Here is a 114,369-nt window from a genome sequence, read left to right as displayed (position 1 = left end):
CCACTGCGCCACGCTCCACTCATCAAGCCGGTGACGGGTGTCCCGCGCGGCATTGTTGACCAAGACGCTGATGGGGCCATGCGCTTGGCGGGCTTGCTCGATGGCACTGTTAAGCGCCTCGACATCACGAATGTCGCACTTGATGAATAGCGGGCGAACGCCGTAGGTTGCTTCCATGGCAGTGCAAAATTCACTGGCGTCCGTCAGCCCCACAAACGCTACCTTTGCCCCTTGGGCTAGGAAGCCCTCGGTCAGTGCGGCACCGATACCGCTACCGCCGCCGGTAATAAACACGCTTTTGCCAGCTAAGTCTTTAAATAACAAAGTGTTCAACGGGTCGCTCATGCTGCTCTCCATTTGCTAGCGAAGGGTTACCACTCGGCGATTGAGCCGTCTTCATGGGTCCACACGGGGTTGCGCCAGCGGTGTCCGGTTTTGGCCCGCTCTTCAACAAAGGCTTCATCGATTTCCACGCCTAACCCGGGGCCTTGGGGAATGGCACAAAAGCCGTCTTCAATGGCTAACGCCGTTTTATCCACTAGGTAGTCCAGTACATCGTTGCCCTGGTTGTAGTGGATCCCCATGCTTTGTTCCTGGATAAAGGCGTTATGGCTCACCGCATCCAACTGCAGAGAGGCGGCTAAGGTAAGAGGGCCCAGCGGGCAGTGGGGGGCTAGGGCAACGTCGTAGGAAGAGGCGAGCGCCGCAATTTTTAGCCCTTCGCTAATACCGCCGCAGTGGGAAATGTCCGGTTGCACGATATCGATCATGCCGTCTGCCAGCAGGTCGCGGAACTGAAAGCGGGTGTGCAAGCGCTCGCCGGTGGCTAGCGGGTAGCCAAGGCCTCCGGCGATATCTTTTAAGCAGGGAAGGTGTTCGGGAGCCACGGGCTCTTCGACAAACATGGGGTGAAACGGCTCCAGTTCGCGTAGTAGCGCTTTCGCCATTGGCCGATGTACGCGGCCATGAAAGTCGATGCCGATTCCCACGTCGGGCCCTACCGAGTCCCGCGCTTCTGCTACTCGGGCGACCGCTTCATCCACTTTGCGATGGGAGTCGACGATTTGCAGCTCGGGCGTGCCGTTCATTTTGAAAGCGGTGAATCCTTTCTCTACCAGGGCTTTAGCACCCGCGCCCACATCGCTTGGGCGGTCGCCCCCGGTCCAGGCGTACATCCGCATCTTATCGCGCACGGCACCGCCCAAGAGTTGATGGACGGGCACGCCCAGATCGCGACCTTTTAAATCCCATAGCGCTTGGTCGATCCCTGCTATGGCGCTCATTAGAATCGGGCCGCCGCGGTAGAATCCCGCGCGATACATGGTGTTCCATAGGTGCTCGATCCGGTGAGGGTCTTGACCAATCAAGTAGTCGGCCAGCTCGTGCACGGCGGCTTCTACCGTGGCGGCACGCCCTTCAATGACCGGCTCGCCCCAGCCGTAGCACCCTTCATCGGTTTCGATTTTGAGGAAAAGCCAGCGGGGCGGCACTTGCCAGGTTTTTAAACGGGTAATTTTCATCGATCTTCTACCTTTGCTAGCAGATAAGTGATTAATGAGTGAAGGAAGGTTCGTTGACGATGCCTAAATCGATTGCCGTACGGCGCAGGACTTCTTTGGCCGCCGCCGCCGCGGCTTCCGGGTCGCGATGAACGATGCCGTCTAAAACGGCCTGGTGCCTCGCTAAGCTGTCATCAAGCGTGCTGGTTTGGTGTTGGGAGCCGTGCACCAACGCCATGATCGAGGGGCGTAACAGGTGCCCCATTTGCCGCCATACAAGATTGTGGGTAGCGCTGTAGGTGGCATCGTGGAACATCACGTCGTATTCCGCGTGCTGATGGCGGTCCGCCGGGTCCGTTGCCGTTCGCTTCATGCCTTCAAAAGCGGCTCGCAAACGATCAAGGTCTTCTTCACTGGCGGCTTGTGCCGCCAAACTGGCTACGACCGGTTCTGCCGAAAAACGAAAGGCGTAAATGGCGCGGATCAGCTCGGGATCTAGGTTGGTGAGCCCCGTCATCCATTCGCTCATTAGCGGGTCGAGCAAGTGCCAATCGCTCATTTGTCGAATTTGCGTTCCTCTGCCTGCCGTACGCTCTATAAGCCCGGCAGCCGTCAAACTGGCTAGGGCGTTGCGGACTTGATTACGGCTGACGCCAAAGTGGTTGCTGATGTCCATCTCTTTGGGGAACAGCTCACCTGGCTGCCATGTTCCCGCCAGCAGCGCTCTGGCTAGCAGGCGCGCTAAATTGATGGCTCCGCCGGAGTGAGGCGGTAAAGCATTCAGCGACATGGATAACTCTCTTTGAAATAGTCTTTGAAATAGTTTGAAAAAAGTCTATTAAATGTCTGACATTTTAACAAGTCAGCCAATAGTCGCCTGTGCGGCTTTTGGATGAAGGCTTTAAAGCAAGCTCCGTGATACGCTAACTTAAACGATTAAGTTAGGGTTTAAGCATGACGTTAGCGGATTTTGAACCCCAGCGCCCGGCGTTGCATTTTGCGCCGCCGATGGGGTGGATGAACGACCCCAATGGGCTGGTGTTTCTCGAGAGCGAGTACCATCTGTTTTATCAGTTCCACCCGTTCAGCACCGTTTGGGGGCCAATGCACTGGGGGCATGCGGTCAGCCGTGACCTGTGCCACTGGCAGCATTTACCCATTGCGCTGGCACCCAACGAAGAGGGTGCCTGCTTTTCGGGTAGCGCCGTGGTGGATGAGCACGATGTCACGGGGCTGTTTGACGGCCAGCCGGGGCTCCTGGCGTTTTACACCTGCCACCGGGTGCTCTCTGATGACCCGGAGGATTACCAGCAGTCCCAGTGCTTGGCGTATAGCCGCGACAAGGGCCGCACCTGGCAGCGCTATGAGGGTAACCCCATTCTGCCGCCGCCAGGATTTAAAGATTTCCGCGACCCTAAAGTGGTTTGGCATGGCCCTAGCCAGCGCTGGGTAATGGCGCTGGCTTGTGGGCAGGAGATTCACTTCTATACCTCCCATAACCTGCTGGAGTGGCAGTTTGCCAGTGCCTTTGGCGGAGGCGAGGGCGCGCATACCCAGCACCCCTGGGAGTGTCCGGAACTGTTTGAGCTGCCGGTGTACGGCGCTGGGCCGGATGAGCCCGCCACGCGCTGGGTGCTGGTAGTGGGCATTGGCGCCACGCCGGATAACCCGTTTGGCTCGTTTACCCAGTACTTTATCGGCGAGTTTGACGGCCAGCGCTTCACCAATGATAACGCTTCTGACGCCGTGCTGATGATGGACGAAGGGCGGGATTTTTACGCGGTGCAGAGCTGGTCGAATACCCCCGGGCGGCAGCTTGCGCTGGCGTGGTTGAACAACTGGCAGTACGCCAACCATGCCCCCGAAACGGGCTGGCGAGGCACCATGAGCCTGCCGCGAGAGCTGACGCTGCGTGCGACTTCTCGTGGGGTGCGGTTACATCAGCATTTTGCTCGCGAAGCAGCTCAAGCGCTCAGCGCCCCTCGCCGCCTATCGCCTCGCTCGCTGCAAACGGCAGGGGAGCACTGCATTGCGTTGCCCGATGGGGAGGCCATTCATGGTCAACTGACGCTGGTGCTCACGGCAGGTACGAAGCTGGCGCTATCACTACAGCAGGGCTATCAGCAGCGACTGTGGCTGACCGCAGATGAATCAACAACGTCGCTACACTATGAGCGTCAAGGGAGTAACGGTCAGGCCGCCTTTGATGAGCACTTTGCCTGTGACCACTCTGCGGGCAGCGTCGATGGGTTAACGGTGATGGTGAGGTGGTGGTGTGACCACGGCACGCTGGAAATGCTGGTGGAAGGAGCCACTGAGCAGCGCTGCATCACCCAGGTGAGCTTTGTCGATCATCGCCGTCAACCGGTTACGTTGGAAGTCGTCAGCGGGCGGGTAGATGTGGCGGAAGGGGCCACTCAAAGCGTCGTCGAGTAGCGACCTCGACGACACTGAGAGTTAACCTGCCGAACTGCGCAGGGCTTCGATATCGGCGTGGGTGGGCAGTGCCACATAAGCGCCGGGGCGGGTGACCGCGTGGGCGCCGCAGCGGCAGGCAATGTCCACCGCGCGGGTGAGAAACGCGCTGTCCTGATGCCAGCTCTCGCTGATGCCGTAGCGGGAGAGCTCCGCGAGCAATCCGCCAATGAAGGCATCGCCACCGGCGGTGGTGTCCACCGCCGTGACGCTGGGCGGGTTCACGGTTTGGTCAATGCCGATGCCTTTGAGCACGACATCGTTGGGGCCATCGGTGACGACCACCACTTTGACCCCTGCGGCCATGCGCTCGGCGAGCCACGCCTCTTTGGGGTGGTCGCCGCGCAGGTAGTCCAGCTCTTCGAGAGATACTTTCACCAGTTCGGCACTGTCGATCAGCTCGGTGACCAGCCAAGTATCCGCAGCGCCCTCTGCCCATAGGTTGTGGCGCAGGTTGGCATCCACGCTCACAAGGCAGCCCGCACGCTTGGCCATGGCGGCAATAGCGAGAGTGGTCTCGGCAATCTCGGGGTCGGTCAGGCTATTGCTACACAGGTGCACAATGGCGGGCTGTTCGAACACGCCGTGGGGCAGATGCTCCAGGCGGTAGAGCAGGTCCGCCGCCGGTGGGCGGTAGAAGTCGAAGGTGCGCTCGCCGCTGCTGTCGCGAGAGACAAACGCCAGCGCCGTGCGGGCCTCTTTGGTGAGCACCACGCCCTGGGTATCTACACCGTGGCTTTTCAGCTCACGAATTAGAAAGTGCCCAAAGGTATCATCACCCACCATCCCCAAAAACTGGCTGGGCACGTTCAGCCGCGCGCAGGCCACCGCCACGTTGGCGGGCGCGCCGCCAGCGTAGGGGGTAAAGGTTTCCGGCCCTGTATTATCGCCCAATCGGCTAGAGAGCATATCAATCAAGGCTTCACCGAAAGCAATCACCGGCGTCATAGGTCGTTCCTTGTCATTATTAGCATTCATGTTGAGTGGGTGGCGAGCCTAAGCGACGCAGTGGCCGCGGGCGGCCTCCAACAGTTCATACCAGGCTTCTCTGGGCAGCGTTTCCGGGCCGTTCAGCATATCGGCAATACGCTCCGGTTTCACGCTGCCTACCACCGGTGCCGGGCGGCCGGGTAGGGTGCGCAGCCATGCCAGCGCTAATGCGCCGGGCGTGCTGTTCAGCTCGCCTGCTAAACGGTTCAAGACGCGGCTCACTTCACCCTGCATCAGTTGGCCGCCCGCCAGCGGAGACCACGCCATGGGCGCATGGTCATCGGCACCCAGGTCATCAAAGCTGCCGTCAAACAGCGGCGCGCTATGGGCAATGGAGAGTTCGATCTGGTTGGCCTGAAGCGGGTGGTGCATATGGCGTTGCAGCCTGCGCCACTGGCTGGGCAGGTGGTTGGAAATGCCCGCCGCGCCAATTTTGCCCGCCTCGATGGCGTCATCCAGCGCGCGACCTGTCGCTGCAGCATCCATCAATAGGTCTGGGCGGTGAATCAGAAAGTGATCCAGACGTTCAACGCTCAGGCGGCCCAGCGCATCGTCAATGGCGCGGCTTAGGTAGTCTGGGCTGGCATTGTAGTGCTTGATCTTGCCGGAATCCGGTGCCGGGTTGTCGTTGGCGATGCTGGCTTTGGTGACGACATTCAGCCGCTTAGCCAGTGCCGGGCGGGCGCGCAGCGCTTGGCCAAACAGCGTTTCGCACGCTCCGTTGCCATAAATGTCGGCATGGTCGAACCAGTGCAAACCCTGTTCTAAGCGAGCTTCGATCCAATCGGCCAAATGGCTCGCTTGGTGCATCTCTTGCGCTTCATGCAGGCGCATCATGCCGAGTACAAACGGCACGTCGAACGTAACAGCAGCCATGGCGTTTCCCATCAATTAAAAGACTTCTTCGTTATGCAGCGCTTCGGCGGCACCCAGCAGGCCGGTCCATGGGTGCGTCACGATCCACACAGGAATATCGGCGTTGTACGCGCCCATGCGCCCTTTATTAACAAAGCTTGCGCGAAGCTCGCACTTGGGCAGCCAGTCCAACAGGCGGGGCAGAATGCCGCCGCAGAGATACACGCCGCCGCGGGCGCCCATGGTTAGGGTGGCATCGCCGCACACGTCGCCGAGAATTTTCAAAAAGCGCAGCAGGGTAGCCGTTGCCAGGGCATCGCCCTGGTTGGCCGCTTGAGTCACCTCGGCGGGGGTCTCGCAGCGCGGCGTTTGGCCTTCCAGGGTGCAGTGGGCTTGATATAGCTCTAGCAGCCCCTGGCCGCACAGAATGCGCTCGACGCTTACCCGCTGGTGGCGCTGTAAGAACACGTCCAGCAGCGCGCGTTCGGTGGTGTCGGTGGGCGCAAAGGTAACGTGGCCGCCCTCAGTCGGCAGTGGAATCCAGGCGTGCTGGCCGGGGAACACACCAGCCACGCCTAGCCCCGTACCGGGGCCGATGACCAAGCGGGTCGAGTGAGACTGGGCTTCCCCAGGCTGCACTTCCACCAGATTATCTTCCCCCACATGAGGAACGCCCAGTGCTTGGGCGGTGAAGTCATTGATGACTTTAAACAGCGACAGATTCAGCGCCTGCTGAACGTCGCTTTTCATAAAGTCCCAATGGTTGTTGGTCATCTTTACCCGCTCGGCGTGCACCGGGCAGGCGAACGCCAAGCAAGCTTCTTTGGGCGCGTTGTCGCCGGTTGCGCCCACCCGTGCGAGATAGTCCTGAATCGCTTCGATCACGCCGGGGTAATCGGCGCAGGGTAGGTTAAGAATGTCGTGGGGCGTGACCTCGCCCGGCGTGACCAACGCCAGGCGAGCATTCGTGCCGCCAATGTCCCCGATTAATGCCGGTCGCATCAGGCGTCCTCTTGAAAAATCTGACCTTCTTGACGAGCGAGATCGTCGGCTTCGAAGCCGCCCAGGGAACCTGCACCCTCTTCGCCGCGCATGGCGAGGTGGCGGAAGCCAGAGAACAGCTCGCGGCCCAGGCCCACATGGTAGTGGTCTAGATTGGCAACGACGAGTTCGCGCTCGGCCCAGGTGGCGGCGTCTACTTTGGCTTCCAACGTGCCGGCGTTGGCATCCAGGCGTACCACGTCACCATCGCGCAGCTTGGCCAGCGGGCCGCCGTCCAGCGCTTCCGGGCTCATGTGGATGGAGGCGGGCACTTTGCCCGATGCGCCAGACATGCGGCCATCGGTGACGAGTGCAACCTTGAAGCCACGGTCCTGAAGCACGCCCAGGAACGGCGTCAGTTTGTGCAGCTCGGGCATGCCGTTGGCTTTGGGGCCTTGGAAGCGAACCACCACAATCACGTCGCGGTCTAGGTCGCCAGACTCGAAGGCCGCTTTCATTTCGTTCTGATCTTCGAAGATCTTCACCGGCGCTTCTACCACGCGGTGCTCTTCGGCTACCGCCGAAACCTTGATGACGCCACGGCCCAGGTTGCCTTTCATCACGGTCAGGCCGCCGGTGGGGGCGAAGGGTGTAGCGACCGGGCGCAGCACTTCTTCGTCCAGGCTCTTTTCCGGGCCTTCGCGCCATACCACTTTGCCATCTTCCAGGAAGGGCTCTTGGGTGTAAGCGGTCAGGTCGGTGCCAAACACGGTGGGAATATCGCCATGGAGCAGGCCCGCGCCTAGCAGTTCGCGGAACAGGTAGCTCATGCCGCCCGCTGCCGGGAAGTGGTTGATGTCTGCCTGGCCGTTGGGGTACACCTTCATCAGGCTGGGGGTGACCGCTGACAGGTCGGTGAAGTCATCCCAGTTCAGCGTAATGCCCGCCGCTGCCGCCATGGCAATCAGGTGCATGGTGTGGTTGGTGGAACCGCCGGAGGCCAGCAGACCGACCACGGCGTTGACGATGGCGCGCTCGTCGATCTGCTTATAGAACGGACGGTACTCGCCGCCGGGTTCGGTGTTACGAATGGCCTGTTCAGTGGCGTAGCGGGTCAGCGCTTCGCGCATCTCGGTGCCAGGATTGACGAACGAGGTGCCCGGCAGGTGCAGGCCCATCACTTCCATCATTAGCTGATTGGAGTTAGCGGTGCCGTAGAAGGTGCAGGTGCCGGGGCTGTGGTAAGAGTCGGACTCCGCCTGCAGCAGCTCCTCGCGCCCCACTTTGCCTTCGGCGTAGAGCTGGCGAATGCGCGCTTTCTCTTTGTTCGGCAGGCCGCTGGGCATCGGGCCTGCGGGTACGAACATGGCGGGCAGGTGACCAAAGCGCGCCGCGCCGATGAACAGGCCAGGGACGATTTTATCGCACACGCCAAGGTAAAGCGCGGCATCGAACATGTTGTGCGATAGGCCCACGGCGGTGGCCATGGCAATCACATCGCGGGAGAACAGCGAGAGTTCCATGCCCGGCTGGCCTTGGGTCACGCCATCGCACATGGCGGGCACGCCACCGGCAAACTGGGCGGTAGAGCCCATGGCGCGGGCGGCCGCTTTGATGGTTTCTGGGAAGGTTTCGAACGGCTGGTGGGCCGAGAGCATATCGTTGTAGGCAGAAATGATCCCCAGGTTGGCACTGTTCATCAGCTTCAGGGAGTCTTTTTCTTGCGCGCTACAGGCAGCAAAACCGTGGGCGAGGTTGCCGCAAGAGAGTTCGGCGCGATGCACGCCGCGTTTGTGCTGGTCTGCCATGCGGCGCTCATACAGGGCGCGTCGCTCGGCAGAGCGCTCACGAATGCGTTGGGTAACCTCGGCAACCGTAGGATTGAGTGTAGCGGGTGTTGAACCAGGCATAGGGACCTCTGCATGTGTCGAGACGGTGAGTCAAGTTTGTAGTTATTTTACATCTTATGGCGTCGATATAAGAGACTTTACGGCAATAAAATCGCTATTTATAGCTTAAGTTGTAGTTTTATTACCCTAATGGTTAACAACTATCGCCGTCGCGCATGATGCTTTGATGAATGATAGAAAAAAACGGCGTGCAAGCGCCTGTTTCATGGTTAATGCGCAAGTATAGCAGCCCTGGTTTTGCTACTATCCTGCGCCACCAGCCTGTGGAGAATTGTGATGGACAACGAGCCGACCGCCGAACAGCGACTTCAGTCACTCCTGGCGCGCATTCGCGCGGTAGATAGCGCCGAGGGTGAGCGCACCCGGGCATATCTCGATACGCTGACCAAACCCCCCGGCAGTCTAGGCCGGCTCGAAACGCTCGCCATTCAGTTGAGTGCCATCACCGGCCAGCGCAAACCGCGCGTCTCTCCGCCGGGCGTGGCCGTGTTTGCTGCCGACCACGGCGTGGCCGACGAGGGGGTGTCGGCGTTTCCCCAGGAAGTGACCGCTCAGATGGTGGCGAATTTCGCCCAGGGGGGAGCAGCCATCAATGTCTTCGCTCGTCAGATGGGCGCTCAGGTCGACGTGGTCGATGTAGGGGTGGCGTCACCGCTGTCACTGCCGAGCGTGGTCGGTGCCAAGGTGCGCGCCGGTACGGCGAACATGGTGCGGGAAGACGCCATGAGCCGAGAGGAAGCGCTGTGCGCCATCGGTGTGGGTGCCGACACGGTAGAGCGTTTGGCGGGTCAGGGCGCGAGGAGCATCATCGTCGGTGAAATGGGCATTGCCAACACCACCGCCAGCAGCGCCATGCTGGCGGCGCTCATCCAGGTGCCGGTGGCGTCGGTGGTCGGCGCGGGGACCGGGATAAGCAGCGCCCAGCAAGCGCACAAGGCGGCGGTGATCGAGCAGGCGCTACACGCCCGCCAAGCCAACGCCGACGATCCTTTAGACGTACTCAGCAAACTCGGCGGGCTGGAGATTGCCGCCATGACGGGGGCCTATTTGGCCGCTGCCACCCATCGACTACCCGCCATCGTCGATGGCTTCATCGCCACCGTTGCCGCGCTGACGGCGTGTCGCATATCTCCGGCGGTGCGCGATTATCTCATCTTTGGTCATCGCTCCGAAGAATCTGGCCATGCCACCGCGCTTGCGGCACTAGAAGCCGAGCCGCTTCTGGCACTGGGTATGCGTCTGGGGGAGGGCAGCGGCGCCGTACTGGCGTTCCCGCTGGTACAGGCCGCCGCCTCAATGCTCAGCGACATGGCTACCTTTACGAAGGCGGGCGTGAGCAGCGGCGGAGTATGAGCCTGCTGCCCGCCTCGGTGACGCTTGTCGCACTGGCCATCGTGCTCGATCTCATCGTGGGCGACCCCCGCGCGCTGCCGCATCCGGTAGTGATCATCGGTCGGGGCATCAGCGCCCTGGAGCGGCGCTGGAACCACGGCAGCGCCCAGTACCGCCGCGCAATGGGCTTTTTACTGACGGCGGTGATCGTACTGGGCACGTTCACCGCCGCGTGGCTGGTAGTGACCCTGCTGACCCAGCTTCACCCTTGGCTAGGCCTCGCCGCCGAGCTTTGGCTACTGGCCACCACGCTGGCGATCAAAGGACTTGCCGAGGCCGGGAAAGCCATCGCCCAACCCCTAGCCCAAGGGGATCTGGCCGCCGCTCGTCTTGCGCTGTCGATGGTCGTAGGTCGCGATACCGACTCACTGGATGAACCCGAGATCACACGAGGTGCGGTAGAGACCGTTGCCGAGAACACCGTGGATGGCATTACCTCGCCGCTGCTGTTTGCCGTTATCGGCGGCGCGCCCCTGGCGCTAGCGTACAAAGCGATCAACACGCTCGATTCCATGGTGGGCTATCGCAACGAGCGCTACGCGGATTTCGGCTACGCGTCCGCCAAGCTCGACGATATCGCCAACTGGCTGCCCGCTCGGCTGACGGCGCTCTGTTTATGGCTAGCGGGCAGCGGCTTGATAGGGCGAGGCGTCACCGTATCACGCTGGCGAGGCGCGCTGGCCGCCACCTGCCGGGAAGCGCCGCGCCACCCCAGCCCCAACGCCGGATGGCCGGAAGCGATGGTAGCGAATCTGCTGGGCGTGCAGCTAGGCGGCACTAATGTGTATCAGGGAGTGGCCTCTCATCGGGCGACCTTGGGGAGCGGGCAAATGCCGCTCAACGTGGCGCATATTTCCATGACGCTGCAGCTGATGCACGGCGGGTGGCTGCTGTTCTTTACCTTAGCCGCGTTGACTCTCTGGGGGCTGAGATGACTTCCACTACCTGGCCAAACCATGGCGGCGACGCAGCGGCGCTATTGAAGCGCTTTGGGCTGCCTGCCGATCACCCGGTCGAGGATGTGAGCGCTAACCTCAACCCGCTGGGGCCGCCGCCCTGGGTGGCGGATTGGTTGGTTGAACGTTTTAGCGGGTTAAGCCGCTACCCGGAGCCCAGCTACCGCGCCGCGCGGCAAGCCATTGCCGAACATGAGGGCATAGCGCCGGAGCAAGTGCTGCTCACCAACGGCGGGGCAGACGCCATTTTTTTGGCCGCTGCCCTTCATGCAGGCCAGCGCGGGCTGATCGTAACACCCACCTTTGGTGAGTATGCCAGGGCCTGCGCAGCGCATCGGCTAGTGGTAACGGAAACTGCCCTTGAGGCACCTTGTTTCGGTCTGCAAGTGGCAGCGCTCGACGCGGGTGTCCTCCAAGCAGACGTGATCTTTCTATGCCGCCCCAATAATCCCACCGGCACACTGATCTCTGCTACGGAAATTGAGCGTTTGCTCTCGTGCATGCCCTCCACGGCAACGCTAGTGGTGGATGAAGCGTTTATCGATCTCGCCCTCGATGCCGAGCCACTCACGCCGCTGCTAGCCTACTACCCGCAGCTTGTGCTGCTGCGCTCCATGACCAAATTTTACACGCTGCCCGGGCTACGCCTGGGATACGTGCTGGCGAGTGCCGAGCGCGTTGCCGCCTTGGCATGCCATCAGCCGCCCTGGAGCGTGAATCACCTCGCTGCCGAGCTGGTGGCACCGCTGTTGGCGGATACGGCCTTTGCCCAGCGCACGCGGCAGTGGCTGGCGCGCGAACAGCCGCGCATGGGGCAAGCGCTGGCAGAGGCAGGGCTTACCGTGGTGCCCAGCCATAGCTGCTTTTATTTGGTGCGGCCAGGTCCAGCGTTGTGCCAGCGCGGGCTTTCCAGCGTGCTGCTGCTTGAACGCTTGCTGCATCACGGTATGCTGGCGCGGCATACCTACAGCTTTGCAGCGCTCGACGGTGATTGGCTGCGGCTGGCCGTGCGCGATGGCTCGGCAAATGATCGATTGTTAAAGGTGTTACATGATTGTGTTCGTTAGTGGGGGCGCACGCTCCGGTAAGAGTCACGTCGCTGAACAGTGCGTCCTGCAAGCCGCCAACGGCAAACCGTGTTTTTACGTGGCCACCGCTGACATATACGACGACGAGATGGCCGAGCGGGTCTCACGTCACCAAGCCGAGCGAGAGGCAGACGGTGCGCCGTCTGCATGGGTGACGCTGGAGGCACCGCTGGCCATCGACCAAGCCATCGCGCAAGTACCTAACGGCCATGCCGCCCTACTGGATTGCCTTACCCTCTGGGCGAGCCAAGTCATGTTCAATGCCAACGCCGATGAGAGCGATCCGCTCTCCACGACCGAGGGGTTCGCGCTGCTGGTACGCTGCCTTCAGGATGCCCGGGCGCGAGACATTACCCTCGTCATCGTTTCCAACGATCTGAACGAAGCGCCGCTACCCAACGACCCCTATACACTGCGCTATGTCGAATTTCTGCAAATGCTGCATCGCTGGCTGGCCGCCGAGGCGGAGCGGGTGGTCGAAGTGGTGGCCGGCCAGGGCGTCGATTGGAAGGCGGTCGCGAATACGTGAACAACGTCCTTTACGGTGGGCTGCTGGCCCTGCAGTTCTTGACACGATTGCCCATTCCGGTGGCCTGCCCCTGGACGCCTGACACCCGCCGCTGGGCCATTCGCGCCTATCCGCTCGTCGGCCTGCTCATCGGCGGCTTGCTCGCGCTAGCCGCGTTACTGCTGGAATACGCACACACTCCCACGCCCATAAGCGCGCTGATACTGCTCAGCGTGTGGGTCGGCGTCACGGGTGGGTTGCATCTGGATGGCGTGATGGATCTGGCCGATGCGCTGGGCAGCAACCAGCCTCTTAAACGGCGCTGGGAGATCATGAAAGACCCGCAAATCGGCAGCTTCGGTATGCTCGCGCTGCTGTTTTTGCTGGCCTGGAAGGGCGTGTTGCTCTGGGCGCTGCTGCAGTATCACGCGCCGCTGTGGTGGCTGATGATCGTGCCCGCGCTGGGGCGCTGGGCGGGAGTCGCGCTACTTATATTGACCCCATGCGCCCACTCACGGGGCCTGGCGTGGAGCTGGCAGCAGTCGTTGGGTCGCCGCGACGTTGGTTTGGCGCTTTTGCCGCTGCTACCGCTCGCCATGCCATGGCCGTTAGCACCACTGTGGCTGCTAGGGGTGGTGTGTTGGGTCACGCTGGCGCGCTTAGCGCTGCTGCGCTTATTTAACGGCATCAACGGGGATATGGTCGGTGCCACCATCGAAGGAGGAGAGCTTTGGCTACTGATCTTAATGTGGAGCTGGTGGCAGTTCGTCACGGTATCACCGCCTGGAATCTAGAGCGCCGTTACCAGGGACAGCGGGACATTCCGCTACTGTTTCCCGACGCGGAGGAGGGGCTTCTAGCGCTGCGCGCGGCCCTGGCCGACGAACGTTTCGACGCCATTTATGCCAGCGACCTAGGCCGCTGCCAGGAAACCCTGGCTTGGTCGCAGGCGGCTAAACCGGGCATTCCCGTGTATGTGGAGCCACGCCTGCGGGAGCTCGACTTTGGCGAGTACGAAGGCAAGGTTTACGATGAATTAAAAGAATTGCCGCACTATCGCGCCTGGATAGATAGCGCCGGAGAGCTGCAAATTCCGGGCGGGGAGTCCTCTGGTCAACTGCGTGAACGGCTGAATGCGTGGCTCGACGATGTAGCGACACACACCCAACAACACGGTTATCAAAAAGTGTTGGTGGTCACTCACGGCGGCGTCATTCGTGAGCTACGCCGCCGCTTTGAAACTCTCGATTTTTGGGAGGGGATCGTTCATCAAGCCCAAGGACGGCGCTGGCAGCTCGCGTTTCAAGCAGGTGAGGATGGAAAAGGAGAATGGCAATGCAACTGTTCATCGGCGGTGCCAGCGCAGGTAAGCGCGACGCTGTAAAACAACGCTTTCCCGGCGCGGTGTGGTGGCGGTTAGCCCCCGGTCAGCGCCTTCACGAAGTCTCTCACGTCATGTTGCCCAACACGCCGCTGGTGCTTCATGGCCTCTTCGAGTGGCTCACCGCCGCGCTGGATTCCGACTTTAGCAGCGACGAATGGCGCGCCCAGTGGAGAGAAGATTTACAGCGGCTGTCGTTAGCCGCGGCCGCGGATCATGTGACGCTGGTGATCATCGCCAACGAATTGGGGCGCGGTCTGGTGCCCGTAGCCCGCGAACAGCGCCGCCTGCGTGATTTGAGCGGCTGGTTCACCCAAGACGCTGCCGCCCACGCCGAGCACGTGTGGTACGTGCGCCACGGCCTGGTGCGGGCGCTGAAAGGCGAGGCGGCAAATTGACCAACCCCTAACAAGTTGCTAGTTTACGCGCACTCTCAGGTGCTGGTGGCACTAACGCCATCAGTTAAACGGGAAGTTGGTGAACGTTTTTCGTGAATCCAACGCTGCCCCCGCAACGGTGATCGAGATAAGAACGGCTAGAGACGCCACTGTGCTTATGCATGGGAAGGTGGTCGTTCGGAAAGGTACGACGCTTACGTGAAGCGGCCCCTTTCGCTCGTCAGCCCGGAGACCGGCCTAAGAGTGATGGCTTAGAAAAGCCACGGATTACCGGCATGCGGAGGGCATGTGCAGGGAGAAGTTACGTGGCGCTCAGCCACGGGTTTCCCTTGTGTGCCCCTGCCCGGTCACTAAAAACACGCTGTGCGGGTGAGCACAGCGAGCAAGGGACCCATCATGTTCAATCGTTTTCACTCCTCCGCCTCTCTGGCGGCCTTCGCCTTGGCAGCATTGCCCATGGCCGTTCAGGCGCAAACCGCGTCTCATACCGCGACGAACGCCTCCGACACGTTGAATCCTGTCGTGGTGACGGCCGCGCTGGCCCCGCGCACCGCCAACGATAGCCTCTCTTCGGTCACGGTGATCGACGAGGCCACGCTGCGCCGCCAAGACCCCGTGAGTATCACCGACCTGCTGCGCGGCCAGCCGGGCGTGGACGTTTCCAGTAACGGCAGCTTTGGTAAGAACAGCAGCGTCTTCATTCGCGGTACGGGCAGCGCTCAGAACGTATTGCTGATCGACGGCATTCGCCTGAATTCAGCCACCAGCGGCGGTGCCGCTTGGCAATCCCTCGAACCGCGTATGTTCGAGCGCGCGGAAATCGTGCGTGGCCCTCGGGGCAGCCTGTACGGGGCCGATGCTATAGGCGGCGTGATTCAGTTGTTCACCCCGCAGGGCGAAGAGGAAGGCCCGCAGCCGAGCATCTCGGCGGGGGGCGGCTCGTTCAATACCCAGCGGCTGAGTGCCGGCATCAGTGGGAAAGAGGGCGGCACCCGCTATAGTTTTTCTGGCAGCCATTTCAATACCGACGGTCAGCCAGTGCGCCGTGATGGCGACGACAAAGGCTACGACAACACCTCCGCGCTGGCGCGCGTGTCGCACACGTTCGATAACGGTGCCGAAGCAAGCGTGTTGGCGCTGCGTGCCCGTGGGCATAACGAGTACGACGGTGGAGAAAACGATTTTGTCCAGCAGGTCGCAGGCGTGTACGGCGAGCTGCCGCTGGCCGACAACTGGCGCAGTCGGTTAACGCTCAGCGAAGCTCGGGATGAAAGCGATAATTTCGCAGATTACGGCGATTCCGTGTTCAATACCAAGATACGCACGGCGCGTTGGGAAAATACCGTGACCGTGGGTGCCCACGAAGTCGTCGCAGGGGCCGAGTACAGTGAAGACCGCGTAGACAGCACCACTGCCTACGATGAAACCAGTCGCAGCAACGCTGCCGTTTTCACTCAAGCCCTGTTGGACTTCGCTCCCTTCACGCTACAAGGCAGCCTGCGCTTTGATGATAACGAATCTTACGGCGAAGAAGTTACCGGCAGCATCGGTGTAGGCTATGAGCTGGATGGCCACCACACGCTGCGTGCCAACTACGGCACTGCGTTCAATGCGCCGACTTACAACCAGCTTTACTACCCAGGCTTTGGTAACCCGGACTTGGCGTCTGAAACCTCCGAGTCGATAGAAGTCGGTGTGCGCGGCCAGTATGCCCGCTGGTTCTGGGATGCGGCGCTTTACCAAACCGATATCGACAACCTGATTGCGGGCCAAGGGCTGCAGTTCAACGTGCCGGAAACCCGCATTCGCGGTGCGGAGCTGAGCACCGGCGTCGAAGTGAACGAGTGGACGCTGGCCGCCGCGCTGACCTACACCGACCCTGAAAACCGCCTGACCGGCAAACGCCTGCAAAACCGCGCCTCGCAAAGCCTGCGCCTAGACGTAGACCGCGAGCTGGGAGAGTGGTCCGTGGGTGGCTCTTGGGTGGCGCAAAACCATCGCTACCGCGATGCTGCCAACGAAGATCGTCTGAGCGGGTATGGTTTGGTGAATCTGCGTGCAGGCTGGCAGTTTGCGCCGCTGTGGAGCGCTCGGGTAACGTTAGAGAACGTGCTAGACCAAGACTACGTCACCACGCGCTCGTTTGACGGCGCTGACTACATCAACGCAGGCCGGGCAGGATTCTTGAGTGTTCACTTTGGCCAATAAACAGCAGCAAATCGGCGGCGCCTTGGGCGCCGCTTTACTATGGCTAGGCAGCGGGATTGCCAACCCCCTTCATGCAGACAACCCCAGCCGCTGCGCGGTAGACGACCGGGGCCGGGAAGTGTGCCTGCACGCCTCGGCCAACCGCATTGCCGCGCTTTCACCCGGTGCGACGGAACTCACCTACGCTGCGGGCGCTGGGGATCAGGTGGTGGCCGTGGTGAGTTACAGCGACTACCCGCCGGAAGCCCAAGACGTGGCCTCGGTAGGCAGCCATACCCGTATCGATTTGGAAGCCCTGGTCGGGCTTGCGCCTGATTTAGTCATCGGCTGGGTCACCGGTAACCCCGCCGAGCAGATGGAAACCCTCGAAGCGCTGGGCATGCCGGTGTTCTACATCGAGCCGCGCAGCGTGGAAGACGTCGCCCACACCATCGAACGCTTAGCTCGCTTGGCCGGTACCGAACCGATCGGGCAGCAGGCGGCGAATGCTTTCAGGGAAGGCATGGCAGCACTCACCGCCCGCTATAGCGACCGCGACCCGGTACCCACGTTTTATCAGGTGTGGGACGAGCCGCTGATGGGCGTTAGTGATGAACACCTGATCGGCCAAGTGGTGCAGCTGTGCGGCGGCGAAAACGTGTTTGGCGAGCAGCACCGCTTAGTACCGCGCTTGGATGATGAAGCCGTACTGGCGGCCAACCCCGAGGCCATTATTGCCGGAGGCATGGGGGAGGAGAACCGCGACTGGCTCACCCACTGGGAACAGTACCCCAATCTTGCCGCCGTAACGGGCGATAACCTCTATTTTGTGCCGCCTTCTTTAATTCAGCGGCCCACGCCTCGCCTGCTGGAAGGCGCGCGGCTTATGTGTGAAAAGCTCGAACACACTCGCCAAAAGCGCGGGGCCTCTTAATGGTGGCGCGCCTGTGGCAACCCCTAGGCCTGCTGGCGCTGATTGCCGTGGCCGCCATGCTGTTTTCTCTGGCGGTAGGTAGCGCGCAGCTCTCGGCAGCGCAGCTCTGGGCGGTGGTGCAGGGCCAGGGCGATGCGCTGGCGCGCACCATGGTGATAGAGCTTCGCCTGCCACGGGCGCTTTCCGCCTTTGCGGTGGGCGGGCTGCTGGCGGTGGCCGGTGCGTTAATGCAGGTACTTCTGCGCAACCCGCTGGCGGACCCCTACGTGCTGGGGCTTTCCGGCGGGGCATCCATCGGTGCGCTGGCGGCCATGCTGGCAGGCGTGGGCGGCGTGCTGATGTCCGGCTCGGCATTTCTAGGCGCGCTGCTTTCCACGTTTTTAGTCTTTGGCCTAGCCCACGGCAGCGGCGGCTGGACGCCTTCACGGCTGTTGCTGACGGGCGTGGTCGTGGCCGCGGGGTGGGGCGCGGTGATTACCCTGATGCTCGCGCTAAGCCCCGCCGAGCGGCTGCCGGGCATGCTCTACTGGCTGATGGGTGATTTATCCTACGCCCGCGCGCCGTGGCCGCCTTTGCTGCTGTTGATGGCCACCTGCGTGCTACTGATACCGCTGGGGCGCAGTCTCAACGTGTTGGCCCGTGGCCCGCAGCAAGCGGCTGCCCTCGGCGTAGATGTTCGCCCGCTGGAGTGGGGCATCTACATTGCCGCCAGCCTCTTAACCGCCGCCGCCGTCACCACCGCAGGCAGCATTGGGTTTGTGGGGCTGGTAGTGCCCCATATGCTGCGCCTGCTGTTAGGCAATGACCAGCGGCTGATTCTGCCCGCCTGCGCCCTGGCAGGCGGCACGCTGCTGGTACTGGCCGACACCCTAGCGCGAACGATGATTGCCCCCGAGCAGCTCCCCGTAGGCGTGATTACCGCGCTGCTGGGCGTGCCCACGTTCCTCTTTTTGCTCTACCGGAGCCGCTGATGATCAGCTTGGCGACTCAAGACCTGATCATCAACGTGCCCGGGCGCAGCGCAGGCACGGCGCTGAACCTCACCATCGAGCCCGGGCAAGTATGGGGCGTGCTTGGCCCCAACGGGGCGGGTAAAACCACGCTGCTGCATACGCTGGCGGGGTTGAACGTCCCCCGTTCCGGGCAGGTGCAGATTGGCAACACACCACTTAACCAGCTGCGCAGGCGGCAAGTGGCGCAGCAGCTAGGGCTGGTGTTTCAAGAGCGGCTAGACGGCTTTCCCGCCACGGTGCTAGAGACCGCGCTGATTGGCCGCCACCCGTACCTTTCTCTATGGCAGATGGAAGGTGCCGACGACTACGCCCGCGCCGAAGCTGCCCTGGAAGCGCTGGATGTGGCGCATCTTCGCCACCGCTTGGTCAGCACGCTTTCCGGCGGTGAACGCCAGCGGGTAGCCATGGCGACGGTGCTGACTCAAGCGCCCAACATTTGGCTGGCGGACGAACCCACCAACCACCTGGATTTACACCACCAAAGCGCGGTGATGGCGCTAATGGCCGAGCAGGCCGCCCAGGGCAGCGCGGTGATGATGTGCCTGCACGATTTGAATTTAGCCGCCCGCTGGTGCGACCACATTCTGCTGCTCTACCCCAGCGGCGAAGCCTGCTGGGGCCCACGGGACACCATGCTGGTGCCCAGTGCGTTAGAAAGCCTCTACCGCCAAAAGCTCGCGGTGGTCGAGGTGGAGGGCGCGCCGGTGTTTGTGCCGATAAAAGGGTAGCGCTTAGTGGTCTAGCTCTTCCCGCCACGTATGGCGGGGTGCGAAGCCGACCAGTCGGCGGGCCTTTTCGTTGCTGTAGAACGTCTCGAATTCGCCCATGTCGCGCTTGATGGGTACGCCAGCGTAGAAGCGCTCGATCACTTCAGCGTTGGTTAGGCCAACCGAGAGATCGTCGTTGGCGACGTTGAACACTTGGTAGCCCAGGCCGTCCGTTTTCAGGCAGCAATCGACCATCTGGCCCAGGTCGCGGGCATCGATGTAGGCGAAAATGTTGCGGCGGCGCAGGGCAGGGTCGTCCATATAGGCCGGAAAATTCTGACGGTACTCGTGGGGCTCGATAACGTTGTTGATGCGCAGGCCGTAGATGTCGATGCCCGAACGCGCCTGGAAGGAGCGTGCGGTCACCTCGTTGACCACCTTGCTCATCGCATAGCTATCTTGAGGCACGGTGGGGTGCTCTTCATCGATGGGAAGGTAGTCCGGTGTCTTCTCGCCATCGGCAAAACAAATGCCGTAGGTCGTCTCGCTGGAAGCGAAGATTACCTTAGGAATGCCCAGCTTGGTGGCGGCATCCAGCACGTTGTAGGTGCTCAGCGTATTGATGCGGTAGGTCTCATTATCCGGGCGATGCAGGATGGCGGGAATGGCCGCGAAATGGACAATGGCATCGTAACGCGGCACGCCGGTGCCCGGTTCAAGCTCGTCGAAACCTGCGTAGGCTTGGCACGCATTGAACACTTGGCCTGCATCGGTCAGGTCGGTTTTGAGGGTAGTGATGCCAGGCACGTCGGATACTGCCCAATCCAGATTGGTGACGCGATGACCTTGATCGCGAAGATAAGCAGTGGCATGGCGGCCAGCCTTGCCGCTGCCGCCAGTAAACAGAATACGCATGCGGAAAACTCCGGTGAGAGAAACAGAGCGGAACATAGAATCAAACGAAGACCTTCACCTTAGCAAAGAAAGGTTCGACCCGCAGACACTCAGCCGTTAACGCATGGACATAGAATCACCATTAACCGATAAACAGGATCGTTATGTTCCAGGGTAAAGCACACGCGGCACTTATCAGCGCCCCCGGTTCCGGACAGGGCAAATCCATGGTGACGGCGGCGCTGGCGCGGCTGCACCGCAACGCAGGGCGCACCGTGCGGGTATTTAAACACGGCCCCGACTACTTAGACCCCATGGTGCAAGAGGTCGCTTCCGGCCAGCCGGTGTATCAACTGCACCCCTGGATGACCGGCGAGCACGAGTGCCGCTGGCGCTTAGCCAAAGCCGCCCAAGAAGCCGACGTGATTTTGGTGGAAGGCTCTATGGGGCTATTTGATGGCTCGCCCTCCAGCGCGGACTTAGCCATCCTGGCGGGCATCCCCGCGCTGCCGGTGATCGATGCCTGGGGCATGGCACAAACCTTTGGCGCGGTGGCCCAAGGCCTTGCCAACTACCACCCCGACCTCGCCATTCATGAAGTGATCGCCAACCGCATCGGCAGCCCCGGCCACGGCAAGCTGCTGAATGAGAGCATGCCGGAAGGCATTACGCTGCTGGGGGCAATTCCCCGTCATGACGCCATGAAAATCCCCGACCGCCACTTAGGCCTAGTGCAAGCCAGCGAGCTGAGCGGCCTGGATGCCCAGCTAGATGCCGCCGCCAAGGTGTTAGAAGAGGCCGGGCTAGGCCGCTTGCCCAAAGAGGTAACGCTAAGCGCTGACGCCCCCACGCCTGCACCGGACTATTTACGCGGTGTGCGTATCGGCATCGCCAAAGATGACGCCTTCGCGTTTATCTACCGCGCCAATCTCGATGTATTAGAAGAGATGGGCGCAACGCTGCACTTCTTCTCACCGCTCAACGACTCCGCACTGCCCGAATGCGACGCCCTCTGGCTGCCCGGCGGCTACCCGGAGCTGCACGCCGCCCGCTTCAGCGCCAACCAGCCCATGCGCGAGGCGATCAGCGCTCACCACCGGGCAGGCAAACCGATACTGGCCGAGTGCGGCGGGTTAATGAGCTGTGTCGAGCAATTAGTCGATGGCGAAGGTAGCGGTCACGCCATGTTAGGGCTGCTGCCCGGCACCGCCAAAATGGCCGGTAAGCTGACAGCGCTAGGCCTACAAAGCCTGCACACCCAACGCGGCGAGCTGCGCGGCCACACCTACCACCACTCGCTGCTGGAAACCTCCATGCAGCCGCTGGCCCGCACCCGCAAACTGGCCGGTAGCGAAGCCGAACCGATTTATCGTGATGGTACCTTGGTAGCCAGCTACTTCCATGGCTACTTCCCTTCAGCGCCTAAACTGGTGGCGGATATCTTCACCGGCCAACTAATTCACCTAGCGTAGTTATAGATAGGGGACAGCGCAGCGACCCACCTAAAATATGGAAGGTTTTTCCATAAAGCAGCAGTGGGCTATCATAGAGCGGCGAGACACTCCCCAACCCTAAAGGAGCTACCATGAGCTTTTACGTCTACCTTTCTGGCGAGATTCACACTGACTGGCGCGAGGAGATCCAGCGCGGCGCAGAAGCGGCTGGCCTGGATGTTGTCTTCACCGCCCCGGTGACCGACCACGACGCTTCCGATGCCGCAGGCGACCACCTGGGCAAACCGGACAACGGCTTCTGGCGCGACCACCAGTCTTCCAAAGTGAACGCCATCCGCACCCGCACGATGATTGAACAGGCGGATTTAGTGGTGGTGCGCTTTGGCGATAAGTACAAACAGTGGAACGCCGCCTTTGACGCAGGCTACTGCGCGGCACTCGCCAAGCCCTACATCACCCTGCACAGCGAAGAGATTGTTCATCCGCTGAAAGAAGTCGACGCCCAAGCGCAAGCCTGGTGCACCACCACCGATCAGGTCGTGGAAACCCTGCGCTACGTGCTGAAAGCATAAAACGTAAACACTAAACACCCCTAGGAGACCCCATGCGCGACAATGCCAAAACCCCAGAACGCCATGCCCAGCGCATGGCGGCCAAGCAAAAAATCATGAACGAGCGCATTGCCCGCGCTGATAAAGAGCAGGGCATCTTGCTGGTACTCACCGGCCCCGGCAAAGGCAAAAGCAGCTCCGGTTTTGGCATGCTCGCCCGCGCCCTTGGCCACGGCATGAAGGTTGGCGTGGTGCAGTTCATCAAGGGCGCGTTCAGCACCGGCGAAGAAGCCTTCTTCCGCAACCTGCCCAACGTGGACTACCACGTAATGGGCGAAGGCTACACCTGGGACACCCAAGACCGCGAACGCGACGTCGCCGCCGCCAACGCCGCCTGGGAACAAGCCAAGCGCATGCTCCAAGACGACAGCTACCACATGGTACTGCTCGACGAACTCAACATCGCTCTGCGCTACGAGTACCTCGACCTAGACCAAGTCCTCGACGACCTACAAGCCCGCCCAGCCATGCAACACGCCATCGTCACCGGCCGCTACGCCCCCCAACCACTCATCGACCTCGCCGACACCGTCACCGAAATGAAAGTGGTCAAACACGCCTTCAAAGACCAAGGCATCAAAGCCCAGAAAGGGATAGAGCTTTAAGGGGGAGGGGCGGTTAGTGAATTGAGAATGGTGAGGGGACGATAACCGAACCCTCATTGCCCTGCGCTATCCCTATCCCTATCCCTATGTTTATGGCTGGTGGCAGCCTGAAATTGTGGGAGGGAGTTTCAGCTCGCGACGATCAAGCCACAAAGCTCAACACACCCTAAAAACTAAATGTGGCCACCTGTGAAAGGGAGCTTCATCTCGCGATGATAAAGCCACATAGCCCAACCCCCGTAGCGCGGCGTAACGACTGAGCGAGAGCAACGAGCGAAGAAGGCACCCGCAGCGGCGGCCCGGCGCGAAGGCGGCGACTAGCCGCCCATCCACCACGCCATAATCAACCACCCACCTCAAGTGCCGCACTCACTAAACCATCCACCCCTTAACCCAACACAATTTCCCCAAAAATCTGCGTGACCTAAGCCAAATTTATTAATAGAGTATGATTAAATCGTAAAAAGCAGCGGGCGCGCGAATTTTGGATATGTTGCCATACAACAGAAATAGTTTAATTAAAACAGGGATTTATGAGGATTGGGGTGGCTATATAACATCAATAAACGTGCTGGCGCGTTCAATTGTGTTATGTGGAAGAGCGTATAATCGCTGTTAGCTCTCATAAAATTCGATCAAAGGAGTATTGATGTCTATACCAGAGAAAACCGTTGTAAGTGTACTAGTGAAATGTGCGAGGCATTGCAGTATTTGTAGACGATTTTCTCCACTACAAATCCAAGTCCACCACATTATAGAGCAATGCGATGGGGGGACTCATGACGAAGACAATCTATTGCCTGTTTGTATCGGGTGCCATTCTTTTGTCCACTCAAAAATGCAAATGACAAAAAATTTCACAGCTAAAGAGCTAAAAGGTCATAGGGACGAAGTCTATGAAATGGTTGCAAAAGGAAAACTTCCAGCTCAAGCACAGGTAACTGGCGGGGAAATGCAAGCATTATCCGCAACGATATTGCAAACGCTAAAGAATCAGAATGAAGATACAAAATTGTCTGAACATGCGGCAGAGTTGTTGCTGGCTGCTGCATGTGAAGAGGACAAGCTGAAGGTCCAAAGGTTTGAAACTGCCTTCCATATTTCTGTGGGTGGTCAAAACTTTACACTCAACGCTGATGATGAGGCACAGTTTCCGAAAGAGATATTGGAACTAGTGAGTAAAGGGTATGTGAGAATAGGTAGTGATTACGCAGAAATATCCGAATCTGGAGTAAGTCACGTTCAAGATCTTGTCAAAACCACTGCCAAGTTTATCGAGAAAAAAGTCAAGTGCCTAAAATGTAGCCTTCATTTCACCATACACTCTTGGGATCCAGGTTCACATAGAGCCAAGGATCTTCACTGTCCTGAATGTGGCCAATCTGAAGGAGCATTTATCGTGTGGGCTCAACAAAGGTTTGGGTTTATCTTTCAACAAGTTCCAGGTAATGCGTCACCTTGGGATATGGGCGCTTTAGCAAAGTAAGAGCTAACAAGAAAAATCAGCCGGACGCATAAATGCGCCGCTGTTTTGAGCGTTAAGCCAATAAGGAAATTAACATGGCCGCAAAGAAAAAAAGCGAAGAAATAGTTGCGTTGGTTGGTGAAGAAGAAAGTTCACCTCGCCCAAGATTACATAAACTCATAATTCAAAATTTCAGATCAATTGGTACTGATAAAGTGGAAATAGAGCTTGATGACATCGTCGTCTTGGTTGGACCTAACAATGTTGGAAAAAGTAGTATTTTAAGGGCATATGAGACTGTGATGTCGCATGGCTCTAAAGATGGAAAGTTGACTGTTAATGATTTTCCAAATGGGCAAGTTGATGCTGATAACCTGCCAACGATTGAGCTCCATACTATCGTATTTAATGATGCCCCAGGAAATAGATGGATTAGTCCTACCACCGCAGGCGAGTGGTTAATTCGTGAAAAATGGACGTGGGACAGCCCCAACAAAGATCCGAAAAGGCAAGGGTATGATGTTCAAAAGGGGGGCTGGGACGATCAGGTTCCTTGGGGGGCTCCAAATGTTGCTAATTCTCGTCGACCACTACCTCACAGGATTGATGCATTCGCTACGCCCGACAAACAAGCTACTGAAATAGCAAAGCTGATCACTAGCCTTCTAAAGGAAAAGCTCTCTGATATCAAATCTGAACCTGATCAGGAAAAATCTGACTACGAACTTGTTCTTGATAAAATCAAGGATCTTCAAACAAAAGTAGTTCAAGCAACTGAAGATGAAATAAAAGTCATTGAGAATGAAATATCAGATTACTTAGGAAAGCTGTTTCCTAATCATAGGATTAAGTTTGACGCCAAGCCGGAAGCTGATCTAGAAAGTGCGTATCAACCATTTAAAAGTACCGCTGACCTATTAATGGGGCCAGAGAATGGGTATTTTTCCTCCATTGAACATCAGGGCTCTGGAGCAAGAAGGACTTTACTATGGGCTACTTTAAAATATCTCTCTGAATCCCAAGATAAGAAAGGTTCCCGTCCACACGTATTGTTACTGGATGAGCCAGAAATATGCTTGCATCCATCAGCAATTAGAGAAGCGAGAAATATCCTTTACGAATTGCCCGCTAGCGGAAATTGGCAAGTAATGATTACTTCCCACTCGCCAATTTTCATTGATCTTTCAAAAGATAATACGACCATCATTAGAGTTTTTCGAGAGAATGATGGCGAGGTTAAAAGCACCACGCTGTATAGGCCAGAAAGAGCAAAGCTGGATAATGATGATAAAAAGAATTTAAAGCTAATGAATATTTGTGATCCTTATGTTCATGAGTTCTTCTTTGGTGGGCGTCAGATTATCGTCGAAGGCGACACAGAATACACCGCATTTTCAATGATTAAAGAAATCTACCCTGATGAATATAGAGATGTGCAGATAATTAGGGCTAGAGGTAAAGGCATTATCCCCTCAGTTGCCAAAGTGTTAAAGCAATTTTCAAAGTCGTTTTTTATTCTTCATGATGCCGACGAAGAGTTAACACTCAAAGGGAAGAGAAATCCTGCTTGGGGCATGAATGAAACGATAGCAACTCTTCTAGACGAAGACGGAAAAGTAAATCTTGTTGCTTGTAAAACATGCTTTGAAATAGCGCTTTTTGGTGAGGAAGTTAGTGGTGAAAAGCCATACAATGCATTAACTAAAATACGTACAGATGCGGATGCGCGCAGTAGAGTTAAATCTTTGCTTGACTATCTGATTGGGGTTGAGGGCGTGACGCTACCCGAAAATTGCATCCATTGGACCAATATCGAACAATTGGCTTAACAAAGCATTGCAGCGGACAAGACGCTGAACGCGGCGTTATGGCCAATTACAGACGTGAAAGCAGACAAATGCCCTTAAAATGCGCCTTCATGCGCCGGTCAGCGCTGAGTGCTTTACAGCAGCCCGATAAATCGATTTGGAAGTAAGCGCGGCAGGAAACTCAGCCGATTTGCTAGCTGAACACATTAACTAAGGCTGCAGGCAGTAGATGTCCGTCGGGAATGGGTTTTGCTATAGCCTCGTTATGCAATTTAATTGAAGGAGTATTCATGCAAGTAACAACAGCCCGCTACGGTATCATCCTTAACACCGAAAATTACACCGAATGTGTAGCTTTCTACCGCGGCCTGTTTGGCTTGCCGCTGTTATTCGAACGGGACGAAGATGGCTTTAAGCTCACGTGCCTTGAGTACGGTGATGGTTATTTGATGGTAGAGCAGGGTGGGAAAGCCAAGCAGGGCGAAAAAACACCCGAAGAAAGCAGCTTCAAGTTAAGATTCAACGTGGATGACTTAGAGGCGGCACTCGCGCAGGTCCAGGCTTGGGGCATTCAAGCGACCATCACTGAAAACCCGTGGGGCAGAACCATCAACCTCACAGATCCTGATGGCAACAGGGTCGGTATCAGGGACGAGGAGGGCTTTATCAATCAGATCAATGAGTATGTTGCTACATAAGCTAGCTTTGTCAGTGGCAAAAGTGGCAAGTAGCTAACACCCAAATTTAAAAGGCAATCCTCCCTACCATGACCCGCAAAACCCTAAGCCTAAAAACCAAAAGACCACCACAGCCCAAACCCACCAACGACGTCGAAGACCCAACTACCAACGACCCCATAACACGCTTCCTCAACGGCACTGCCATTCATCCCTCCCCACGCCTGTATTTAGCGCCGAGTGATCAGCCGCGCACCGTGCGGGCGATGGATTTGATCACGCCCATCGGCATGGGGCAGCGAGGGTTGATTGTGGCGCCGCCCGGTTCTGGCAAAACGACGCTGTTAAAGCATATCTGCCAAGCCGTGGCAGAGGCTTACCCGGATATAAAGCTGTATGCCTTGCTGATTGATGAGCGCCCGGAAGAAGTCACCGATTTTAAGCGGAGCGTGTCGGCAGAAGTGCATGCCTCGTCGTCCGATGAAAGCTACGCGCACCATGTGCGGATGGCGGATCAGCTGCTGAATATGGCCCGTCAGCAGGCCGGCGAGGGGTATAATGTGATGATCGTGATCGATTCGCTCACAAGGCTCTCGCGGGTTCATAATGCCGAGCAGCGGGGCAATGGGCGCACGATGTCGGGTGGATTGGATGCCCGTGCGATGGAAATCCCCCGCAAGCTGTTTGGCGCGGCGCGGAAGATCGAAAACGGCGGCTCGCTCACCATTCTGGCCACGGTGCTGGTGGATACGGGAAGCCGAATGGATCAGGTGATTTTTGAGGAGTTTAAAGGCACGGGCAATATGGAGCTGGTGCTATCACGGGACGTGGCGAATCAACGAATTTTCCCGGCGATTGATATAGCCAAAAGCAGTACCCGCCGAGAGGAACTGTTAATTGATGCGAAAGAGTTTGAAAAAGTAAGGACACTGCGCAGAGCGTTAACACCGCTTAAGCCCATAGAAGGCGCGCAGAAGCTGCTTGCGCTGTTGGAGAAATACCCGACGAATGCCGAGCTGTTGAATGCTTTTTCGCCCACTGAGTAGAGGTGAAGCTCACCCGGGTATTCTTAAAGGTGAGCTTCTTGGTTAACGCTTAACGGCTGCTTTTTTGACGTGGTTCAAGTTAGACGCGGGCACGGCTTTTTTGACCGGGAAGCCTTCCACTTCTTTGCGCTCAATCGTGTTTTTCAAGCGCCTTTCAATCGCACACAGGTTTTTAAAGTCGCTGATATCCACCAGCGAGATGGCTTCACCGGAGGCACCCGCACGGCCGGTGCGGCCAATGCGGTGGATGTACTCTTCTGGCTGGAAAGGTAAATCGTAATTCACCACACGGCTGAGTTCCCCAATATCCAACCCCCGCGCGGCGACGCCCGTAGCCACCAGGTACTTCAGCTCACCCGATTTGAACTGATCCAACACTTTTTCGCGCATGGCCTGGCTTCTGCCGCCATGGATGGAATCCGCTTGAATACCGCGCTTTTCCAACTGAGCCACCAGCTTGGCCGCGCTGTGCTTTTTCTCGACAAAAATCAGCGCCTGATCCCACGCTTGCTCGTTGATCAAGTGGCTCAACAGGGCGGACTTGGTGTCTTTGTCGACTGTGATTAGCCACTGTTTGATGGTGGCGGCGGCGCGCACGTTAGGCGTAATGGAGATGTCCGCCGCCATGTCGGTCATTTTGCTGTCTGAAAACGCGTGGGCGATGGCGCGCACGTCGTTGGTCATGGTGGCCGTGAACAGCAGGTTCTGACGGTTCTCCGGCAGGCGCACGATGATTTTATGGATATCATCGACAAAGCCCATATCGACCATTCTGTCCGCTTCGTCCAGCACCATGACTTGTAGTTCATCAAAGTGCAGCGCGCGCTGATGCGCCAAATCCAGCAGCCTGCCCGGTGTGGCGACCAGAATATCCACCCCTTCGATCAAGCGCTCTTTTTGCGGAGCGGTATCTACACCGCCATACGCGGCCATTGAGGTGAGCGGGGTATGCTTGGCGTATTGCGCCACGCTGGCTTCCACCTGAACCGCCAGCTCGCGGGTGGGCACAAGGATCAGCGCACGAATGCGTTTACCGCGCAGCGGCTCTGCGGCTTTGCTGAACTGTTCCAGCAGCGGCAGCACAAAGGCCGCGGTTTTGCCCGTGCCGGTTTGTGCGGTGGCGATTAAGTCTTTGCCCGACAGAATGGCAGGAATTGCTTGTTCTTGGATGGGCGTTGGCGTTTTGTAACCGAGTTCGGTAATCGCCTGAACGAGAGGGCTTGATAAGCCTAGTTTTGCAAAGGGCATGGGAAGCTCTGACAGAGTGTCGTAAGGGGTGTCGAAAATAAAAAGTGGTGCAGCATAGCGTAAAATCAGCTGTCCGACGCTCGAATACGCGTTTATTTCCATCCAACCTTTCCCCGTGTGCCCATCCCCACAAGGTATAATCCTGCCATGACGCTAAACGCACGCGCATGTAGGGCGTTTTGTCTCCATTCCGAATGAACAGGGTAGTGGTCCATGATTAACACCAAAATTTACAAGGCGGTGTACGAACTCGCCGAAAAGCTGATGAAGGCCGCTGCCAAAGATGACCGAGCCACTTTTGAAGCGCTGTATGCCGAGCTGCAGGCGATCTGCACCGAGCACGAGAATACCGAGAAAGACCACCCGGAGCAGTGGGAAACCCTGGCCGACTTCACCGAAGAACTAGAGGACGCGCTGCCGATCTACCAAAAAGCGCTGGATAAAGCGGTGGCGAAGCAGTCGAATGACCACATTGCTTCGATTGGGGTTTCCATGGCGGCACTGCACGTGGAGCTGGGCGATACCCAGGCGGCCATTGAACGCTTGCAGCAGGCCCAGGCCAGCGCCCAAACGATCGAAGATAACGAGCTGAAAGCAGAAATCGATGAACTGCTGGCCACGCTAACCCACGCCTAGGACCCCATTTTGACCAATAACGATATTTTTCGCCGTATTCGCTACACCTTCGATTTGAAAGACAACACCATCGTCAAGATCTTCGCCCTGGCGGATGTGAGCGTGACCCAGGAGCAGGTGACGGCGTGGCTGAAAAAAGACGAAGACGACGCCTTCGTGACCATGAAGAACAAAGAGCTGGCGTCGTTTTTGAACGGTTTCATCAGCTTTAAGCGCGGCAAGCGCGAAGGCCCGCAGCCTGCCCCGGAAGCGCAGTTGAACAACAATATGGTGTTCCAGAAACTGCGCATCGCGCTGAACATGAAGGCAGAGGATATTTTAGAAGTGTTCGATCAGGTGGGCCTGCCGCTCAGCCCTCACGAACTCAGTGCGTTTTTCCGCAAGCCGAGTCACAAGAATTACCGCGAGTGCAAAGACCAAATGCTGCGTAATTTCTTGATGGGCGTACAGCGGCAGCTTCGCCCCAACGATAACGGTTAAGCGAGGCGCTCGCGTTTCACACACACGAAGATCGCATTGCCCGAGACGTTATCCCAGGGCGTGATGGTTTGGTAATCGTGCTCGAACACGTGCACCTCGAAGGTAGGCTCCAACAGGGCGATGAGTTCGCTAAAACTGACGGCCACCATGGGGTGCTCGTCGTGCCACACCTGCGTTGTCTCCGCCGTGGTCTTTTCGATGCTCAGTCGCAGCGACTGCCGCTCCCCTTGGCCGCTGTAGTGCCATCCCGAGCGGAAAGTGAAAGACTCCTCCGCCTGCTGGGCCGTGTGCTTTACGAACAGCTCGTTATCGATCCGCTGTTTATCCACCACGTTGAAGCAGAACACGCCGCCCTCGTTCAAGGCGCGGTGAGCGCTGGCGATGCAGTCGCCGAGCTTCTCGAGGCCATCGTTGTAGTGGATGGAGTAAAGAAAGCAGGTGATGAGATCCAGCGGTTCGTCGACCTCGAAGCGGCTCATGTCTTGTAGTGAAAAGCTTGCCTCTGGGCAGCGTTGGGCGGCGATATCCAGCATCGGCTGGTTGATGTCCAAGCCGCTGCTGGTGAAGCCAGCATCCAGAAAATGACGTACGTGGGGGCCGGTGCCGCAGGCGACATCCAGATGGCGTTTGCCTTCGTTGCCAAAAATCTGATGCAGGCGACGAATGGCGTTGCTCTGGGCCTGGTAGTCGATGTCGACGCACATCAAATCGTAGTAGCCAGAAAGGTCGGTGTAGAGTGCGTTGACGGACATAGTGGCCTAATGGTGAGGGCTGAAATACATTGGGTGGCGAATAGTAAACGAGCGATTGGGGTTTGAGAAGCGAAGGCAGGGGAGCCATGTATGCAAATACGCGTTGAGACATTGGAAGAGCAAGACGTAATAACGCTGCTTGAAGAGCATATGGCCGATATGCACGCCACCTCGCCACCTGAAAGTATTCATGCCCTTGATGTGACGGCGCTCAAAGCGCCAGAGATTACCTTCTACTGCGCTCGCCGGGACGGCGTGCTGTTAGGTTGTGCGGCGCTGAAGTCGCTAGGCAACGGCCAAGCGGAGCTGAAATCCATGCGCACCGCGCCAGCCTCCCGCCAGCAGGGCGTCGCCGCTCAGCTTTTGGCGCATTTATTGGAGCAAGCGCGCTCCCGGGGGTATCACACGCTGAGCTTGGAAACGGGGTCGATGGCCTTTTTTGAGCCAGCCCGGCGGTTATACGCCAAGTTCGGGTTCGAGTACTGCGGGCCGTTTGGCGATTATCAGCAAGATCCGAATAGCTGTTTTATGACGCTGCGGCTGAGTGAGTGATTTTGCACTCTTTCACAGTTTGGTTATCGCTTTAGGGGTAATGTGATTAAAGAAATGGTGCGATGCTCCGATAACTACTTAAGTCGCACGAATTGTTGGATTGCCATAAGAGGCTGCTATGCCAAAACCCCTTGCTCTATTTCTCTCCGCTCTGCTGCTGGCATTGACTACTCATGCGCAGGCGTCCAGCGTCGAGGCGGCGGAAGCGGCCGCGCTGGCGTGGTTGGAAGCGATCGATCAAGGTGAGTACGAACAGGCGTGGGAGAAGTCGTCGCCGCTGCTGAAAACCCCGCTGTCGCCTACCATGCTGCAACGGGTAGTAACGCTGGCGCGTAGCGAGCTAGGCAGCGTGGAGTCTAGGCGGCGCATCCGCATGTCGCAGTACACCTCGATGCCGGGTGCCCCCCGCAACGACTACAAAGAGTTCGCTTTTCAAACCCAGTTCACGAACAACCAGCGCGTGGTTGAAGTCGTTACGCCACATCTGGAAGAGGGCACGTGGCGGGTGAGTGGGTATTACGTGCAGTAACGTGCTTTGAGCGCCCATCAATAGCCGCCAACGTTGGCGGCTATGGTGTTTTTTCTACACGATCAATCCCGCCAGCGCCTGCATCCCCAGCACTAACAGCAGCACCACGCTACCCAGTACCAAGCTAGTTGTCAGCGCGTGGCGTTTCCACATGCTTTCCACCCGGTGACCAAAGCGGTGCACCAGCCACGCTAGGCCATAGTAGCGCAGCCCGCGGGCAATCAGGGCGGCCAAGGCGAACAGCACGATCGGGTAGCCGGAAAGCCCAGCGGTGATCATCGCCACCTGAAACGGAATGGGCAAAATGCCAATCGCTAAAATGGCGGCGAAGCCGTACTGGTCGAAGAAGCTTTGAAACGCCTGATAGCTTTGCTCCATTCCCATGAAGTCGATGAACCAGGTGCCCACCGACTGATACAGCACCATGCCCACGCCATAGCCCACGATGGAGGCCACCAAACAGCCCAGCGTGGTGGCGGTGGCAATCGCCCAAATACGCTGTCGGTTTACCGCCATGAGCGGGATCAGCACAAGCTCGATGGGAATCGGTAGGATGATGGTTTCCAGAAAGGAGAGCGTGGCGAGTAGCCACAGCATGTTTTTCGAGCCGTTGATACGCTCGAACCACTGTTTGGTTCGCGTGGAGGTGAAGGCCATGGATCGACGTCGCTATAGGGAAGGGTTGATGCGGCGGTAGAAGGCGGTGAGTAGGCTGTACACACCAAATGCGAATAATCCAATGGCGACGAACGCAAGCAGCCACTGGCCGAAGGCTTGGTGTCTCAGCGTGCTCAATGCTTCCGCCGTGCCGCCTGCTTGGCTAGGGTTGAACTGATAGGCCGCTATGATAAACAGGCTGCCCACGATCGCAAAGACCAAGCCACGCACCGCCAATCCAAAACGACAGACGGGGTAAGCCCAGCGCTGTACATGGGCGGGCATGGAGAAGTGGCGATCGAATTTGGCCTTCCAACCTTTGATGGCATGGGCAACCCCCGCCCCAATCAGAGCAGCCCCCACGGCCGCGACCAACCAGCGCCCCAGCGGCTGCTGCATCAGCCAGCTAACGGCATCCTGAGAGCCGCTGCCAGAGCCACCGGACGCGCCCAAACGAACGATCAACTTGGCCGCAAAATATGCCAGGAGCGTGTGAGTGACGGCACTGACCAGCAACCCGCCGCGAATCGCGAGGCCTTTGGGGCCATTGCCATGGCGGTCGGTGTCTTGAAGTGCTTGTAAGGTGCGCCACACGGCATAGCCGACTAATCCAAGGGCAATGATGCCGAGCATTATTTTGCCGAAGGGGGCGGTCAATACGCTTTCAAGGGCGCCGCGACTGCCTTCGGTTTGGCCGCCTTGGCCTAGCGCGGCCAGCGCGGCCAGCCCGCCCACCAGTAAATAAACCACGCCCCGCGAAGCGTAGCCCATGCGGGCGAACAGTTTCACCGCGTCCCGATGTGTCGGGGTATGATTGGCCATGGTGTCCTCCTGACGTGAATGGCGCTGCCGATCCTTCCGGCGGCCCATACTGTGCGTGTGACGGGGTATTGTCCAGCGTAGACTATGCGGCCGCTCGCAGGGTATGTTCACTCCCACCAGCGCCAAAGGCGATGGCGCTTGTCTTGCGCCTACTATCTTGAGCCGACTAGGGAACTCAATAATTCGATGAAGGATGCACGGCCTATTTTCTGGCGCGATGCGCGTATGCCCCATGTCGAGCTGCGCGAGATAAAGGATGCGCGACAGGTGTGCTACGCCCCGCACAGTCATGCGCACTGGTCCGTGGGGGCGGTGACCGCCGGTGTCAGTACCTTTATGTATCGCGATGCATCGCATCCGATCAGCGCCGGTGACGTAGTCATGATGAACCCACACTGGGTGCATGCCTGTAATCCCGTGGCCAACCAACCTTGGGCGTATCGAATGCTCTACGTGGATACCCGCTGGATGAGCGCGCTGCGTTATCGGCTTGGCTTGTTGCCCTCCCCACACTGGCAAGACATCGCGACGGCGGTCATCCGCCAGCCGAGTCTCTACCACCCGTTTTGTGAAATGGCCGACTGTTTGTTGGATGAACGTGTCGCGATCGATCAGAAGCGGCAGGTGCTCACCGCGTATCTGACCACGTTGATGACCGAGCTGGCGAAGGAGCCACCCCTGGCACCATCGCCGACGCCTGAGCTGCTGGCCCGAGTGGCCGAGTATTTGCGCACGCATTGTGCCCACGCTATTTCGCTGGAGGCGTTATCCCAGCAAACGGGATACAGCGCGGGGCACTTGATTCGAGCGTTCAAGCAGCATTACGGCTTAACGCCCCATGCCTATTTGATCAATCAACGTATTCAACTAGGGCAGGCGGCGTTAAGGCAGGGCCAGCCGATTGTCGAGGCGGCGCTAACGGCGGGGTTTAACGATCAGCCTCATTTTCAGCGCACCTTCAAACGGCTGGTCGCGGCCACGCCGAATCAATATCGCGTACCGTTACTCAAAAAGTAGAAATATCGCACTGCCTGCCAAGCCTACTGCCAAACTACGGTTGATCGTCAGGAGCACAATGGGGCGTTGCATGTAGCGCTTGAGAAACGCCCCGGCGTAGACCCAGCTTGCCAGCGAGAACCAGCAAATAGGCAGGTAAAGAGCCGCAAACAGACCGATGAGATAAGGATCGTTGCCGTTGGTGTACGCGCCAATGCCCGCCGCCGAGGCCAGCCACGCTTTTGGGTTTAGCCACTGCATCGCAGCCCCTGTGAAAAAGCCAGGGGCTTTATGTGGGTTGTATTCCCCCAGGCGGCCATCGTGTTGTATCAGGCGAACGCTGAGATAGAGTAAGAACACGATGCCTGCCCACTTCAGTGCCTCCTCCAGCCATGGCATCACATGGAGCAGCGAGTAGAGGCCCGCGCCAATGCCGAGAAACAGTACGATAAAGCCTAAGGTTGCCCCTGTAACAAACGTGAGCCCTTTGTGCACGGGATAGTGGGTGCCGCTGCTCAGACAAACGATATTCACCGGCCCAGGTGAAATAGACGCAGCAAGGGCAAAGGCAGACATAGGTAACAGTAACGATGTGCTCATGATGATCCTCCTGAAGGGAGTGCGCAGTGTGCGATGAGTCACATTCGGCGTATTGCACAAAATTGATGTGTGACGTGCGCAAGATTCGGGTGGGGTTTGGCGGGTTAGCTGGTTAAGCTTGGGTAACGATGAGTATTCCGCAACACTGCCCGTGAGATGGAAGCAATGAACGACTACGCCCGCATCGAAAAAGCCATGGCCTTTATGGTGGCGAATGCAGCCCAGCAGCCCAGTTTGGACACGATCGCGGCGCAGGTGCATTTGAGCGCGTTCCATTTTCAGCGGCTGTTTTGCCGTTATGCGGGCGTCAGCCCCAAGCGCTTTTTGCAGGCACTGACGCTGGCGCGGGGGAAGCAGCTGATCGCCTCTGCCCAGAGCCTTACCGATACCGCTCATGCGCTGGGGTTGAGCGGCGGCTCGCGGCTTTATGACCATTTTGTCACGCTGGAAGCGGTGACCCCTGGGGAGTTCAAACGCCAAGGGGAGGGCGTGGAGATTGCTTATGGCATTCATCCCACGCCGTTTGGTGAGGTGCTGGTCGCCACCACGCCTAGGGGCATTTGCCGGATGGGCTTTCTGGCCGCTACACCCGAGGCGGATATTCTCGCTCTGATAGCCGCCGAGTGGCCGCGCAGCACGCTACGCCACCAGCCAGATGCCACCCGTTATGCGGTTGAAGCACTGTTCGAGCCAAGGAACAACGCTGCGCCTGGGGCGCTCTCGTTGCATGTGCGTGGCACTAATTTTCAACTGAACGTCTGGCGAGCGCTGCTGCTGATTCCTGATGGCCAGCTAGCTAGCTACTCGCATATTGCCCAGCTATTGGGGGCACCCAAATCGTCGCGGGCGGTGGGGAACGCGGTAGGAGCGAACCCGGTAGCGCTGTGGATTCCTTGCCACCGGGTGATTCAACAAAGCGGTGCGCTCGGCGGCTACCGCTGGGGGCTTGAGGTGAAACGCCAAGTGCAGGCCTGGGAAGCCGCCCAGCACCTTGAATCGCAAGAGAGCGCTCGTAGCTAGTGCCCAAAAACGGACCAGCCGGTGCGCTGCACGAACATCTCCAGCGCCCGGGTGCCCAGCAGGCTGTTGCCATAACGGTCCAGCCCTGGCGACCACACCGCCAACGAACCGCGCCCCGGCGCGATGGCTAAAATGCCGCCGCCTACGCCGCTTTTGCCCGGCAAGCCCACGCGAAAGGCGAACTCCCCCGAGGCATCGTAGTGGCCGCACATCATCATCAGCGAGTTGATCCGCCGCGCCCGCTGGGGTGACACCACCCGTAGGTTGCTAGGACGGTTGACACCATCGGAAGCCAGAAACAGCCCGGCGTGTGCGAGCTGGTCGCTGCTCATGGCGATGGCGCACTGGTGAAAGTAGGTGCCGAGCACTTTATCGACATCGTGGCGCAGCCGCCCGAAAGCTTTCATGAAGTGGGCCAGCGATGCATTGCGGTGTTTGTGCTCCATTTCCGAGGCGGCGACCTGGTGATCAAAGCAGATGCTGTTGTCGTCGGCGATGTAGCGCACGAAGCTCAAAATTTCCGCCAGGGTCTCTTTGGGTTCGTGGCCCATCATAATGGCATCCACCACCGCAATGGCCCCGGCATTGATGAACGGGTTACGCGGTTTGCCGCTCTCGTGCTCTAGCTGAACGATGGAGTTGAACGGGTCGCCGGAAGGCTCGCGACCTACTTTCGACCACAGCCCATCGCCCCATTTGCCTAGCGCAATGGTCAAAGTAAATACCTTGGAAATACTCTGAATCGAGAAGGGCGTGGACGCGCAGCCCGCTGAAAAGCGCTCGCCCTCGACCGTGGCCAAGCTAATGGCGAACTGGCTGGGGTCTACGTGGGCTAGCTGCGGAATGTAGTCGGCCACGTTGCCGCGCTCGGTCTCTTGTGCAAGCTCGGCGACTATCTCGTTCAGTATCTCTTGCATATCGGGCGTAATCGGTTGGTGGCGGGAGCCGCTACCCTAGCGGAAAATGCTTAGGCTGTCTGCTGGCATACCCTTTATGGCATGGCCTATAACACTAACTAAGTTAACGCCTAGCTTGATTTAAGTGTTTGTTGCAAAAGGTCTCGGTGATTTCCTTGCGTCTGCTGGGGTGGACTCTAGACTGTCACGATAGCCGTATCACTCAAGGAGCAGGAATGGATAGGACATCCACCCCTGAGGCGTTGCCGACCGCAACGCTCAGGGAGACCATTGCCATTATCAGCCAAGTCATGGCCCCCAACGTGGCAAAAGGGGTCATTCGCCGCCGCCCGAACGTCGTCGGGGTGGTGGAGCGCTTCGGGCTGGATGCCAAAGGCATTCGGCAGCTTCAAGTGCTCAGTAAAAAGTATGGCCGTGGCCCGCTCATGCTGAACGTGCCTACAAAGAGGATGGCGGTGATCCTCGACCCCGCCGATGCCAACCATGTGTTGGCGCACACGCCGGAACCGTTCGCGACGGATGAAGCGCTTAAGCGCAGCGCGCTCGGTCATTTCGAGCCCAAGATGTCGCTTGTGTCCCACGGTGAAGCACGCCAAACGCGTCGCCACTTAAACGAGCGAGTGTTGCAGAGCGACTGCCCGCATCACCTGTTTGCCGATGCGTTCGCCCAGGTGGTCGAAGAGGAAGCCGAGGCGCTCGTGGCTCGCACTCAAACACGGTTCGATGAGCTGGATTGGCCGACCTTTCAATACGCTTGGGAGCGTATCGTGCGGCGTGTGGTGCTGGGCGATAGCGCACGGGATGACCAGACGGTCACCCGCGAATTAGCACGGCTGCGCAAGGCCGCCAACTGGGGTTTCATGCGCCCTAAGCGCAAGCGCTTGCAGCAGCGGTTCGAGCAACACTTGGCGTTTTACTACCAGCAGGCCGAGCCACATAGTCTGATGGCAATGCTCGCTCATCACGCGAATCAAGAGGCGAATAGCGACTCGGCGCCGCTGCAGCAAGTGCCGCAATGGCTGTTTGCGTTTGATCCCGCCGGTATGGCGACGTTTCGAGCGCTGGCGCTCTTGTGCGCGCATCCTGAGTATGCGGCCAGCGCGCTCGACGAGGTAAAAGATGCTTCACCGCCTTCCATGGATCGGCTCAAGGCGAGCGTGCTAGAGGCGCTGCGGTTATGGCCCACCACGCCGCTAATTTTAAGGCAGACCACCCAGGCGACTCAGTGGAAGCAGGGAGAAATGCCGGCCAACACGTCGCTGTTGATTCACACGCCCTATTTTCATCGCGACGAGCGCTACCTGCACGCTGCCCATCGGTTCCTGCCAGAGATGTGGTTGCGCCCGGACGGTGCAGGGCGTTGGCCTTTGGTGCCGTTTAGCGCCGGGCCAGGGGTGTGCCCCGGCAGGCACATCGTGCTGCTCGTCACTAGCCGATTGCTCGCTGCGCTTCTTCGGCGTGCGCGCTGGGCGCTTCATCCCCCCGACAAGCTGTCCGGCGAAGCGCCGATGCCGGGGTTACTTAGCCCGTTCCATGTGCGCTTTCGGCTGGAGCGTCATTCCGTTGAAAGTGATGCCACGGCGTAAGAAGGAGACCACGCGATGCCACACGCTCAGCCTACGACCGGTTTACGTTTCGATGTGTTGGTGAATATTCTGCCGGCGGAGGCCGATATTCCGCCGCTGCAATGCTATACCGCACGAGATGGCGGTACGTTGAACTATCGGTACTATCCCGGCCGCTGCGCCTCTGCCAACGAGCAGGCCGCGCCGCCTTCATTGTTGGTGCTGCTGCACGGCTCCTCGGCCAGCAGCCACTATTTGGCTCCCATGGCAGAGTACCTAGCGACATCGGCTGGCTTCGATGTCCTTACCCCCGATTTACGCGGCCACGGGCCAAATCCTATGCGGCGGGGTGACGTAGATTACATCGGCCAGTTAGAGGACGACCTAGCCGATCTGATCGAGCACGCGAAGCATGAACACGCGCCCCATGAGCGTGTGGTGATTGGCGGGCACTCTTCCGGCGGCGGGTTGGCGCTGCGCTTTGCGGCGGGCAAGCAGGCGGGCAACTTAGCGGGTGTGGTGCTGTTGGCGCCGTTTTTAGCTTATAACGCCGCCACGGTGCGTAAAAAAGCGGGTTGGGCCAAGCCGAACCTATGGCGCATCGTACCTCTGGCGCTGCTGAATCAGCTGCGCGTTACTCGCTTCAATCACTGGCCGGTGCTGCGGTTCAACCTGCCGCTAGCCTACCGCACCGGGTCGGAAACGCTGCGCTACACCTACCGCATGATGGAGAGCTTTGGGACGGCAGACTACAAAGCGGACCTTGCCAACATTCGCGCGCCCATTCTGGTGCTGGTGGGGGATAGAGACGAGGCGTTTTACGCCAAGCAGTTCGAGCCTACCATTCACCCTCATGCGCCTCAGTCAGAGTTTGCATTCATCGCTGGCGTGTCGCATCTGGATATCGTGGTGAATACTACCGCTGCTCAGCGTATCGCCCTCTGGGCAGAGACCCACGGTCTATGACATGAGCTTTATACGACTTGCGAGGGGACTTTCCTCAGTATTTAATGCCGTTGCCTTTCCTAGTTTTTAACTGAGCTTTCTAACTGAATTTCTAAGTCAGTTTTCCAACGCCATTAGTGCAAGCGAGTCACTCTATGCAACGCTACACCGATACGCAGGGCTGCCGCCATGTTTGAACGGCGCCCTCTCTTCCTGGCGGTAGCGATCGCGCTGGGCACTCTGACAATATCAGGATGTGGTTCCAGTGGCGGCGGCGGGGGTGATAGCAGCCAGGGCGTGCATACCCCTAGCGGCGCTTCCCCGGGTGTGGGGGCCAGCCAAACCCCCACACCGCTTGAGCCGGGTTTGGTGAGAGTGGCGGTGGCGGATAGCGCGTTCGATGTCGCAACTATTGCAAATAGCGAACGGGTGATTGACCGCTTGGATGTGTACACCGGCTCCGCCGACGTTAGCGGCGTGGATGAGTGGCACGGCAATGCCGTCACTTCTACCATCACGGGCGGCACGTTGGGCAATGCTCGCCTGGATCTTCTGAAAATAGAGGATAGTCAGGGGGCGACGTTAAATAACGCCCTGGATTACGCCATTGGTGAAGCCGCTAACCGCGGTGCACGGGTTATCAACGCCAGTTTTTCCCGCCGTTTGGAAGCCAGCGACCCTCGTCTTACGTTCAATGGGGTGACCTCGGCGACGTCGTATCAGCGCGTGGTGGATGCCAACGGCGGTAAGGGTGCAATTTACGTAGTAAGTGCTGGCAATACGGGCAGCGCTATCGATACGCAAGGCAAGCCGATCTATGCCAGCCAGCCTGGGCTGTACGAAATGATGCTAATCGCCGTTGGCACGACGACCAATGGTGATATTCATCCATCGAGCAGCTATCCCGGTGACGATGCGCAGCTGCAGGCGCGCTCGATTGGCACCGACTTCGCGAACCGCGACGTGGGCGCACAGGGCACGTCGATTTCCGCCGCACGCATTTCAGAGTATGCCGCGGGGATTGTAGGGCAGTGGCCGCACCTCACGGCACAGCAGGCGAGCCAGCGGCTATTAGATACAGCAAGCCAAGAGAGCGCTCTGTTCCAGCAAAGTAACTGCGGCGCGAGCGGCACGTTGAACTGTGGCGCGTTCTACTTGGGCCAAGGCATTGCCGATATTGACGCGGCCCTGGCCCCGGAAGGCGATCTGGTCGTCAGCCAAAGCCAGCGAGTGGCCGACGGTGGCGCGCTGGCGGATGTCTCTTACCTGCAGCTTTCTGATGCCTATGGCGATGCGGTCGCAGCGTCTGGCGTGTTAGAGAGCGTGGTGGCCTTTGACGCGCTGGGCCGAGATTACGCGATTGATTTAGGGCGCAATACGCAGCCCCGCACCGCGCGGGCCACGCAGCTTCGCGATCAGATGCAGCAGATGGCAAGCGCCTCCCCATCCCACGCCACTACTCAGACGGCTGTCGAGGGCAACTATCGTTTCTCTACCAGCAGCACGGCCTACGGTGAGCTGCTGGCCAGCCGCTTTGACGGCACCTTTGGCAACGCCCAGCTCAGCGCCTTTCGTTTTTCGGGCGACCAGCCCAGCCCCATGGGTAGCTACGCCGAGCTAGGCGTGATGCCGATGATCTCGTTTCAAACAGGGTCGGCGCTCACCCATGCCTTCGAGCGTGTTGATGGCGTAGAAACCCGCTATGCGCTAGGTGAACGACTCAGCATGACGGCCTCCCATTGGGCTGGTGATGTGGCTGACGATGCGGCCAGCGACTATCAAGCGCAGCGCTCAGACGTAGGTTTGGCATGGCAAATCGCTCCAGGGCTGAGTATCGACAGCTATGTCGGCCAGCTTACCGAGCAGCAGGGCCTATTGGGCGCTAACGGCAACGGCGCGCTAGGTTTGGGCGACGATAACCAGATGCGTTTTACGGGCGTTAGCTTGCAGGCACAGATGGATGGCTTTCGCGGTTTTGCTGAATTTGAGCAGGGGCAGGGCAGCGCGTCGGGTAGCGGCCTGCTGACCAGCGTGAGCGGCATGCGCGCCCAGCAAATGGCCCTGGGGTTGCAGTGGCAAGGGGAAGGCGAGCGCGCCGAGCGCTGGGCGCTCACCCTGCGTCAGCCGCTGCGTATAGACAGCGCCACGGCGAGCTTCGATGTGCCCGTAGGACGCCGCTTGGATGGCAGCGTGGTGCGTGAAACGCGCAGCGCGTCTCTAGAGCCGTCGGGTCGTCAGCTCGATATCGAATTGGGCTATGGGTTTGCGGCCAGTGAGCGTAGCCAGTGGCAGTTCAACCTGCTGCATACCCGAGAGCCGGGCCACGATGCTGACGCACCGAGCGATTCAGCGGCCATGGTGAACTACACCTACGCTTGGTAATTGATTTGCGATGACCACACTGATGATTCAAGGCACCACCTCGGATGCGGGCAAAAGTACCGTGGTGGCGGGGCTTTGCCGTGTTCTCAAGCGCCGGGGTATCTCGGTGGCCCCGTTCAAACCGCAAAACATGGCGCTAAACAGTGCGGTGACCAGCGATGGCGGCGAGATTGGCCGCTCCACCGCGCTACAGGCCCAGGCGGCGGGCGTTACTCCCCATAGCGATATGAACCCGGTACTGCTGAAGCCGGAAAACGACCGGGGTGCCCAGGTGATTCTGCGCGGCAAGGTGTACGGGCATATGGACGCGCTGGACTACCACGCCTTCAAACGCACGGCTCAAGATAGCGTGATGGCAGCGTGGCAAGCCCTAGAGCAGCGGTTTGATGTGATTATTGCTGAAGGGGCGGGCAGCCCGGCGGAAATCAACCTGCGCAAAGGCGATATTGCCAATATGGGCTTTGCCGAAGCCGCGGACTGTCCGGTGCTGCTGGTGGGCGATATTGACCGTGGCGGCGTGTTTGCTCAGCTGGTCGGAACGCTGGCGCTACTGAGTGACAGTGAACAGGCTCGCACCAAAGGTTTTATCATCAACCGTTTTCGGGGCGATATTGCGCTGTTGGAACCAGGGCTTGAGTGGTTGGAAGCGCGCACCCAAAAGCCGGTGCTGGGCACGTTGCCGTATCTGCAAGGTCTGCTGCTGGATGCCGAAGATAGCATCGGCACTGTGCAGGCGGAGAAAGAGAGCCAAACGCTCAAGGTTATCGTTCCCGCACTGCCGCGCATCAGTAACCACACCGATTTCGACCCGCTGCGCCTGCACCCTCAGGTATCGCTTAGTTTTATCGGCCCCGACCAGCCTATTCCTCCCGCTGATGTGATCGTACTTCCCGGCAGTAAAAGCACCGCGAGCGACTTAGCCTGGTTAAAGCGCCAGGGCTGGGACGCGGCGATTACCCGCCACCTGCGCTACGGCGGCAACGTGCTGGGCATTTGCGGCGGCTTTCAAATGCTGGGGGAGTGGGTCGATGACCCCGACGGGCTGGAGGGCGCGCCCGGAAAAATCGCCGGGTTGGGGCTGTTGCCGCTGACCACGCGCATGGTGCCCGGCAAGCAGATTCGCAACGTGAGCGGCGTGTTGATGGGCGAAGAAGCAAAGGTAGAGGGGTACGAGATCCATAACGGCGTTAGCGAAGGTCCCGCCCTGAGCAGGCCACTTTTCGATGTAGGCACCCACTTGGATGGGGCCATCAGCGAGGACGGCCAAGTGATGGGCACTTACCTACACGGCCTATTCGATCACCCAGAAGCCTGCCAAGCGCTACTCACCAAGCTTGGCCTAGCCAAGGCAGGCAGCGTCGATTACAACGCCCACCGCGAACAAGCCTTGGAGCGCTTGGCCGATACGCTAGAAGAACATCTGGATATTGACGCGATCCTGGCGCTCATTGCGTCTTCAAGCGCTGCTAAACAGTCTCTTTGCCCCAGTGCTCTAACAGAAGATCGATAAACAGCTGTGCCGTGCTTGATAAACTATGCGAGTTGCTGCGTACCAAGCCAATCGAGCGCTGAATGCGTGGCTCGGGTAAATCGCGAGAGCAGAGCGTGTCGTGGTCAGGGCCGGGCATGGTCATGCGCGGCAAAATAGCCACGCCAAGGCCTGACTCCACCAGTCCCAACGAAGTAGAGAGGTGCTGCACCTCGTAAAAGCTGTTGAGGTGAATACCCTCGGCTGATAGAGCGTTATCCAGCAGCGTGCGGTTGCCACTATCGCGGCTCACGGTGATGAGCCGCACATCCTCTAAATCGCTCCACTCAATCTGCTTTTTGCTGGCCAGCGGGTGGTCCGAGCGCAGTGCCAGTACAAACGGATCTCGCAGCAGCGGCGTGAAGCGCACCTCCGAGCTTTGCGCGCTGATCATGTTGATGCCGAAATCCGCCTCGCCATTAATGACTTTTTCCAGCCCTTCGTTAGCGCTGACATCCAAAATCCGGATGCGAATGCCCGGCCACGCCTCGCTAAACACGCGAATGACACTAGGCAAAAAGTAGAAGGCCGCCGTGGGCAGGCAGGCAATCGTTACCGTGCCTTTTTGGTGGGTCACGAGCTCTCGAATGCCTAGGATGGAGGACTCGTACTCCTCTAGCATGCGTCTGGCGCGGGGCAGAAAATCGGCCCCTATCGGAGTGAGTCGAGTACGCCTTGTGGTTCGCTCAAGTAGTTCAACTTCAAGGAGTTCTTCGAGTTTTTGGATGCGCCGAGTGAGGGCCGGCTGCGACAAATGCAGGCGCTGCGCCGCCTCATGAAAGGTGCCCAGTTCAGCGACCAAAATGAAGGCCTGGAGGTCAAGAAATTCGAGTCTATGCAGCATAGGATTGTTGCGCTAAAAAGTTGGATTCATAACCAAAACACATTAATGCACAAAACGGATTTATAGCAATCCATATTTGCATTTGAGACATTAAACATTGGCTGACATTCTCCGTTCATACAGTCATCGCGAACTATGGCGGAGCGATATGAACAGCATTCCTTGTGTCATTATGCGGGGCGGCACCTCTCGAGGCCCCTTTATTCGCATGAAAGACCTGCCTAGTGACCAGGCTCAGCAGGCTGATATTCTGCTGAGCCTAATGGGCTCCGGGCATGCGCTACAGATTGATGGTATTGGGGGCGGAGACCCGCTCACCAGCAAAGTGGCCATTGTGGAGCGCTCGTCACACCCGGATGCCGACGTTGACTACCTGTTTGCTCAGGTGGACGTAGTGAATAAGCGCGTCGACTTTAACCCGAACTGCGGCAACATGCTCTCTGCCGTTGGGCCCTACGCTATCGAAACAGGGTTGGTGGAACCGCAAGACGGTACGACCGTGGTGAAGGTGCATAACCTGAACACCCAGCGTCTGATTGAGTGCCATGTACCCACGCCGGGTAAGCAGGTGCAGTACGAAGGCAGCGTTACCATTAGCGGCGTTCCTGGCAGTGCGGCGGGTATTCAGCTTAGCTTTTTAGACATCATGGGCAGTAAAACGGGCCAGCTGCTACCCACGGGAAACGCCTGCGATGAGATTGAAGGTGTCGAAGTGAGCTGTATTGATGCCGCCACCCCCATTATGTTGCTGCGCGCGGAGTCGGTGGGGTTAACTGGCGATGAGTCACCTGCGGAGTTGGATAATAACGCGGCCTTGTTAACCCGCTTAGAAACCCTACGCCGTGAAGCAGGGCGACGGATGGGAATGGGCGATGTGAGCCAGAGCGTGCTGCCCAAGGTGGTGCTGATTTCAGAGGCTGAAGCGGCATCTCACACGCTGAATGTGCGCTATTTTGTGCCCCATCGCTGCCATAAAGCGATTGCCGTGACAGGGGCGATGGCTGTGGCGGCAGCGATTAACGTGCCCGGTTCGGTGGCCAATCACATGGCCGTAAGCACCCAGAAGCTTTCTGCCGGGCAACTGTTATCACAGATTACATTAGAGCATCCTTCTGGTTCTATTGAGCTAACGGCGGAATATCGCCAGCAGAATGCCTTTGACCTAGCGCGCGTGTCGCTCATTCGAACGGCCCGCAAAATTATGAGCGGGCAAATTTTTTACGCGACCCCGCCAAAGGAAGTGGGGCATCACGCCATCGAAACCGTTGATTAAATAACGCTACCAAAATAACTAACCGACAATAATCAATAACAGGAGTATCGCCATGACCACCCTGAAGAACACTCCGTTTAAAACGTTCAAGAAAGCGCTACTGGTCGTTGCTTGTTCCACGCTAGGCGCTATCAGTGTGAATGCTCACGCTGACGATGTGAACGTGCCTGACACCATCCGCTGGACCATTCCCTTTGGTGTGGGCGGTGGAACCGACGTATGGGCGCGCTTCTTCACCACCTGGATGAGCGAGAATATTCAACGCAACCCGACGCTGGTGATTGATAACGTGCCCGGCGGCGGCTCTATCAATGGCAGCAATTTGTTTGCTATGCGAGCGGACTCGGATGGCAGCCAGTGGATCGGCACCTCTGCCTCCACTCAATACCCTGCCATGCTGCAAGACCGCCGTGTGCGCTATAGCTACGATGATTGGACGCCGATTCTAGCCACGCCCACCGGCGGCGTGGTTTATGCCCAGCCTGGCCTGGGCGATAGCGCAGAGGAGGTGCTGAACGCAGTAACTAACCAGCGCGTTAAGTTTGCCGTGCAGAGCCATACCGGGCTAGAGCTACCGGTACTGATTGCGCTTGATTTGCTGGGGGCCGATGTGCAGGCCGTGTCGGGCATGCGTAGCCGTGGAGAAGGGCGGTTAGCCTTTGAGCGTGGCGAGGCTGATATCGACTTCCAAACCACTTCTGCCTATTTCAGCAGCGTAGAACCACTGGTTGAGAGCAGACGAGCGGTGCCGCTGTTTTCGCTAGGCGTGCTGAACGACAGCGGCGAGATCGTGCGTGACCCTGCCTTCCCTGATTTGCCGACCTTCAACGAAGTGTATAAAAGCCTGCATGGTGAAGCGCCCAGCGGCCCAGGTGCCGAGGCGTATCGTAAGTTCTTTGCCTCTGGGTTTACGCTGCAAAAATTGATTTTACTGCCAAATGATGCGCCAGAAGCGCTGATTCAGGAGTATCGCGACGCGGCGCGCCGTTTTGTGAATACGGAAGCGTTCAAAGAAGCCGCCATGGCCCAGCTTGGCCCCTACACGCCGGTGGTCGGTGAGGTCGTCGAGCAACATCTGCAGGATGCCATGTCGCTGGATGATGCCACACGCCAGTGGCTGGTGGAGTGGCTGCTAGAGCAGCACGGCGCCCGTATTTAATACGCCAGTTAACACTAAAAAGGCACGGCTGAGGCAGTGCCTTTGGGCTCCCTTACATTAAACAACATAAGAGCCAAGACAATGACAGATGTCTTATTTTCCAGTTTGGGGCAGTTATTCACTGTTCCCCACATGCTGTACATGGTGATTGGTGTCCTCATCGGTCTAATTGTGGGCATCATTCCTGGGCTTGGTGGCATTGCGGGTATGTCGCTGCTGTTGCCCTTTCTCTATGGCATGGAGCCGTCTGTAGCGCTGGGCATGCTCATGGGTCTAGTGGCGGTGATCCCCACGGGCGATACGTTTGCCTCGGTACTGCTTGGCATCCCGGGCTCTAGCGCTTCTCAGGCCACCGTTGTGGACGGCTTTGCGCTGGCGAAAAAAGGGCAGGCGGCACGAGCGCTGTCTAGCGCGTTTTTGTCGTCAATGATCGGTGGGCTTACCGGTGCTCTGGTGCTGACCGCCTTTATCCTGATTGCACGGCCGGTTGTACTCTCGTTCTCTTCCTCAGAGCTGTTTATGTTGACGCTACTGGGGCTCTCCATGGTGGCGGTGCTGTCTGGTAAGGATGTTTTTAAAGGCATTGCCGCCTGCGGCGTTGGCTTACTGGTGGGTACCATTGGTATGGCACCCGCCACTGGGGAGTTCCGGCTGCCGTTTGAAATTGACTACCTCTACGATGGATTGCCGTTAGTGGTGGTGGGGTTAGGTATTTTTGCACTACCTGAAATCATTGATTTATTAGTGAAACGCGGCGCAATTGCCGAGCAGCCCTGCCAATTGGGCAAAGGCTGGAAAGAGGGCGTTAAGGATGTGGCCAAGCGGCCTGGACTGGTAGCTCGCTGCGCGGGGATTGGTAGCTTGATGGGCACGGTTCCTGGTTTGGCGGGCTCCGTGGTGGATTGGCTCACCTACGGCCATGCGGTGCAGAGCGCTAAGGATAAATCACAATTCGGTAAAGGCGATATTCGCGGTGTGATTGCGCCGGAGTCGGCTAACAACGCCTGTGCCTGCGGCGCGATGGTGCCCACGCTACTGTTTGGTATTCCTGGGTCTGGTACAGCGGCGGTGTTTTTAGGTGGTCTGCTTCTGCTGGGCCTTCAGCCTGGGGTGAGTATGCTGGAGACGAACCTTGACCTGACGTACACCATTATTTGGTCGTTAGCTTTGGCGAATATCTTAGGCGCTGCGCTCTGTTTAGGTTTAGCGCGCCCGGTGGCTAGCTTAACGCGGGTGCCGTTCGTGATTTTAGCGCCGCTGATTACTATCTTGATTCTCTTTGCGGCCTACCAAGCAACGCGCTCGCTGGGGGATCTCTTTGCACTCGGTATCATTGGCGCGATTGGTGTGCTGTTCAAGCAGGCGAATTGGTCTCGTCCTGCCTTCTTGATTGGTTTTGTGCTCGCGCCCGGTGCCGAAGCGTACTTCTATCAAGCTGCCCAGTTTCAGGGGGCTGAGGCCTTTATGCGGCCTGGCGTGCTGATCATTGGTGCTCTGATTGCGGCATCACTGCTACTCCCGCCTCTACGCAGCTACTTGAAAAAGCGCCGCCAAGCAAATGAACCCATGACCCATGAGCTTCAGGAGGAAGTGGCTCCGCTGGCACTGGGCGTGATTGATGTCGTGTTGCTGGTTAGCCTATTAGCAGTGGCGGGGTACACGTGGTGGGCCTTTGCGGATCTTTCCATGCTGGGTGGCATTATGCCTAGGCTGGCGATTGCCATTATTGTCGCGGCGTGCGTGATGGAAATTATCAGAACGGTCATCAAGCCGATGAAGTGGCAAACGCAGACATTGAGTCAGCAGTTGATTTGGGTCGCTGGTTTCTTCGCATTAATAGGCAGTGTGATGGTGCTGGGCTTCCTATTTGCCGCTGCGGTATTTTGCCTAGGGTTCTTACTGGTGGTGGCACGGATGAAACCAGTAGCTGCCGTGGGGCTGGCGGCGGGCGTCACGCTATTTCTGATGGGGATGGCCAACCTGCTAACGCTGACCTATCCGACAGGAATGTTGGCGGGACTGTAAAACGGCGCGAGCTAAAGACGAACTCACAAAAAGCCACTTAAGTGGCTTTTTGTGTTTAAGTGATAAACAAAACAGGAACCGCTATTGCTTGGCGCGCTGCGCCATCAGCGTGATCTCCACGGTACTGCCACCGCAAATGTGGGGTGATTCAGTACAAGTTCGCGCTGGGTAGCGCCCTGGCTCAAAAAATTCGGCGTAGATGCTGTCTAGCGCATTGATCTGTTTTAGGTCAGTGAGGTGAACATCCACGCGAACCACATCCGCAAGGCTGCCACCTTCTTGCTCTAGCATGCGCGCGAGTTCGCGCATCACTAGGCGGGTCTCCTTTTTAACATCGCCCCGCGCCGCTTCCCCGTTGGAAAGATCGGCCACCGTCAGGCCAGAAATGAACATATAGTGGTCGTCAACTACCATATGGCTACCCGGAAAACTGGGTTTTGGCAGGGTAGGGTCGTTGATGAACTGTGTCATGTGCGCTCCTTGGCAATAAAAAAATGCCTTGCCTCTACTGCGACTGCCTCAGGGCATTAGGGTTCAATGAATCACCAGACTGGTGTCATCACGCGCTTTGCTCTACGCTGGCGGGCTTTTATAGCTCGCCAGTGCTTGTTGTCAGGTAGGGAAGTGGCGGGGTGATCGAACGCAACGAGAGAGCGTTATGAAGGTAGTCCATGTAAGTCAGAGTGAGCCGCGTGATGCGTGTTTAGCCAAGCTATGTGCTGAGGTGTATGGCCAGCAGGCAGGCCTAACGCCGCTGGTAGTGTTTACCGGCACTAAAAATGTGCTGTTTGCTCAAGAAGGCGCACGCCTTTTGGCAGGTGTGGACGGTGCGGGCAAGCCGCTGGCGCTCGCCCTGCTAGTGCTTGATGAAGCGGGCCAGGGCATGACCGTGACTCATGCCTGCGAGTTTGCAGAGGGCGCTAAAGCTCGTTTACTCAGTGAGCTAAGCCTCAAAGCACCGCTGCGCATTGATATTCAGAATGAAAAAGAGAAAACGTTCTATCAGCAGTGCGGCTTTAAACGCTGGCTAGCGGCGGATAACGGCAAATATATTGGGCTGTCGGCGCGCCATCCTGCTAAAAGCCTTGAGGCGCTATCGCCCACGTTAGCACTGGATGAAGCGCTGATTTTGCGTCGCTTTAAACACGATGCGGCTGCGTTCGCTCAGGCTAAAGAGGCATTTTTAACCGGGATCAATAACGCGCCTGCGACGCTTTAAGGCAACGCGACGTTCCATTTTTTGCAACCAACTTCCATGCTGTTGTCATGATCCGGTGAGCGGTGCTGGGTAAAATAGTGCCATCGTTCAACGTTGGTTAAGAGGAACAGTAGATGGCGCTAACAGTGATGGACAGCTCTATGCGTTATGGATTGGTGAGTCGGTCATTGCATTGGGGAATGGCGCTGCTGTTTGTGTGGCAATTTTGTAGCGCAGCCGCCAGGGTGTTGTTAGAAGATACGGCGATTGAAGGCTTTCTTTGGGGTATCCATAGCCAAGTGGGCGTTGTGCTAATGGCGCTCGTTGTGATTCGCGCTGTTTGGGCGGTGATGAATGCGTCACGGCGCCCGCCAGCGGTGAGCGTGATGGCGAAGCTTGGCCACTTAGCGCTGTACGGGTTGATGATTGCCGTGCCTGCGATTGCACTGATTCGCCAGTATGGCTCGGGCCGCTCGCTGGATGTATTGGGCATTCATCTGATGTCGGGCGGTGGCGAGCGCATCGAGTGGATGACTAACTTGGGCGGCTTGTTACATGGCGAGCTGGGTTGGGCGCTGTTAGCACTGGTAGTAGGCCATATCGCGATGGCGGTATTGCACCGCAGGCTGACTAACCACAGCATTATGACGCGCATGGCATAGCCATTTAGGCGTTGCAACATGCGCAACGGCGCACCCACTGGGTGCGCCGTTTTGTTGCTGTTGTTGCTACTGTTGCTGTCTAGGCCAACGCTACTTCGCCAATTCGCGCATAGCGGTTTCCAGCCCTTCCAGCGTCATCGGGTACATACGGTCATCGATGAGTTCACGGATGAGCGTGGTCGAGTAAGTATATTCCCACGCCCTGGGAGGCATCGGGTTTAGCCAAGCCAAACGGGGGAATTTGTCGGCCAAGCGTTTTAGCCATACACCGCCGGCTTCGTCGTTAAAGTGCTCGACGCTGCCGCCGCGGTGCGTGACCTCGTAAGGGGACATGGCGGCGTCACCTACAATCACCACCTGGTAATCTGCGCCGTAAGTGTGCAGCACATCCATGGTGGGAATGCGTTCGTTGCCACGGCGCTGGTTGTTTTTCCACACGCCTTCATACAGGCAGTTATGAAAGTAGAAATGCTCTAGGTGCTTAAACTCAGAGCGGGCCGCCGAGAATAGCTCTTCACAGACGCGAATGTGGTCATCCATCGAACCACCCACGTCCAGAAACAGCAGCACCTTCACCGCGTTGTGGCGCTCTGGGCGCATCTGAACGTTGAGCAGCCCGGCATCCTTGGCGGTTTCACGAATGGTGCTATCCACGTCGAACTCTTCTAACGCCCCTTGGCGGGCGAATTTGCGCAGCCGCCGCAGGGCCATTTTGATATTGCGGGTGCCCAGCTCCAGCGAGTCATCGTAATCCCGAAAGCGCCGCTCGTCCCAGACCTTGGTGGCGCGGCGGTGGCGGGAACCATCCTGCCCGATACGAATGCCTTCCGGGTTATAGCCGTAAGCCCCAAACGGGCTAGTGCCGCTGGTACCAATCCACTTATTGCCGCCCGCGTGGCGCTCTTTCTGCTCCTCCAGGCGTTTTTTAAACGTCTCGAGGAGTTCCTCTAAGCCACCGAGAGACTCGATTTTGGCCTTCTCTTCGTCGGTGAGCTGTTTTTCAAACTCGCGGCGCAGCCACTCATCGGGAATCAGCGCTTCGATGGCGGCGTCCATGTCTTCAAGGCCTTTAAACCAAGCGGCAAAGGCGCGATCGAAGCGGTCAAAGTGGCGCTCATCTTTGACCATCACCGTACGCGCCACCTGATAAAACGCCTCCATATCGGCAAACACTACGCCCCGCTCAACCACGGCATGAAGATCTAGCAGCTCCCGCAGTGAAACAGGTACGCCCGCGCGCTTGAGGGTTTCAAATAAGCCGATAAACATGGCTTAGCGCCCGCTGTTCTTCTGGCGACGCATCATAAAGGCCAGGCGTTCAAGCAGGTGGGTATCCTGCTCGTTTTTGACCAGCGCACCGGCCATGGGCGGCAGCGCTTTGGCGGGGTCGCGATGGTAGAGCGCTTCTTGCGCCAGCTCGTCGGCCATCAGCAGCTTGAGCCAGTCGACCAGCTCTGAGGTTGAGGGCTTTTTCTTCAGCCCTGGAGCGCTGCGCAGGTCAAAGAAAACTTCTAATGCTTCGCTGACCAGTTTCGGGGCAATGTTCGGGAAGTGAACATCCACAATCGCCTGCATGGTTTCGCGGTCGGGGAACTCGATATAGTGGAAAAAGCAGCGGCGCAGAAAGGCATCCGGCAGCTCTTTTTCGTTGTTGGAGGTGATGACGATGATCGGGCGCTTTTCGGCGCGGATAGTTTCACCGGTTTCGTAGACGTGGAACTCCATACGGTCCAGCTCTTGGAGCAGGTCGTTGGGGAATTCGATATCCGCCTTGTCGATTTCATCGATCAGCAGTACCACCCGCTCATCGGCGGTAAAGGCTTCCCACAGTTTGCCTGGCTTGATGTAGTTAGCGACGTTTTCAACACCTTCTACGCCTAGCTGTGAATCCCGCAGGCGGCTCACCGCATCGTACTCATACAGCCCTTGAGCGGCTTTGGTGCTGGATTTGATGTGCCAAGTGATCAGCTTGGTGCCGAGGGATTCTGCCAGCTCTTCCGCCAGTAGCGTCTTGCCGGTGCCTGGCTCGCCTTTGATCAGCAGCGGGCGCTCAAGCACCACGGCAGCATTCACCGCCTGTTTAAGCGCATTGGTTGCGATATACGAAGAAGTGGAATCAAACGCCATAGTGGGCCTCGGCTTGTTGAAAGCGTGGAGAATATCAGATTCAAACAAGTGTACGTGAGGCTGGCTGCCCAGGCCAAGCGCCGTCCGCTGTCAGGCCTTATTCGGCGGTACGATGCCTTGGCGCTGCATTTGCCGATACACCGTTGGCCGTGAAACCCCCAGCTCGCGTGCCACGGCGCTAATGTTCCATTGGTGTTGCTGTAGCCGTGTCACAAGGTGGCAATCAGTGGCCTGGCTTTCAGGCGCGGTTATCGCAGGTGTACGAGTAATGCGTTGGCTAAGGCACTGTTCAGGCAGGTCGTAAACGGTGATTTCATCGCTCTCGGCGGTGGCGAGTGCGAACGCCAGGGCGTTTTTTAGCTGACGAATATTGCCGGGCCAGGCGTAGGCGAGTAGGGCGCTGATAGCGTCGGCGCGTAGCCGAGGGGCGGAGCTTGCGCCGCGTTCGCTCACCACATCGCTGAATACTTGGCGAATCACGTAGAGCTTGTCGGCGCGTTCGCGCAGCGATGGTAAGCGCAGCTGGGCACCGTTCAAGCGGTAGTAGAGGTCTTCACGAAACTCGCCCTGCGCAATCATGGTATCGATGTGGCGGTGGGTAGCGGTGATTACCCGAATGTCGACTTTTTCTGGTTTGTTCGCCCCCAACGGCATCACTTCCCGCTCGGCCAGCACCCGTAGCAGGCGGGTTTGCAGCGCCAGCGGCATATCGCCGATCTCATCTAAAAACAGCGTGCCGCCGTGGGCCTGGGGGATCAGCCCGCGCATGCCTTTTGCCCGCCCGCCGGTAAACGCGCCGGGTTCATAGCCGAACAGCTCGCTTTCGATCAGCGCTTCGGGAATCGCCGCACAGTTCACCGCAATAAAGGGGCCTTTGGCACGGTTGCCGCTATCGTGCAGCGCACGGGCGACCACTTCTTTGCCGGTACCGGTTTCACCGCTGATCAGCACGTTGACACTGGCTTCGTTACGCAACCGTTCTGCCAGCTTTTGCACTTTGCGTATGGCGGGGTCGTCGGCCCCCAACCGTTCTAGCGCTGTTGGCAGCGAGGAGGCGGGCTTTCCGAGTGGCGCGATGCGCGGCCTGCGCGGCTCCAGCAGGCTAATAAAGTAGATGGCGTTGCTGGCGCGGGCGCGAAACGCCCGTAGCTGGTCGTTGGTCGCGCTGTTGATGCTCAGCACATCGGCAATCTCGCACTCAAACAGTTCGCTGAGCATCGGCGCGTGTTGGGCAGACCACGGCGGCCAGCGCTGTTGGTGCGCACTGATCAGTTCGCGGCCGACGGCATTGGCGGCAATCACCTGGCCGTTCTCTTCTATCGCGATAAGCCCACGCCCGTTCACGTGCACAAACTCCCGCGAGGTATCTAAGCGCACCATTAGGCAGTCGCGGTAGCGCTGCAAAAAGTAGGCGTCTTCGATCATGCGGGCGTAGAGCGTCACCAGCGAGAGGCTGAAGTTCTGGCTCTCATGCTGAGTGGGCGACTGCAGCGCAGAGATATCCAGCACGGCCATCACGTTGCCTTGCGGGTCGGCGATGGGGGCGGCGGTGCAGGTGAGCGAAATATGCGTGGCGTCGAAGTGCTCCTGGCGGTGGCAAATGATCGCTTGGCGGTCGTGCAGGCAGGTGCCTACGGCACAGGTGCCCGCGAAGCGCTCGTCCCAGTCGGCACCTAAATAGAGACCCGCTTTGCGTAGCTGCTGGTCTTGATTGGGGTTGCCGCGAAACTCGACGGTAATACCGCGATGGTCGGTGAGTAGCAGCACGTAACCGAGCTGGGCGATTTGTTCATACAGCTGATCGACCCCTGCGCGGGCAACGTGCAGCAGCTCATCGACGGATTCCCGGTGCTCGATCAAGGTTTGCTGGGGCACCACCCGGGCAGGGCGAGGCTGCGTGGGGTCGAGTTGGTACTCGTTGAGGCAGCGTAGCCAGGAGCGGCGGATGGTGGCCTGTGCCGGTAGCTGTGGCGCATCCAGTCCTTCACCGAGCTGAAAGATGTGCTCGATATGCTGGCGCTGCACAGAGGCCAAGCGTGTCGGTGGTAGTGATGGCGTTGGCATGGCGAATCCACACACAATTATTGTTGTACTTCCAGCCTATGCGCTTTGCCGGCGGTGTCAACGAGGGTGTATTACGCCGTTAGTCGTGCGTTACACCTGTAACGTTGGCCGTACACAAGGCGTGACAGGTGTACGCGGTTTGCGCTGTTTTATAGCGGTGTGTGGATGTTTGATTACATATATTTTTCAATCGCTTATTGTCTTCTTGGCGCATTTGGCACGGCGGGTGCTTAGGGTTGAGTGTCTTATCGACAGTTCAACAATAACAACGACCTTGGAGTACCCGCGATGACTCACACAGAGGTAAGAACCCCATCCCACGCCACCAGCACCGTCAACGCATGGCTACAGGAGTTTGATGAAGCGCTCCAGGCGCACGATATCCAACGCGTGCTGACGCTATTCAACGACGAGTGCTACTGGCGCGATTTTCTGGCGTTTACCTGGAATCTAAAAACCTGCGAAGGCAAGGAGGAAATCCATGCCATGCTTGATGCTACGCTGGGCAATACCCAGCCCACCCAGTGGCAGCTTGACGGGGAGGCCAGCGAAAACGGCGATACCGTCGAGGCGTGGTTCACCTTCAAAACGGCCATTGCCAGCGGAAAAGGCTACCTGCGGTTGAAGAACGGCAAGTGCTGGACACTGCTGACCACCATGCAGGCGCTGGATGATTTCCCTGAGCCCCGCAACCAACACCGCCCTAAAGGGGCCGAGCATGGTGCCAACAAACAGCGGGAAACCTGGCTGGAAGCCCGCGAGCGGGAAGAAGCCGAGCTTGGTTACACGCGCCAGCCCTACTGCGTGATCATTGGCGGTGGCCAGGGCGGTATTGGCCTGGGGGCGCGGCTAAAGCAGATGGGCGTGCCCACCATCATCATTGAGCGCAACGAGCGTGCGGGGGACTCCTGGCGCAAGCGCTATAAATCCCTCTGCCTGCACGACCCGGTATGGTACGACCACCTGCCCTACATTCCCTTCCCAGAGAACTGGCCGGTGTTTGCCCCGAAAGACAAAGTGGGCGATTGGCTGGAAATGTACACAAAAGTGATGGAGCTCAATTATTGGAGTTCAACGACCTGCGACAATGCACGCTTCGATGAAGCCGCAGGCGAGTGGATCGTGAACGTGAAGCGCAACGGCGAAGAGATCACGTTACGCCCGAAACAGCTGGTGATGGCTACCGGGATGTCCGGTATGCCCAACGTGCCCAAGTTTGCAGGCGCGGAGAGCTTCGAGGGCGAGCAGCAGCACTCCAGCCAGCACCCAGGACCGGATGCTTACGCGGGCAAAAAGTGCGTGATCGTGGGCTCGAATAACTCGGCTCACGATATTGCCGCCGCGCTCTGGGAGCACGATGCCGATGTCACCATGCTCCAGCGCTCCTCGACCCATATCGTCAAGTCGGACTCCTTGATGGAAGAAGTGCTGGGGCCGCTCTACTCGGAAGAGGCGGTAGCTGGCGGGTTGACCCACGAAAAAGCCGACCTGCTGTTTGCCTCGATTCCTTATAAGGTGTTGCCCGATTTCCAGCGTCCGGCGTTTGAGGCGATTAAAAAGCGCGACGCCGAGTTTTACCAAAAGCTAGAAGACGCGGGATTTATGCTCGATTTCGGTGACGATGAGTCTGGCCTGTTTTTGAAGTACCTGCGCCGTGGCTCAGGTTACTACATCGATGTTGGGGCCTGCGATTTGGTCGCCAATGGCGATATTAAGCTGCGCAGCGGTGTTGGCATCGAGCGTATTAATCCCCACTCCATCACGCTCACTGACGGCAGCGAGCTGGACGCTGATTTAATCGTCTACGCCACTGGCTATGGCTCGATGAACGGCTGGGCGGCGCGGCTTATCTCCCAGGAAGTGGCCGATAAGGTAGGCAAGTGCTGGGGTTTAGGCTCCGATACCACCAAAGACCCCGGCCCTTGGGAGGGCGAGCTGCGCAATATGTGGAAGCCCACCCAGCAGGAAGCGCTGTGGTTCCATGGCGGCAACCTGCATCAGTCCCGGCACTACTCGCACTATTTGGCGCTGCAGTTAAAGGCTCGTATGGAAGGGCTGGAAACGCCTGTCTATGGCCTGCAGCCGGTTCACCATGTGTCTTGAAAGCCATGTGTCTTAACAGGAAGGGATACTTATGAGTCAGTCGACGAATCAGCCACAGATGCAGGCCGCAGTGTGGTATGCCGCTAAAGATCTGCGCGTTGAGCACGTGCCGGTGCCGACGATCAACGACCCCCATGCGGTGAAAGTAAAAGTCGCCGCCTGTGGTATTTGCGGCAGCGATTTACACGAATATGCCGCCGGGCCGATTTTTATTCCGGTAGGCAAACCGCACCCCATTAGCGGCGAACAGGCACCGATCATTATGGGCCATGAGTTTGCGGGCGAAGTGGTGGAGGTCGGCGAGAAAGTGACGCGGGTGAAGGTAGGCGACCGTGTGGCGATTGAGCCGATTCTGTCACCCAATAAGGATGGCGCTTACCAGATGGAGCGCTACAACCTGACGCCGCTGCTCGGCTTTCATGGCCTCTCCGGCGGTGGCGGCGGATTTTCGGAGTTCACCGTGATGGGTGAGCATATGGTGCACAAACTGCCGGATGACCTCAGCTTTGAACAGGGTGCGCTGGTCGAGCCTGCAGCGGTCGCGCTGCATGCGGTGCGCCAGAGCAGCCTAAAAGCCGGTGACAGTGCCGTGGTGTTTGGTGCGGGGCCGATTGGCTTGATGACCATCGAAGCGCTCAAAGCCGCCGGGGCTGCACAGATTTATGCGGTGGAAGTCGCGCCATCCCGTAAGGCTAAAGCCGAAGCGCTGGGAGCCATGGTCATCGACCCGCAGCAAGAAGACGCGGTGGAAAAGCTGCACGCCTTGAGCGGCGGCGGGGTGGACGTGGCCTTCGAAGTGACAGGCATTCCCGCCGTGCTCAACCAAGCGCTGCACAGCACTCACGAGGGCGGCGAAGTGGTGGTGGTGAGTATTTGGGAGGGAGAGGCCAGCTTTCACCCCAACGACTTGGTAATCAAAGAGCGCACCATGAAAGGCATTATTGCCTATCGCCATGTGTACCCGGCGGTGATGGCGCTGATGCAGCGGGGCTACTTCCGCGCCGAGGATATGGTCACTCAACGCATTCCGCTGGCGGATATCGTGGAGGAGGGCTTTGAGGCGCTGCTGAGTGATAAGGCGCAGGTGAAGATTATCGTCACGCCATAGCGGTACGCTCTTGAAAAGCGAAAGGCCATCCACGGATGGCCTTTTTTAATGGGATTTTTTGATGGGCTGTGCCGCTACTCGGCGTAAATCATTTTGCGCGTCATCCCGCCGTCGGCGACAAAGTTCTGACCGGTAATAAAGCCGGATTCTTTAGAGAGCAGAAAGCGGGTGAGCGCGGCAATGTCTTCGGGAGTGCCCACGCGCCCGACTGGGTGCTGTTCGCGGTCGATATCACGGTGCTCCACCGGCTGCTGGCGGCTGGGTTTTTGCCAGTCGCCGACTTCGATCCAGCCAGGGCTAACGGCATTGACGCGAATATCGGGGCCAAGGCTGACCGCTAGCGCGTGGGTCAACGCGACAATGCCACCTTTGCTAGCGGCGTAGGCTTCAGTATCCGGCTCAGATTGGATGGCGCGTGACGAGGCCATCAGCACCATACTGCCGCCGTGCGGGCGTAGATAAGCAGCCCCATGTTTGGCGCACAAAAAGGCGCCAGTGAGGTTAGTGTTTAAGTAGGCCTGCCATGTCTCTAGCGAGAGCTGCTCCACTGGGCCATGGAAGGGGTCGGCAATGCCTGCGTTATGCACGATGCCGTTGAGCTGACCAAAGTGGCTGACGGTTTTTTCGAGGCTGGCCGCCACCTGGGCTTCATCGCTAACGTCTGCCGTCAGGGTTAACAGTTGCTCACGGTTAGGCAGCCTTTTCGCAGCGGCGTCTAGGGCTTCTTCATCGATGTCGGTAATGGCGACGCGATGGCCTTCGGCCAGCAGCAGATGGGCGATGCCCAGTCCGATGCCTTGCGCGCCACCCGTTACGTAGTAGGTATGGGGTTTTGTCATGCGTTTTGTTCCAGTGTGAAAAGGGTGTTTACAGCCGTGCCGCCAAGGCAAATGTGAAATAACGATACAGCTAACGACAGCCGCCACAATAATGCATACATTGACATTAACTAAACGAGCTTAGCGGCGCTATGCCCGATGGATAAAATTGGCGGTTAGATACCCTTGAGGTTTTTGCCATGGTGGAGAGTGAGCAAGCGCGGCTAATGGCGTTACATAGCTTGGCTATTTTGGATACCCCACCTGAAGAGCGCTTCGACCGGATTACCCGGCTGGCCACACGCCTTTTCAACGTGGACATTGCCCTGGTGTCGTTAGTCGATGAGGAGCGTCAGTGGTTCAAGTCACGGCAAGGATTTTCGCTGACGCAAACCTGCCGGGAAGAGTCGTTTTGCGCTCACGCCATTCAAGGGAAAGGCATTTTTGAAATCGAAGATGCCAGTCTGGATCCTCGCTTTGACACCAACGTGTTGGTGACTGCCCGACGCGGTATTCGTTTCTACGCGGGTGTTCCACTGGCCACCGCCGACGGTTTTCCCGTGGGTACCCTGTGCATCATCCACTCCGAGCCGCGCCGGTTGAGCCCGCAAGAGCGCCAAGCGCTTTGCGATTTGGCAGCGTGCGCAGAAGACGAGATCAACCGAGCTGGGCTTGAGAATGAGCTTGTCAGCGTGAACGAGTTGAAGCGCCAACTGGCTCACGATGAAGCCCGTCAGCGCTTACTGGCTGAAGCGTTGGCTGCGCTCAACGAAATCAGCACGTCCAATCATTTGAGCCTTGAGCAACAGTTTCAGGAAGCGTTGGCCTTGGGCTGTCGCTACTTACAGCTGGACATTGGCATCATCAGCCGCATCAACAAAGGAATTTTTGAGGTCGTCTCCGTGACGGCCCCGCAGGATGTCACGATGGGAGCTGGGCAATGCCTGCCTTTGGCTAACACCTACTGCGATATGACGCTAAAGAACAATGGTTTTCTTGCCGTCCATAATGCGGCATTGAGCGATCTCAGACATCATCCATGTTACGAGACCTTTGGGCTCGAAGCGTATATTGGAAGCGCTATCCAATTAGGTGACCAGCTGTTCGGCACGGTGAGCTTCTCCTCTGCCGCCCCTCGTCAGCAGCCCTTTGCGGAAACCGACATCCTCTTCATCAAGCTACTGAGCCGGTGGATTGGCTCGGCGCTAGAGCGTCAGCGTGTTGATGCGCTAAAAAGCGAGTTCGTCTCGACGGTGAGTCATGAACTCCGTACGCCGCTGACGGCCATTACCGGCGGGTTGAAGTTGGTACTGGGCGGGGCGACGGGAGAGCTGCCAGAGAGCACTCATAAAATGCTCTCCATGGCGCTGAAAAATGGCGAGCGACTGGCGTTATTGATCAATGATTTGCTGGACGTTGAAAAACTTTTGGCGGGGCAGCTAAATTTCATTTGTCATCCCAGAGAGTTAGGCGTGTTACTTAACGCGGCGCTTCAAGAAAACCAGCCTTATGCGGAACAGTACGGCGTTACATTGCGTTTAGAGGCGCTATCTAAAAAGCGCTTTATCAACGTCGATGCACTACGCTTCCAGCAGGTTATGGCCAACTTGCTCTCAAATGCCGCTAAATTTTCTCGTTTGAACGGTGACGTCGTTATTTTCTGCGACGAGTGTGATAAAGATGTACGTATCAATATAAAAGATAGCGGCTGCGGTATACCCGAAGAGTTTAGAGCCAGGATATTCCAAAAATTTTCGCAAGCAGATGCCAGTGATCGACGCGTTAAAGGAGGAACGGGGTTGGGACTTTCTATCAGTAAAGCGATTACCGAACAAATGGGTGGCACCATTGGGTTTCAGTCTACCGAAGGAGAGGGTAGCACGTTTTATGTGACGTTCCCTTACGCGGAGGAGCGCCCTTCATGATGCGCACTGAACGAAACATCTTACCCGCGGGTTCTCCCTGGTATGCAGGCCTGCTGTTCGCGCTGTTGTTCATGGCGGGCGTGGCGGGCAACATGCTGCAGTTATCGGTACTGTTTAACGTCTATTTCGTCTTCGGCTCGGTGGCCGTCATGTTGGCCATTGCTTGGTTAGGCATGTGGCCTGCTGTATTGATAGGCGTGGCAGCGGGGCTTTATACCTACGTCTTTTGGGAAAATCCGGTCACCGTCATAGTGTTCGTGTTAGAGGCATTAGTGGTCTCGTGGCTCTATCACCATAAAGTCAAAAACCTGATCATTGCCGCTCTGATTTACTGGATTGCAGTGGCCGCACCGATCGACTTCTTGTTATTCCCTTATTGGCTGGGATGGGGACAAGAGCTGACCCTGCTGGTGTATTTGAAACAAGCCATTAACGGTGTCTTTAATGCGGTTATCGCCAGCGCCATCATCATCTTTTGTGGGTTGTCCAAAAAAACGTGGCTACCGACGGCAGGCGCACTGTTAACGCTCAAACACCTACTATTTTGTTCTCTCCTGTCGGTCACGCTGATGGCGGGTATTCCGCTGATTCTTTATGAAGGCCACGCCATGCGCCAAGGCCAAGAGAACTTCGTCAAACAAAACCTCAATAATTTGGGTAACGAGTTGGTGGGGCGCCTGTCCGAACCCGAAGCCGATCAGCGCTACATGTACCATATTGGCCGGGTACGTGCGGGCAATGACGTCAATATCGGTCTTCTAGACGCAGACGGTGAGCTACTGGCGCAGGTGGGAAACCTCAACTCCTTGACGCTGGCGCCTGGCGATGAGCTCATTGATGTGGGCGAGCGCATCACAATGTGGTTGCCCGGCAATTTAGACAATCCAGCGGTGCGTTTTTCACAAGGCCTTTACACGATCAAGCTGCCTGCGCTCGGCGTGGCAGGCGTCGACCAGGTCGTACTTGAAACACCGGCACTCCCTACCGTCAGCGCCATGGAAGCCTACCGCATCGTCCTGTTTGCTATGTTAGCAGGGGTATTGATCTTCGGTATTTTAGCGGCCGAGCTGTTGAGTCGAACGATCACCCAGCCGCTGACCCGTCTTGGCAAAAAAGGTCGTACGCTAAGTGACAGTATCGCAAACGGCAAGACGCCCACGCTGCCTAGCAGCCGTATCGTAGAGTTCCAGCAGTTATCCGATCTATTGGGCGCGATGAGCGCCGAACTCAGCGATGCGTTCAAACGGCTGCGTCATACGCAAAGCAATTTAGAGCGTGAGGTCGATCAACGCACTAAAGCGCTGGCCAGCAGCAATGACTTGTTGAGCTCAGTGCTCGATTCTGCGGTGGACTTCGCCATTATCGCCACCGATACCCAAGGAGTGATCAAGCTCTTCAACAAAGGCGCTGAAGACCTGTTGGGGTATCAGGCGAGCGAGGTCGTGGGTAGTCAAACGCCCATGTTGTTCCACGATGCCGACGAAGTCGAACAGCGGCTCATCGATCTCAACCAGAGCGTCGGCTACACGTTGACGCCCTTCGAAGTGTTCACGCACCGCGCCGCCCTGGACAAGCGTGATGCCAAAGAGTGGTCTTATGTGACCCGTTCAGGGGAGCGAGTGCCCATCAAGCTGGTGGTCACGGCGATCAAAGACCAGCAAGGCCATATCACTGGCTACCTGGGTATTGCCGAAGACATCTCTGAATCGAAGCGGGTAGAGCAGATGAAAAAAGAGTTCGTGGCGACCGTGAGCCACGAACTTCGTACGCCGCTCACTTCCATTTCGGGCGCGCTAGGGATGGTGTCTGCGGGCGCGCTGGGCAGTGTGCCGGATACCGTCATGCGTATGGTCAACATTGCACACAAAAACAGCCAGCGGCTGACGCACTTGATCAACGACCTGCTGGATATCGAAAAAATCGCTGCCGGTAAACTGGCCTTCGACATGCAGTGGCAGCCGTTACAGCGGCTGTTGGAGAGCGCCATCGAAGAAAATCGCCACTACCGACACGAGCGTCAAGTCACGTTAAAGCTGGATAACCCCTATCCAGAGGCTCAGGTGCGCGTAGATGGCCAGCGCCTTCAGCAGGTCATGGCAAATTTACTCTCCAATGCGGTGAAATTTTCACCGGAAGGCGGGGATGTTCAAATTAGTGTCGAGAAGCAGGCCCATGTCATCACGGTGAGCGTCAAAGACGCTGGGCCGGGCATCCCCGAGCATTTCAAAGCGCACATTTTCAGCAAGTTTGCCCAGGTAGACGCTTCCGACTCCCGAGCGAAAGGCGGCACAGGGCTAGGATTGGCGATCACCCGTGAACTGGTGGAGCACATGGAAGGCTCGATGGGCTTTACCTCCGAAGAGGGCAAGGGAAGTTGCTTCTGGTTCTCGCTCCCGCTCCATCCGTCCGATACGGTCAGCGGCCCATTGGGCAGTGGCGTTGAGGTTGGTCGGGTGTTGGTGATCGAGGACGATCCCTCCGTCGTCCGGGTGCTGTTTGAAACGTTGTCTCAGGCAGGCTTCGAGGTGGACTCCGCGCTGAATGGTGCCATGGCGTTAGAAAAACTGGCCGAGCAGCGCTACGACGCCATCACCGTCGATATCGGCCTGCCAGACATGAGCGGGTTCGATGTGATTCATGCCCTACGCGAGCAGCATGCCTCGAAGCATACGCCAGTGCTGGTCGTGACGGGCAGCGTAGAGCGGGGCAGAGTGGCTTTAGAAGGCCACCTCGAAGACATCGCTTGGTTAGCGAAGCCCATTCAAGCCCAGCATTTGCTAGCACTACTGGGCGAGCAAATCCAGGCCCATCAAGAGCGCCCAACGCTACTGCACATCGAAGATGATCCCGACCTGCATGCGGTGATTCGTACCATGCTGAACGAACATGCGGAGTGCGACCACGCGGTGAGCGTGGCTATGGCGCGCCGGTTGTTAACCTATCGTCGTTACGATGCCATCATTTTGGATATAGGGCTGCCCGACGGCCAGGGCTGGGATTTATTGGAGCAGATTCGAGAAGCCCAGCCCCGCGCACGCATCATCATTCTCTCGGGACAGCCAATCAGTGAGACAGATCAACATCGAGTTGAGACGGTTTTTTTAAAATCGCGCATAAGCCCGGCACAATTGCTCGAGGCCATTCAACAACGAACCCAACTGGCGCAGATGGTGGATAACGGATGAGCAGTTTAGAGCGTATTTTGTATGTGGAAGATGACCCGGATATCCAAACGGTAGCGGCGCTTGCGCTGGAGGTCGTCGGTGGTTTTAATGTCAAGGTATGCTCCTCGGGGGAGCAGGCGTTGGAAGAAGCGGTGGCCTATGCGCCGGACATGATTCTTCTTGATGTGATGATGCCCGGCATGGACGGGCCATCCACCTTAGCTGCGCTGCGTAAACTGCCGAGCCTTGAGAAAGTGCCCGTCGCGTTTATGACCGCTAAAGTGCAGCCCCACGAGGTGGACCAACTCATTGCACTGGGTGCCGAAAGTGTGATTGCCAAACCGTTTGATCCCATGACGCTGGCTAATCAAGTTCGCACTCTTTGGGAGCAGGCGTGTGGTAAATCGTGATCAACAATCCTTAGAACACAAGCTGGCACTGTTAAAGCAAACGTATCAGCAAAACTTACAGACCGAACTCGCCTCGTTGTGCAGTGTGCTCACGCGTCTTCAACAGACGTTGCGTGCCCAGCTCATGACCCCCGTTGGAGAGGCGCTCGACGATGAAGCGCAAGCGCCTCGGGAAACGCTGACCGATGTATACCGACGGCTGCACAAACTGGCGGGGTCGGCGGGTACGTTTGGTTTCGATACGATCGGCAGCCAGGCGCGCATATTGGAAGGCGGGCTGAAACGCTGGTTGGAAGAGAGCGATCAAGAGATTGACCTTCAGCTGGTCAACGTAGTGAGTGGCCAGCTTCAGTCCATGCAAGTAGAGCTGGTACCAAGCCTCCAGCAGGCACCGGCCATCGACGCCCCTCAAGAAGTCAGCGGCACGACCGCCAAGATTTGGCTGATCGAAGAGGACGACAAACTCGGTAAACACATTCGCGAACAGTTGACGAATTTCAGTTACGAGGTGCGTCTGTTTACCTCTGTGCCGGAAGCGTGTCAGCAGATTGCCGATGAGTCTCCTGATATTTTGATCGTGGATGCCATGGCCGGCGTTGGACACTTGGCGCCGCTGCAAGCGCTCTCGTGCCCGCTGCTATTCATCAGCGACTGCGACAGCTTCGATGCGCGTATGCGGGCGGCTCAGTTAAGTGCACAAGGCTATTTTTTGAAGCCGCTGAACATTCCGCAATTGGTGAACCGCCTCGAACAGCTGCTTCAAGAGCGCCAGTCGCCCCCCGCACGTATTCTCGTCGTGGACGACGACCAGCAGCTGGCTGCGTATTACCAGCTAGTGCTGGAAGCCGCTGGGATGGAAGTGCGGATTCTGGACAATCCACGCCATATCATCGATCAACTGACATCGTTTAGACCCGAGCTGTTGCTGATGGATGTACACATGCCGGATTACGACGGCCCCGATTTGGCCTCAGTGGTTCGCCAGTATGACGAGTGGAGCAGCCTGCCCATTGTATTTTTATCGGCCGAAATGGATCTGGGCAAACAGGTGGATGCGCTTAGCCACGGGGCCGACGACTTCCTCACCAAACCTATCCTCGCCGCGCAACTGGTGGCGTCGATTCGCGTGCGAGTGGCGCGTTCCCGTACGCTCTCGGCACTGCTCAATAAAGATAGTCTGACGGGGCTACTCAAGCACGCCAGTATCAAAAGCGCTGCCATCAATGAAATCAGCCGTGGCTATCGCCAGAACTACTCGGTGGTCGTGGCGATGGTGGATATCGACCACTTCAAGTCGGTCAACGATACCTATGGTCATGCCACGGGGGATGTCGTCATTGCCTCGGTGGCGACGCTGCTCCGTCAGCGCCTGCGGCAAACGGACATGATCGGTCGCTACGGTGGCGAGGAGTTTTTGGTGGTGTTGCCTCACTGCAGCGCAGAGGATGGTCGCAAGCGTTTAGAAGACATCCGTGAATACTTCTCTCGGCTACGCTTCAACCAGGGTGATCAAGAGTTTGCCTGTACGCTCTCTTCGGGCATGGTGTGCAGCCTCGATGCGTCAGATCAAGATCGGGATCGTTTACTGGTATTGGCGGATGAGGCGCTTTACCGCGCCAAACGCGGGGGCCGCAACCAGGTGTGCCAGTAGCGCTATCCGTCGACGGCGCTGGCATGATTCGTTATGGAGCAACGCAGCAACAATTGCGCACTGCTGGTGCGCTTTTGCCGACTGGCAAGCGATGCACGTCTTTCGAACACGGTTTATTTTTTATAACGCTATGTATTTAAATAGAAATATATTTATTGGCATGCGGCTCGCTATACAAACGGTAAGCAGCAAATGAACAGAGTCATTTAGGTCACTTGCGTGACGACACTCGATGCTCTCCCTTCTTTGCGACGTTGCTAAGGCGATGCCTGGCAACCCACCGAGTGAGCTGGCGTGCTCCACCTGGGTCCCCTTCGGGGGACTTTTTTTATGCCTGCTTGTCGGGGCCGTTGGTTAATAAAAGCTATCAGAGTCAGAAAACCTATAATAAAATTTCACAGGAAATTTGGAAACAGTGTTCGTATACTATATATTGTATAGGTTAGCTGGTGTCGACCAGCACCAATCCCAAGCAAGATGCAAGAGGATGACCCTGATGAGCAAAATGAAATTGATCACCGCCGCTATCGTTTCAGCCAGCGCTTTCATGGCGAGCCAAGCCGCTATGGCTTATGAAGCGGGCGATGTCTTTGTTCGCGGCGGTGTTGCCCAAACGGACACGGGCTCAGGTAATGGCAACGTTGGTGGCGCAGACCTCAACGTACAAAGCGCACGTGGTTTCACTTACGGTGCGGGCTACCTGTTTAGTGACAAATTTGGCGTTGAGCTCAACAGCTCGGAAAAATTCGAGCATGATCTGAACACCACGCCCGGCGGTAGCGCAGGTAGCGTAGATCGTCTGCCGGTGAACCTGCTGGTGAACTACTACCCGATGGGTGGGTTGGATTCCAAAGTTCAGCCTTACGTAGGCCTCGGCTTGAACTACACCAGCTTCTCTAGCGAGCCAGCTAGCTTGAGCATCGATGAGAGCTATGGCGCGATTGGCCAAGCGGGTGTGGATCTGGCAGTGACGGATAACGTCATGCTGAACGGCTACGTTAGCTACGCTGACGTGAGCGCTGATATCAACGCGGCTGGCGCCACCATTGGTGAAGTCGATATCGAGCCTGTGACCATCGGCGGCGGTATCACTTACCGCTTCTAATCAAGGCTTGTTAGGTACACGCCCGGCTCACTGACGTGAGCCGGGCGTTTTTTTGTTGGCCAATCGTTACAGTGTTAAGTTATCTGAGCCGCTATCCGTCACCAAAATATTGTCCTCGATGCGAATGCCGCCGCAAATGGCAAGACGGTCGACCAGCGTCCAGTCGATGGGGTGGGTCTGCTTACGCAGCGGGGCGAGCAGCATGGGAATGAAATAGAGTCCTGGCTCGATGGTGACGACCATGCCGGGTTGCAGTGTCCGGGTGAGTCGCAGGGCAGGGTGAGCTTGAGGCGCTGGTGATGGCGTGCCGTCTGGCTGCATCAACCCGGCCACATCATGTACCTGAATACCCAACGAGTGTCCTAGCCCGTGGGGGCAAAAGGCTCTCGTAATACCTGCTTCCACGGCGCTTTCTGCGCTGCCGGTATACAGCCCGTGTGCGACCAAGATATCAGCCAAGCCTTGGTGCATTTTTTCATGCAGTGCAACGAAATCGACGCCAGGGGCGATGTGTGCAATCAGCGTATCTTTGAGGCTGTGCATGGCGCTGATTAAAGCGCCGAATTCGGTGGGGGCATCTGGGCCTGCATAGGTGCGAGTAATATCGGCGCAGTAACCCCGAAAGCGTTTGCCCGCATCTACCAGCAGGCTATAACGCTGCTCGGGGGCTGACAGGTCATAGCGCTGATAGTGTAAGACCCCGGCATGCTCATTCAGCCCGATAATGTTTTGGTAGGGCACTTCCGACTCGCGCTGTCGGCTGGCCCCCAAATAGGCGAGTTGCACATCCAGCTCGGCGGCTGCACCAATAAAAGCCGCGTTAGCCGCCTGATGACCTGCTACCGCTAGCCGGTTCGCCTCACGCAGGCAGGCAATTTCATAGGTGGATTTCACCATGCGTAGCTCATCGAGTTCCCGCACTAACGCTTCCGGGTGCAACGTGGCCACGTTAGCGAGCTGCGCGGCGCTTTCAAGCTCCGTTACATCGCCAATGATGGCGGCGAGGCCTGATAGCGGTGGCGTGATTTTGTCGCTACATAGATGCACATCAAACTCAGCGACCCACGGCTCTTCAGGTAGCTGTGTCGGCAAATGCCAAAAGTCGGCGGGCGCGTAAAGATAGAGCTGAGGGCGTTGATCCGGTTGAATCACCAGCCAGCTATGCTGAACGTCTGCTAGACCGACCCAGTGGATGAAGTGGCCGTAAGACTGAAAGCTGGTGGCGTGATCGTCGGCAAAGTGGTTGCGTGCGTGGCCGCTATAAATCGCCACGCTATCCAGCTGATGAGCCGCCATGCACTGCTGGTAAGCGCGCTGTAGCGACGCGATATGCTCGCGCTGCTGTTGATACAATGTTGCTGACATGAGAGAAGTCCTTTCAAGGTCGGGGCGGGGTGAGTTCGCTCCACAGGCTATCGAGTTCGGCGTGGTGTTGGCTTTGGTGACGATAAAGCCGCAGTTCCATGGGGACGTCCCAGCGGCTGTCACCCGCTCTCACCAGAGCGCCGCTGGCGAGCTCTGCCGCGACGTTGCGCTCGGGTAGCCAGCTCATGCCGTAGCCCAGCAGCACCAGTTCTTTGATGCCCGCTGCATAGAGGTTCTCACTTTGCGCCGTTAGGTACGTACTTTGGGGGAGTCTCGCCAGGTGCGCTTTGACCGCCGAGCCTAACAGCCCTCGCTTGGGATACGCCAACCACGGCACTGGCTGCTGGCGTGAGCCGGGTAGCAAAGCGCAGGCAGTGCCATCCCGCGCCAGCCCGGTTACGGGGATCAGCCGCTCATGGCCGATCACCCGATACGTACAGGCGCTGGTATCGATATCCAAATCGCAGCGCCCAACGGGCCAGTAACAAATCGCCAAGTCGCACTCTGCCCGGGCAAGCGCTTGAAAGTAGTCGCTGGCCACCCAGCCCGTGGCGCGCAAATACGGTTGAATACGCGCCTGCCAGCCGGTGCTGGCGAGCCATTCCGGCAGAAAGTGCGCCAGCAGACTTTGCGGTGCGGCCACCATGATGCGCCGCTGCTGCCCGGCGCTGATTTCACGAACGCGGTCGCGTGTTAAGCGAACCCGGTCGGTAACCTGTTCGCATAGCGTCAAAAACTCTTCTCCCGCAGGCGTTAGCGATAGCGGTAGCGTTTGCCGATTGATCAGCGTAACGCCCATCTCCTCTTCCAGCAGCTTAATGCGCCGGGAGAAGGTGGGCTGTGTGACGTGCTGTTCGTCGGCGGCGCGGGAGAAGTGTCGCGTTCTGGCCAGGGCGATGAAGTCTTCTAGCCAGCGAATTTCCATGCCTTACCTCGCAAAGCGGCCAAGCGTATAGCGGTTGAGAGGGCCGCGCTCATAGGCGGCCTTCCTCAACAGCGTGACACGCCACGCGGGTGCCGTCATCCTGGGTTTTCAGGGCAGGAATTTCCTGTTTGCAGCGGGCGTTGGCATGGGGGCAGCGGCCATGAAAAACGCAGCCGCTAGGTAGGTTGACCGGCGTCGGCACTTCCCCTGAAAGACGAATATGCTGCGGGCGGTCATCTTCCAGGCGGGGGATCGCTGACAGCAGCGCCTGGGTATAGGGGTGGCGGGGCTTGGCAAACAGCGTTGCCGTCGTCGCCACCTCACATACCGTACCCAAATACATCACCGCCACCCGCGTCCCAAAATGCTCTACCACCGCCAAATCGTGGGTAATGAACAGATAGGTCAGGTTACGGTCTCGTTGGGCATCCATCAAAAGATTGAGCACCTGCGCCTGGATCGATACGTCCAGCGCTGAAATGGGCTCGTCGGCCACGATAAATTCGGGGTCGACGGCGAGCGCGCGAGCAATCGCAATCCGCTGGCGCTGTCCGCCAGAGAACTCATGTCCAAAACGCTTGCCCCAGTCCGGGTCGATGCCCACCGAGCGCATCACGTCTTCGACTTTGTCGAGGATCTGCTGGCGGTTCCAGTCGGGGTGGTGCAGGCGCAGCGGCTCTTCCAGGGTTTGCTGAATTGTCATGCGCGGGTTCAGCGATGCGTAGGGGTTTTGGAAGATCATCTGCATGCGCTTGCGGTAGGGCAAGAGCTGCTTTGAGCTGAGATTGTCGATGCGCTGGCCGTCGTAACGAATCTCACCTTCTGAAGGTGAAATCAGCCCCATGACCGTGCGCGCCACGGTGGATTTGCCGCAGCCAGATTCACCCACCACGCAGAGCGCTTCGCCGCGTTTGATGTCCAGGTTCACGCCGTTAATGGCGTGGACATACTCCTGATGGCGAACCAGCTTGCCGCCTTTAAAACGTAGCTGTTCCAGAAAATCACCGGAGAGTGAGAAGCGCTTTTTGAGACCGCGAATTTGTAGCAGTGACTCGCTACTCTCTTCATTTTGGGTTGGCATGGTCGCTATCGTTTCCGCCTGGGCGTTCATAGGCTTTCCTCCTTCAAGCGGCGATCTTCCAGCATTTCCGCCACCATGTGACAGGCCACGCGACAGTTTCCAGAATCAACGAAATCGTGGACTTGCTGGGTGCATGCAGGCCGAGGCTGGCCGTCGGCACGGTTAATAAAGTCGCAGCGGGGGTGAAACGCACAGCCGCTGGGCAGGTTAGAGAGCGACGGCATGCTGCCACGAATCTGATTGAGCTTTTCCCCAGGCGTTGCCATCTGCGGCAGTGCGTTGATCAAGCCTTGCGTGTAAGGGTGCTGCGGGTCGTTGATGATTTCCCGCGTGGGGCCTTGCTCAATGACACGGCCTGCGTACATGACCAGCATGCGCTGAGTCACTTGGCTCACCACGCCCAGGTCGTGGGTAATCAAAATCAAGCCCACGTTGTGCTGCTCACACAGCTCCAGCAGCAGCGCCATGATTTCGGCCTGGATCGTCACGTCTAGCGCCGTGGTAGGCTCGTCGGCAATGATGATGTCCGGGTCGAGCAGCAGGGCGATGGCGATAATAATACGCTGGCGCATCCCGCCGGAAAGCTCGTGGGGGTACTGGTCTAAGCGCTTTTCCGGAGAAGGGATCTGCACCTGGCGCAGCTTATCCAGGGCGATGGCACGGGCTTCTTTGGTAGAGATGCGACGGTGTGCCTTTAAGCACTCCACCATCTGTTCGCCGATGGAGAGCACTGGGTTCAGCGTCATCATCGGATCTTGAAAGATCATCGAAATGCGGTTGCCGCGCACTTTGCGCAGGCCTCGCTCCGACATGCTGTTGAGCTCTTTCCCTTCGAAAGTAATGCTACCCCCGGCAATAAACCCGGGCTTGGCGATCAAATTCAGCAGTGAGAAAGCGGCGACGGATTTACCCGCGCCAGATTCGCCTACGATACCCAAGCGCTCGCCGCGCTCCAGGGTGAAATTCACGTCGCGCAGGGCGCGCACTTCGCCCTGGCGCAGGGCAAAGCGGACATCGAGTTGAGAAACTTCAAGAAGTGCCATGGTGTCCTCAGCCTTTGTAGAGTCGTGGGTTCATGACATCGCGCAGCCAGTCGCCCAGAAGATTGATTGACAGCACCAGCACTACCAGCACCGCACCGGGGATCAACGTGATCCACCAAGAGCCTGATTGAATATAGTCAAAGCCTGCTTTGATCAGCGAACCCAGCGAGGGATGCGTTTCCGGCATACCCAGACCCAAAAACGACAGCGCCGCTTCGGAGATGATGGCGTTGGCAATTTGCACCGTGGAGATAACGAAGATCGGTGAAAGCGTGTTCGGCAGCACATGGCGGAACATGATGCGTTTACTCCGCAGGCCCATGACACGGGCGGCATCCACGTACTCTTTGTTTTTCTCGGCCAGTACCGAGGCGCGCACGGTACGAGCATACTGGGGCCATTCAGCAAGGCCGATGATCAATATCAGCATCAGAACGGCGTACTGGCTGTAGAACGCGCTGCCCAGTGTGGCTTTCACCACGGCACCCACGACGATGGCCACCATCAGCGTCGAGAACGAGAGCTGAATGTCGGCCAGGCGCATCAGGAATGCATCGACACGGCCACCCAGGTAGCCGGCCATCAGGCCGAAGGTCACCCCCAAGAGGGCTTGCAGCGCCACCGCGCCAAAACCGATCAGCAGCGATACCCGCGTGCCGTAGAGAATGATCGACAAAAGGTCGCGCCCCTGGGCGTCGGTGCCCAGCGTATACATCTCGTCGGCGCCATCGATCCAAAAGGGCGGCAGCTCGGAGGCGAGAATGTCGATTTGCGCCAGGTCATAAGGGTCGGTCGGCGCTAAAAGCGGTGCTGAAAAAGCTGCAATGACGAGGCAGATGAAGACCGCCAAACACAATTGCGCCGTGCGGTCGCGTTTGAAGCTGTACCACAAGAAGGAGTCGCGCATGCGCTCCCAGCGGCTTGGGGCAGTGGACGTGGTAGACGTGGTCATGCGGGCTTACCTGTCAGTTTTACAGTGGGGTTCACGAAGCCGTAGATCAGATCCACGATGGTGTTCGTAACCACGAAAATGACGCCGACAATCATCAGGTAGGTAACAATCAGCGGAATGTCGGCACGGTTGATGGCGTCGAGGAACATCAGCCCCATGCCCGGCCATTGGAATACGGTTTCGGTCAAAATGGTGTAGGCCACCATGGTACCGATTTGCACGCCGCCCACGGTAATAACCGGCAGCATGGTGTTTTTCAGCGCGTGCACGAAATAGACCCGACGCATGGAGATTCCTTTGGCGCGGGCATACTTCACGTACTCGGACTGCAGCACTTCCATCATTTCTGCGCGAATCAAACGTATGAACAGCGGCAGCATGATCGACGCCAGCGACACGGCGGGCAGCACCAAGTGCTTCAAGCCGTCCCAGGTCACTAGGTTGGTATCCCAGTGGCCCACGACGTGCACCAAATCATAGCCACGGCCAAACGACGGCATATTGCCCTCGGTCGATAACACACCGTTGAGCCAAGCGCCCCAGGCCGTGCTTTCGGGGAACAGCGAGACGGTGATGCCAATCGAAAAAATTTGAATCAACACGATGGCGGTCAAAAAGACCGGGATCGAAATGCCGATGATCGATGCGCCCATGAAAAATCGGGAGATGGGCGAGCGCGGTTTGATCGCGCTATAAACGCCAATGGGCACCGACAGCAGCACGATGATTAGCGTGGCGGCAAAAACCAGCTCAAGGGTAGCGGGCAGGTGCCGAGCAATCACTTCCAGCGCCGGTTCGCGGTAGAAATAGGAGTCGCCAAAATCCCCTTGAACGGCATTTTTGGCAAAGCGCACGTATTGAACCAGGAAGGGGTCGTTGAGCCCCAGCCGTTCACGAATGGCTTCGCGTTCACTTTCGGGGACCGACTGTCCGACCATCTGCTGTACAGGGTCACCCAGGTTATCCTGGATGGCGAAGGCCAGTACACTGATGACAAACATCACCAATATTGCGTGCATCAGCCGCTTGATTAAAAAAGCAATCATGGCGTACGCCACCTATGTAGGTTAATCAGAGAAGCGCCGCATCAGGGCCGTGGCGGCCCAAAGAAAACGCTTCGCCCTCCAGCATGACTGGAGAGCGAAGCATCCTTGCGGGTTATCGGTTCAGCGTGGGGCTTAGCGCTCGATCACCAAGTCACCCAGGTAGGGGAAGTCCAGTGCGCTAACGACTGGTTCAACGTCAACGCCTTCCGCTGCGGCGTAGGCAAGATTTTGCCAGTGCAGCATGACGAAGCCGACGTCTTCATACAGCATGGCTTCGGCTTCACGCAGCATCTCGTTACGTTTCTCGAGATCGGTTTCGCCATCGGCTTCCGTCACCAGCGCGTCGATCTCTTCGTTGCAGTAGCTGCCGTAGTTGTACTGGCCAGCACCGCTCTCTTCATCGATACAGAACGAGAGGTATTGGAAGAAGTTGGCGGTATCTTCGGTATCCGCGTGCCAGCCAATCATGGCGATGTCGGACTGACGGGTGTCGTACTCAGGCCAGTACTGAGCCAGCGGCATGGTGCGCAGGTTAACGGTGATGTTGATGCGTGCCAGCATGTTGGCCACCGCCTGGGCGATTTGCGCATCGTTCACGTAGCGGTTGTTCGGCGCGATCATGTCGACGGTGAAGCCCTCTTCGTAGCCCGCTTCGGCCATCAGCGCTTGGGCGCGCTCCAGGTCGTAGCGAGGAACGAGATCCGGGTTGTGGCCAGAGTAACCTTCCGGAGAGAACTGGCCAGCCGGCGTGGCGAAGCCGCGCATCAAGCGGTCGGCGATGCCTTCCTGATTGATGGCCAGGTCAACGGCTTGACGAACGCGAGCATCTTGGAAGGCTTCCACGCGCTCTTCGTTGAGCTGGAAGCCGATGATACGGGTGCCGGGCACTTCGACCAATTCCACACCGTCAGCGTCACGCACACGATCCAAGTCGTTGGGCGGAACGGCATCGATGAAGTCCACACCGCCAGACAGCAGGGCCGCCACGCGTGAGGCGTTTTCGGCAATCGGCGTTAGGATGATTTCAGAAACGTTGCCTTCGCTTTCGGTGTCCCAATAGTCCTCAAAACGTTTGAAGTCGACGCGGACACCCTGGCGGCGGTCGGTCACGATGAACGGGCCGGTGCCTGATACGTTACGTGAAGCAAACGAGTTACCGGCTTTGACGATCTCGGCTTTGTCGTTACCTTCTTCGGTTTCGCCTGTGTAGAACTCGCTATCCATCGGGAAAATGTAGGTGGCGAGGTTCAGCAGCAGCGGATAGGGCTCAGACGTGGTGATTTCGACGGTGTAGTCGTCGATGGCTTCTGCGCTAGCCACCGGGTCAAAAATGGCGCGGTAGTCCGGGCTCTCTTTCAGACGCTCAATGGTCCATACGACATCTTTTGCTGTGAAAGGGTTGCCCGAGTGAAAGGTCACGCCTTCACGCAGGGTCATGCGCATGGTGGTGTCGTCGACCTGCTCCCACTCGGTTGCCAGGCGCGGCTCGAACTGGAAGTCTTTGGTCCAGCGTACCAGCGGATCGAAAGCAAGGTGCGAAAAGCGCAGCACGCCGCCCGAGAGCTGCTCATGCAGGTCCAGGGTTTCAGGGTCGGCAGAATAACCGATACGCAGGGTTTCAGCGCTAGCCGTCATCGGCAACATGGCAGTTGCTGCTACGGTCGCACCAATCACGGAGGCCAGTAGTGTCTTCTTGAGCGTCATCTTTGTTCCCATGCATGTTGTTTATTGTTCGCTTTACTGGGCGAGTCGCAGGCGCGTCACGAACCAGCAAAACAGACACGGTCAGCTCGTAAGCTATGCTGACAACATAGAGAGAGGTGATAGCGTCATACAATCGAAATAATGACTGGCATCATTCATCTGCTAAATGATGGGGCTAACGGCGCACGTTGGAAGCAATAGGATTAGACAAAAGTCGATGCGTGTCAGCGGTGGGTTAGGCTAGCCTCAAACCGATCACATAAGGCGTAGTAGACGATGTTCAAACAAGGAGTTGGCTGGCTGCTCGCCAGTGCATTAACCTGCGGCTCGCTGCTGGCAGGCGCTGACGAAACGGCGAACATAGTCGGAACGTTGGACGGTGAGGAGCATGCTTGGTTCGTATTACGACAGGGGGACGACTCCAATGCGACGTTTATGGAAGTCGGCGATCAGCGCCAAGTCGAGGTTACCGGCTTCATCGACCCGTTGGAGTGGGATGCTCAAGAGGCGCTGGTACTGAGCTTCGTGTTGGAGGGTGACAAGCTCGTCGCGGCCAAGGTCATGCAGCTCATCGGTCATACGGCTATGCCACCTCTCTATACCTCGGAAGGGGGCAGTGTCGACGTGACGTTGAACCACGGTGAGCAGCAGGGACGCGAGCTACATTTAAAAGGCGAGATTCAAGGCGTGCTGGCACTGCAACGCGACGCGAATACGCCCCCCAACACGTCGGAGGGCATCGATATTCACGTCCACTTCGAGCTGGTTGCGCAAAGGGTGGAGTTTTAAAGGCCGTTAGTGAGCGCCAAAGCGCTGCTGCAGCCAGCGGTTGATCTCATCCGATTCATAGAGCCATGTCGCTTGGCCGTCATCATGCTCAATTTTCAGGCAGGGGACTTTGACCTTACCGCCGCCCTCCAATAGGGCCTGTTTGTGGTCGGGGTCTAGCTGGGCATCTCGACGTTCGATATTGAGCCCCAGTCGTGCCATCTCTTTGCGCACTTTGATGCAGAAGGGGCATGTCCGAAACTGGTAGAGCGCGAGTTTCTGGCAGGCGGCATCCACCTCGGCCTGCTCTTCAGGCGTGCGCGTAACGGAGGCGGGCGTCGAGAGCTTCTCGGAGATCAGCATGACCGGGGCCAGCAGAACGCGAACACCTCTAAAAAAGTAACGAATCAATAGACGCATGATGGACTCCTCTCCTGGGTTGCGGATCACCGCGCAGGGTCTGGTAATGGAAATGGTGAAGAAAGGGTGGGCGCATCCTGCAATAAATCGCCTCCATTGTCACTTTCTCTACCCTGCACGCCCTCTCTTCCCGCGAACGAGGTGAGCAACACCGCTTGGCGTGCTAATCTCAGCGCTCGTTGATTGATGTGTCTAGTAAGTTCAATCGTTTGAAATGGTTAGGAAGGGAGCGCTCGGCCCATGCGTCTACACATAATTGGTATCTGTGGCACCTTTATGGGGAGCCTTGCACTTCTCGCACGGGAGTTGGGTCATGAGGTGAGCGGCTCCGATGCCAATGTGTACCCGCCAATGAGCACTCAGCTTGCCGAGGCGGGCATCACGTTAATGGAGGGCTATCGCGAGGAAAATCTCTCGGAGGCCTTCGACGTGGTGATCGTCGGCAACGCGCTCTCACGTGGAAATCCAGAGGTAGAGGCACTTCTTAATCGTGGCCAGCGCTATACCTCGGGGGCGCAGTGGCTAGCGGATTACGTACTGCCAGGGCGCCACGTGATTGCGGTGGCCGGTACTCATGGGAAGACCACCACCGCAAGCCTTTTGGCGTGGCTGCTGGAAAGCGCCGGACTATCGCCCGGTTTCCTGATTGGCGGTGTACCGCGCAACTTCGGCGTGTCCGCTCGGCTGGGGGCTCCCGATGCGCCTTTCATAGTAGAGGCCGATGAGTACGATACGGCCTTCTTCGATAAGCGCTCAAAATTCGTTCACTACCGGCCAAACGTTGCGGTGATGAACAACCTTGAATTCGATCATGCCGATATCTTTCCTGACCTCGCGGCCATCGAACGTCAGTTTCACCATCTGGTACGTATCGTGCCCAGCCAAGGGCATCTGCTGGTGGCCGATCAGCAGCCCGCCTTGGAACGGGTGCTATCGATGGGGGCCTGGTCTCCCGTAATCCGTTTTGGCACCGGCCACGGCAGCCAGTGGCAGCTGCGGTTGGAGCGTCCCGATGCCAGCCGTTTTCAGGTGTTGCATTTAGGTGAGCAGGGCGAAGAGGATGGCGTCGTGGAGTGGTCGCTTACGGGCGAACATAATGCCCGCAACGCCCTGGCCGCCCTGGCCGCGGCACGCCTTTGCGGGGTGAATTTGGCGCGTGCCTGTGCGGCGCTGGCGCGCTTTCAAACGCCACGGCGTCGCCAGGAGGTTCGAGGAGAGGTCAACGGCATCCAGGTCATCGATGATTTTGCCCATCACCCCACGGCCATTGCCGCCACGCTGCAAGGCCTGCGCGCCGCTACCACCAAAGGACGTTTGCTGGCGGTGATCGAGCCCCGCTCCAACACCATGCGCTTGGGCGCTCTGCGGGAGCGTTTGAGCGAGAGCGTCGCCGAGGCGGATGCCGTGTTCTGGTTTCAGCCCAGCGGCGTGGCCTGGTCGATGGAGTCGCTCGTAAAGGCCCAAGGGGAGCGGGCCGCGCTGTTTGATGACATCGATGCTCTGGTCGATGCTGTGGTCACACAGGCGTCACCCCTCGACCGTATCGTGGTGATGTCGAACGGTGGCTTCGACGGCGTGCATGAGCGATTACTGGACGCATTAACCAAGCGGGAGCAGGCGAAGTGACGACGACGTTTAAACCACCGGTAACCGTAGCCCTCACCGGTGCCTCTGGCGCGCAGTATGGCTTGAGATTGATCGACGTGCTGGTGGACGCCGGGCACGAAGTGTGGGTGATGATTTCCAAGGCGGCGCATATGGTGATTGCGACGGAAACCGACGTCTCCCTTCCGGCGCAGCCGCAGCGTTTGGTCGAGGCGCTGACCGAAAGAAGCGGTGCGCAGCCTGGGCAGATTCGCTGCTTTGGCCGTGAGGACTGGATGGCGCCAGTGGCGTCTGGGTCGGGGGCTCCGTCGGCGATGGTCGTTTGCCCCTGCTCGACGGGCACGCTTTCGGCAGTGGCCACCGGCGCGAGCAATAATTTGATCGAGCGCGCGGCGGACGTCGCCATCAAAGAGCGCCGCACGCTGGTGATGGTGCCCCGAGAAAGTCCGTTCTCACCGATCCATTTAGAGCACATGCTGGCGCTGAGCCGCCTGGGCGTGGTGATCCTCCCCGCCGCGCCGGGGTTTTATCACCGCCCGCAGCGCCTGGAAGATTTGATCGACTTCATCGTAGCCCGCATTCTCAACCAGCTGGGGATTGCGCATACCCTGATGCCGCGCTGGGGCGAAGAATCCCACGCCACCGCGACCTCTCGCGATGCACAAAACAAGGACGGTGAGCCATGATGTCATGGGCGACGCTCTCGGTCTTCGTACCTACGTTTCTTTTCGTCTCGTTAACGCCAGGGATGTGTATGACCCTGGCCATGGTGTTGGGGATGACGCAAGGCGTCAAACGCACGCTGTGGATGATGATCGGAGAGCTGATTGGCGTCGGGTTCGTGGCTGCCGCCGCAGGGGCGGGCGTGGCCGCGCTGATGTTGCGCCAGCCAGAGCTGTTCGTCGCCTTCAAATGGGTGGGCGGTGCCTATTTGGCTTACTTGGGTATCATGATGTGGCGCTCCCGCGGGCGGATGGCCATTCCCAGTGAGCTGAATACCGGCCCGGCCGCCGGTCGGCTTCAATTGGCGATGCAAGGGTTGGTCACGGCGGTCGCCAATCCGAAAGGGTGGGCATTTTTCATGGTGCTGCTGCCTCCGTTTTTAGACGGCAGCAAGCCGCTAGCGCCGCAGCTCAGTATGTTGATCGCAGTCATTCTTACCATCGAATTTGCCAGTATGCTGGTGTACGCGACCGGCGGTAAGACGCTGCGTAAGCTGCTGGGCAAAAGCGGGAACGTCAGGCTACTAAACCGTATTGCCGGAACGTTGATGATAGGTGTCGGCCTGTGGCTCGCGCTGGGCTAAGTGGCACGCCATCACACGGGCGAGAAAAACACGACGCGGGTACCCACGCATAACAGCGACCCTAGCAGCAGCGCAGCCCAGGGGAGTGGCGGTAGCGGTGCCCGGTATCGGCGCTGCCAGTTAATTTGAATCATCGCGCAGACCACCAACCCCAGCAATGCGCCGCCGATGAGGTCACTCAGCCAGTGAACCCCTATGGCCAAGCGTGAGAGCGCCATGGGCAGCGCCGTGGCCATGGCCAACCAATACACCCACATACGTCGCTGTCGAGGCAGTCGCGAGGCCACGAAGGCAGCGAGCAGTCCAACGATGACGACCCACGTCGAAGTATGAGCGCTGGGGTAGGAGAACGACCCCGTGAGGTACTCCGGCGTCTCGGGCCTGGGCCTGGCGAAAACGGCCTTACCCAGCGTGTTGAGCGCACCGATGCCTCCCATGGCCACCGCGCCGTGCGCGAGCACGTCCCACCGCTTGATCCACGTCAGCCAAACGACCCAGGGAAGTGACAGAGCGGCGATGCCCGCTTTATCGCCTATTTGAGCAAGAAGCAGGCTCGTTTCGGTTAGCCAGTCGGCGCTTAGCCATGAAAAAAGCCGCTGCGCTTGAAGATCGATCATCAGCGGTTCGGGATGCTGTACCACCAGCAGTGTCCAGGCACAGGTCAGCGTCAGTGCGAGGAGCGATAAAAACAGCGATGCCAAGGGCACCTCGCCGCTACGGCTCATGGCCAGCCAGGGGCGGCGCATGGCGGGCACGCGTCGAGCCAAACGCGCTACGGCATAATACACGCGTCCGTGCCGTCCTACCTGGGCGCGCCCCCAGGAGAAGACGACGGCCAACCCCACGACGCTGGCTGCCATCACGAGCAAGGCCATCTCCACGTTGGCAGGCAGGTCGAGACGCCGCTGCCAAGTGTGGCCCAGCAAATAGCCCGGCAGCAGGTAGGCGGGCGCCCAGAGTAGCGCCGAGGCGACGTTGGCCAGCAAGAACGTGCGTGCGGGCATGTGCATCATGCCCGCAACGAGCGGAATGATCGGTCGTACCGGACCGACGAAACGGCCAATGAACACGGAGTAGACCCCGTAGCGCTCGAAAAAGCGCGCGCCCCGACCCAGCCACTCGGGATGTTGCGATAGAGGCCAGCGTGATACCACGTGATCGCGGTGGCGTGCGCCCAGCCAGTAGCTCACGCCATCGCCCAGCACGGCGCCCACGAACGCCGCGCCGAGCAGCCATGGCAGGGCAATCATCTGATGCCCTGCCATGGAGGCGGCTGCTGTCATCAGCACAACGCCGGGAACCAGCAGCCCCACCAGCGCGAGAGACTCGATAAACGCGATGCCTAGCACCAGAAGTACTAAAATCTCTGGAGAGGGCGATAGGGAGAGTAACGACTCGGTCATCGGCAAAGACGCATCCGTGGGTAGAAAGTCAACCGTTAGCCATCGCGTCGGCACGCGCTTCCAGGCGCTGTACGTAACGCTCGAAACTCTCTTTGCGCAGCGGCAGGCAGGTAGCAATGCGCGCTTCCAACTGACCGGTCTCGACCAATACGCAGCGGGACAAGGCTCGCTGCAGTCGCTCGCGCACGAGCAGGGCACCACTCTCACTGGTGTCGGGCAGCACCAGCCAGAAGGTGGCGTTCCCCGCGCGTCCTAGCAGATCGTGGTCGCGGCAGCGGCTATTGACCTCTTGGCACAGCGCCCCCAATAGCGCCGTTTGGGCACGCTGGCCAAACTGCTCTTCTGCCATGTCCAACTGGGGAAGGTGCAGCACCAAAACGGCCAAGCGCTTATTCAGCATGGCGGCGCGTTGGAACTCATTGTTCAGGCGCTCTTTCAGCGTATCGATGTGGTAAGCATTGCAGTCGCTGTCGTTAGGGTCCGTAGCACGCAGTAGCGCTCGGCGTCGGGCGTGTTCCCAAGGAGGCAGCGCAAGCAGTAGCACCAATACCACCACGCCCAACGAGAGCGGCGCCGCGTCGAAAGGCGCCAGCCATCCCCACGCTACCAAGCACACCGTGTTGACCGCTAGCGCACTCCATAAAGGAAGCAGTAAGAACGTTGCCGCAAGGGGCAGGCCCAGCCAAAGAGAGGCCGTGTCAGGGTGGGCATGCACGGCGCTCAATACCACGACATACGTGCTGATCAGTAACAGCGTGCGGGGGAGCGCGGGCTGTGTGCCCTGGGCCAAATGCATCAATAGACACACCAACAGCAATATCGACACGAATAGCGGCACCAGCAATTCACGATAGCTGCCCATGGCATAGAGCCACAGCGTATAGGCCGCCATCATGACGATGCTCGCACCATAGGTTGACGTCATTAGGCGCTTAGACGAGATGAGCGTGTTCATGCAGCCTCGCGTAACGGGGAGGTCGGAAAGCGGCTGAGTTCTTCGAGGGTCAACGATGCCAGCTCGATGTCCATGAGCGGCTTGTGCTGCGTGAGCACGCTATCCGGTAGCGCTGCCAGCAGCAGCGTGCGGCGGCTAGCGGCTTCACTGGGCGTTTTGGAAAGCATCAGCGTAGCTAGGGTCGTGCCGTTGAGGCGGTAGACGTTCTCGAAGTCGTAGGTGAGTTCGCACAGCTTTTGCGCTACCTGCCAAAGCTGATGCCGTCTTACCCGAAAGAGCAACACCTCGGCGTAGATGGCTTCCCGTTCAGAGCGTGTCTGTTCGCGCATCAAATCGCGCAGTAGCTGCTCGCCTGCCCAAAGATTCAAACCCGGGATCAGGCGCAGCCGTTGGCGAATGGCGCCGTTGATCGCCAGCAGTTGGTGGGTACGCGACATGGCTAACACCATCAAAACGGTCAGGGAGAGTGTCATCAGCAGCCAGGCGGGGAGTGGCATGAGCGGCGCCAGCACAAGGCAGCTGGCAAACGCCGCGCAGCCGTTGAACACGGCAGCCCATCGATGCTGCGGCAGCATGAAGACGGCCCCCCACGCCCAAATGAGTAGCGCATGACGTTCGGGGGCGGTCGCTATCAGGCCTAACAGCAGTGTACCGGCCAGCATTTGCCAGGGCAGGCCCCGGGAGCGGCGATGGCTAAAGTCGAGAATGAGGGCAGTCATCAATAGCCAGCCGACAGAGAGCCACATCAAAACGGCGGCCGCCGGCGCATCGCTGGGCGTCCAGAGAGATAAGGCGACGGCTGCGGCGAGCAAGTTGGCCCTCAATAGGCTGATTTTGTATTTGCTTTGCATGGTGGCTTACTATCTACCTGATGGCGAATGGCCCAGTGGCCCGTAGCATAACGCATTGCTTGGCCTCGTCCTTGGAATCACTCAGTATAATGTTCATTGGCAATACGACACGCCTCACTTCATTGGCAACGCTCACGACATAGGGAGATCGCATGCGCGGTTCAGATACATTCCAACAAGACGCCCAACACCATCTGGCAGCCGGGGATGTACCCGCGTACATGCAACAGCTAGGACAAAGCGCCCGAGCCGCCGCCAGCGCCCTGCGTCGCGCTGATACGCATGTCAAGAATCAAGCACTGGCCGCCATGGCCAAACGTGTCGATGCGGCGCGCAGCGATATTTTACAGGCCAATGCTCAAGACATGCAGCGTGGACGGGAGAATGGACTGGATAACGCGCTGCTGGATCGTTTGGCGCTCAATGACCAGCGCATCGACGCGATGATCGAGGGCCTGCGTCAAGTGGCGGCCTTACCAGACCCGGTCGGCGAGATTGATGGGATGAGCTATCGGCCCAGCGGTATTCAGGTGGGGAAAATGCGGGTGCCGTTGGGGGTGATCGGTATCATTTACGAGTCGCGTCCTAACGTGACCATCGAAGCGGCCAGCCTCTGCCTGAAATCGGGCAATGCCTGTGTGCTGCGTGGCGGCTCCGAGGCAAGCGCTTCCAACGCAGCGCTGAGCCGCTGCCTGCAAGCAGGGTTGGCCGATGCAGGGCTACCCGCAGGCAGCGTGCAAGTCGTGGCGACCACGGACCGTGCGGCCGTCGGCGAGATGATCAGCATGCCGGCCTATATCGACGTGATCATTCCCCGTGGCGGCAAGTCGCTGATCGAACGTATTTCCCGCGATGCCAAGGTGCCGGTCATCAAGCATTTGGACGGCGTGTGCCATGTCTACATCGATACGACGGCCGACCCCGCCAAGGCACTGGCGATTGCGGTCAATGCCAAAACCCATCGCTACGGCACGTGCAACACCATGGAGACGCTGTTGGTGGACGCGCCGGTGGCGGATATCCTACTACCTGAACTCGCCCGCGCGTATGCCGAACACGAGGTCGAACTGCGTGGCTGTGAGCGCACCCGTGCGCTGCTGCCCCAGGCGCTCGACGCCACCGACGCGGATTGGCAGGCAGAGTACCTGGCCCCCATCTTGGCGATCAAGGTGGTGGACGGCATCGAGGAAGCCATCGAACATATCGAGCGCTACGGCTCGCACCATACCGACGCTATCGTGACGCAGGACTACTCCCTGGCAAGACGCTTCATGGCAGAAGTGGATTCGAGCTCGGTGATCGTGAATGCCTCTACTCGCTTTGCCGATGGCTTCGAATACGGTCTGGGGGCCGAAATCGGTATTTCTACCGACAAGCTTCATGCCCGGGGGCCAGTAGGGCTGGAAGGACTGACGACACAGAAATACATCGTGTTGGGCGATGGTCAGGTTAGGCAATGAGTGAGACGCCACACCACCCGCAGCCTCTGCGGGTGGGCATGATGGGGGGAACGTTCGACCCGGTTCATCATGGCCACCTGCGCAGCGCGCTGGAAGTGCGAGAGGCGCTAGGCCTGGATACGCTGCACATGGTGCCTGCGCCGCAACCGCCCCTGCGCGATACCCCTCAAGTGTCGCCAGCCCAACGTTTGGCGCTCTTGCAAGCGGGCATCGGCGACGCCCCAGGGCTCGTGGCGGATGATCGTGAGCTTCACCGAGATGGCCCCTCCTACAGTGTCGATACCCTGGCCGAGCTTCGCCAACAGTATGGCGATGCGGTGCCGCTGGTCATGGTGATTGGCTACGACGCCTTTTTACGCCTAGCGCACTGGGATCGCCCAGAGCAGGTATTTTCATTGGCGCATTTGGTGGTCATTGCGCGTCCAGGCTATCAATCGCCGTGGCCGTCGGCGCTGACGGAACTGGTCGGCGATCGTGAAGTCAGTAGTGTCAGCGAATTGATGGCGCGCACGCGTGGCGGCGTTTTACGGTTAGAACTGCCGTCGCTGATGGCGATTTCGGCCACTTACATACGCCAACGGTTGAAAGAGGGAAAAAGCGTGCGTTATCTGGTGCCTGAGGCGGTGGAGCAGGCGATTTTTCACGAGCGTCTTTATCAATCCGATGAATAGCGCTGGCAGTCGTGAAAGAAGCCGTTACAATGGCCCGCTTGCAGGCTGATGCCACGTAAAAGTCCAACGTTAGTCACGATACTCTCTATCACCACAAGGGGTTGCCTTTAGGAGTCATGCACATCGATACACTGAAAAACCTAGCGATTGACGCGCTAGAAGAGCTGAAAGCACGCGATATCACGCAACTCGACGTTGCGAAACTCACCGAAGTGACCGACCTGATGCTCATCGCCAGCGGTACCTCTACCCGTCACGTGGCTGCCCTGGCGCAGAACGTGGTCGAAAAAGCCAAAGCGTCCGGTCTTCATCCTCGCGGCGTAGAAGGCGGTGACAATGCCGATTGGGTCTTGGTCGATTTGGACGACATCGTCGTACATATCATGCTGCCTGAAGCCCGTGCGCTGTATGATCTCGAGCGTCTTTGGGCCGACTTGCCCAGCGATGCTGGCGCCATCGGCGAATCGCTCAAACAGTTCGAAGAGCGAGCCACGATGTCATGAGGATTCGGCTGTTAGCGGTGGGTACCAAAATGCCAGCGTGGGTAGAGCAGGGCGTTGAGACCTACCGCAAGCGGCTTCCTCGGGATTTCACCTTAGAGATCGAAGAGATCCCATTGGGTCAGCGCGGCAAAAATGCCGATATCGCCAAAGCGCGTGCGCAAGAGGCGCAGCGTATCCGCGAAAAGCTGCGGGGGGATGAAATCGTCGTTGCACTGGAAGTCAAAGGGAAGCCTTGGACCACCGAGCAGCTCGCTCAAGAAGCAGATGCTTGGCGCATGGAAGGGCGAGATGTCGTACTGCTCGTCGGTGGCCCCGACGGTTTGGAACCTTCGCTGTCTGCCATGGCGGACAAAGCGTGGTCCCTCTCGCCCCTGACGTTGCCTCATCCGCTCGTTCGAATCATGCTGGCAGAGCAGCTTTATCGTGCCTGGACACTCTTGGTGGGACATCCCTATCACCGATAGGCGCTACGCGCCGCTGGAACCTAGGTTGCGTTTACTCCCCACTGGGGCCGCCGCTTTTATTGTTTGTGAGAGTCATCTGTTGCCATGCCCCAGCGCCGTGACACGCTAAAAAATCCCGAGCAAGAGCTGCGTATTTTCCGTGTCCGGGCGCTGCTTGCCGTGTTGGTGGTGGTAGTGCTCACCAGCCTGTTGGTCAGTCGGCTAGGCTATCTGCAAATCGTGCAGCACGACCTCTACAGCACCCGCTCTGAAAAGAACCGCGTGCGAGTCGAGCCTTTGCCACCCAATCGCGGGCTCATTTATGACCGTAACGGCGTGCTGCTGGCGGAAAATCGCCCCACCTACAATCTGACCCTAGTGCGTGAGCGGGTAGACGACCTAGACGACACTCTCGCTCTGCTGGTGGATCTTCTCGAACTGCCCGACGAAGAGATCGAGGCATTCCAGGTGCGTTCCCGCCAGCGCCAGCGACCCTTCCAGCCTGCGCTACTGATGAGCGACCTGAGCGAAGAGCAGATCGCTCGGCTGGCCGTCAATCGCCACCGTCTTCCCGGTGTCGAAGTAGAAGCGCAGTTGCTGCGCTATTACCCCGATTCAGAAGTCATGGCCCATGCGTTGGGATACGTTGGGCGTATCAATGCTGACGAGCTGCAGGAGCTCGATCCAGGCCGCTATGCCGGCACCCACTTCATTGGTAAAACCGGCGTCGAGCGTTTCTACGAGACCGAGCTACACGGCGAAGCGGGGCTGCGCAAGGTAGAAACCAACGCGCGTGGCCGCGTGCTGCGCGAGCTTGGCCGTACCGATCCAGTGCCTGGCGCCAACCTGACCCTGACCCTCGATCGCTCCTTACAAATGCTCGCTTACGAGCTGTTGGACGGTCGGCGTGGTTCCATCGTGGCCATCGTGCCCGATACCGGTGAGATTTTGGCCATGGTGTCGACCCCCGGGTTCGACAGCAACCAGTTCGTTACCGGCATCGATGTGGCCTCTTATCGGGCGCTGCAGGAAGACATCGACCTGCCGCTGTTCAACCGGGCCATTCGCGGCCACTACCCGCCGGGGTCGACCATCAAGCCGTTCTTGGCATTGGCGGGATTAGTGGAGGGCGTGATCACCCCCGACAGCACCATCAACGACCCTGGTTACTATCAACTGCCCAACGACTCGCGCCGTTACCGCAACTGGCTACGCTGGGGGCACGGCCGGGTGGATATGGAGCGCTCCATTGCGGTCTCCAACAACACCTACTACTACACGCTGGCGCACGACCTGGGCATCGATAAACTTCACGAGCAGATGACCAACTTTGGTTTTGGTCAGCGCGTGGCTCACGACGTGCAAGGGGAGAGCACGGGACTGATGCCCTCGCGGGACTGGAAAAGAGCACGCTTCAACCAGCCGTGGTACCCCGGCGAAACGCTGTCGGTGGGTATCGGTCAGGGGTATTGGCAGGTCACACCGCTTCAACTGGCCAGCGCCACTGCGGCGCTGGCCAACCGCGGGCACTGGGTGAAACCGCGCCTGGCCCTGCGCATTGGCGATGAGCCCATGCCCGAGGAGCTTCCCGATACGCTGCCCGATATCGAGCTTGCCAACGATAACTGGTGGGATCGGGTGTATAGCGGTATGGAGAAAGTGCTCAGCGGTAGCGAAGGCACCGCACGCCGAACCGGCGTGGGTCTGGAGTACCGTATGGGGGGCAAGTCGGGGACGGCCCAGGTGTTTTCCCTGGGGCAGGACCAGCGCTATAACGCCGAAGAGCTGGAAGAGCGACTGCGCGATCACGCCCTGTTCATGGCCTTCGCTCCCATCGACGATCCGCAGATTGCAGTGTCGGTCATCGTCGAGAACGCAGGGGGCGGGAGTACCCATGCCGCGCATTTGGCGCGGGCGATGACCGATGCGTGGCTACTCGAAGAGGATGCCCCCGAGGTCGATGACGTCAAAGAGGTGCTCGAAGAAGATACTGCCAACGTGGAGGGTAACTAGCGATGCCTTGGCAACTGATTACCCGTTCCCTGAGGCGTTACCCGACGCGTCCGCCCGATAGCGGTATCGCTCGGCGTAAAAGTATCTGGGAACGCATCCATCTCGACCCATGGTTGCTCGGCATGCTGCTGGTGCTCATGGGGGGCGGCCTTCTGGTGCTCTACAGCGCTTCGGGGCAGCGACTCGATACCGTCATCGCTCAGGCCATGCGCTTTGGTGTCGCCCTTGCGGGTATGGTCATCATTGCGCAGTTCTCGCCGACGACGTTTTTACGCTGGGCACCGCTGGCGTACGGCGTGGGGCTCGCCATGCTATTGGCCGTGGAAATTGCCGGTGATGTTGGCATGGGGGCCAAGCGCTGGCTGGAAATTCCAGGCGTCATCCGTTTTCAGCCCTCTGAAATGATGAAGTTGGGCGTGCCGCTGATGGTGGCGGCCTACTTGAACCGCTGCCAGTTGCCTCCTCGGCTTCGCGATATCGTCGTGTGTGCGGTGATCATCGGCGTGCCGGTCGTGCTCACGGCGATTCAGCCTGACCTTGGCACGTCGCTGTTGGTGGCCAGTGCGGCGTTGATCGTGGTGCTGCTTGCCGGGCTGTCCTGGAAATTGATTGGGTTAGTGGCTGCGCTGGGCGCGGCGGGCCTGCCGGTACTGTGGATGAACATGCACAACTATCAGCGGCAGCGGGTGCTGACGTTTTTGGACCCCGATAGCGACCCGCTCGGTTCCGGGTGGAACATCATTCAGTCCACCACGGCCATCGGCAGTGGCGGGTTGTGGGGGAAGGGGTGGTTGGAAGGCACCCAATCCCAGCTCGAGTTTTTGCCGGAGCGGCATACCGATTTCATCATTGCCGTGCTGGGCGAAGAGTTTGGTCTAGTCGGCATGCTGGTACTGCTGGCACTGTACGTGATGATCGTGGGGCGCGGGCTGTGGCTGGCGGCATCGTCTCAGGACACGTTTGGGCGTCTGTTTGCAGGTAGTATCATTCTGACGTTTTTTATCTATGTTTTTGTCAATGTGGGCATGGTGAGCGGTATTCTGCCCGTGGTGGGCGTACCGCTGCCGCTGGTCAGTTATGGCGGCACCTCCAGCGTGACCTTGTTAGCGGGGTTCGGTATTCTCATGTCCATACACGCCCATCGGCGGTTACTGCCACGTTAACGACATCAACCGTGGCGGTACGAATTCACAGGAGTGGTGAGTCAATGAACAGGGCGCGAAGTCAAGCGGGTGGCTATGCCATTGCCATGCTAGTAGCGTGTTCGGTCCCTGCGGCATTTGCAGAGGAAGCAGTCAGTTTCGACCCTCGGCAACACCCGCAGACCCAGCCGTTGGTCGAGGAGCTGACTGAGCAGGGAGTGCCAAAGGAGTGGCTCGAGCAAGCGCTGACTCAGGCAAGCTATCGCCAAGAGGTGCTGGACGCCATGGCGGGGGCGGCAGAGCGTCGGCTGCGCTGGTTCGAGTATCGCGATATCTTTCTGACCGAGCAGCGTATCGTCGAAGGGGCCGCGTTCATGCAGACGCATGCCGACGCATTGGCGCGTGCCGAGGCCGACTACGGCGTGCCGCCGGAGGTCATTACCGCCATCATCGGCGTGGAGACCTACTATGGTCGCCATAAAGGGCGCCATAAGGTGCTGGATTCCCTCGCCACGCTGGCCTTCCATCACCCGGCGAGGGGGGATTTCTTTCGTGGCGAACTCGCCGCATTCTTGACGATTGCCTACCAGCAAGAGGTAGAGCCAAGCTCGCTCTACGGCTCCTACGCCGGTGCCATGGGCTATCCCCAGTTCATTCCTACCAGCTATCAGGCGTATGCCGTCGATTTCGACGGTGACGACAAACGCGATTTGTGGAATAACCCCGTGGATGCGATTGGCAGTGTCGCCAACTACTTTGCTGAGCACGGTTGGCAACGGGGAGGGGCGATTTATCATGAGGCCAAAGGGCCTGAGACGCGCCCCGACGCACTCCGCTTTAACCAAACGGTGCGCCCGGATACCACGGCTGCCGAAGCCGCCGAGCAAGGCGTCGTGACGGAGGCGTCCCTATCGCCCGACACGCCGGTGATCCCATTGGTGCTAGAGTATGCCGATGGGCAGGAGCGCTATCGACTAGGCGAAAACAACTTCTACGTCATTACTCGCTATAACCACAGCCACCTCTACGCCATGGCGGTAGCCGAGTTGGCAGAGGCCATCAAGCAGCAAGCCGAGGCTGAGCATGATTAAACTGCGAATCGATGTGCGACTTTTGAGCGGCTCGCTGCTGGTGGCGGCCTTGGTCAGCGGCTGCGCCAGTTCTTCCTCTCCGCAGCGGGTGGCGGGGGAAGCTGGGGGCGCAAGCCCGGCGCCCGCTACTCCCGCTCCCGCCAGCGGTGAGCGCTACGCCATGACCGGCGACGCTTACCCGGTAGCCCCGCCAGACGTGAGTACCGTTCCCGATGCCGAACCGCGTATCGAAGCCCCTTCTCGGGCGGGCAACCGGTCGACCTACGAAGTGTGGGGCGAAACCTATCACGTGCTCCCCGATTCCCGCGGCTACGCGCGCCAGGGAACGGCCTCCTGGTACGGTGAAAAATTCCACGGCTACGCCACGTCCAACGGTGAGATCTACGACATGTACAAAATGTCGGCAGCGCACCGTTCGCTGCCGCTGCCGACCTTTGCCAGAGTAACGAGTTTGAACAACGGTCGTTCCGTGATCGTTCGCGTCAATGATCGTGGTCCGTTCCATAGCGACCGTGAAATCGATCTCTCCTATGCGGCGGCGGCTCGTCTGGGTATTCTCGATAACGGGACGGGGCCTGTCCGCGTCGAAGCGATCGACCCCGCCCAGTGGCTGGCGGAGCGTGGTCGTGGTGGTAGCGCTACGCCCTCTCAAACGGCACCGGCGGCGCCTGCCGTTGCCGCGCGGACGCCTGCGCCATCGGCTCGTCCCGCTGCAGCGACAGCACCCGAGCCAGGCAGTGGCGATGCCATCTATTTACAGATTGCCGCGTTAGGCAGTGCCGAAGGGGCACAACAGCTTCAACAGCGGCTCTCGGGTGAGCTTCCCCATGGCGTTCGCGTGAAAAGCGATGCCGATGTTCACCGCGTACAGGTGGGGCCAGTGAGCCCCCAGCAAGAGACACAGGCCCGCGAAGAACTCCGTCGTGCAGGCTTTCCTCAAGTATTTGTCGTGAGATAATAGCTCTCAACATGTGCCCAAGTGGCGTGCTATGCGCCGCCATATTCTTTGTCAGTGAGAAGTGTGTGATGAATGTATTGATGTCAATCCGCCGTACCGCCAAGCTCTGCCTCTTCGCGGCCATGACGGCTGTCATATCCCCTGCAATGGCGCAGGTGATTCCTCAGCCGCAAACGATCATTCCCGCGCCGCCGCAGCTTGCCGCGAGTTCGTGGATTTTGATGGATGCCAACAGCGGGCGTATTTTGGCAGAGCATAACTCCGATGAGCGTCTACCGCCGGCGAGCTTGACCAAACTGATGACGGCCTATCTGGTCGAGCGCGAGCTGGACCGTGGCACCATCAATCTGACCGACATGGTCAACATCAGTGAAAATGCCTGGCGTACCGGCGGATCCAAGATGTTCATCGAAGTGGGTGACCGCGTATCGGTGGATAACCTGTTACACGGCATCATCATCGTCTCGGGTAACGATGCCAGCGTGGCCATGGCAGAGCACCTGGCGGGCGGTGAAGCGCCGTTTGCCGACCTGATGAATCAGCACGCCACCCGGCTGGGCATGAATGACACTAATTTCATGAATGCCACCGGCTTGCCCCATGAGAACCACTACTCGACTGCCCATGACATGGCACGCCTGTCTCGCCATATCATCAACGACTATCCCGAACATTACGCGATTTACTCTCAGCGCAATTTCTCGTTCGGGGGAATCGATCAGCCGAACCGCAACCGCCTGCTGTGGCGCGATCCGTCCGTGGACGGCTTGAAAACCGGCTGGACCACCGAGGCAGGCTACTGTCTGGTCTCTTCGGCGCAGCGGGATGGCATGCGCCTGATCTCTGTCGTGATGGGCACCAATTCCGATGAAGCGCGAGCCCAGGAGTCGCAAAAGTTGCTGAGCTACGGCTTTCGCTTCTACGAAACCATGAAACTGTATGAGCGTGGTGCCGTGCTGGCAACGCCACGCGTATGGGGCGGTGACATCAACGAACTACGTGTGGGCGTGGATGAAGAAGTCTTCATGACGCTGCCCCGGAATCGTAACGAGGAGCTGCGCGCTCGCCTGAACCTGGATGCGGACATTCACGCACCCGTGGCCGTGGGTGATGACGTCGGCACCCTGGAAGTTTACCTGGGCGAAGAGATGGTGGGTGAGCGCCAGCTGGTCGCGCTGGAAAATATCGAAGAGGGCGGGTTGTTCAAGCGTCTGTTCGATCAAGTGCAGCGCTTCTTCAGTAACTTGATCAGCAATTTCACCAGCTAAATTGCCGGTGGCGGGCCCAGCCTCGACGCAATACACCTTGTATTGTGAGGGGCTGGGCCTTATTTATTGGGATTAGCTCAACGATTCACTTATTTCCAAAAGGCCAGTTATGAAAAAAGGTGCCAAGCAAGGGCTCCGTGATTTACGCCAGCCCGCGGCCACAGAGCCACCGAAAATCACGTTTCCCTGTGATTACCCGTTAAAGGTCGTCGGCGATGCCGCCGACGATTTCCCAGCCGCCGTTTGTCAGGTCATCGTGCGTCACGCCCCGGACTTCGATGAAACCACGCTGGAAGTCGTGGACAGTCGTAATGGACGTTTCCAGTCCGTGCGGGTGACGATCGTGGCGACGGGTGAGCAGCAGTTAAGTCAACTGTTCGACGACCTGAAAGCCACTGGCCGCGTGCACATGGTGGTGTAATCATGAACCACGACGCCCCGATCGCGCTGCATCGCCTCGGCCATCGCTCGTATCTGCCGGTATGGGAAGCCATGCGGGAACTCACCGATACCCGCGACGAACACACGGTGGATCAATTTTGGCTGGTCGAGCATGATCCCGTGTTTACCCAGGGGCAAGCTGGCAAGCCGGAACACCTGTTGATGCCGGGTGATATCCCGGTGGTGAAGACCGACCGAGGCGGGCAAGTGACCTATCACGGCCCGGGCCAAGTAGTGCTCTACCCGCTGCTGGATGTGCGGCGGGGCAAGATCGGCGTGCGCGATTTGGTCACGGCGCTCGAGAATGCCGTGATCGATGTACTAGAAGCGCACGGTGTACGCGGTTGGGCCAAGCCCGATGCACCGGGGGTCTATGTGGACACGGCGCTGGGGGAGGCCAAAATTGCCTCGCTCGGCCTGCGTATTCGTCGTGGGGCCAGCTATCACGGCGTCGCGCTGAACGTGGACGGCGATCTGTCGCCGTTTGCGCGTATCAATCCCTGTGGTTATGCGGGGATGCAGGTGACCCGCCTTGCCGATGTAGCCGAGCTTTCGTCCGACAAAGACGTTGGCGAGCAGTTAGCCTACGCCCTGGCAGCGCGACTGAAGCGCACCTTGGTGAGCCCGTCGTAGTACGCAGGGGCGGTGTTTTTCGGTAGGAGTGTCTTGCGAAAGAGAGACGCCTGCATGGAGGCCCATGCAGGCGTTTTAGCAGGCTAGCCGACGTTGAAGGCAGGAATGCGATTGCTGTCGGGCTCTTGGCCCGGTACGGCTGCTGGCGCGGCAAGGCCAAGGTTGTTCTTTTCGAACACGCGGTCTGCTCGGTAGCTAGAGCGTACCAGCGGACCAGACGGCACTTCCATAAAGCCTTTTTCGAGGCCCAGTACCCGGTAGCGTTCAAACTCTTCCGGGCTGACCCAGCGCTCGACCGCTAAGTGGTTTTTGGTGGGACGAAGGTATTGGCCTAATGTCACGATGTCCACGCCAATGTCGCGTAAATCATCAAAGGTCTGCAGGATCTCTTCGTCCGTTTCACCCAGCCCCAGCATCAAGCTGGTTTTGGTGATGATGTCGGGGCGGTACTGTTTGGCGTGGGCCAATACGTCCAGCGTTTTGCGGTAGCCAGCGCGCGGGTCGCGCACTTTGCTGGTCAGCCGCTCTACAGTCTCGACGTTTTGCGCAAATACTTCGAGGCCAGAATCCACCACGCGCTCGATGGCGGCTTTGTCGCCGTCGAAATCCGGCGTGAGGGCTTCCACGACTACCTCGGGCGTACGTGCCTTGATGGCGCGGATGCAGTTGGCGTAGTGAGTGGCACCGCCGTCATCGAGATCATCACGGTCGACGGACGTCAGCACGATGTAACGCAGGCCCATCAGTTCCACGGATTTTGCGGTGTTTTCCGGCTCTTCGTGGTCCAGCCAGCCTTTTGGGTTGCCGGTGTCCACCGCGCAGAAGCGGCAGGCTCGCGTACACACGGACCCCATCAGCATGATGGTGGCGGTGCCATTGCTCCAGCACTCGCCCATGTTGGGGCAGTGGGACTCGGCGCACACGGTGCTCAATCGGTGGGTGGCCACGTTCTTCTTAACGGCTTCGAAACGCTCGCCGCCGGGGATTTGCGCGCGCAGCCACTTGGGCTTGCGCTCGAGTGAGGGGGCTTCGGCCTGCGCTTTGCGCTGCTTCATGCCATCTTTAATCACCGTCATGCCGTGTTCGTTACGGAATTTTTCGCCGCTGGGCACGCGCTGGGAAGGGGTGTTGCTCATAGGAGAGAGCCTCTCTACTGTGCGGCTGGCAAAGGGAACCATCACGCGACGTACGCTGCAAACGAGGTTTGTCTAACGGGGTCGCTCGGCAACTGCTTGCCATGCCCTGAGTAACGCTAACTGATACGTAGGTTGTAGATAATGTAACATATCTGGCAATCAACAAGACACCGCCAACCACTACTCATCATGCGCCAGCGAGAGGGCGGGCAGACAAGAAACGCCATGGCTGGGGAGCGGACTGCCGGGGGCCTGAAAGTGGCGCTGGAACTCGCTCAAATGCTCACGGACGAAGCGCAGAAAAAGCTCGGCCACCGGGGTGGGAAAGTAATCCCGGCGATAGACCGTGCACCAGGCGCGACGGATTGGAAAGTGCGGCAGTGACAGCGTCGCCAGCAAGCCTTGCTCCAGTTCGCGCTGCACGGCCAAACGGGGTAGCACAGCGACGCCCAAGTGCGCCATGACGCCTTGTTTGATCGCCTCGTTAGTGCCCAGCTCGATACGGTGTGCCAGCCCCACTTCTTGATCCACGGCTAGCTGCTCAAAGGCACTGCGCACCCCCGACCCCGGCTCTCGCATTAGTACGAAGTGGCGCGCGAAATCCGCCAGCGTTGGCTGTGTCATGCGCAGCAGCGGGTGCTCGGGCCATACTACCGCTACCAATTCGTTTTCGAGAATCGGCATGACCACCAGATTGTCGTCTTCCGGCACCATGGCCATGATGACGACATCGTCTTGCTGCTCGGCCAGCCGCTCGAGGGCTTGGCTACGATTGCAGACCTTGAGACGCAGCTGCACGTCCGGGTAGCGGGCACGAAATTTTGCCAGCAGGTAGGGCACGACGTATTGCGCGGAGGAGACCGCTGCGATGTTCAACTTGCCGCTGATTTTGCCGTTAATATCCGACAGACTCATCTGCAGTCGAGAGAGCTGGCCAAAGATTTCCCGCGTCGAGAGAGCGAGCGTATCCGCGGCAGGGAGCGCGTGAAGCGTTTTGCCTGCGTACTTGAACAGCGGCTGGCCCAGGGCTTGCTCGAGCTGGCGGATCTGCGCACTCACGGCGGGTTGGGTCAACCCTAACTGCTCGGCTGCTCGGGAGTAAGAGCGCTGACGATAAACCGCTTGGAACACCTGTAGCTGGCGGAACGTTAAGCGGTTGAGCAGCGTAGGGGATGACATAACCACCTCGGGTAAACTTTCTCGATCATGCGATGCGCGATCGCTGGCAGTGCCGATGCGGCTGCAAGCGTGGCTTCATTGGCGAAATGCTATCACTGATTCAACGCTACCGCCTTGAAAGCTTGGCGTATATAAATACGGCAGTGGCGGCATTCATGAGAGGCCCATCGTAAAAGCGGCTGGTAATCATCGACGTTAGGCAAGGAGTGGCCTAAACTATATTGCATTGCAGCATCATGGCTTCGGGCTTGGTGCCAGGCACCAACCCAACGGGAGACTCTATGAACTTTCTCGCAAACCCTCTACTGACGTCGACATCGAGCGGTGACGCCCTTGCAAGCATGATGGACCCCTTCGGGTTCGGGCGTGCCGCCATGAATTACTGGCGCGACAGTGTCGAGCGTAACATCCTCTACTGGGATGTCATGCGTGAACGCGGTAATCAATACCTAGCGCACATGGAGCAAACCAAGCCCAATGTGCTGGGGTTTGAGACAGAAGTATTGATGGATGGGCGTACCCTGACCAACCCGACGAACTATGAGCTGCTGCGCGTTCTGCCGCCCAATGATACCCACATCGAACCGGGTAAACGGCCCTTCGTCGTCGTCGATCCTCGCGCTGGCCATGGGCCGGGCATCGGTGGGTTCAAGCCCGATAGCGAGCTGGGTGTCGCTCTCAGAGCGGGGCACCCCTGCTACTTCATCGGCTTTTTGCCGTTTCCCGAGCCCGGCCAAACCGTCGAGGACGTGGTCGAGGCGGAAGTGGCGTTTTTACGCCATGTGATCGAACTGCATCCAGAAACCACCGAGAAGCCCATGGTGGTTGGTAACTGTCAGGCGGGTTGGCAGATCATGATGGCCGCCGCGCTAGAACCGGATGTGTTCGGTCCGATTCTGATTGCCGGTGCGCCGCTCTCTTACTGGGCTGGCGAGCATGGTAAAGCGCCTATGCGCTATACCGGTGGTATGACAGGCGGTAGCTGGGTCACGGCGCTGACCAGTGATATCGGCAACGGCCTGTTCGATGGTGCCTGGCTGGTACAGAACTTCGAGCGTCTTAACCCCGCCAATACCTATTGGAAAAAGCAGTACCATCTGTATGCCAACGTGGATACCGAAACCAAGCGCTACCTGGAGTTCGAGCGCTGGTGGGGCGGCCATGTGGTATTGGGCGGCGAAGAGATTCAGTACATTGTCGATAATCTGTTTGTCGGCAACCGCCTCTCGACGGCGCAGCTGGTCACCCGGGATGGACGTCGCATCGATCTGCGCAACGTGCGCTCGCCAGTGGTGGTGTTCTGCTCCCGTGGTGACGACATTACCCCGCCGCCTCAGGCCCTGGGCTGGATCCGTGATCTCTACGAAGGCGAGGAGGATATCGTCGCCAACGAGCAGACAATCATCTACTGCCTGCACGATACCACCGGCCACCTGGGTATTTTCGTCTCTGGCAGCGTATCGCGCAAAGAGCACTCCGAGTTCACGGCGAATATGGATTACATCGACGTGATGCCACCGGGGCTGTACGAAACGACCATCTCCCATGCCAGCGAGCGCACGGATGCCGAGCTGATTGAGCGGGACTACCTGTTGGAGTTCTCACCGCGCAATTTCGCAGAGTTGGACCAGGAGGTTATGCACAAGCCGGAGGACGATCGCCGCTTTGCCACGGTGGCTCGGATCTCTGAAATCAACCTGGGCCTCTACCGTCTGTATCTGCAGCCCTGGTTGCAAGCCGTGATGACCCCTGAGGCCGCCCGCTGGATTCGGCGTATGCACCCCATCCGCCTGGGCTACAAGCTGCTGTCCGATCGCAACCCGCTCACGGTGCCGCTGCCCGTCATGGCAGATTACGTTCGCCGCCACCGTCAGCCGGTCGAACAGCACAATATGTTCAAGGCGCTGGAGACCATGGCGTCGGATCAGATCGTCGCGAGCCTGGACGCGTGGCGGGACCTACGCGACAGTACGACAGAACGCCTGTTCATGGATATTTACGGCCAGCCGCTGTTGCAAGCCGCTGTCGGCTTGTATGGCGATGCCCATGTGCATCGCCGCCGCCCGGGCGCAGAGCCAGAGCATCGCCGTTTTATCGAAAATCGACAAAACGAGCTGCGTCACAAGATTGCTCAAGGTGGCCCGGCTGAAGCGGTTATGCGCTCCGTCATATATGTCTTAGGTGGCGCTCCGGCCACTGACGAGCGTAACTTCAAGCGGCTACGCGCGTCTCGTGCGGAGCTTGAACCGAGCACGTCTCTCAGTGAATTCAAGCGTCTTGTGCGCGAGCAGTTCTTCATTTTGAAACTGGACCGTGAACAGGCGCTGGCCTCGCTGCCGACGCTGCTGAAAGGCCAAAGCAGTGAGCGTATCGACGGCTATCTGAAGCACCTCGAGCACGTGTTTGCTGCCAGTGGCGAGCTATCGGAGCATGCCGCCGAGCGGTTCGCACAGGTAACGTCGTTATTCGACAAGGCGCGCCCCAAAGCCGTGGCTGCCCCCGCAGCCAAGGCACCCGCTAAGGCGGAGAACGCTTCGGCGGGCAGCGCCGACATCAGCGATGCGACGCCCGCAGCCGCTGCGCCGAACCAGGCCAGCGACACGGCCGCTAAAACGCCCGCCCGTCGCGCGGCAGGCCAGCGCCGAGGCACCCCGCGCAAGCGATAAAGGGTTTGCCTGAAAGAACCACGCCCCCACCACCGAGTGGGGGTGTTTTTTTATAGGAGGCGGCTATTTGGGTTGCCGAGTGGCAAGCGGCAGTCTAGTGTCTAGCTACCCCTTGGTAAAAACAGGCACCCCACCTGGCGAGTGTCATTCACTGACGTCGCGCAGCATAAGCCATGCTTCTCTTGATCAGGTTGCTACTGGCGCTTCATCAAGGGCTGGGGTAGGGTAGGCGCATTTTTCTCATGGTCGCCACGTCACCGTGGTGGCAGTAACGTATTCAAAGCATGGGCGATAGCGCCTGGGCAATAGGAAAGTGGAGCACTATGGGCAAGTCACTGGTCATCGTCGAATCGCCTGCGAAAGCGAAGACGATCAATAAGTATCTCGGCAACGATTTCATCGTCAAGTCGAGCGTAGGTCACATCCGTGACCTGCCGACCAGCGGCTCAGGTAAGGCAGCCTCCGACCCTAAGGAGCGCGCTCGCCAAGCCGCGGCAACGCGTAAGATGTCGGCGGAAGAGAAGGCAGAGTATAAAAAGCGCAAGGCCCACGACCAGTTGATTCGGCGCATGGGTATCGACCCCGATAATGGCTGGGAAGCCCACTACGAGGTGCTGCCCGGTAAAGAGAAAGTCGTCGCCGAGCTCAAAAAGCTCGCCGAAAAAGCCGATGCCGTCTACCTTGCGACGGATTTGGACCGCGAAGGGGAAGCCATTGCGTGGCACCTTCGCGAGACCATTGGGGGCGACGACAGCCGCTACAAGCGCGTGGTGTTCAATGAGATCACCAAAAATGCCATTCAGGACGCCTTCAAAGCCCCAGGTGCGCTGAACCTGCCCCGCGTAGAGGCCCAGCAAGCACGCCGCTTTCTCGACCGCGTCGTGGGCTTCATGCTCTCCCCCTTATTGTGGGCAAAAATCGCTCGTGGGCTGTCCGCCGGGCGCGTACAGTCGGTGGCAGTTCGCCTGATTGTCGAGCGCGAGCGCGAGATTCGTGCGTTCATTCCCGAGGAGTTCTGGGATGTCCACGCGGATCTCGTCTCTCCTGACGGTGAGCTAGTGCGGTTTGCTCTGGCAAGGCAGGATGGCAAGCCGTTCCGCCCGACCTCCGAAAAAGAGACCATGGAGCGCATCGCGCAGCTGCGCAAAGCCAAGCTGTCGATCACCTCGCGAGAGGACAAACCGACCAGTTCCAAGCCCACCGCGCCGTTCATCACCTCGACGCTTCAGCAGGCGGCCAGTGGTCGGTTAGGGTTTTCGGTGAAGAAAACCATGACCATGGCCCAGCGTCTCTACGAAGCGGGCTACATCACCTATATGCGTACCGACTCCACCAACCTCTCGAAAGATGCGGTGGAGAGCGTTCGTTCGTTTATTGGTGATGAGTATGGGGCGCGCTATCTGCCCGAGTCGCCCAACCGTTACAGCAGCAAAGAGAGTGCCCAGGAGGCCCACGAGGCCATCCGCCCCTCAAGCGTCGAACGCAAAGCGTCTGACCTCTCTGGGATGGAGCGCGACGCAGAACGCCTTTACGAGCTTATTTGGCGACAATTCGTTGCGTGTCAGATGACGCCTGCCGAATACCTGTCCAGCACGCTCAGCGTGGAAGTGGATGGCTACGAGCTGCGCGCCAAAGGCCGCGTGCTGAAATTCGACGGTTATACACGGGTGATGAAGCCCACCGGCAAAAACGAAGATCAGAGCCTGCCCGATCTGCCAACCGGCACGAGCATGCGTCTTGAAGCCCTCGACCCACAGCAGCACTTCACCAAGCCGCCGGCGCGGTATACCGAAGCCAGCCTGGTCAAAGAGCTAGAGAAGCAGGGCATTGGGCGTCCTTCCACGTACGCGTCGATCATCTCGACCATTCAAGACCGTGGCTATGTAAAGCTGGAGAGCCGCCGCTTCTACGCCGAGAAACTCGGTGACATCGTTACCGAGCGGCTGAAAGAGTCTTTCCCTGACCTGATGGATTACTCCTTTACCGCGCGGATGGAAGACAGCCTCGATGAAGTGGCCGAAGGCGAACGCAACTGGCAGGCGCTGCTCGATGCGTTCTACGACGAGTTCCGCATGGAGTTGATGAAGGCCGAGAGCGAGGAGGGCATGCGCCCCAACCAGCCGGTGCCTACGGATATCGACTGCCCGAGCTGTGGGCGAAAAATGCAGATCCGTACCGCCTCGACCGGCGTCTTCCTAGGGTGCAGCGGCTACAATTTGCCGCCCAAAGAGCGCTGCAAGACCACTATCGACCTGATTCCTGGTGAGGAAGCCGTCGCGGAAGACGCGGGCGAAGAGGCCGAAACCGATGCGCTACGCGCTAAGCGTCGCTGCCCGAAATGCGGCACGGCCATGGATAACTACCTGATCGATGAAACCCGTAAGCTGCACATCTGTGGTAACAGCCCAGATTGCGATGGCTATGAGATCGAAAGCGGTAAGTTCAAGATCAAAGGCTACGACGGTCCGCTCATCGAGTGTGATAAGTGCGGCGCCGACATGCAGCTTAAATCGGGTCGCTTCGGCAAGTACTTTGGCTGTACCAACAGCGAGTGTAAAAATACCCGCAAACTGTTGCGCAGTGGTGAGGTCGCGCCGCCGAAGATGGACCCGATCCCGATGCCTGAACTGGCCTGCCAAAAGGTGGAAGATCACTACGTGCTGCGCGATGGGGCAAGCGGTCTGTTTCTAGCGGCGAGCAAGTTCCCCAAAAATCGTGAGACGCGTCCGCCGTTGGTCAAGGAGCTCAAGGCACATGCCGATGAGCTACCAGAGAAGTATCACTTTATTCTTAAAGCGCCGAGCGAAGATCCGGATGGTCGTCCAGCGCAAATTCGCTATTCGCGTAAAAACAAAGAGCAGTACGTGATGACCGATGAAGAGGGTAAAGCAACCGGCTGGAAAGCGACCTTCGAAGGTGGCAAATGGCACGTGGAGGATAAGCGTAAGTGACCCCTCGTTCCCGCACTAATCAATTACTGTATCAGGCCGAACTGCTGGTCGGCCTGCCGGTGGGCGATGACGAGCATAGTCCCGCTCGGCAGATGGCCATCGAGGAGAGCGCGCTGTCTCTGTTCGAACTGGCCCTGGGTTCACTGCTCAAAGAGGTGACCGAGCACGCCCGGTTGACGAACCATGACTGGCGAGCGTTGCTCGCCAGTGACGGCCCTGACGTGGCCGAGCTTCAGCGTCTTCGGGATGCGATGCACCAGCCCGAAAGCTGGCTTCATTGGCTGGTGGGGCAGCTAGACAAGCTGCACAGCAACGAAGGTGCTGCACGCCGTAGCGTGCAAAACCCTGCCATGATTGCCGTAGGCAGCCAGCGTTCGTTGGCGGAGCAGCTGATGGATAACCTGGCCGCTGCCAAGCGAGAAATCGCCTCTCTGCGTGAGACGAGCGAGGAGTGGTAGCCAGACGGTAGCCGTCGCGGGTGGACGTGCGCCGCGTCGTGGATAGTCATGCCAGACGTTGAAATGTGCCGATTCGCCACCACGTTGTTAAGACAACGACAGAGGAGACACGGATGCGCTACAACCAAGTGAAGGATCTCATCGAGTGGGCCGCAGGCTATCACGCCCGCATGGCCCGTCAGTACAGCGATGCCGCCAGTCAAGCGGAACACGAGCGGCTAGCGATGGCGCTGAACTATCTTGCGGATAGCGAGCTGAAAATGAAAACGGGGCTAGAAGCGCTGTTTCATGACGGCACCGACCACCGGGAAGTGTTGGATACCTGGTTCGATGATTCCGGCGACTTTCCCCAGCCCCCCGAGCTGGATGCGCTTGCCGAGCAGAGCGTGGCGGGTTCCATCGATGAGCTGACCGAAACGGCAGTGGAGGCTCACCGTAAGCTGCAGAGCCTTTATGAACATCGAGCGTCGCGGGCCAAAATCGAGCCCGAGGAGACGTTTTTCAACGCGCTAGCGCAGGGCCATAACGCCGAAGCCCGCAAGCTCGTCGCCAGTATGCAAGAGTTCGACGATCTTTAGGCGGCATAGAGGCGTGCGAGCCAGTCTCTTCGTTAGACTTTCGTGAAGAGATAGCGGCGGTTCTCAACGCAGATTGCTCACTAAGACGCTGACAATGGCGGCGTCTATGGGGTATAACAGCCGTCATTAACGCATTGTCGGTCAGCACCGCTGGCCCGTTTTTTTGAGAGCCATAATGATGCCTGTGAACCGCCGCCGATTTTTAGCGATGGCCCTGGGCTGGCCTGTTGCGGCCAGCGCCGCGACCACCAGCGCTGTGAACGATTACGCGCCACCCGACTTGGTGGCCACGTTGCTCGCACGGGCGCCGGTGCCACGCCACAGCAACGAGCTGTGGGTGCTGATCGACGACAAAGAGGCAACGCTGAGCATCTTCCGAGGCAATGCTCTCGTCGAGCGATTTGCCCCCATTTCACTCGGGCGTGGCGGTGCCAAAACCCAGCGCGTACGGGGAGATAACGTCACGCCGCTGGGAGAATTCAGGATTAACCGATTTAATTACGAAAGCCAGTGGCATATCTTCATCGGTATCGATTATCCTACGCCACCTCACGCGCGTATGGCGCTTGAAGCCGGTATCTACTCCCAAGCGGACTATGAGGCCTACTTCGATCACTATCGGCGTTATGGCTCGCCCCCGCAAAATACGGCGCTGGGCGGGGCCATTGGCATTCACGGGATCGGCGGCGGTGATCCGGAGATTCATGGCAACTTCCACTGGACCCAAGGGTGCGTGGCAGTGACCAATGAAGAGATCGAGCGAGTGGCCGAGCTAGTTGATGTTGGCACTCGCGTGGTGATCCGCTAGGCTTGTGTTGTTGAAGGAAGTTCTAGGTTTTGAACACGTGGCTATAGACAACCGCTGTGGTCTATTATAAAACAGCGTTTGACTTGCGTGCCCTGGTACGTAACCCTGGTACAAGTCGCTGTAACGAACCTGCACCGCAGGTAGACAAATTTAAGCTAACCTTTTAGCCTTATTTTTTGTCATACCCTTAACGTAGTACCCAAGGAAGACTCAAGGAGAACACTATGACTCTGAAGACTGCTCTGAAGATGACTGCCGCTGCCGCTTCTCTGGCAATCCTGGCTGGCTGTGCTTCTACCAGCGCTCTGGAAGAAGTTCGCATGACTGCTGAATCTGCACAAGCTGACGCTGCAGAAGCTCGCAGCATGGCTTCACAGGCTCTGAACACTGCAAACCAAGCTCAGCGCGACGCGCAAGCTGCTCTGCAGATGTCTGAGCAGAACCGTGAAGAAATGAACCGCATGTTCCAGCGTTCCATGCAGAAGTAATTCTGCTTGGACCACCGGACATGATGTATGTTCGGTGGTTGCTGTAGATGTGAAAAACCCCGCCTCGGCGGGGTTTTTTGTTGGCTAGCATTTGCCTTGTCAGGCATCGCCTTCCACGCGGACGGTAGTGGAAAGCTCAACGCCCTTCAAAATGCCTTCCAGCTGTTGCGTGGGTTGCGGTTCGGGTTCCGGCTCGGGAGCAGGCGCCTGGGGGCCGTACAGCGCCACGAAACGACCATCCGGCGCTTCTACCGCACGCTTGACCTGCTCGTAGTCGATCTCTGCTTGTTCGTCGGCAAGCTCGCTAACGCGCTCGATGGCATTGAGCAATGGCTCGAAATCACCGACGTTCTCTTCGAGTTGCGGATACGACTGCACGAACAGTGTGCCGTCAGCCGCCCAGCCCGCTTTGAACGGCGCATCCATCAGGTTGACCTGAGTGCCGCTAGGCAGGCGCTCGTAGAGTGATTCGATATCTTCAGGATACATACGAATGCAGCCGCGGCTGACGCGCATACCCACGCCATCAGGACGGTTGGTGCCGTGAATCAAGTAGCTCGGCATGGCCAGCAGGATGGCATGGCGGCCAAGCGGGTTGTCGGGCCCCGGTGGAACGATAGAGGGGGCGGGCTCGCCGCGCTCGGCAGCTTCACGACGCATCGAGGCGGGCGGTGCCCAGGCGGGATCTTTGACCTTGACCGTGGTCCGCGTGATGCCCACGGGCGTGGCGAACTCTTCCCGTCCAACGCTCACCGGATAGGTTTCGACGATGCCGGGTTTATCGGCCGGGTAGTAGTAAAGACGCAGCTCGGAGAGATTGACCACCACGCCCTCGCGGGGGGCGGGGGGCAGAATGTAGCGCGCAGGAATCACCACCTCGGTGCCTTCACCCGGTACCCACAGGCTGACGTCTGGATTCGCCATGCGAATCTCTTCGTAGCCGATGTTATGGCGACGGGCAATGTCGATCAGCGTGTCTTCTGGATTCTCGACAGTGACAGTGTAGTACTCGCCGATAATGTCGCCCTGTTCGGGTAGACGGAAGTGGCCGCGGGGCAGCTGTTCCTGGGCATTGGCAACCTGCTCGGCACTAGCGGCGGCATCATCGGTGATCGCCACCGCAGTCTCGGCCTGTTCGGCCGATGGCTGTGCATAGACGGGGCCCACAAGGCTCGCTGCTAGCAATACTGCCAGGCTAGTGGGGCCCCAACGGGTAATGTTGTTACGAATGTTCATGGTCGATCCTAATCAATGTATGCACTGCTGGTACGCATGGTAATGGGCAGCGATGCGTTGCCGATGTGTGCTGCTTAGGTATAAGTTTGCCCCAAGGTTCACGCCGCCGCTACTTTTTGATTGAGGGTCGTCAACAGCGCTTCGATCTTTTCGAAACGCTGTTCGACCGATTCCATTGGAAATTCAAATCGTAAGGTGTCGGAACCATCCAAGCGGTAGTGCTGGGGGGATTTCTGGATCAGAGTGACCAGCGTCAGCGGGTCTACTTGGGTACTGCTATTGAAGATCACTCGGCCGCGCTGCTCGCCCGCCTCGATACGGGCGACGCCGAGCTGTTCGGCCCGGTGGCGTAGCTTGGTTTGACGTATCAAGTTCTTCAACGGCTGAGGCAGCAAGCCGAAGCGGTCGATCAGCTCCACCTGAAGCTCTTTCAGTTCGGCATCGGACTGGGTGTTGGCAATGCGCTTGTACATGACCAGGCGCTGCTGCACGTCGTGCAAGTAATCATCGGGAATTAGGGCGGGCAAATTCAGGCTAATCTCGACGCCGGTATTGAAGGGGGCGTCGATGTTGGGCGTTTTGCCTGCGCGTATCGCTTTCACCGCGCGGTCCAGCATCTCCATATAAAGGGTGTAGCCGATGGTTTCCATCTGGCCACTCTGCTCATCGCCCAACAGCTCCCCTGCGCCGCGAATCTCCATGTCGTGGCTCGCCAGGGTGAAGCCTGCGCCGAGATCGTCGGAGGCGCTGATGGCTTCCAGGCGTTTGACCGCGTCCCGGGTCATGGCTTTAGGCGGCGGAGTCAGCAAGTACGCGTAAGCCTGATGGTGGCTGCGCCCCACACGACCGCGCAGCTGGTGTAGCTGCGCCAAACCAAATTTGTCCGCCCGTTCGATCAAAATAGTATTGGCGCTGGGAACGTCGATGCCCGTTTCGATGATGGTCGAGCACACCAGCACATTGAAGCGGCGGTGGTAAAAATCGGACATCACGCGCTCCAGGCTCCGCTCCGGTAGCTGGCCGTGGGCGACGGCGACACGGGCTTCCGGCACCAGCTCGCGAATCTGTTCGGCGGCGTTTTCGATGGTTTTGACTTCGTTGTGCAAGAAGTACACCTGACCGCCACGCAGAATTTCCCGCAGCAGCGCCTCTTTGATGACGCTGCTGTCCCGCTGCTGTATGAAGGTTTTGACCGATAGGCGCCGAGCCGGTGGTGTGGCGATGATGGAAAGATCGCGGATGCCGCTCATGGCCATATTGAGCGTGCGCGGAATCGGCGTGGCCGTCAGCGTGAGAATGTCGATTTCCGCGCGCAGGGTTTTGAGCTTCTCTTTCTGGGCAACGCCGAAACGGTGCTCTTCGTCGATAATCAGCAGGCCCATTTTGGGCAGCTCGACGCTCTTCGACAGCAGCTTGTGGGTGCCGATGACGATGTCGGTCTGGCCGCTTTTGATGCCGTCTAGAGTCTGCGTCATCTCCTTGCCGCCGGTGAAGCGCGAGATCAGGCTAATATTGACGGCGGTATCGGCGAAGCGATCACGGAAGTTCTCGAAGTGTTGCCGCGCCAACAGGGTCGTCGGTACGAGCACCACGACCTGCCGACCCGATTGAACGGCGAGGAAGGCCGCGCGCATGGCCACTTCGGTTTTGCCAAACCCCACGTCGCCGCACACGACGCGATCCATCGGCTGAGGCGACACCATGTCGCCGATCACCGCTTCGATGGCGGCTTGCTGGTCGGGGGTTTCCTCGAAAGGGAAGCTGGCGGCAAAGCGCACGTACTCTTCCCCGGGCGTTTCGTAGACCACGCCCTGTTGGGCTTCGCGGCGCGCATAGATGTCGAGCAGCTCGGCGGCGGTATCGCGAATCTTTTCGGCGGCTTTGCGACGGGCTTTCTCCCACTGATCGGAGCCCAGTTTGTGCAGCGGAGCGAGTTCGTCGTCGGCGCCGCTGTAGCGTGAGATGAGATGCAGGCTGTCCACCGGGACGTACAGCTTGGCGCCATCGGCGTAGGAGAGCGCGAGAAACTCATTCGCTTGGCCGCCTGCCTCCAGAGTTTCCAGCCCCAGGTAGCGGCCCACACCGTGGGCTTGGTGAACCACCGGGGCGCCTTCGCGCAGCTCGGATAAGTGACGAACCGCCAGTTCGTTGTCGTCGGTTGCTTTTTCGCGCCGGCGGCTTTGTCGCACCACGTCACCAAACAGTTCGGTTTCACTGATCACCGCGACATCGGGATCGGTGAGCCACAGGCCGCTGCCAACCAGACTTTCGGTGATCGCCATGCGCTCGGTGCCCGCCAGAAATGCCTGGAAACTCTCGCTGTGGGGCAGCGAGAGTCTTAGCGGGGAGAGCACGTCTTCCAGTGCTTCTCGACGCCCGCGAGACTCCGCCACGAACAGTACCCGAGTGCGGGGATGTTGCTCCAGGAAGTTCGCCAGCTCGCTCAACGGCTGCTTGGCCCGTGCATTGATCGAGAGAGTAGGCAGCGCTTGCGCCAGTGGGGTCAGCGCGTGGCGCTGGGCCTCGTCCTCGGTGAGCTCCAGGCGCGGTCGCGCTTTGATGGCCGAGAACACCTCGTTGACCGGGAAAAAGGCCCGATGGGGCGGCAGAAGAGGGCGTGTTGGATCAACACCGAGGTTGACGTAGCGCGACTCGATGGCCTGCCAATGCTGTTCGGCCGCATGAAATACCCCGGGTAGCAGGGCAATGCGGGTGTCATCGGTTACGTGTTCGAACAGAGAGGCCGTCTCATCGAAGAACAGCGGTAGGTACTGCTCTAGCCCGGGCGAGGGGATCGCTTTCAGCGCATCGTTATAGAGCGGACACTGGCGCGGGTCGACGTCGAAGAGCGTTTCGAACTGCTCGCGGAAGCAGGCAATGGCACCGCGACTCAGCGAATATTCGTGGGCGGGCAGCAGCTCGATGGTATCCACTTTGTCCGTGGAGCGCTGGCTGCCCGGGTCGAAGTGGCGCAGTGTATCGATCTCGTCATCGAAGAGGTCGATGCGGATGGGTTCGTCCATGCCCATGGCAAACAGATCGATGATGGCACCGCGCATGGCGTACTCACCCGGCTCGTAAACGGTCTCGACCGCACGATAGCCTGCTCGGGAGAGCGATTCGCGGAACGTTTCGCGGTTGAGTGTGGCCCCTGCCTTTAGTGTCATCACGCGGCCCGCGATGTAAGAAACCGGGGGCAGGCGCTGCATTAGCGTGTTGATCGGTACGAGCACGATCCCTCGGACGCCATCCTGCAGTAAGCGCAGCGTTCTCAGCCGGGCGGAAATGATGTCCTGGTGCGGCGAGAAACTGTCGTAGGGCAGTGTTTCCCAATCGGGGAAGGGGAGAACGGGCACGCTGCTATAAAACGCCAGATCCTGCTCCAAGCGCTGTGCGCTCGCAGTATTGGGGGTGATCACGAGCAGCGGGGCGCTGGACGCTACCTGAGCCAGCGCTAGGGCCGTCGCACTGCCCGGCGGCGCTTGCATATAGAGCGTGTCGCGAATCCCTTGCGGCTGGGGCGGTTCGAGCAGAGAGAAAGAAGGCATAGTCAAGGTATCGTTTTGCGCAGAAACGGAACCTGAATCATACACGATCAGCCCTGTCAGGCAGAGACCTTCGGGGAAGGCGGAGGTTAAGCGCCATGAGGCACTGCATTATTACCGTTTGTAGTCAATGCCCATTTTCTGTAATACCCCTACATGTTGTGCGACTATCCATTCATTGCGGCCCTCTAATAAGCCCCGGATAATGCCCCGGACATCCCCGTTCATAACTCAATGAGGCCGCACGTGAGTCAGCAAGCGCTCGAAAACGTTTTTCAGGAATGGCAAAACAATGAAGCTCTGGCCGAGCAGATGATCCCGCTGGTGGGTCAGCTTTATCGCCAGAACAATGTTGTGGCCACGATGTTCGGACGCTCTCTGATCAAGCGGTCGGTCATTCGTATTCTCAAAGATCATCGTTTTGTGCGCAAAATCGAGGGCACCGAGCTGTCGGTGGAAGATACCTTCCCCATCGTCAAAGCGATGAGTGAGATGAACTTGGGCCCGGCGCACGTGGACGTAGGCAAGCTAGCGGTCAGCTTCAAGCGTCAGGGCGGCGGCGATCTGAACGCCTTTTTGCGTAAAGAGCTGAGCGAAATCATCGACGGCTATCAGCCGGAAGGCAGCAAAGGCGAGCCGCAAGACGTCGTGCTGTACGGTTTTGGCCGCATTGGCCGCCTGCTGGCGCGGGTGATGGTCGAGAAGGCCGGTGGTGGTAACCTACTGCGCTTGCGTGCCATCGTAGTGCGTGGCCGCGGCGACGTGTCGAAAGATCTGGAAAAAAGGGCGAGCCTGCTACGCCGCGACTCCGTACACGGCCCGTTCGACGGCACCATTTCCGTCGATGCCGATGCACGCACGTTGACCATCAACGGCAACGTGGTGCAAGTGATCTACGCGGACTCCCCCAGTGAGATCGATTACACCGCCTACGATATCCACAATGCGGTCATCGTGGACAATACCGGTATCTGGCGCGATGAAGCGGGCTTGGGGCAGCACTTGGAGTGCAAAGGCGCTGCGAAAGCGCTACTGACCGCGCCGGGCAAAGGCGACATCAAGAACATCGTGTTCGGCATCAACCACGAGACGATTGGTGACAGTGACCGAATCGTCTCGGCGGCCTCGTGCACCACCAATGCCATCGTGCCGGTGCTCAAGGTGTTGAACGATGAGTATGGCGTGGTGACGGGCCATGTGGAGACCGTCCATGCTTATACCAACGACCAAAACCTCATCGACAACTACCACAAAGGCGACCGCCGTGGCCGCAGTGCGGCACTGAACATGGTACTGACCGAAACCGGTGCCGCCAAAGCCGTTGCCAAGGCGCTGCCGGAGCTCGAGGGCAAGCTGACCGGTAACGCGATTCGCGTGCCAACGCCGAACGTCTCCATGGCGATTTTGAATCTGACGTTGGACAAAGGCACCGACGCCGAGGCCCTCAACGACTACCTGCGTCGTATGTCCATCGACTCCGCTTACCAAAAGCAGATCGATTTCGTCGACTCGGCCGAAGTGGTCTCGTCTGATTTCGTCGGGAACCGTCATGCGGGCATCGTCGATGCTAAAGCGACCATCGCCAACGGCAATCACGCCGTGGTGTATGTCTGGTACGACAACGAGTTTGGCTATAGCTGCCAGGTCATTCGTATCCTGCAGCACATGTCCAACGTGCAATTCTTGAAACTGCCGCACTAAGTCTTTGCGGGCATATGCCCTGGACGCACTCATGTAGGGCAGTTGCGCCATTGGCTTGACAAACGCCACCTTCGGGTGGCGTTTTTTGTATCAGAAACAAATGACCTAGAACGGCATATAGCACTTTTGGAGGCCATCAGGGATGTGGTCATTGGCCGCGCTTATCTTTATAATGCGATAGATTTTTCGGGGTGGTTCAAGCGTGCTTGAGCCTGACTGGTAACGATCTGAACAGCAAAACAAGAATTCACTGAACAGAAAATAAGCATTCGAACCCCTTACCTTCGTATATCCGATCCATCAACTGGGCGAGACTATGATCGAAGTCAAAAAAGGCCTGGATCTCCCCATCACGGGAGCGCCCGAGCAGCGTATTGAAGATGCGCAGCCTGTGCGTCACGTGGCAATCCTGGGCACTGACTATGTTGGCATGAAGCCAACCATGGAAGTTCAGGAAGGGGATAAGGTCAAATTAGGCCAGCTTCTCTTCACCGACAAGAAAATCGACGGCGTACGTTTTACGGCGCCTGCCGGTGGTGAAGTAGTCGCTATTAACCGTGGCGAAAAACGACGTTTATTGTCTGTGGTCATTAAAGTCGATGAAAATGAAGAAGCGATGACATTTGCTTCTCATGATCGTGGCGCTTTAGCACAGCTTGATCGTCAAACCGTTGTCGACCAGCTCGTTGAGTCAGGATTGTGGACTGCGCTGCGCACCCGTCCTTTCTCACGTACGCCAGCCATCGATAGCGTTCCTGCCGATATTTTCGTCACCGCCGTGGATACCCATCCGCTGAGCGCTGACCCTGCCTTTATCATCAATGAAAACGCTCAAGCATTCGAAGACGGCCTCAAGGTGCTAACCCGCCTGACCGAGGGCAACGTTTTTCTGTGCACGGGGGCTAACGCTTCCGTACCGGGCAGTGATATCAGCGGCGTCAAGACGGAAAGTTTCGCTGGGCCGCACCCGGCAGGCTTGGTAGGCACGCACATTCACTACCTCTCGCCCGTCGCGCTACATAAAAAAGTGTGGCACATCGGTTATCAGGACGTCATTGCATTCGGTAAGCTGTTTGCCGAAGGTAAGCTGGACATGAGCCGCATCATTGCGGTGGGTGGCCCGCGTGCCCAGAAACCTCGCCTGCTGCGTACCCGTATCGGGGCGAGCACCGAGGAACTCTTGGCAGGTGAAATCATCCAACCGGAAGACACTCGCGTGATTTCTGGCTCGGTCTTCTCTGGCGCTGCCGCAGAAGGCAAGGTGACTTACTTGGGGCGTTTCCACAACCAAGTCAGCTTGCTGGAAGAGGGTAACAAGCGCACCTTTATGGGATGGCTCTCTCCCGGTGCCAACCGCCATTCGGTGATGGGCATCTATCTCTCCAAAATTAAAGGCCTGAGCAACTACGCGCCGACCACCTCTACAAATGGTTCCGAGCGTGCCATGGTGCCGGTGGGTAACTACGAACGCGTCATGCCGTTGGATGTCATGCCAACCCAACTGCTGCGTTCGCTGATTGTGGGCGACATTGAGGTTGCCATGCAGCTTGGGTGTCTTGAGCTGGACGAAGAGGATCTGGCGCTATGTACCTACGTTTGCCCCGGCAAATACGAGTACGGCCCAATCCTGCGTGACAATCTCACCATGATCGAGAAAGAGGCCTGATGATGGGTATTCGACAAACACTCGATAATCTCGAGCCGCACTTCCATAAAGGTGGTAAGTACGAAAAGTTCTATCCGCTGTACGAAGCGGTAGACACCATTTTCTACTCGCCGCCCAGCGTTGCTAAAACGACCGCGCACGTGCGTGATGGCGTCGACCTGAAACGCATCATGATCACCGTGTGGATGTGTACCTTCCCGGCCATGTTCTTCGGTATGTGGAACGCAGGCTGGCAGGCGAACACCGCTATCGAAGCGGGCTATGCCTCCATGAACGGCTGGCGCGAAGCCATCATGATGACCCTTGCGGGCGGTCATGATCCGAGCAGCCTGTGGGCGAACTTCGTTCTCGGCGCGACTTACTTCCTGCCCATCTACTTGGTGACCTTCGCCGTGGGTGGTTTCTGGGAAGTGATGTTCGCCATCAAGCGCGGCCACGAAGTCAACGAAGGCTTCTTCGTGACCTCTGTGCTGTTTGCGCTGATTCTGCCGGCCACGATTCCGCTTTGGCAGGTTGCCTTGGGCATTACCTTTGGTGTCGTGATCGGTAAAGAGATCTTCGGCGGCACGGGTAAGAACTTCTTGAACCCTGCGCTGACCGGCCGCGCCTTCCTCTACTTCGCGTATCCGGCGCAAATTTCCGGTGACGCGGTATGGGTAGCAGCCGACGGTTACACGGGTGCGACAGCGCTCTCCATGGCGTTCCAAGATGGCATGTCCGCACTGACCGATACCTATAGCTGGTGGGATGCCTTCCTGGGCTTCATTCCCGGTTCCGTGGGTGAAGTCTCGACGCTGGCGATCCTGATCGGTGCTGCAGTCCTGCTGTGGACCAAGATTGCCAACTGGCGCATCATGCTGGGCGTTTTCCTTGGCATGGTGATCACCAGCACGCTGTTCAACCTGATCGGTTCTGATACCAACCCGATGTTCGCGATGCCCTGGTACTGGCACCTCGTCATCGGTGGCTTTGCCTTTGGTATGGTGTTCATGGCGACCGACCCCGTGTCGGCTGCGATGACCAACCAAGGTCGCCTGGTGTTCGGTGCACTGATCGGTGTCATGACCGTGCTGATCCGCGTGGTGAACCCGGCGTTCCCGGAAGGCATCATGCTGGCCATCCTGTTCGCCAACCTGTTTGCGCCGCTGATTGACCACTTCTTCGTCCAGGCCAATGTGAAGCGCCGTCTCAAGCGTACTGGCGTACCGGCCGAGGAGACTGCCTAATGGCACAAGGTAACAACTCCATCAAGAAAGTCCTGATCGTAGCGTTCTCGCTGTGCATCGTGTGCTCGGTCATCGTTTCGACGGCGGCCGTAGCACTGCGCCCAGCGCAGCAGCTCAATCAGGAGCTGGACCGTAAAACCAACATCCTCAACGTGGCGCGTCTTTACGAGCCGGGTATGGATGTGGAAGAAGCGTTCAGCAACCAGATCACTGCGCGCGTCGTCGAACTCGAAACCGGTGACTACACCGATCAGTTCGATCCCGAGACCTTCGATGGTTTCGAAGCTGCGCGTGACCCGGCTACTGGCCGCACGCTGTCTGGCGACCGTGACATCGCGGGCCTGACGCAGGTAGAAAACTTCGCGACCGTGTATCTGGTCGGCGATGCTGAAAACCCCGATCAGATCGTTCTGCCCATTCGTGGTCAGGGCCTCTGGGGTCGTATGATGGGCTTCCTCTCCGTTGAAGGTGACGGTAACACCATCGTCAGTATCACGTACTACGACCACGCGGAAACGCCGGGTCTGGGTGCCGAAGTAAACAACCCGCGCTGGCAAGCCCAATGGGAAGGTAAAGAGATTTACAGCGAAGAGGGCGACCTCTCTCCTGAAATCCACCTGACCAAAGGCGGTGCGAGTAACGAGCACGAAGTCGATGCGCTCTCCGGGGCCACGCTGACCAGTAACGGCGTGACCAACATGCTGCAGTTCTGGCTGAGTGAAGAGGGCTTTGCGCCTTACCTGGCTAAATTCCGCAGCGGAACCGAGCCATCAGACGCCGAAGACACCGAGACTGACTTCGACGACGTTGAGGGGGCCTGATCATGGCGGATGTAAATGCAAAAGGCGTTTTGACGGCGCCGATTTTCAAGAACAACCCCATTGCGCTTCAGATTCTGGGGATCTGTTCTGCTCTGGCGGTCACCACCAGCATGAGCGTGTCGCTGGTCATGGCGCTGGCGGTTATCTTCGTAACATCTTTCTCGAACTTGTTCGTATCGCTGATTCGGAACCACATTCCGTCCTCGATCCGTATCATTGTTCAGATGACCATCATTGCCTCGCTCGTTATCGTGGTCGACCAGATCCTCAAAGCCTATGCTTACGAAATGTCTAAGCAGCTGTCGGTGTTCGTCGGTCTGATCATCACAAACTGCATCGTAATGGGCCGCGCGGAAGGTTTCGCGATGTCCAATACGCCGGGCATGTCGTTCCTGGACGGTATCGGTAACGGTTTGGGTTACGGTTTCGTTCTGATGGTCGTTGGTTTCGTTCGTGAGCTGCTGGGTGCGGGTAGCATCTTCGGCTTCACGGTCCTGCCGACCATCCAGAACGGTGGCTGGTACGTGCCGAACGGTCTGCTGCTGCTGCCGCCTTCTGCCTTCTTCATCATCGGTCTGTTGATCTGGGTACTGCGCTCCGTCAACCCCGAGCAGGTAGAAGAGAACGAGTTCAAGATGAAGCACAACACCAAGCCGAAGGAGGCCGTGTAACATGGAACACTATCTGAGCCTTTTCGTTGCTTCGGTATTCGTCGAGAACATGGCACTTGCCTTCTTCCTGGGCATGTGTACGTTCCTAGCGGT

General features: G+C 58.4%; 103 protein-coding genes and 1 riboswitch (2 of these 104 running past the window's edge). Of the genes, 68 read left to right on the top strand and 35 right to left on the bottom strand.

The annotated features are described in order from the left end of the window. The 3 genes in view from NH398_RS13340 to NH398_RS13330 are tightly spaced (at most 31 nt apart) and all read right to left on the bottom strand, a layout consistent with a single transcriptional unit that may run on beyond the window. A protein-coding gene (locus NH398_RS13340) for an SDR family oxidoreductase (RefSeq protein ID WP_253018939.1) crosses the window boundary here: on the bottom strand, positions 1-345 show its start. Its footprint begins 426 nt before the window's first position; 345 of the gene's 771 nt are visible here — the first part of the coding sequence; it begins with the start codon at positions 343-345; its stop codon lies off the left edge, out of view. A 26-nt stretch (positions 346-371) separates the two neighbouring features. After that, complete coding sequence (dgoD, locus tag NH398_RS13335) at positions 372-1,520, bottom strand: galactonate dehydratase (RefSeq protein WP_253018938.1); 1,149 nt, start codon at positions 1,518-1,520, stop codon at positions 372-374. 31 nt (positions 1,521-1,551) lie between these two features. After that, the gene (locus tag NH398_RS13330) at positions 1,552-2,289 is read right to left on the bottom strand and encodes an FCD domain-containing protein (RefSeq protein WP_253018937.1); all 738 of its coding nucleotides are present in this window, start codon (positions 2,287-2,289) and stop codon (positions 1,552-1,554) included. A 164-nt stretch (positions 2,290-2,453) separates the two neighbouring features. On the opposite strand from NH398_RS13330, the gene NH398_RS13325 reads away from it, so the two are divergent. Next, positions 2,454-3,935, top strand: a complete 1,482-nt coding sequence (locus NH398_RS13325; RefSeq protein WP_253018936.1) for a glycoside hydrolase family 32 protein — start codon at positions 2,454-2,456, stop codon at positions 3,933-3,935. A 21-nt stretch (positions 3,936-3,956) separates the two neighbouring features. On the opposite strand, the gene NH398_RS13320 is transcribed toward NH398_RS13325, so the two are convergent. From NH398_RS13320 to edd, 4 genes are read right to left on the bottom strand one after another with little or no spacing between them, the layout of a single operon-like run. Further along, positions 3,957-4,922 (bottom strand): carbohydrate kinase, encoded by a 966-nt coding sequence (locus tag NH398_RS13320; RefSeq protein WP_253018935.1) that lies wholly within the window; start codon positions 4,920-4,922, stop codon positions 3,957-3,959. A 48-nt stretch (positions 4,923-4,970) separates the two neighbouring features. Continuing rightward, on the bottom strand, positions 4,971-5,840 hold the full coding sequence (locus NH398_RS13315; RefSeq protein ID WP_253018934.1) for an aldo/keto reductase: 870 nt from the start codon (positions 5,838-5,840) through the stop codon (positions 4,971-4,973). A 15-nt stretch (positions 5,841-5,855) separates the two neighbouring features. Next, positions 5,856-6,821 carry a glucokinase gene (gene glk / locus NH398_RS13310; protein ID WP_253018933.1) on the bottom strand — a complete coding sequence of 322 codons (966 nt, stop codon included), beginning with the start codon at positions 6,819-6,821 and terminating at the stop codon, positions 5,856-5,858. Continuing rightward, entirely contained in the window at positions 6,821-8,710 is a 1,890-nt protein-coding gene (gene edd / locus NH398_RS13305) for a phosphogluconate dehydratase (RefSeq protein WP_253018932.1), read from the bottom strand. Before edd ends, glk begins: the two co-directional genes overlap by 1 nt. Before the next feature lie 276 nt (positions 8,711-8,986). Here edd and cobT point away from each other — a divergent pair, with 276 nt between their 5' ends. From cobT to NH398_RS13250, 11 genes are all read left to right on the top strand, one after another. Next, positions 8,987-10,063: a nicotinate-nucleotide--dimethylbenzimidazole phosphoribosyltransferase gene (gene cobT, locus NH398_RS13300; RefSeq protein ID WP_253018931.1), complete on the top strand. Its 1,077-nt coding sequence runs from the start codon at positions 8,987-8,989 to the stop codon at positions 10,061-10,063. After that, the gene (gene cbiB, locus NH398_RS13295; protein WP_253018930.1) at positions 10,060-11,037 is read left to right on the top strand and encodes an adenosylcobinamide-phosphate synthase CbiB; all 978 of its coding nucleotides are present in this window, start codon (positions 10,060-10,062) and stop codon (positions 11,035-11,037) included. Before cobT ends, cbiB begins: the two co-directional genes overlap by 4 nt. Then, positions 11,034-12,125: a threonine-phosphate decarboxylase CobD gene (gene cobD, locus NH398_RS13290; protein WP_253018929.1), complete on the top strand. Its 1,092-nt coding sequence runs from the start codon at positions 11,034-11,036 to the stop codon at positions 12,123-12,125. The genes cbiB and cobD overlap by 4 nt, the downstream gene beginning before the upstream one ends. Further along, complete coding sequence (locus tag NH398_RS13285) at positions 12,109-12,675, top strand: bifunctional adenosylcobinamide kinase/adenosylcobinamide-phosphate guanylyltransferase (protein ID WP_253018928.1); 567 nt, start codon at positions 12,109-12,111, stop codon at positions 12,673-12,675. The genes cobD and NH398_RS13285 overlap by 17 nt, the downstream gene beginning before the upstream one ends. Next, on the top strand, positions 12,672-13,448 hold the full coding sequence (cobS, locus tag NH398_RS13280; protein ID WP_253018927.1) for an adenosylcobinamide-GDP ribazoletransferase: 777 nt from the start codon (positions 12,672-12,674) through the stop codon (positions 13,446-13,448). Before NH398_RS13285 ends, cobS begins: the two co-directional genes overlap by 4 nt. Beyond that, on the top strand, positions 13,385-14,038 hold the full coding sequence (locus tag NH398_RS13275) for a histidine phosphatase family protein (RefSeq protein ID WP_253018926.1): 654 nt from the start codon (positions 13,385-13,387) through the stop codon (positions 14,036-14,038). Before cobS ends, NH398_RS13275 begins: the two co-directional genes overlap by 64 nt. Beyond that, positions 13,990-14,433 (top strand): bifunctional adenosylcobinamide kinase/adenosylcobinamide-phosphate guanylyltransferase, encoded by a 444-nt coding sequence (locus tag NH398_RS13270; RefSeq protein WP_253018925.1) that lies wholly within the window; start codon positions 13,990-13,992, stop codon positions 14,431-14,433. The genes NH398_RS13275 and NH398_RS13270 overlap by 49 nt, the downstream gene beginning before the upstream one ends. 20 nt (positions 14,434-14,453) lie before the next feature. Continuing rightward, positions 14,454-14,689, top strand: a riboswitch (cobalamin riboswitch). Positions 14,690-14,829: 140 nt separating this feature from the next. Then, entirely contained in the window at positions 14,830-16,641 is a 1,812-nt protein-coding gene (locus NH398_RS13265; protein ID WP_253018924.1) for a TonB-dependent receptor, read from the top strand. After that, on the top strand, positions 16,622-17,554 hold the full coding sequence (locus NH398_RS13260; protein ID WP_253018923.1) for a cobalamin-binding protein: 933 nt from the start codon (positions 16,622-16,624) through the stop codon (positions 17,552-17,554). Before NH398_RS13265 ends, NH398_RS13260 begins: the two co-directional genes overlap by 20 nt. Further along, positions 17,554-18,525: an iron ABC transporter permease gene (locus NH398_RS13255; protein ID WP_253018922.1), complete on the top strand. Its 972-nt coding sequence runs from the start codon at positions 17,554-17,556 to the stop codon at positions 18,523-18,525. The genes NH398_RS13260 and NH398_RS13255 overlap by 1 nt, the downstream gene beginning before the upstream one ends. Continuing rightward, positions 18,525-19,295, top strand: coding sequence for an ABC transporter ATP-binding protein (locus NH398_RS13250; RefSeq protein WP_253018921.1), 771 nt, complete (start codon positions 18,525-18,527; stop codon positions 19,293-19,295). The genes NH398_RS13255 and NH398_RS13250 overlap by 1 nt, the downstream gene beginning before the upstream one ends. A gap of 3 nt (positions 19,296-19,298) precedes the next feature. Here NH398_RS13250 and NH398_RS13245 read toward each other — a convergent pair whose 3' ends face one another. After that, a complete protein-coding gene (locus NH398_RS13245; RefSeq protein ID WP_253018920.1) occupies positions 19,299-20,189 on the bottom strand; it encodes an NAD(P)-dependent oxidoreductase in 891 nt (296 codons plus the stop codon). A gap of 143 nt (positions 20,190-20,332) precedes the next feature. On the opposite strand from NH398_RS13245, the gene NH398_RS13240 reads away from it, so the two are divergent. The 7 genes from NH398_RS13240 to rho all read left to right on the top strand — a co-directional run bounded on the left by NH398_RS13240 (position 20,333) and on the right by rho (position 27,834). After that, a complete protein-coding gene (locus NH398_RS13240; protein ID WP_253018919.1) occupies positions 20,333-21,640 on the top strand; it encodes a cobyrinate a,c-diamide synthase in 1,308 nt (435 codons plus the stop codon). A 113-nt stretch (positions 21,641-21,753) separates the two neighbouring features. Continuing rightward, the gene (locus NH398_RS13235; protein WP_159341857.1) at positions 21,754-22,194 is read left to right on the top strand and encodes a YtoQ family protein; all 441 of its coding nucleotides are present in this window, start codon (positions 21,754-21,756) and stop codon (positions 22,192-22,194) included. 32 nt (positions 22,195-22,226) lie between these two features. Beyond that, positions 22,227-22,838, top strand: a complete 612-nt coding sequence (gene cobO / locus NH398_RS13230; RefSeq protein ID WP_253018918.1) for a cob(I)yrinic acid a,c-diamide adenosyltransferase — start codon at positions 22,227-22,229, stop codon at positions 22,836-22,838. Positions 22,839-23,487: 649 nt separating this feature from the next. Continuing rightward, positions 23,488-24,324: an HNH endonuclease signature motif containing protein gene (locus NH398_RS13225; protein ID WP_253018917.1), complete on the top strand. Its 837-nt coding sequence runs from the start codon at positions 23,488-23,490 to the stop codon at positions 24,322-24,324. A 74-nt stretch (positions 24,325-24,398) separates the two neighbouring features. Then, a complete protein-coding gene (locus tag NH398_RS13220; RefSeq protein WP_253018916.1) occupies positions 24,399-26,132 on the top strand; it encodes an AAA family ATPase in 1,734 nt (577 codons plus the stop codon). Between the two features lie 269 nt (positions 26,133-26,401). After that, complete coding sequence (locus tag NH398_RS13215) at positions 26,402-26,809, top strand: VOC family protein (RefSeq protein ID WP_253018915.1); 408 nt, start codon at positions 26,402-26,404, stop codon at positions 26,807-26,809. Positions 26,810-26,877: 68 nt separating this feature from the next. Continuing rightward, on the top strand, positions 26,878-27,834 hold the full coding sequence (gene rho / locus NH398_RS13210; RefSeq protein WP_253018914.1) for a transcription termination factor Rho: 957 nt from the start codon (positions 26,878-26,880) through the stop codon (positions 27,832-27,834). A gap of 42 nt (positions 27,835-27,876) precedes the next feature. On the opposite strand, the gene NH398_RS13205 is transcribed toward rho, so the two are convergent. Further along, positions 27,877-29,082 (bottom strand): DEAD/DEAH box helicase, encoded by a 1,206-nt coding sequence (locus NH398_RS13205; RefSeq protein ID WP_253018913.1) that lies wholly within the window; start codon positions 29,080-29,082, stop codon positions 27,877-27,879. 213 nt (positions 29,083-29,295) lie between these two features. Here NH398_RS13205 and NH398_RS13200 point away from each other — a divergent pair, with 213 nt between their 5' ends. Together NH398_RS13200 and NH398_RS13195 are read left to right on the top strand one after the other, a co-directional pair. After that, entirely contained in the window at positions 29,296-29,718 is a 423-nt protein-coding gene (locus NH398_RS13200; RefSeq protein WP_253018912.1) for a tetratricopeptide repeat protein, read from the top strand. Positions 29,719-29,727: 9 nt separating this feature from the next. Further along, the gene (locus tag NH398_RS13195) at positions 29,728-30,198 is read left to right on the top strand and encodes a DUF1456 family protein (RefSeq protein WP_159341867.1); all 471 of its coding nucleotides are present in this window, start codon (positions 29,728-29,730) and stop codon (positions 30,196-30,198) included. Here NH398_RS13195 and NH398_RS13190 read toward each other — a convergent pair. After that, positions 30,195-30,950 carry a class I SAM-dependent methyltransferase gene (locus NH398_RS13190; protein WP_159341868.1) on the bottom strand — a complete coding sequence of 252 codons (756 nt, stop codon included), beginning with the start codon at positions 30,948-30,950 and terminating at the stop codon, positions 30,195-30,197. The two genes, NH398_RS13195 and NH398_RS13190, sit on opposite strands and share 4 nt — an antisense overlap. Positions 30,951-31,040: 90 nt before the next feature. Here NH398_RS13190 and NH398_RS13185 point away from each other — a divergent pair, with 90 nt between their 5' ends. Together NH398_RS13185 and NH398_RS13180 are read left to right on the top strand one after the other, a co-directional pair. Further along, entirely contained in the window at positions 31,041-31,502 is a 462-nt protein-coding gene (locus NH398_RS13185) for a GNAT family N-acetyltransferase (protein WP_253018911.1), read from the top strand. Positions 31,503-31,620: 118 nt separating this feature from the next. Beyond that, positions 31,621-32,031, top strand: coding sequence for a DUF4019 domain-containing protein (locus NH398_RS13180; RefSeq protein WP_253018910.1), 411 nt, complete (start codon positions 31,621-31,623; stop codon positions 32,029-32,031). Positions 32,032-32,085: 54 nt separating this feature from the next. Here the strand turns inward: NH398_RS13180 and NH398_RS13175 are convergent, their stop codons facing one another. After that, positions 32,086-32,688, bottom strand: a complete 603-nt coding sequence (locus NH398_RS13175; RefSeq protein ID WP_253018909.1) for a VTT domain-containing protein — start codon at positions 32,686-32,688, stop codon at positions 32,086-32,088. Positions 32,689-32,700: 12 nt separating this feature from the next. Next, positions 32,701-33,510, bottom strand: a complete 810-nt coding sequence (locus tag NH398_RS13170; protein ID WP_253018908.1) for a DUF1206 domain-containing protein — start codon at positions 33,508-33,510, stop codon at positions 32,701-32,703. 186 nt (positions 33,511-33,696) lie between these two features. On the opposite strand from NH398_RS13170, the gene NH398_RS13165 reads away from it, so the two are divergent. After that, positions 33,697-34,527, top strand: coding sequence for an AraC family transcriptional regulator (locus NH398_RS13165; protein WP_253018907.1), 831 nt, complete (start codon positions 33,697-33,699; stop codon positions 34,525-34,527). Here the strand turns inward: NH398_RS13165 and NH398_RS13160 are convergent. Next, positions 34,513-35,106 carry a LysE family translocator gene (locus tag NH398_RS13160; protein ID WP_253018906.1) on the bottom strand — a complete coding sequence of 198 codons (594 nt, stop codon included), beginning with the start codon at positions 35,104-35,106 and terminating at the stop codon, positions 34,513-34,515. The two genes, NH398_RS13165 and NH398_RS13160, sit on opposite strands and share 15 nt — an antisense overlap. Before the next feature lie 165 nt (positions 35,107-35,271). Between NH398_RS13160 and NH398_RS13155 the strand changes: the two genes are divergently transcribed. After that, entirely contained in the window at positions 35,272-36,126 is an 855-nt protein-coding gene (locus NH398_RS13155) for a methylated-DNA--[protein]-cysteine S-methyltransferase (protein ID WP_253018905.1), read from the top strand. Here the strand turns inward: NH398_RS13155 and NH398_RS13150 are convergent. Further along, positions 36,123-37,043, bottom strand: coding sequence for a glutaminase (locus tag NH398_RS13150; RefSeq protein WP_253018904.1), 921 nt, complete (start codon positions 37,041-37,043; stop codon positions 36,123-36,125). The genes NH398_RS13155 and NH398_RS13150 overlap by 4 nt on opposite strands. Positions 37,044-37,258: 215 nt before the next feature. Here NH398_RS13150 and NH398_RS13145 point away from each other — a divergent pair, with 215 nt between their 5' ends. The 4 genes from NH398_RS13145 (at position 37,259) to NH398_RS13130 (ending at position 43,445) form a co-directional block, all read left to right on the top strand. Next, entirely contained in the window at positions 37,259-38,629 is a 1,371-nt protein-coding gene (locus tag NH398_RS13145) for a cytochrome P450 (RefSeq protein ID WP_253018903.1), read from the top strand. A gap of 15 nt (positions 38,630-38,644) precedes the next feature. Then, positions 38,645-39,574, top strand: a complete 930-nt coding sequence (locus tag NH398_RS13140; RefSeq protein WP_253018902.1) for an alpha/beta fold hydrolase — start codon at positions 38,645-38,647, stop codon at positions 39,572-39,574. Positions 39,575-39,742: 168 nt separating this feature from the next. Beyond that, positions 39,743-41,935: a S8 family serine peptidase gene (locus NH398_RS13135; RefSeq protein ID WP_253018901.1), complete on the top strand. Its 2,193-nt coding sequence runs from the start codon at positions 39,743-39,745 to the stop codon at positions 41,933-41,935. Between the two features lie 10 nt (positions 41,936-41,945). After that, positions 41,946-43,445 (top strand): cobyric acid synthase, encoded by a 1,500-nt coding sequence (locus NH398_RS13130; RefSeq protein ID WP_253018900.1) that lies wholly within the window; start codon positions 41,946-41,948, stop codon positions 43,443-43,445. Here NH398_RS13130 and NH398_RS13125 read toward each other — a convergent pair. Further along, on the bottom strand, positions 43,402-44,307 hold the full coding sequence (locus NH398_RS13125; protein ID WP_253018899.1) for a LysR family transcriptional regulator: 906 nt from the start codon (positions 44,305-44,307) through the stop codon (positions 43,402-43,404). The genes NH398_RS13130 and NH398_RS13125 overlap by 44 nt on opposite strands. A 148-nt stretch (positions 44,308-44,455) precedes the next feature. Between NH398_RS13125 and NH398_RS13120 the strand changes: the two genes are divergently transcribed. The 3 genes from NH398_RS13120 (at position 44,456) to NH398_RS13110 (ending at position 48,764) form a co-directional block, all read left to right on the top strand. Beyond that, positions 44,456-45,580: a 4-oxalomesaconate tautomerase gene (locus NH398_RS13120; protein ID WP_253018898.1), complete on the top strand. Its 1,125-nt coding sequence runs from the start codon at positions 44,456-44,458 to the stop codon at positions 45,578-45,580. A 52-nt stretch (positions 45,581-45,632) separates the two neighbouring features. Beyond that, positions 45,633-46,739, top strand: coding sequence for a tricarboxylate transporter (locus tag NH398_RS13115; protein WP_253018897.1), 1,107 nt, complete (start codon positions 45,633-45,635; stop codon positions 46,737-46,739). Positions 46,740-46,820: 81 nt separating this feature from the next. After that, complete coding sequence (locus tag NH398_RS13110) at positions 46,821-48,764, top strand: tripartite tricarboxylate transporter permease (protein WP_253018896.1); 1,944 nt, start codon at positions 46,821-46,823, stop codon at positions 48,762-48,764. An 81-nt stretch (positions 48,765-48,845) separates the two neighbouring features. On the opposite strand, the gene NH398_RS13105 is transcribed toward NH398_RS13110, so the two are convergent. Next, entirely contained in the window at positions 48,846-49,235 is a 390-nt protein-coding gene (locus NH398_RS13105) for a RidA family protein (RefSeq protein ID WP_253018895.1), read from the bottom strand. A gap of 187 nt (positions 49,236-49,422) precedes the next feature. Here NH398_RS13105 and NH398_RS13100 point away from each other — a divergent pair, with 187 nt between their 5' ends. Beyond that, positions 49,423-49,983 (top strand): hypothetical protein, encoded by a 561-nt coding sequence (locus tag NH398_RS13100; protein ID WP_253018894.1) that lies wholly within the window; start codon positions 49,423-49,425, stop codon positions 49,981-49,983. Positions 49,984-50,096: 113 nt separating this feature from the next. Next, positions 50,097-50,624 carry a cytochrome b gene (locus NH398_RS13095; protein ID WP_253018893.1) on the top strand — a complete coding sequence of 176 codons (528 nt, stop codon included), beginning with the start codon at positions 50,097-50,099 and terminating at the stop codon, positions 50,622-50,624. 90 nt (positions 50,625-50,714) lie between these two features. On the opposite strand, the gene NH398_RS13090 is transcribed toward NH398_RS13095, so the two are convergent. From NH398_RS13090 to NH398_RS13080, 3 genes are all read right to left on the bottom strand, one after another. Further along, positions 50,715-51,893 carry a VWA domain-containing protein gene (locus NH398_RS13090; RefSeq protein ID WP_253018892.1) on the bottom strand — a complete coding sequence of 393 codons (1,179 nt, stop codon included), beginning with the start codon at positions 51,891-51,893 and terminating at the stop codon, positions 50,715-50,717. A gap of 3 nt (positions 51,894-51,896) precedes the next feature. Continuing rightward, on the bottom strand, positions 51,897-52,751 hold the full coding sequence (locus NH398_RS13085; protein WP_044630414.1) for a MoxR family ATPase: 855 nt from the start codon (positions 52,749-52,751) through the stop codon (positions 51,897-51,899). Positions 52,752-52,841: 90 nt separating this feature from the next. Then, positions 52,842-54,815, bottom strand: a complete 1,974-nt coding sequence (locus tag NH398_RS13080; RefSeq protein ID WP_253018891.1) for a sigma-54-dependent Fis family transcriptional regulator — start codon at positions 54,813-54,815, stop codon at positions 52,842-52,844. Positions 54,816-55,103: 288 nt separating this feature from the next. Between NH398_RS13080 and NH398_RS13075 the strand changes: the two genes are divergently transcribed. Continuing rightward, positions 55,104-56,918 (top strand): NAD(P)/FAD-dependent oxidoreductase, encoded by a 1,815-nt coding sequence (locus tag NH398_RS13075; protein WP_253018890.1) that lies wholly within the window; start codon positions 55,104-55,106, stop codon positions 56,916-56,918. A 31-nt stretch (positions 56,919-56,949) separates the two neighbouring features. After that, positions 56,950-58,026, top strand: coding sequence for a 2,3-butanediol dehydrogenase (locus tag NH398_RS13070; RefSeq protein WP_290441501.1), 1,077 nt, complete (start codon positions 56,950-56,952; stop codon positions 58,024-58,026). 74 nt (positions 58,027-58,100) lie between these two features. Here NH398_RS13070 and NH398_RS13065 read toward each other — a convergent pair whose 3' ends face one another. Next, positions 58,101-58,865: an SDR family oxidoreductase gene (locus tag NH398_RS13065; RefSeq protein ID WP_253018889.1), complete on the bottom strand. Its 765-nt coding sequence runs from the start codon at positions 58,863-58,865 to the stop codon at positions 58,101-58,103. Between the two features lie 179 nt (positions 58,866-59,044). Between NH398_RS13065 and NH398_RS13060 the strand changes: the two genes are divergently transcribed. The 5 genes from NH398_RS13060 (at position 59,045) to NH398_RS13040 (ending at position 67,099) form a co-directional block, all read left to right on the top strand. Beyond that, positions 59,045-60,769 carry a GAF domain-containing protein gene (locus tag NH398_RS13060; protein WP_253018888.1) on the top strand — a complete coding sequence of 575 codons (1,725 nt, stop codon included), beginning with the start codon at positions 59,045-59,047 and terminating at the stop codon, positions 60,767-60,769. Continuing rightward, positions 60,766-63,954, top strand: a complete 3,189-nt coding sequence (locus NH398_RS13055; protein ID WP_253018887.1) for a response regulator — start codon at positions 60,766-60,768, stop codon at positions 63,952-63,954. The genes NH398_RS13060 and NH398_RS13055 overlap by 4 nt, the downstream gene beginning before the upstream one ends. Beyond that, entirely contained in the window at positions 63,951-64,343 is a 393-nt protein-coding gene (locus tag NH398_RS13050) for a response regulator (protein WP_253018886.1), read from the top strand. The genes NH398_RS13055 and NH398_RS13050 overlap by 4 nt, the downstream gene beginning before the upstream one ends. Continuing rightward, positions 64,330-65,994: a diguanylate cyclase gene (locus tag NH398_RS13045; RefSeq protein ID WP_253018885.1), complete on the top strand. Its 1,665-nt coding sequence runs from the start codon at positions 64,330-64,332 to the stop codon at positions 65,992-65,994. Before NH398_RS13050 ends, NH398_RS13045 begins: the two co-directional genes overlap by 14 nt. A gap of 496 nt (positions 65,995-66,490) precedes the next feature. Next, entirely contained in the window at positions 66,491-67,099 is a 609-nt protein-coding gene (locus tag NH398_RS13040) for an OmpW family outer membrane protein (protein ID WP_253018884.1), read from the top strand. A 66-nt stretch (positions 67,100-67,165) separates the two neighbouring features. Here NH398_RS13040 and pepQ read toward each other — a convergent pair whose 3' ends face one another. The 7 genes from pepQ to NH398_RS13005 form a co-directional block, all read right to left on the bottom strand. Further along, positions 67,166-68,464, bottom strand: coding sequence for a Xaa-Pro dipeptidase (pepQ, locus tag NH398_RS13035; protein WP_253018883.1), 1,299 nt, complete (start codon positions 68,462-68,464; stop codon positions 67,166-67,168). A 13-nt stretch (positions 68,465-68,477) separates the two neighbouring features. Continuing rightward, entirely contained in the window at positions 68,478-69,389 is a 912-nt protein-coding gene (locus NH398_RS13030; RefSeq protein ID WP_253018882.1) for a LysR family transcriptional regulator, read from the bottom strand. Positions 69,390-69,438: 49 nt separating this feature from the next. Next, positions 69,439-70,500, bottom strand: a complete 1,062-nt coding sequence (locus NH398_RS13025; protein ID WP_253018881.1) for an oligopeptide/dipeptide ABC transporter ATP-binding protein — start codon at positions 70,498-70,500, stop codon at positions 69,439-69,441. Further along, a complete protein-coding gene (locus tag NH398_RS13020) occupies positions 70,497-71,513 on the bottom strand; it encodes an ABC transporter ATP-binding protein (RefSeq protein WP_253018880.1) in 1,017 nt (338 codons plus the stop codon). The genes NH398_RS13025 and NH398_RS13020 overlap by 4 nt, the downstream gene beginning before the upstream one ends. A 7-nt stretch (positions 71,514-71,520) precedes the next feature. Further along, positions 71,521-72,465 carry an ABC transporter permease gene (locus tag NH398_RS13015; RefSeq protein ID WP_253018879.1) on the bottom strand — a complete coding sequence of 315 codons (945 nt, stop codon included), beginning with the start codon at positions 72,463-72,465 and terminating at the stop codon, positions 71,521-71,523. Then, entirely contained in the window at positions 72,462-73,511 is a 1,050-nt protein-coding gene (locus NH398_RS13010) for an ABC transporter permease (RefSeq protein ID WP_159341894.1), read from the bottom strand. Before NH398_RS13010 ends, NH398_RS13015 begins: the two co-directional genes overlap by 4 nt. A 132-nt stretch (positions 73,512-73,643) precedes the next feature. After that, positions 73,644-75,215: an ABC transporter substrate-binding protein gene (locus tag NH398_RS13005; RefSeq protein ID WP_253018878.1), complete on the bottom strand. Its 1,572-nt coding sequence runs from the start codon at positions 75,213-75,215 to the stop codon at positions 73,644-73,646. Positions 75,216-75,491: 276 nt separating this feature from the next. On the opposite strand from NH398_RS13005, the gene NH398_RS13000 reads away from it, so the two are divergent. Then, entirely contained in the window at positions 75,492-76,004 is a 513-nt protein-coding gene (locus NH398_RS13000; RefSeq protein WP_253018877.1) for a hypothetical protein, read from the top strand. A gap of 6 nt (positions 76,005-76,010) precedes the next feature. On the opposite strand, the gene NH398_RS12995 is transcribed toward NH398_RS13000, so the two are convergent. Next, a complete protein-coding gene (locus NH398_RS12995; protein ID WP_253018876.1) occupies positions 76,011-76,403 on the bottom strand; it encodes a glutaredoxin in 393 nt (130 codons plus the stop codon). 240 nt (positions 76,404-76,643) lie between these two features. On the opposite strand from NH398_RS12995, the gene mpl reads away from it, so the two are divergent. Genes mpl through NH398_RS12980 form a run of 3 tightly spaced genes read left to right on the top strand, consistent with a single transcriptional unit; the run spans position 76,644 to position 79,314 of the window. Next, a complete protein-coding gene (gene mpl / locus NH398_RS12990) occupies positions 76,644-78,029 on the top strand; it encodes a UDP-N-acetylmuramate:L-alanyl-gamma-D-glutamyl-meso-diaminopimelate ligase (RefSeq protein WP_253018875.1) in 1,386 nt (461 codons plus the stop codon). Continuing rightward, entirely contained in the window at positions 78,026-78,694 is a 669-nt protein-coding gene (locus NH398_RS12985) for a flavin prenyltransferase UbiX (protein ID WP_253018874.1), read from the top strand. Before mpl ends, NH398_RS12985 begins: the two co-directional genes overlap by 4 nt. Beyond that, positions 78,691-79,314: a LysE family translocator gene (locus tag NH398_RS12980; protein WP_253018873.1), complete on the top strand. Its 624-nt coding sequence runs from the start codon at positions 78,691-78,693 to the stop codon at positions 79,312-79,314. The genes NH398_RS12985 and NH398_RS12980 overlap by 4 nt, the downstream gene beginning before the upstream one ends. 11 nt (positions 79,315-79,325) lie before the next feature. On the opposite strand, the gene NH398_RS12975 is transcribed toward NH398_RS12980, so the two are convergent. The 3 genes from NH398_RS12975 to NH398_RS12965 are packed head-to-tail and all read right to left on the bottom strand — an operon-like array spanning position 79,326 to position 82,523. After that, positions 79,326-80,717: a bifunctional DedA family/phosphatase PAP2 family protein gene (locus tag NH398_RS12975; RefSeq protein ID WP_366070564.1), complete on the bottom strand. Its 1,392-nt coding sequence runs from the start codon at positions 80,715-80,717 to the stop codon at positions 79,326-79,328. A gap of 28 nt (positions 80,718-80,745) precedes the next feature. After that, positions 80,746-81,642 (bottom strand): diguanylate cyclase, encoded by an 897-nt coding sequence (locus NH398_RS12970; RefSeq protein ID WP_253018872.1) that lies wholly within the window; start codon positions 81,640-81,642, stop codon positions 80,746-80,748. 26 nt (positions 81,643-81,668) lie between these two features. After that, on the bottom strand, positions 81,669-82,523 hold the full coding sequence (locus NH398_RS12965; protein WP_253018871.1) for a hypothetical protein: 855 nt from the start codon (positions 82,521-82,523) through the stop codon (positions 81,669-81,671). Between the two features lie 152 nt (positions 82,524-82,675). Between NH398_RS12965 and NH398_RS12960 the strand changes: the two genes are divergently transcribed. From NH398_RS12960 to lipB, 11 genes are all read left to right on the top strand, one after another. Then, complete coding sequence (locus NH398_RS12960) at positions 82,676-83,983, top strand: glutamate-5-semialdehyde dehydrogenase (RefSeq protein WP_253018870.1); 1,308 nt, start codon at positions 82,676-82,678, stop codon at positions 83,981-83,983. Further along, positions 83,980-84,654 carry a nicotinate-nucleotide adenylyltransferase gene (gene nadD, locus NH398_RS12955; protein ID WP_253018869.1) on the top strand — a complete coding sequence of 225 codons (675 nt, stop codon included), beginning with the start codon at positions 83,980-83,982 and terminating at the stop codon, positions 84,652-84,654. The genes NH398_RS12960 and nadD overlap by 4 nt, the downstream gene beginning before the upstream one ends. A 116-nt stretch (positions 84,655-84,770) precedes the next feature. After that, positions 84,771-85,157 (top strand): ribosome silencing factor, encoded by a 387-nt coding sequence (gene rsfS, locus NH398_RS12950; RefSeq protein WP_159341904.1) that lies wholly within the window; start codon positions 84,771-84,773, stop codon positions 85,155-85,157. Further along, the gene (rlmH, locus tag NH398_RS12945; RefSeq protein ID WP_253018868.1) at positions 85,154-85,621 is read left to right on the top strand and encodes a 23S rRNA (pseudouridine(1915)-N(3))-methyltransferase RlmH; all 468 of its coding nucleotides are present in this window, start codon (positions 85,154-85,156) and stop codon (positions 85,619-85,621) included. Before rsfS ends, rlmH begins: the two co-directional genes overlap by 4 nt. An 84-nt stretch (positions 85,622-85,705) precedes the next feature. Continuing rightward, entirely contained in the window at positions 85,706-87,613 is a 1,908-nt protein-coding gene (gene mrdA, locus NH398_RS12940) for a penicillin-binding protein 2 (RefSeq protein ID WP_253018867.1), read from the top strand. Positions 87,614-87,615: 2 nt separating this feature from the next. After that, positions 87,616-88,776, top strand: coding sequence for a rod shape-determining protein RodA (gene rodA, locus NH398_RS12935; RefSeq protein WP_253018866.1), 1,161 nt, complete (start codon positions 87,616-87,618; stop codon positions 88,774-88,776). A 44-nt stretch (positions 88,777-88,820) separates the two neighbouring features. Further along, positions 88,821-89,846 carry a lytic murein transglycosylase B gene (gene mltB, locus NH398_RS12930; protein ID WP_253018865.1) on the top strand — a complete coding sequence of 342 codons (1,026 nt, stop codon included), beginning with the start codon at positions 88,821-88,823 and terminating at the stop codon, positions 89,844-89,846. After that, entirely contained in the window at positions 89,839-90,804 is a 966-nt protein-coding gene (locus tag NH398_RS12925; protein ID WP_253018864.1) for a septal ring lytic transglycosylase RlpA family protein, read from the top strand. Before mltB ends, NH398_RS12925 begins: the two co-directional genes overlap by 8 nt. Before the next feature lie 68 nt (positions 90,805-90,872). After that, complete coding sequence (locus tag NH398_RS12920; RefSeq protein WP_159341910.1) at positions 90,873-92,072, top strand: D-alanyl-D-alanine carboxypeptidase family protein; 1,200 nt, start codon at positions 90,873-90,875, stop codon at positions 92,070-92,072. Between the two features lie 109 nt (positions 92,073-92,181). Beyond that, complete coding sequence (locus NH398_RS12915) at positions 92,182-92,493, top strand: DUF493 domain-containing protein (RefSeq protein ID WP_159341911.1); 312 nt, start codon at positions 92,182-92,184, stop codon at positions 92,491-92,493. A gap of 2 nt (positions 92,494-92,495) precedes the next feature. After that, complete coding sequence (lipB, locus tag NH398_RS12910) at positions 92,496-93,146, top strand: lipoyl(octanoyl) transferase LipB (RefSeq protein WP_253018863.1); 651 nt, start codon at positions 92,496-92,498, stop codon at positions 93,144-93,146. Between the two features lie 83 nt (positions 93,147-93,229). On the opposite strand, the gene lipA is transcribed toward lipB, so the two are convergent. Both lipA and NH398_RS12900 read right to left on the bottom strand, forming a co-directional pair. Continuing rightward, on the bottom strand, positions 93,230-94,282 hold the full coding sequence (lipA, locus tag NH398_RS12905) for a lipoyl synthase (protein WP_159341913.1): 1,053 nt from the start codon (positions 94,280-94,282) through the stop codon (positions 93,230-93,232). 180 nt (positions 94,283-94,462) lie between these two features. Then, a complete protein-coding gene (locus tag NH398_RS12900) occupies positions 94,463-95,461 on the bottom strand; it encodes a LysR family transcriptional regulator (protein ID WP_159341914.1) in 999 nt (332 codons plus the stop codon). A gap of 281 nt (positions 95,462-95,742) precedes the next feature. On the opposite strand from NH398_RS12900, the gene NH398_RS12895 reads away from it, so the two are divergent. The 6 genes from NH398_RS12895 to NH398_RS12870 all read left to right on the top strand — a co-directional run bounded on the left by NH398_RS12895 (position 95,743) and on the right by NH398_RS12870 (position 103,410). Further along, positions 95,743-98,127 carry a DUF3141 domain-containing protein gene (locus tag NH398_RS12895; RefSeq protein WP_253018862.1) on the top strand — a complete coding sequence of 795 codons (2,385 nt, stop codon included), beginning with the start codon at positions 95,743-95,745 and terminating at the stop codon, positions 98,125-98,127. A 323-nt stretch (positions 98,128-98,450) separates the two neighbouring features. Continuing rightward, positions 98,451-101,078, top strand: coding sequence for a type I DNA topoisomerase (topA, locus tag NH398_RS12890; RefSeq protein WP_159341916.1), 2,628 nt, complete (start codon positions 98,451-98,453; stop codon positions 101,076-101,078). After that, positions 101,075-101,536, top strand: a complete 462-nt coding sequence (locus NH398_RS12885; protein WP_159341917.1) for a DUF6586 family protein — start codon at positions 101,075-101,077, stop codon at positions 101,534-101,536. Before topA ends, NH398_RS12885 begins: the two co-directional genes overlap by 4 nt. Positions 101,537-101,649: 113 nt before the next feature. Further along, entirely contained in the window at positions 101,650-102,114 is a 465-nt protein-coding gene (locus NH398_RS12880; protein WP_159341918.1) for a 2-hydroxyacyl-CoA dehydratase, read from the top strand. Positions 102,115-102,289: 175 nt separating this feature from the next. Further along, positions 102,290-102,922, top strand: a complete 633-nt coding sequence (locus tag NH398_RS12875) for a L,D-transpeptidase (RefSeq protein ID WP_159341919.1) — start codon at positions 102,290-102,292, stop codon at positions 102,920-102,922. Between the two features lie 224 nt (positions 102,923-103,146). Further along, positions 103,147-103,410 carry an Lpp/OprI family alanine-zipper lipoprotein gene (locus NH398_RS12870; protein ID WP_016914087.1) on the top strand — a complete coding sequence of 88 codons (264 nt, stop codon included), beginning with the start codon at positions 103,147-103,149 and terminating at the stop codon, positions 103,408-103,410. Between the two features lie 99 nt (positions 103,411-103,509). Here the strand turns inward: NH398_RS12870 and NH398_RS12865 are convergent, their stop codons facing one another. Both NH398_RS12865 and mfd read right to left on the bottom strand, forming a co-directional pair. Then, positions 103,510-104,646: a L,D-transpeptidase family protein gene (locus NH398_RS12865; RefSeq protein WP_159341920.1), complete on the bottom strand. Its 1,137-nt coding sequence runs from the start codon at positions 104,644-104,646 to the stop codon at positions 103,510-103,512. Positions 104,647-104,744: 98 nt separating this feature from the next. Then, the gene (gene mfd, locus NH398_RS12860) at positions 104,745-108,194 is read right to left on the bottom strand and encodes a transcription-repair coupling factor (protein WP_253018861.1); all 3,450 of its coding nucleotides are present in this window, start codon (positions 108,192-108,194) and stop codon (positions 104,745-104,747) included. 243 nt (positions 108,195-108,437) lie between these two features. Here mfd and NH398_RS12855 point away from each other — a divergent pair, with 243 nt between their 5' ends. From NH398_RS12855 to nqrE, 6 genes are all read left to right on the top strand, one after another. Next, on the top strand, positions 108,438-109,892 hold the full coding sequence (locus NH398_RS12855) for a glyceraldehyde-3-phosphate dehydrogenase (RefSeq protein ID WP_159341922.1): 1,455 nt from the start codon (positions 108,438-108,440) through the stop codon (positions 109,890-109,892). A 316-nt stretch (positions 109,893-110,208) separates the two neighbouring features. Next, positions 110,209-111,558, top strand: a complete 1,350-nt coding sequence (locus NH398_RS12850; protein WP_159341923.1) for a Na(+)-translocating NADH-quinone reductase subunit A — start codon at positions 110,209-110,211, stop codon at positions 111,556-111,558. Beyond that, on the top strand, positions 111,558-112,784 hold the full coding sequence (locus tag NH398_RS12845; RefSeq protein WP_159341924.1) for an NADH:ubiquinone reductase (Na(+)-transporting) subunit B: 1,227 nt from the start codon (positions 111,558-111,560) through the stop codon (positions 112,782-112,784). Before NH398_RS12850 ends, NH398_RS12845 begins: the two co-directional genes overlap by 1 nt. Next, on the top strand, positions 112,784-113,605 hold the full coding sequence (locus NH398_RS12840; RefSeq protein ID WP_159341925.1) for a Na(+)-translocating NADH-quinone reductase subunit C: 822 nt from the start codon (positions 112,784-112,786) through the stop codon (positions 113,603-113,605). Before NH398_RS12845 ends, NH398_RS12840 begins: the two co-directional genes overlap by 1 nt. Before the next feature lie 2 nt (positions 113,606-113,607). Then, positions 113,608-114,276: an NADH:ubiquinone reductase (Na(+)-transporting) subunit D gene (locus NH398_RS12835; protein WP_120387062.1), complete on the top strand. Its 669-nt coding sequence runs from the start codon at positions 113,608-113,610 to the stop codon at positions 114,274-114,276. A gap of 1 nt (position 114,277) precedes the next feature. Next, a protein-coding gene (gene nqrE / locus NH398_RS12830; RefSeq protein ID WP_044628064.1) for an NADH:ubiquinone reductase (Na(+)-transporting) subunit E crosses the window boundary here: on the top strand, positions 114,278-114,369 show its 5' portion. The gene runs 526 nt beyond the window's last position; the window shows 92 of its 618 coding nt (coding positions 1-92); the start codon lies at positions 114,278-114,280; its stop codon lies beyond the right edge, outside the window.

The organism is Halomonas sp. CnH100-B (genome assembly GCF_024124605.1).
In the GTDB taxonomy this organism is placed as follows: domain Bacteria; phylum Pseudomonadota; class Gammaproteobacteria; order Pseudomonadales; family Halomonadaceae; genus Vreelandella.
This window is presented reverse-complemented; position numbering and strand designations above follow the sequence as displayed.

Bases quoted from the DNA above. Each gene is read 5' to 3' on its own strand.
- cobT (WP_253018931.1), top strand. From the start codon at position 8,987: ATGGACAACGAGCCGACCGCCGAACAGCGACTTCAGTCACTCCTGGCG.
- NH398_RS13115 (WP_253018897.1), top strand. From the start codon at position 45,633: ATGACCACCCTGAAGAACACTCCGTTTAAAACGTTCAAGAAAGCGCTA.
- NH398_RS13120 (WP_253018898.1), top strand. From the start codon at position 44,456: ATGAACAGCATTCCTTGTGTCATTATGCGGGGCGGCACCTCTCGAGGC.
- NH398_RS13140 (WP_253018902.1), top strand. From the start codon at position 38,645: ATGCCACACGCTCAGCCTACGACCGGTTTACGTTTCGATGTGTTGGTG.
- NH398_RS13175 (WP_253018909.1), bottom strand. From the start codon at position 32,688: ATGGCCTTCACCTCCACGCGAACCAAACAGTGGTTCGAGCGTATCAAC.
- NH398_RS13235 (WP_159341857.1), top strand. From the start codon at position 21,754: ATGAGCTTTTACGTCTACCTTTCTGGCGAGATTCACACTGACTGGCGC.
- NH398_RS12895 (WP_253018862.1), top strand. From the start codon at position 95,743: ATGAACTTTCTCGCAAACCCTCTACTGACGTCGACATCGAGCGGTGAC.
- NH398_RS12915 (WP_159341911.1), top strand. From the start codon at position 92,182: ATGAAAAAAGGTGCCAAGCAAGGGCTCCGTGATTTACGCCAGCCCGCG.
- NH398_RS12925 (WP_253018864.1), top strand. From the start codon at position 89,839: ATGATTAAACTGCGAATCGATGTGCGACTTTTGAGCGGCTCGCTGCTG.
- lipA (WP_159341913.1), bottom strand. From the start codon at position 94,282: ATGAGCAACACCCCTTCCCAGCGCGTGCCCAGCGGCGAAAAATTCCGT.
- NH398_RS13240 (WP_253018919.1), top strand. From the start codon at position 20,333: ATGTTCCAGGGTAAAGCACACGCGGCACTTATCAGCGCCCCCGGTTCC.
- NH398_RS13075 (WP_253018890.1), top strand. From the start codon at position 55,104: ATGACTCACACAGAGGTAAGAACCCCATCCCACGCCACCAGCACCGTC.
- NH398_RS13325 (WP_253018936.1), top strand. From the start codon at position 2,454: ATGACGTTAGCGGATTTTGAACCCCAGCGCCCGGCGTTGCATTTTGCG.
- NH398_RS13225 (WP_253018917.1), top strand. From the start codon at position 23,488: ATGTCTATACCAGAGAAAACCGTTGTAAGTGTACTAGTGAAATGTGCG.
- NH398_RS13320 (WP_253018935.1), bottom strand. From the start codon at position 4,922: ATGACGCCGGTGATTGCTTTCGGTGAAGCCTTGATTGATATGCTCTCT.
- NH398_RS12980 (WP_253018873.1), top strand. From the start codon at position 78,691: ATGATGTCATGGGCGACGCTCTCGGTCTTCGTACCTACGTTTCTTTTC.
- NH398_RS13105 (WP_253018895.1), bottom strand. From the start codon at position 49,235: ATGACACAGTTCATCAACGACCCTACCCTGCCAAAACCCAGTTTTCCG.
- NH398_RS12995 (WP_253018876.1), bottom strand. From the start codon at position 76,403: ATGCGTCTATTGATTCGTTACTTTTTTAGAGGTGTTCGCGTTCTGCTG.
- NH398_RS13005 (WP_253018878.1), bottom strand. From the start codon at position 75,215: ATGACGCTCAAGAAGACACTACTGGCCTCCGTGATTGGTGCGACCGTA.
- NH398_RS13185 (WP_253018911.1), top strand. From the start codon at position 31,041: ATGCAAATACGCGTTGAGACATTGGAAGAGCAAGACGTAATAACGCTG.
- NH398_RS13205 (WP_253018913.1), bottom strand. From the start codon at position 29,082: ATGCCCTTTGCAAAACTAGGCTTATCAAGCCCTCTCGTTCAGGCGATT.
- cobO (WP_253018918.1), top strand. From the start codon at position 22,227: ATGCGCGACAATGCCAAAACCCCAGAACGCCATGCCCAGCGCATGGCG.
- NH398_RS12920 (WP_159341910.1), top strand. From the start codon at position 90,873: ATGAATGTATTGATGTCAATCCGCCGTACCGCCAAGCTCTGCCTCTTC.
- lipB (WP_253018863.1), top strand. From the start codon at position 92,496: ATGAACCACGACGCCCCGATCGCGCTGCATCGCCTCGGCCATCGCTCG.
- NH398_RS12840 (WP_159341925.1), top strand. From the start codon at position 112,784: ATGGCACAAGGTAACAACTCCATCAAGAAAGTCCTGATCGTAGCGTTC.
- NH398_RS12870 (WP_016914087.1), top strand. From the start codon at position 103,147: ATGACTCTGAAGACTGCTCTGAAGATGACTGCCGCTGCCGCTTCTCTG.
- NH398_RS13050 (WP_253018886.1), top strand. From the start codon at position 63,951: ATGAGCAGTTTAGAGCGTATTTTGTATGTGGAAGATGACCCGGATATC.
- NH398_RS13135 (WP_253018901.1), top strand. From the start codon at position 39,743: ATGTTTGAACGGCGCCCTCTCTTCCTGGCGGTAGCGATCGCGCTGGGC.
- NH398_RS12875 (WP_159341919.1), top strand. From the start codon at position 102,290: ATGATGCCTGTGAACCGCCGCCGATTTTTAGCGATGGCCCTGGGCTGG.
- NH398_RS13095 (WP_253018893.1), top strand. From the start codon at position 50,097: ATGGCGCTAACAGTGATGGACAGCTCTATGCGTTATGGATTGGTGAGT.
- NH398_RS13000 (WP_253018877.1), top strand. From the start codon at position 75,492: ATGTTCAAACAAGGAGTTGGCTGGCTGCTCGCCAGTGCATTAACCTGC.
- NH398_RS13190 (WP_159341868.1), bottom strand. From the start codon at position 30,950: ATGTCCGTCAACGCACTCTACACCGACCTTTCTGGCTACTACGATTTG.
- NH398_RS13145 (WP_253018903.1), top strand. From the start codon at position 37,259: ATGGATAGGACATCCACCCCTGAGGCGTTGCCGACCGCAACGCTCAGG.
- dgoD (WP_253018938.1), bottom strand. From the start codon at position 1,520: ATGAAAATTACCCGTTTAAAAACCTGGCAAGTGCCGCCCCGCTGGCTT.
- rlmH (WP_253018868.1), top strand. From the start codon at position 85,154: ATGAGGATTCGGCTGTTAGCGGTGGGTACCAAAATGCCAGCGTGGGTA.
- edd (WP_253018932.1), bottom strand. From the start codon at position 8,710: ATGCCTGGTTCAACACCCGCTACACTCAATCCTACGGTTGCCGAGGTT.
- mpl (WP_253018875.1), top strand. From the start codon at position 76,644: ATGCGTCTACACATAATTGGTATCTGTGGCACCTTTATGGGGAGCCTT.
- NH398_RS13165 (WP_253018907.1), top strand. From the start codon at position 33,697: ATGAAGGATGCACGGCCTATTTTCTGGCGCGATGCGCGTATGCCCCAT.
- pepQ (WP_253018883.1), bottom strand. From the start codon at position 68,464: ATGTCAGCAACATTGTATCAACAGCAGCGCGAGCATATCGCGTCGCTA.
- NH398_RS13170 (WP_253018908.1), bottom strand. From the start codon at position 33,510: ATGGCCAATCATACCCCGACACATCGGGACGCGGTGAAACTGTTCGCC.
- NH398_RS13090 (WP_253018892.1), bottom strand. From the start codon at position 51,893: ATGTTTATCGGCTTATTTGAAACCCTCAAGCGCGCGGGCGTACCTGTT.
- NH398_RS12880 (WP_159341918.1), top strand. From the start codon at position 101,650: ATGCGCTACAACCAAGTGAAGGATCTCATCGAGTGGGCCGCAGGCTAT.
- NH398_RS12865 (WP_159341920.1), bottom strand. From the start codon at position 104,646: ATGAACATTCGTAACAACATTACCCGTTGGGGCCCCACTAGCCTGGCA.
- NH398_RS13015 (WP_253018879.1), bottom strand. From the start codon at position 72,465: ATGACCACGTCTACCACGTCCACTGCCCCAAGCCGCTGGGAGCGCATG.
- NH398_RS13055 (WP_253018887.1), top strand. From the start codon at position 60,766: ATGATGCGCACTGAACGAAACATCTTACCCGCGGGTTCTCCCTGGTAT.
- NH398_RS13330 (WP_253018937.1), bottom strand. From the start codon at position 2,289: ATGTCGCTGAATGCTTTACCGCCTCACTCCGGCGGAGCCATCAATTTA.
- NH398_RS13150 (WP_253018904.1), bottom strand. From the start codon at position 37,043: ATGCAAGAGATACTGAACGAGATAGTCGCCGAGCTTGCACAAGAGACC.
- NH398_RS13080 (WP_253018891.1), bottom strand. From the start codon at position 54,815: ATGCCAACGCCATCACTACCACCGACACGCTTGGCCTCTGTGCAGCGC.
- NH398_RS13070 (WP_290441501.1), top strand. From the start codon at position 56,950: ATGAGTCAGTCGACGAATCAGCCACAGATGCAGGCCGCAGTGTGGTAT.
- NH398_RS13265 (WP_253018924.1), top strand. From the start codon at position 14,830: ATGTTCAATCGTTTTCACTCCTCCGCCTCTCTGGCGGCCTTCGCCTTG.
- cobD (WP_253018929.1), top strand. From the start codon at position 11,034: ATGACTTCCACTACCTGGCCAAACCATGGCGGCGACGCAGCGGCGCTA.
- NH398_RS12850 (WP_159341923.1), top strand. From the start codon at position 110,209: ATGATCGAAGTCAAAAAAGGCCTGGATCTCCCCATCACGGGAGCGCCC.
- NH398_RS13270 (WP_253018925.1), top strand. From the start codon at position 13,990: ATGCAACTGTTCATCGGCGGTGCCAGCGCAGGTAAGCGCGACGCTGTA.
- NH398_RS13180 (WP_253018910.1), top strand. From the start codon at position 31,621: ATGCCAAAACCCCTTGCTCTATTTCTCTCCGCTCTGCTGCTGGCATTG.
- NH398_RS13160 (WP_253018906.1), bottom strand. From the start codon at position 35,106: ATGAGCACATCGTTACTGTTACCTATGTCTGCCTTTGCCCTTGCTGCG.
- NH398_RS13285 (WP_253018928.1), top strand. From the start codon at position 12,109: ATGATTGTGTTCGTTAGTGGGGGCGCACGCTCCGGTAAGAGTCACGTC.
- mrdA (WP_253018867.1), top strand. From the start codon at position 85,706: ATGCCCCAGCGCCGTGACACGCTAAAAAATCCCGAGCAAGAGCTGCGT.
- mfd (WP_253018861.1), bottom strand. From the start codon at position 108,194: ATGCCTTCTTTCTCTCTGCTCGAACCGCCCCAGCCGCAAGGGATTCGC.
- NH398_RS13200 (WP_253018912.1), top strand. From the start codon at position 29,296: ATGATTAACACCAAAATTTACAAGGCGGTGTACGAACTCGCCGAAAAG.
- NH398_RS13025 (WP_253018881.1), bottom strand. From the start codon at position 70,500: ATGAACGCCCAGGCGGAAACGATAGCGACCATGCCAACCCAAAATGAA.
- NH398_RS13220 (WP_253018916.1), top strand. From the start codon at position 24,399: ATGGCCGCAAAGAAAAAAAGCGAAGAAATAGTTGCGTTGGTTGGTGAA.
- mltB (WP_253018865.1), top strand. From the start codon at position 88,821: ATGAACAGGGCGCGAAGTCAAGCGGGTGGCTATGCCATTGCCATGCTA.
- NH398_RS13020 (WP_253018880.1), bottom strand. From the start codon at position 71,513: ATGGCACTTCTTGAAGTTTCTCAACTCGATGTCCGCTTTGCCCTGCGC.
- topA (WP_159341916.1), top strand. From the start codon at position 98,451: ATGGGCAAGTCACTGGTCATCGTCGAATCGCCTGCGAAAGCGAAGACG.
- NH398_RS12975 (WP_366070564.1), bottom strand. From the start codon at position 80,717: ATGACCGAGTCGTTACTCTCCCTATCGCCCTCTCCAGAGATTTTAGTA.
- NH398_RS13110 (WP_253018896.1), top strand. From the start codon at position 46,821: ATGACAGATGTCTTATTTTCCAGTTTGGGGCAGTTATTCACTGTTCCC.
- NH398_RS13085 (WP_044630414.1), bottom strand. From the start codon at position 52,751: ATGGCGTTTGATTCCACTTCTTCGTATATCGCAACCAATGCGCTTAAA.
- NH398_RS13100 (WP_253018894.1), top strand. From the start codon at position 49,423: ATGAAGGTAGTCCATGTAAGTCAGAGTGAGCCGCGTGATGCGTGTTTA.
- rsfS (WP_159341904.1), top strand. From the start codon at position 84,771: ATGCACATCGATACACTGAAAAACCTAGCGATTGACGCGCTAGAAGAG.
- NH398_RS13040 (WP_253018884.1), top strand. From the start codon at position 66,491: ATGAGCAAAATGAAATTGATCACCGCCGCTATCGTTTCAGCCAGCGCT.
- nadD (WP_253018869.1), top strand. From the start codon at position 83,980: ATGAGTGAGACGCCACACCACCCGCAGCCTCTGCGGGTGGGCATGATG.
- NH398_RS13315 (WP_253018934.1), bottom strand. From the start codon at position 5,840: ATGGCTGCTGTTACGTTCGACGTGCCGTTTGTACTCGGCATGATGCGC.
- rho (WP_253018914.1), top strand. From the start codon at position 26,878: ATGACCCGCAAAACCCTAAGCCTAAAAACCAAAAGACCACCACAGCCC.
- rodA (WP_253018866.1), top strand. From the start codon at position 87,616: ATGCCTTGGCAACTGATTACCCGTTCCCTGAGGCGTTACCCGACGCGT.
- NH398_RS13245 (WP_253018920.1), bottom strand. From the start codon at position 20,189: ATGCGTATTCTGTTTACTGGCGGCAGCGGCAAGGCTGGCCGCCATGCC.
- NH398_RS13130 (WP_253018900.1), top strand. From the start codon at position 41,946: ATGACCACACTGATGATTCAAGGCACCACCTCGGATGCGGGCAAAAGT.
- NH398_RS13060 (WP_253018888.1), top strand. From the start codon at position 59,045: ATGGTGGAGAGTGAGCAAGCGCGGCTAATGGCGTTACATAGCTTGGCT.
- NH398_RS13155 (WP_253018905.1), top strand. From the start codon at position 35,272: ATGAACGACTACGCCCGCATCGAAAAAGCCATGGCCTTTATGGTGGCG.
- NH398_RS13065 (WP_253018889.1), bottom strand. From the start codon at position 58,865: ATGACAAAACCCCATACCTACTACGTAACGGGTGGCGCGCAAGGCATC.
- NH398_RS13125 (WP_253018899.1), bottom strand. From the start codon at position 44,307: ATGCTGCATAGACTCGAATTTCTTGACCTCCAGGCCTTCATTTTGGTC.
- NH398_RS13215 (WP_253018915.1), top strand. From the start codon at position 26,402: ATGCAAGTAACAACAGCCCGCTACGGTATCATCCTTAACACCGAAAAT.
- NH398_RS12970 (WP_253018872.1), bottom strand. From the start codon at position 81,642: ATGACGTCAACCTATGGTGCGAGCATCGTCATGATGGCGGCCTATACG.
- glk (WP_253018933.1), bottom strand. From the start codon at position 6,821: ATGCGACCGGCATTAATCGGGGACATTGGCGGCACGAATGCTCGCCTG.
- NH398_RS13030 (WP_253018882.1), bottom strand. From the start codon at position 69,389: ATGGAAATTCGCTGGCTAGAAGACTTCATCGCCCTGGCCAGAACGCGA.
- NH398_RS12960 (WP_253018870.1), top strand. From the start codon at position 82,676: ATGCGCGGTTCAGATACATTCCAACAAGACGCCCAACACCATCTGGCA.
- NH398_RS13010 (WP_159341894.1), bottom strand. From the start codon at position 73,511: ATGATTGCTTTTTTAATCAAGCGGCTGATGCACGCAATATTGGTGATG.
- NH398_RS12845 (WP_159341924.1), top strand. From the start codon at position 111,558: ATGATGGGTATTCGACAAACACTCGATAATCTCGAGCCGCACTTCCAT.
- NH398_RS13250 (WP_253018921.1), top strand. From the start codon at position 18,525: ATGATCAGCTTGGCGACTCAAGACCTGATCATCAACGTGCCCGGGCGC.
- NH398_RS13255 (WP_253018922.1), top strand. From the start codon at position 17,554: ATGGTGGCGCGCCTGTGGCAACCCCTAGGCCTGCTGGCGCTGATTGCC.
- cbiB (WP_253018930.1), top strand. From the start codon at position 10,060: ATGAGCCTGCTGCCCGCCTCGGTGACGCTTGTCGCACTGGCCATCGTG.
- NH398_RS12900 (WP_159341914.1), bottom strand. From the start codon at position 95,461: ATGTCATCCCCTACGCTGCTCAACCGCTTAACGTTCCGCCAGCTACAG.
- NH398_RS12835 (WP_120387062.1), top strand. From the start codon at position 113,608: ATGGCGGATGTAAATGCAAAAGGCGTTTTGACGGCGCCGATTTTCAAG.
- NH398_RS12965 (WP_253018871.1), bottom strand. From the start codon at position 82,523: ATGCAAAGCAAATACAAAATCAGCCTATTGAGGGCCAACTTGCTCGCC.